The organism is Rosettibacter primus, from assembly GCF_036860675.1.
Classification (GTDB): Bacteria; Bacteroidota; Ignavibacteria; order Ignavibacteriales; family Melioribacteraceae; genus Rosettibacter; species Rosettibacter primus.
On the sequence record NZ_JAYKGK010000001.1, the window covers coordinates 115,343 to 230,685 of the forward strand.

A 115,343-nucleotide genomic window follows, 5' to 3' on the forward strand; every position below is an offset into this window, starting at 1 on the left:
CTTACCAATCAAATGAATAATATTTATGAATCATTAATAAATACAGCAAATAAACAGGTGACTTTAACTGTAAACTCAGTACCCAAAATTGATGGAAGTCATGAAACAGTTGTTATTCCAATTGATAATGAGCAGCCGTTGTATTATTACAACTGGGTAGAAAATAATATTGAAAAAGTTAATAAAGCCACAAATGGAAGAGTTGGTTACATTCATATTCCAGATATGGGTATAGCAGGATTAAATCAATTTGCAAAACTTTATTATCCACAATTAAAAAAGGAAGCATTAATAATTGATGATAGAGGGAATGGAGGTGGAAATGTTTCACCAATGATTTTAGAAAGGCTCAATAGAAAGTTACAGATGATTACCATAGCACGAAATTCAAAACCAAATGTTGATCCTACAGGAACACATTATGGTCCAAAAGTATTATTGTTAGATGAATATTCAGCATCAGATGGAGATATCTTCCCATATCGATTTAGACAGGCTAAGCTTGGTAAATTAATTGGCAAGCGTTCATGGGGAGGAGTTGTTGGAATAAGAGGAACTTTGCCGTTAGTTGATGGTGGTTATCTCAATAAACCAGAATTTTCTCGTTATGATATTGAAGGTAAAGAATGGATTATGGAAGGATATGGAGTGGAGCCAGATATTGAAGTTGACAATGACCCTGCACTTGAATATGAAGGAATTGACCAGCAATTAAACAAAGCAATTGAAGTTATATTAGAGGAGTTGAAAAATAATCCACCAAAATTAGCACCACCACCTCCATATCCAGATAAAAGCAAATAAAATTGGTGGAAAAATGATTGTAATGTCTTGCGAATAATTATTTATAAAATTAATTTTGCGCAGCAACTTCAAAGTGCCGAAGTGGCGGAATTGGTAGACGCGCTGGACTCAAAATCCAGTGGAGCTCAAAACTCCGTGCCGGTTCGAGTCCGGCCTTCGGTACTAATTCCAATCAACATTAATTTGAACTTCACTTCAAAGAAATTATTATACTTAAAAGTATTTTCTCATTTAGCCGCAAGTTTATATTTTATTTACTAATCACACTATAAGTAAATTTTTATCAAATTTGATTGGAATAAAAATAAATTAATCTTTCAATTAACAGAACTTATAAAAAAATCGAAATTCATTATATATCTAAACTAAACAGTTTAATACAAAGTATAATTTACAACACAGTTAAAATATTGATATATCAGTTTTTGGTTCAGATTCTAGGATAACAATGATAAAATGATATTGCATTCAAGACAGATTTAGGTGAAGTCATAGTAACTGAGTTAAAAATCTATAGAAAATGAAATTATTTGGTTACAAAATCAGCTTCAAACAAAATTTGAAAAATATATAAATCCAAAATTGCAAGAACTAAATAAAATTTTCTTGAGAAAGTTAAACCAGTAAAAGCAAAAATTAGTGGGCATAGGACATTAATAGAAAATCAAAAAATAATTTTGCAAGAAAAGAAACAAGAACTTAAAAATAAATTTGGAGCAGAAAAAAGTCTTATAGAGAAAAAGTAAAAAAGTTAATTAAGTAAATAAGGATACAGATTTAATGAGAAAATAGTTTTGATAAATATTTCCAAATGGTAACCCAGTAAGAATAAGAAGCTTGGAAAAGATATTAAGCAACTTTACTTTTTGAAAATTTACTTTTATTAGATTTTTCATAAACATAATGGAATCCATTCTCATCTTCATACCCTAAAGGAGCATATTTAATCATGAATCCCATAATTATGAAAAATAATATTAAATAACCGATTAGATAAAATAAAAACATAACATACCCCAAATTTGTTAATTAATTATCGTAACAAGTGAAAAAAAGTTTAATAAGAAGTGTTAAAAAAATATTTTGAAAAAATTTTTTAAAATCGATAAAATAATTCTTGACAAAAGCAGGTATAAAAATTATATTGCAATCGTTTGCAAAATGATTATTAATAATGAGACATAGCACATTAAATGATATTGCCAGAAAGTTAGGAATTTCCGCATCTACAGTATCCCGCGCACTGAATGACCATCCTGATATTAGTATTGAAACTAAAAAGAAAGTTAAAAAAGTAGCAAAAGATTTAGACTATAAACCTAATCCGATAGCTCAAAGTCTTAAGAGTAATAGAACAACAACAATTGGTGTAATTGTCCCGGAAATTAAGCATGATTTTTTTTCTTCTGCTATAAGTGGTATTGAACAGGTGGCTTATAATTCAGGATATACAATTATTCTTTGTCAATCAAATGAAAGCTTTGAAAGGGAAGTTGTGAATACAAATTTATTAATGCATCATCGTGTGGCAGGATTAATTGTTTCAATATCACAGAATACTAAACAAGGAAATCATTTCCAAGACTTAATTGAAAAAGGAATACCACTTGTTTTTTTTGATAGAACATGTGAAGATGTAGATACTTATAAAGTAGTGATTGATGATAAGCAAAGTGCATTTAACGCAGTATCATATTTAATTCAAAAAGGTTACAAGAGAATTGCTCATTTTGCTGGTCCAGTTGGATTGGACATTTGTAAAAAAAGAATGAATGGATATATTGAAGCACTAAATAAACATGGTTTAATTATTAACAATGAATTAATTATATATGGTGGTTTGCACGAGCAAGATGGTTATGATTCGATGTCCGCTCTTTTAGAAAAAAATATTATTCCGGATGCTATTTTTGCTGTTAACGACCCAGTTGCAATAGGTGCATTTCAAAAAATTAAAGAGGCAGGATTAAGAATTCCTACTGATGTTGCTATTGTTGGCTTTTCAAATAATAAAATTACTAGTCTGGTTGATCCACCTCTGACTACTGTAAATCAACCATCATTCGAAATGGGAAAAAAGGCAGCTGAAATTTTGATTAACTTAATTGAGAAAAAAAATATAACAGAAGATAAAGAAATTGTTCTAAATGCTGATTTAATTATACGCGGTTCAGCATAATATAGTTTTTTTGTTGAATATTGCAATCGATTGCAAGTTTTTAATTGAATTACTTGATTTTTTATTGAATGAAAGTTTGATTTATTTGTTATCTAATCACAAATAAGGAATTATTTATGCCATCAATAGGACTTACACCAATCGACTGGATAATAATCCTGATTTATTTTGCCTTCGTAATAGGCATTGGAGTTTATCTACAAAAATTTACTACAAGTGAAGAAGACTTTTTTCTTGCAGGAAGAAAAAATTCTTCTTGGGTTGCAGGTCTTGCTTTTTTATCTGCAAACTTAGGAGCACTTGAGTTACTTGGAATGACTGGCAATACATTCAAATATGGTATGTATGTAGCTCATTTCTACTGGATAGGTGCAATTCCTGCTATGCTTTTTCTCGGTATCTACATGATGCCATTTTATTACAGCAGTAAAATTAAATCTATCCCCGGTTACCTTAAATTAAGATTCGATGAAAAGACAAGGGTATTAAATGGAATTTCATTCGCAATAATGACATTGCTTGTTTCTGGTATTAATCTTTATGCAATGGCATTGGTGCTTCATACATTTTTAGGTTGGAACTGGGATATTAGCATGTGGGTGAGTGCTGCTACTGTTGCAGCATATGTAACATTAAGTGGATTGATGTCTGCAATATTTACTGAAATAATTCAATTCTTTTTAATCTGGTTCGGATTATTTCTTGTATCAATTATGGGAATAATAGAAATAGGAAGTATAGACCAAATTTTAAATCGACTTCCAGAATCTATGAATACATTGTGGTCAACATCAGCAGATCCGACACAGAATGGAATGTTAATTCATTGGGCAGGTATTGTTTTAGGATTGGGATTTGTATTATCATTTGGATATTGGACTACAGATTTTCTTGTAGTTCAAAGAGCATTTTCAGCTAAAGACTTGCGAGCTGCACGAATGACTCCAATACTTGCATCATTTTTCAAAATGGCATTGCCATTTATAGTAATACTTGCTGGATTAATTGCAATTGCTTTGTATAACGACCCCAATAGCGGTTTCAAATTATTAGAAGATGGTGGACAGGTAAATTACGATTCTGCACTTCCAATGTTAATTAAAAGATATTATCCAAGTGGATTAGTAGGATTGGGTGTTACTGCATTGCTCGCGGGATTTATGGCAGGTCAGGCAGGCAACATTAGTGCATTTAATACTGTTTGGACTTATGATATTTATAAATCAGTGCTGAATAAAAACGCCAGTGATAAACATTTATTATGGATGGGAAGAGTTTCTACAGTAGTTGGTGTTATTGTTTCATTAGGCACAGCATACTGGGCAAAAAGTTTTCCTAGCATAATGGATTATATGCAGGCAATATTTTCATGGGTTAATGCTCCATTATTTGCAACCATGTTATTGGGAATGTTCGTATGGTGGATCACTCCAAATGGAGCATTCTGGGGATTGATAACGGGTATGCTTTCATCATTTTTAATGTATATGGGAGTAAAATTTCATTGGTTTAATGAAAGCTTAATAACGATGTCAAGTGTTCAGAGTGATATGGCAGCAAACTTCTGGAGAGCATGGTGGGCTTGGCTAATATGTGCTGTTGTTACAGTAATTATAAGTTTATTTACAAAGAAAAAGCCAAAAGAAGAATTGGTTGGTTTAGTTAAAGGATTGACTGAAGAAAAGTATGATGAACATTTACCTTTTGTTAAGAAACCCGAATTTGTTGCAATTATTTCATTAATTGTTTTAGTAATACTTAACATAATTTTCTGGTAATAAAGGAGAATAGAAATGACAGTCAAAGGCATGAAACCAATCTGGTATTTTGTGGGATTAATCCTCTTGATTATGGGAGGAATAATTTTTTTAGCAGGGATATATTATTTGTTAAATCCTTCGGCACGTTTCACAGTATTGAGTGAAACTCACCCCAATATTTGGTGGGGGGCAGTAATGATTACATTTGGTGGAATCTTATACATAAAAAACAGAAAGGTTACTATTTCATAAGGTGGAATTATGGCGAATGTGCAATCTATAGAAAAAAAATTTAGAGAACTCTTTAATGAAAATCCTTTAATACTTCGCTCACCCGGTAGAGTAAACATTATTGGTGAGCATACAGATTACAATATGGGTTTTGTTTTACCTGGTGCAATTGATAAAGCAATTTACTTTGCAATTGCACCTCGAACTGATAATAAATGCTTTTTATATGCATATGATATTAATGATAATTATGAATTTTCTATTGATGACGTAAAAAGGTCTGATAAAAATTGGGCTAACTATTTAATAGGTATTGTTGATCAATTGAATAAAAACGAATATAAAATAAATGGCTTTAATTGTGTTTTTGGCGGAGATATTCCAATTGGTGCGGGTCTATCTTCTTCAGCAGCTATTGAAGCTGGTTTAGCATATGCTCTCAATTATATTTTCGATTTGAAGATTGATAAACTCGATTTGGTAAAACTCTCTCAAAAGTCTGAAAATGAATTTGTCGGTGTTAAATGCGGAATCATGGACCAATACATTAATATCTTTGGTGAAGAAAATAAAGTCTTGAAAATTGATTGCCGTTCACTCGAGTATGAATATATCCCATTTGAATTCAAAAATATTTCAATAGTTCTCTTTAATACGGGAGTCTCTCATTCTCTTGCTTCTTCTGAATATAATCAAAGAAGAAAAGAATGCAAGGAAGGTGTTCAGATTATTCAAAAAGATTTTCCAGATACCCAAAGTTTGCGAGATGTTACTTTAGAGATGATTTATGATTATAAAAATAAAATGCCGGAAAAAATATTTAATCGATGTAAATATGTTGTTGAAGAAAATAACAGATTATTAAAAGCGTGCGATGCATTAAAGAAAAAAGATTTGCCAACTGTAGGAAATTTAATGTATCAAACTCATGAAGGATTAAGCAAAGATTATGAAGTAAGTTGCAAAGAATTAGATTTTCTTGTAGAACTTACAAAAAACGAAGATAGAATTTTTGGTGCAAGAATGATGGGCGGTGGATTTGGCGGCTGCACAATTAATTTAATTGAGAAAAATGATGTAAATGATATTTGTAATTTTTTTGCTGAAAGATATAAAAGAAAATTTGGTATAGAACTTAAATATTATATAACATCGATCAACAAAGGAACAAGTTTTATAAAGGTCTATGAAGATGCAACAATTTGAACTAAATAATTTTCCTCATAGAAGAAAAAATATTTTGACAGGCGAATGGATACTTGTTTCACCACATAGAACTCAAAGACCTTGGCAAGGTGAAATATCTAAAGTTGATGACGAAATTCGTCCACAATATGATCCTGATTGTTATTTATGTCCTGGCAACAAACGAGCTAACGGTGAAACAAATCCAAACTATGAAAGCACTTTTGTTTTTACAAATGATTTTTCTGCTTTACTTGAAAATATTCCTGAAAATAAATTCGATTACAATTTAATGATTGCCAAAAGTGAAAGGGGAATTTGCAGAGTTGTAAATTTTTCACCAAGACATGATTTAACATTACCTGAAATGTCAGAATCTGATATTGAAAAAGTAATTGATACTTGGATTGAAGAATTTAAAATGCTTGGCTCTAAACCTTTTATCAATTATGTTCAGATTTTTGAAAATAAAGGAACTATGATGGGTAACAGTAATCCTCACCCTCATTGCCAGATATGGGCTCAGGAAAGCATTCCAATTGAACCTGCAAAGGAATTGAAGAATTTTAAAATGTATTTCAAAAAATACAGACGAAGTTTGCTTTCGGATTATCTCAAATTAGAATTAAAATTGAAAGAAAGAATTGTTTATGAAAATAATTCTTTTGTTGTGCTTGTTCCTTTCTGGGCAATATGGCCTTATGAAACATTAATTATATCTAAAAGAAAAATTGCTAACATTACTCAACTTAAGATAGATGAAAAAAAAGAATTTGCTAATGCATTAAAAGTTATAACAACAAAATATGATAATTTATTTCAAACAAGCTTTCCTTATTCTGCTGGAATTCATCAAGCACCAACTGATGGAAAAGAACATAAAGAATGGCATTTGCATATGCATTTTTATCCGCCGCTTTTAAGGTCGGCAACAATTAAAAAATTTATGGTTGGATATGAAATGCTTGCAGAGCCGCAAAGAGATATTACTCCAGAACAAAGTGCAAAAGTTCTTTCTGAATTATCAACCATTCATTATAAACAAAAGAAATGAGATAACTATGAGAAAAAATATTTTAAAAATTGTTTTGATATTCATTTTATTAACAAATTACATTTATCCACAATTAGATTTTGACATCAATAGGTATATCGAAAATCCAAATGTGTTCGGTGAAAACAAAGAAGAACCTACTGCTATATTAATTCCCTATCAAAATATTGACAGAGCTTTGCAGAGAGATTACAATCTTTCTTCTTACTTTTTATCATTAAATGGCAACTGGAAATTCGACTATAAAATTAATCCATCATTAGCACCAAAAGATTTTTATAAAAAAGAATTTAACGACAAAGCATGGAAAGAAATTCCCGTTCCTTCAAACTGGCAGATGCAGGGATATGACCATTTAATGTATAGAAATATTCCAATGGAATTTTATCCTTACAATCCACCCTATGTGCCAGATGATATTAATCCTACTGGATTCTATAGAAAAACATTCAAAGTTCCAAATGATTGGAAAAATAGAAAAGTCTTTCTTCACTTTGATGGAATTCAATCAGCAGCATTTGTATGGCTTAATGGAAAATATGTAGGATATCACGAAGATGGAATGACCCCTGCCGAATTTGATATTACAGATAAATTAGAAAAGGGAAATAATTTACTTTCTGTTATGGTTCTTCGCTGGTGTGATGGTTCATATCTTGAAGATCAGGATATGTTCAGATTTTCCGGCATTTATAGAAATGTTTATCTCTATTCGAAACCAGAACTGACTATTCGTGATTTATTCATCAAAACGGACCTTGATGAAAAATATTTAGATGCAAATTTGATACTTGATATTACATTAAAAAATTATCAAGAAAAATCATCGAAAGTAAAAATTAGGTATACACTTTATGATTCATCCAATAAAAAAGTTTTATCAAATAATTCTGATTACATTGAGGTAAAAGATAAATTGCAAACAACTCTAACTCAAAAAGTTACATCTCCGGAAAAATGGTCTGATGAACATCCATATCTTTATAAACTTGTTCTTGAATTAATTGACCAGAATGAAAAAGTAATTGAAATTTTATGTCAAAGAGTTGGATTTCGAGAATTAGAAGTAAAAAATGGAATCGCAATGATGAACGGCATGCCAATTTATTTCAGAGGAACAAATCGTCATGAACATAATCCAGTTGGAGGAAAAACTTTAACAAAAGAATTGATGCTCGAAGATATAAAATTATTAAAGCAGTTTAATTTCAATGCTGTAAGAACAAGTCATTATCCTAACGATCCTTTATGGTATGACCTATGTGATGAATATGGAATTTTAATTCAAGATGAAGTTAATGCAGAATGTCATTACACTGAAAATACATTCCCAGCAAGAGAAGATTATTTTAATTCTTTTATGGACAGATTTGTTAGAATGGTTCAAAGGGATAAAAATCATCCAAGTGTAGTAATGTGGAGTACAGGCAATGAATGCGGATTAGATAAGCCGCATTATGCAATGGCAGAGTACATTAAAAAATTTGACCCAACTCGCTTTTTAATGCATCAATCAAATTGGCCTGATGGTGAAGCTCCTTATGTTGATATAATTGGTCCTAGATATCCTACTCCTTCAAGATTAAGACAAATTGGATTATCAACATCAAAACCAGTTGTTATGGGAGAATATGCACATGCAATGGGAAATAGTTTGGGCAACTTTGACGAGTTTTGGGAAATAATTTATCAAGTTCCAAAACTTCAAGGCGGATTTGTCTGGGATTGGGTTGACCAGGGGTTAAAAGTAAAATCAAAATTTGTTAAAGATTTTTCGCCAAACAATATTCAATGTGGTGTGATGGGAAGACCAGATATTGTAGAGGGACTTGAGGGGAAAGCTATTAAGTTGAGTGGATTGGATGATTGGATTGAAGTATATGATGACCCACGCCTTGATTTAAGAAGCAACAATTTGATAATCGAGTTTACAGTTTTTCCACAAAAATTTTATTTAGAAAATCCTTTGGTAACTAAAGCTTATCAATTTGGAGTAACTCAAATAACAGAAGACACACTGAGTTTCTACATTAATTCATACAAAAATGCACTTAAAATTAAATTGCCTGAAGATTGGTATTCAACATGGCACAAAGTAAAAGCAGTTTATAATGGAAAAGAAATGTCCTTAGCAATCGATGGAAAAATTTTGGGTTTAAAAAAGTATGATAGAAATATTAATTCTTCACATTATCCAATAAATATTGGAAGAGATGCCTTCAGAAACAATGACCAGCATTTAGGCTGGCTTTCAAATTTCATTTTTGATGAAGTTAAAATTTATGATAAACTCGAAAATGCACAACCTATTCTCTGGCTTAAGTTTGATGAAATTACTGAAGGGAAGGAATATTTAACATTTGGAATCAGTCCATTCTGCATTAATGGAATGATAACTACAGACAGAAAACCGCAGCCTGAATTATGGCAGGCAAAACACAGCATGTCGCCAGTTCGTTTTTATTCAGATAATCCAAAGAGCGGCATTTTCAAAGTTGTCAATAAATATTCTCATACGAATCTTAACAAATTTGATATAGAATGGTATTTATATAAAGATGGGAAGATTGAAAAAAGTGGAAAAATTAATTTAAGTGTAGAACCGCAATCAGAAAAAAGTTTCGCCTTACCATTAAAAGAAAATTTTGAAGATGGTGATTATGTAGTTGAACTATCTTGCAAACTAATAAATGATGAACCGTTCAAAGAAAAAGGCTTTGAAGTTAACTTTCAACAATTTGTTTTAAATGAGTATACGGGTTTTGCAAAAACATCTTTAGAGAAAAAATCTAATTCGCAAGTAATAATTGAAGAGAGTAATAATATTTGTTCTATTAAAATTAATGATGTGAGATATGAAATTGATAAGACTACAGGTTCTATGAATTTGTTTGATAAAAATAATTTTATAATAAACTCAATGAATACAAATATATGGCGTGCTCCAATTTCTAATGAGAAGTCAGATTGGGGCAAAGCTGAAGAAAGAGATTGGTATAACATGGGACTAAATGAATTTCAAAATAAAGTAGAAATATTTGAGGTGGATAAAGAGAATGCTTTAATAAAAATAAAATCATATACTACATTTTCAAGAAGCAGTGATTTATTAATTAATGATTTTATCTATCAATTTTCAGATGATGGTAGTGTTAAAATTTCACACAACATTACTCCACTTGGATATTTCAATGTGAGCTGGCTGCCATGCATTGGAATTAAATTTATGATGTCAGATAATTTCCAGAATATTATATGGTATGGCAGAGGACCTTATGAAAATTATTCTGATAGAAAGACAGGTGCGAAGTTAGGTATTCACAGTGTTCAAATTGATTCTGTAATGAATCCATACATTGAACCGCAGGAATATGGAAATTACTCTGATGTTCGATGGTTTGAAATAAAAAATAAAAATGGTAGTGGTATAAAAGTTATTGCTGAGAAACCAATAAACATTTCAGCAGTCCCGTATTTTAACTTAGATAGAGCAGAATATACTTATCAACTAATGCGGGATGGAAATCTTCATTTACAATTAAATTACAATATTAATGGAGTGGGAGATACTCCAAATCCACCAATGCCGCAATATCGAGTTTATCCCGAAGTTTATAATAGTTCATTTTCAATTATACCGTTATCGAAATAAAATTGAAAGGTTAGGTTAAATGAGGAAATTAAAAATAAAAATTATTGCAAAGGTTACCGCAAACGTTTGTAAATATTCATTAATAAAAAAGTGAATTAATTTATCGATGAGAATTAACTATGTAAGCCAGCTAAATTATCAAAATTAACTCAAAATCATCATTAAATAACTAAATCAAGGATGAGTGTTATGAAAAAAATTACACATTACTTTTTCAATCATATTATCAAAATATTAATTTTTATTTTATTGATTTTTCTGTGCAATAATATCATTTATGCACAAGAAACAGGAATAATTTCAGGTACTGTGGTCGATTCAATAACTAATGAACCACTGCCAGGTAGCAATATCATACTTAGAGGTACTACGCTTGGAACTGCTACTGATTCAAAAGGATTTTATGAAATTAGGAATGTGCAACCAGGAAATTATACCATTGTATGTAGTTTTATTGGTTACGAAGAAAAATTTCAAAATGTAACTATTACTGCTGGCCAAAAAATTACAGTTAATTTTTCTATGTCTCCATCTGCAATTTTAATTGGGAAAGAACTTGTAGTTATAGGTTATTCTACTGAACAAAGGAGAGACGTTTTAGGAGCAGTCAGTTCGGTCCGAGTTGATGATATTAAAAAATTTGGTCTGGGCAATACTCTTAATGCTCTTCAAGGGCATGCACCAGGTGTTGTTATTGAACCTTATTCAGGTCAACCAAATTCTAATCCGAATATAAAAATTCGTGGCGTTGGTACATTAAACAATAACGAACCTTTATATATTATCGATGGAGTCCCAGGTGACATCAGATTTGTTGATCCAAGTGATATTAAATCAATCGATATCTTAAAAGATGCTTCTGCAGCTGCAATTTATGGTTCAAGAGCAGCTAATGGTGTTGTGATTGTCGAAACAAGAAGAGGTGAAAGAGAACAACCAACTACCATTCAATTTTCTAGTTCTTATGGAATTCAAAGTCTTACTAAAAAATGGGAGCTCCTTAATGCAAAAGAGTGGCTACAAACTTTATCGAAGGCATATGATAATACTTTAGCATCAGATCCAAAGTATACAATTCCTGAATTTCTACGTGCATACAGAGCAAACCCGGATTCATTTTTAGCAAACAATCCAGATGTTAACTGGCAAGATGCATACTATGGTAAAAATGTTCCAGTAAGAAAATATAATCTAACACTTAGTGGCGGTGGACGGAATTATAATTACAGCATTTCAGGAAATTATTTTAGTCAAGATGGTATTGCAGCCGATACCTGGGGTAAAGTATGGTCTATTAGAGTTAATTCAGATTTAACACATGGCAAGTTTAAATTTGGCGAATCTTTATTGATTGGAAAAGAAGAAAATGAATACATTAATGGAGATGCCGGTGGACGTGCACCAGGTTTTCAAGTCTTAGCTATGGCACCCACAATTAATCCATGGGATCCAAATAACGAAGGTGGATATGGCGGACCTAAAGCAGGCTCAGGTTATTCAGATGCAACTATCAATATCTTAGCTAATAATTATTTGCGTGATGATATTTATTCCAATGACTATTTCAGAGCTATAGGATATGTAATTTATGAACCTATTTCTGGATTAAAGTTTGAATCCAGAGCTAATATTAGTATTTCAAATCCAAGAAGTTATTATTATGCACCAACATACAATTTTGGCTTTAGGTCAATTAATGCAACTGCAGATTTAAGTGAAACAATAGGAAGAACTAATTATACTGTGTGGGAAAACTTTTTATCGTATGAAGCTACAATTGATAAACACAGATTCAGTGCTTTAGCAGGTTATTCTCGCGAAAAGAATGAATATCGCTCTGTTGGTGCTTCTATTGAAAATTTTCCGGCAAATTATTTACCTGTTTTTAATTTAGGTACACTAAATCCCGGGGTAAATGGTTATCAGACAGATAGCAGATTAGAATCAATTTTCGGAAGAGCATTTTATTCTTTTGATGATAAATATTTATTGAACTTTACAATAAGACGCGATGGCTCTTCTCGTTTTGCCCCTGAAAATCGTTATGGAACATTTCCTTCTTTTTCACTTGGCTGGAGAATTAGTTCTGAACCGTTCTTTAAATCTTTATCCTTTGCTTCTGCTGTAAGTGATTTGAAATTAAGATATGCTTGGGGTAAACTTGGAAACCAAGAAATTGGTGATTATCTGTATATCCCAGGTGTAACAGTAGGTTCAACCTTTGGTAGTGGAATTAATTTGAACTACCCATTTGGTGATAACAATGTGTTAATCGGAGGTGCAATTACTACTTTCCCATCAACTGGGATTAAATGGGAAGAGACAATCACACAAGATATTGGTTTTGATTTATCATTATATCAGGACAAAATTACTGTTGGTGCAGATTATTATATCAAAAAGACAGATGGAATATTATATAACACACCAATTCCATTATCAACAGGTGTTCCCACAGGCCCTTTGACAAACCTTGCATCGATGGAGAACTCTGGCTTTGAATTATATTTTACTTATAAAGATATAATTGGGAATCTCAATTATCGAATTGCAGGAAATTTAACTACAATTAAAAATAAGGTTACAAAATTAGGGACTAAAAGTGAAGAGGTTTGGGCTGGTGCAATGGAGTGGGGACAATATCTTACAACTAAGACTGTAGTTGGTGGAGAATTAGGTGCATTTTATTTATATCAAACAGCTGGAATTTTTAAGAGCCAGGCAGAAATTGATAACTATGTAGGTCCTAATGGAAAGAAGATACAGCCTAATGCTGCTCCTGGTGATATAAAATTTGTTGACCAGAATGGTGATGGCGTCTTAGATAATAATGATAAAATCAATATGGGCAGTGCAATTCCTGATGTCGAATTTGGATTGAATTTTAGTGCTACCTATAAGAATTTTGATTTCTCCCTTAATATGGTAGGAGTGCTTGGTAAAAAAATGTTTAATGGCACAAAGTGGTTTTTAGAAAGAATGAAAGCTCCTATTAACTGGAGTAAAGCAACAATGAATGCATGGACTCCTCAAAATCCGAACACAAATATTCCAAGAGCAATCTTAAATGATCCAAATGGAAACGACAGGGAATCCGATCGCTGGCTTGAAAATGCTTCTTATTTAAGAATTACTTATATCCAGATTGGTTACACTATTCCAGCTGAATTTATTATGGGATTTGGAGCTAATAACTTAAGAATTTATTTGAGTGTTGAGAATGCTTACACATTTACAAAGTACACTGGATATGACCCTGCTGTAACTGGAACTGATTTATTTGCAAGAGGAGTCGATACAGGAATTTATCCTACAGTACGCACAATACGAACTGGCATTGAAATCAATTTTTAATAAAAATAGGAGAGTATAATAAATGAAAAAATATATCACTTTAATTTTATCATTATTTCTTTTCATTTCATGTGAAAAGAATTATCTCGATGTAACGGATCCCAATAGACTTACACCAGACAGCTATTGGAAAAATAAAGATGAAGCAATGGCAACATTAACTGCAGCTTATTCAGTTTTGCAATATCCATGGTGGGGAAGATGGGGCACAAGTGAAATAAGCTGGCCTGCACAAAATTATAAATCGGATGAATTAGTAATCCGAGATGATAGACAAGCATGGATTGACATTCACACATTTACTAATATCCCGGGTAATAACACAACAGATTTATTCTGGTTCTATTGTTATTTAGGTATTAACTATTCTAATCAATGCTTAAAATATTTCCCAAATGCAGGATTGAGTGATGCAGACTTAAGACAGTTTACAGCAGAAGCGAGATTCTTACGTGCATATCAATACTTTTTGCTTGTAAATTATTTCCGTAATGTTCCATTAATAACAAAAGTACCGGAAAGTAAAGATGAATTTTATCCCAAACAAGCAACACCACAGGAAGTATGGGCACAAATTGAAGAAGATTTAATTTATGCTAAACAAAATTTATCTCCAGTTCCACCAGCTCCTGGAAGAGTTACAAGCGGTGCTGCAGCTGCACTTTTAGGAAAAGCTTATATGCAGCAACTAAAATGGGCCGATGCTTCAGCTGCATTCCTTGAAGTAATTAATTCAGGCCGTTACAGCCTTGTTCCTGATTATCCATCATTATTTACAGGAACAAATGAAAATAGTAGTGAATCAATTTTTGAAATTCAATATAGTGCACAAAAACCAAAGGGAATTGATGAATCTCAGCCAATGCCAATGAATTATTATTCAGCTGGCTGGAATGAATGCTGGCCTGCAGATTGGCTTGTAGCTCAATATTTGAAAGATGTTACTCCATCTGGTGAATATTCACAACGAGCCTGGGGTTCGATAGCATTCGAAGACAATAATCCAAATGTTTATCCTAAACCTTTTACAAAAGAAGAGACATCGAAAAAAGCATGGTGGAAGAAATATACTTATAATGATCCGGCATGGGGTCTAGACCACTATGACAGCCCTGCAAATATTATTGTTATTAGGTATGCCGATGTATTGTTATTATATGCAGAAGCACAAAATGAACTTGGGAATACAGCAAATGCTATAGCTGCTATAAATCAAGTTCGTAATCGTGCAGGAGTTGTACCTTTACCATCAAATATGAGTCAGCAGGAAATTCGCACACATTTACGTGAATATGAACGACCCGTTGAACTTGCTATGGAAGGAATTCGCTGGCTCGATTTATTAAGATGGGATGACATGAATCCAGGTTATATAAAAGAAACTTTTCTTAGACATAACAGAAGAGCAGCAGCTAATTATTCTGATAAGTATAAATACTATCCAATACCACAGCAGGATATGAACACTAATCCTAATCTTGTTCAGAATCCAGGATATTAATTCTGTTTTGAAAAAATAACTAATTATTAGCCCGGCATATAATATTTGTCGGGCTTTATGTGACAAAATTAGAATAATTCAGAAGTCTCAAAATTATAATATTTTGTTCATACTGATTTCAAATGAACTTATAAAATGTTTTGAAAGAATAAAATTCATTCAACTTTTTCTAATTGTAAAAAGAATTGGCAATCGATAAATATTTTTTTGAAAAAAGAAAAATAGACTTGACAATAAAGAAAGCATACATTAATTTGCAATCGATTGCGGAAACGATTGAACCTTTTAATTCCTTCTTTCGCTTTTTCTCAATGTTGTTTGAAAAGAGTGGTTTGATAATATATTATTCCGAATTATGCATTAGAAAATTTTCTCTAAGAGTAACTCTATTATTTTAAATAAGTTTGACACTCAATTTTTTTAATTGCTTGGAGCAGTCAAGTTGCAATGTACTAAAAAAAGAATAAGAACTAATTCATTATGGATTAAAAATTTCAGCCAAAGGCTGATGAGCCTATGGTTCAAGGGATATTTTAATAATCTTGGTGCATAATTCGTGATGATAGAATATTCAGTTATAATCTTAAAATTTTTCAATAACAAAATATGCCTAAATTGAATTGAATAAAGTATAACAATAAAAATTTTCATGAAAATTCAACTAAAATATATAACCACAATTTTATTCTTATCTGTCTGTTTAATTACTAATGCTGAATGCAAATTAGAAGAAACTATTTCTAAGGATACAATTGCGATAGTGAATAATAAAATAATTTATCTGGACGACTTTGTGAATTTATATCGAGATAAAAAATCAAAATTAGGATTGACTGATAGCTATGATTTACGTCTTAAATATTTATTGAATTTAGTTTATGATGAATTACTTATCGCTGAAGCAAAAGCTGAAAATTTAGATAAGACTGATGACGCTAAAAAAGAATTAGAAAGAATTAAAACTCAGGAAATTTTAAATGCTTTTTCTTCAAAACATATTTCTACTAAGATTAATATTACTGATGACGAATTAATTGACCTGTTTATTAAACTAAATACAAAAATTAAAGTTCGCCATCTTTATGCACCAACAAAATCCAAAGCAGATTCTTTATATCGTGAATTAATCAATGGAAAAAGTTTTGAAGAATTGGCAAAAGAAAATTTTAATGACCCTGTCTTAAAAGAATCTGGAGGATTATTAGGTTACATTTCAATTGATGAGATGGACCCTGAATTTGAAAAAACAGCTTTCGCATTGAATGTTGGTGAAATTTCAAAACCTGTCAAAACTGTAATGGGATACAGCATAATTAAAGTTGAAGATATAAAACGTAATCCATTTACTACAGAAAATGAATTTTTGAAAGCAAAAGAAAGATTAAAAGCATTTGCAAGAAAAAGAGCTTATGAAAATTTAGCTAAAGAATTTGCTGCATCACTTCGTAAAAAATTAAATACAAAATTCAATGACAGATTACTATCAAAATTTTATGATGCAATAAATAAAGAACCTATAAGTAATTTAATTGAAAACCCTTCTCAATTTAGCCAAGCTGAACTCAAGCAAATTGTTGTCAGTTCAACATTGGAAAAATGGAATTTGAAAAAGCTTATTGATGAAATGAGTAAAGTTCCATTAAGACAAAGAAAATGGATTCACACAAAAGAAAACCTTGAAGATTTTATTGCAGGCTTAATTAATAGAAAGTATATAATACTACAAGCTAAAAAAGAAAAACTGCACGAAGAATTCTCATATAAAAAAAATGTCGAATATAACTTTGATACATACTTGTTAACAACAATTGAAAATAAACTTAGAAGTAATATAAAAATAACTGATGATTCTCTTAAATCTTATTATGAAAAAAACATTAATTACTTTAGAACAAAATTAGAAATAAGATTAAGTACAATATTGTTAAAAGATTCTACTTTAATTGATACAATTAAAAAATCTCTTGAAAATGGAATTTCATTTGAAATTCTTGCTCAAAAATATTCTATTCAAAAATTGACAGCACAAAAAGGAGGTGATGCAGGATTCTTTACAAAAGAAGAATTAGGAGAATTTGGGAATAAAATTTTCGAATTAAAGATAGGAGAGTGGATAGGCCCGTTAACTTTAGACAATAAATTTTTATTCGTTAAATGTACTGAGTTAAAAGAACCTCAATTAAAATCTTTCGAAGCTTCTAAAAAAGAAATTGAAGAAATGCTTATAACATTAAGCTGGCTTGATTATAGAAATAAATTTGTTGAATCGCTAAAAAGTAAATTTTCTTATAAGCTATTTTCAGAAAAATTAAAAGAACTAAAATTATAAACAATCATTAAATGATTATGAAGAGAAGAATATTTACAATCGGAGTAATAGTATTAATCTTTTCCAGCTTATCATATGGACAAAGTAATGGGAAGATAGCTGGAAGAGTAATAGATGCAAATACAGGCGAACCAATTGTTGGTGCTAATATTATTATTGAAGGAACAAGTTTAGGAGCTGCTACTGATTTAGATGGTCATTATATAATTGTAAAGGTTCCTTCAGGCACATATACTGTTATAGCATCATATATTGGTTACGCTAAAACTGTAATTCAAAATGTTCAGGTATTTACTGATTTAACAACAAATCTCAATTTCAAATTAACTCCTACTGCAGTTACTCTTAATCAAGAAATTGTTATTGTAGCACAAACACCAATGATTAAAAAAGATTTGACTTCAACCGAATCGAGAGTAACGGCAGATGAAATTAGACAACTACCATTACAGGATTTAACCCGATTAATAAGTATGCAGGCAGGTGTGAGCAGAGACCAGAATGGAGGTATTCATATTCGCGGGGGCCGTTCAAGTGAAGTGTCATATTTATTAAATGGAATTAGTATTACAGATGATTTCTCTCGAACACAAGCTTTGTCAATAGAGACAGAATCAGTTCAAGAACTTCAGGTTATAAGCGGTTCATTTAATGCAGAGTATGGAAATGCAATGAGTGGAGTTGTTAACATTATTACAAAAACTGGTGGATCTAAATTTCAGAGTAATTTTGAAGTATGGACTGGAGATTATTTAAGTAATCATAAAGATATTTTCTGGAATATCGACAAAATTAATCCTGTATCAAACTACAATTTTCAAGGTTCAGTTGGTGGTCCGCTTCTTACAGATAAAATCCGTTATTTCTTCTCAATGAGAAGATATTACAATGGTGGGTACATTTATGGAATAAATAAATATAATCCTCAAGGGCGCTTTAAATATGTAGATGGACAACTAATTCCCAATCCTGGCGATAGTTCTTATGTTTCAATGAACTGGAGCAGTCGATGGAGTGGTCAAGGAACTCTTGATTTTCAGATTTTTGATGGTCTAAAACTCAAAATTGATGCTTTTGGCAGTTTTGATAAAAATAGATTTTATAATCATATCTATAGATGGAATCCAAATGGTGATATGGGAGGAATTAGCAAGGGATATAGTCTTTTTGCAAATTTAACTCATTTAATTTATTTAAATACATTTCAAGAACTTACTTTGGCCTATAAATTTAATGATTATACTTCACGATTGTACGAAGACCCTTATGACCCACGTTATGTTCATCCTGATTCATTAAATGTAGCAGGTTATCACTTTTTAAGAGCAGGAACAAATTTGAATAGATTTCAACGAAATACAAAAAGTTTTATAATTAAGTGGGATTTTACAAGTCAATTAGATAAAATTAATCTTGCCAAATTAGGTTTTGAAGCACAGTTCGATAAATTGTTTTATGAAAATATTAATTTAATTCCTGAAGTTTTGCCAAACGGACAACAAGTAGTTCCATTTAGACCCTATATTCAAAGTATTGAATCACCACAACACGATAGATTCGAACGCAAGCCTTTCAAATTCAGTGCTTATATTCAGGATAAAATTGAATTTGAAAGTTTAATCATAAATATCGGATTAAGATTTGACCTCTTTAATCCCAATGGTAGAATTCCAGTCGACCCAAGTGACCCAAATATTTATAATCCATTTAAGTTAGAACACATTTACAAAGATTTAAATAACGATGGTAAAATTGGCCTTGATGAACAAAGAGATGATAATAAATTTACATTAGCAGAAAAAGAAGCATTCTGGTATAAAAAAGCTTCTATTAAAAAGCAACTTAGCCCGCGTGTTGGTATTGCTTATCCAATTACTGATAAAGGAATTATTCGATTTTCTTATGGAATATTCCAGCAAATTCCTGAATACAGTCAATTATATCTTGGCGACCAATTTAAGATGACATCTGCCCAAGGAATTCAAGGACCTTTTGGAAATAATGACCTTAAACCACAAAAGACAACAATTTATGAATTAGGACTTCAACAGCAATTCTTTGAAGATTTTGCACTAGATGTTACAGCTTTCTACCGTGATATTCGTGATTGGATTTCTTCGAGTCAACCTATTCCAACTTTTCTTGCAGGTATTTCTTATTCTCAAAGAATTAATAGAGATTTTGCAAATGTTAAAGGTATTACTTTAGCTATCAATAAAAGATTTACAAACCATTACTCGTTTGGAATTGATTACACATTTCAGGTTGCAGAAGGAACTAATTCTTCTCCCGACCAGGAATTTTTTTCTCAATTAAATGGAGCTGAACCCACAAAAATTTTAACACCACTTGATTGGGATCAAACACACACTTTTAATGCAAATATTTATGTTGGTGATATTGATTGGGGGATAAGTCTAATTTATAATTTCAATACTGGTCAACCTTATACTCCAACAGTAATTCCGGGAGCATATACTGGCAGAAATGTCTTATCGGGTTTAACTCAAAACAGCCGAAGAAAACCTGTTATCTCTCGAGTTGATTTAGAATTACATAAAGACTTCAGTTTTTCTGCTTTTAATGTTCAATTTTTCTTAAAAGTATTTAATTTGTTTGATGCTAAAAATCCTTTAATTGTATTTGGTGATACTGGTAAACCAGATTTTACACTTGAAGAAATTCAGGTTCGTGATTATGACCCTGGTTGGTTTGACTATCCAAATTTTTACAGCGAACCACGAAATATTTATTTAGGTACTAAAATATATCTTAAATAATTTCAAGGACTTATATGAAGAAGTTTATAATTTTCTTGGTATTAATATTTATTACGAACATTAATTGGGGACAGGTATTAAAACATAAACCATCAGACTTTAGGGGTGATGTAAATTACAGAAGAAATTCTAATGTTGATGGTAATAACATTAGAGCTACAATCTTTAACTCTGGGTATAGTGGAGATCCTTCAAATCGCCCAGATTATATTGATTTTGAATGGCCCAAAAATACAAATAGGATTTACATCGCTCTAATTGATATTTTATTAGGTGGCGAAGTAAAAAGTAATACAGGCGAAACAATTTATCTTGTAGAAGTTCCTCAAGGAAGAACTGATCCCACAACTGGAAATTCCTGGAATATTGAACCTGTTCCTGGATTCATTAATCCACAACAAAATGAAATTGCAAGAAGTGATAGAAAATCAACCTGGCCTACTGCAGTTCAAGGAGGCTGGAGAGATAAAAGAACTGACCCTATTGACCCAGGCTGGGTTGGTTCATGGAATGGATTTTTTGGAAAAAATATTTTTAATGCAGACCAGGAATTTTTTTATGTTACATCAGATGACCTCTACAAACGTCAACCTTATACACCTGATACTACGGATTTATCTCGAGGTGGTCTTGGTTTAATCATGGATGTTCGAACTCTTGCATGGTCTCAAATTTTAATTAATGATATTCTCTTTTTTATTCATGATATAAAAAATGATGGGACCAAAACAATTGAAAAAACATCTTTCTTGTTATTTGTTGCAGACTGGGTAGGTGGTGATGCTCCCGATGATTATCCATATGTTGATTTACAAACTGCTACTACATTTTTAACTGATGCAGATAGAATTGGAACAGAAGCATTTGGTAGTTCACCAGTTGGTGTTGCTTCAGTAAAATACATAGAAACTCCAGGCAATCAAGTTAATGGTATTGATGATGACGGTGATGCAGATGATTTGCCAAATTTGATTGCTCAAATTCAAAATCCTGATGTAAGAATTCCTCATTTTACATCTGCTGATTTTCAACCTCGATTTATCCGTCCTGGTGATAAAATTGTTTTAATCGAACCTCAAACTTATGATAGAATTATAACCACTTATCCTGCTAATGGCGGAATTGTAAAGAGTCTGAACAAAGAATATTATTTACCACCAGAAGGAATTATGGTTAATGAAGATACTCTTGCAAATGGATTTGATGAAGATTTTGATGGATTAATTGACGAAAAAGAAACACTTCATCTTTATCATATAAATGAGATAACTCAAACAACAAAACCTGTTCGATACATAAATTATTTGTCATTTTCAGTAGGGGATACAATTAAACGAGGTTTTTGTGTCGCAGGAAAAAATGCAGCATGGAATTATCAAAATGTTGCACCAATGATTGATGAATCTCGTGATGATGGTTTTGACAATGATAATGATTGGGATGCATTCCTTGATGATAATGGAATGGATGGAGTTAGAGGAACCGGAGATGAAGGTGAGGGTGATGGTAAACCAACAAGTGGAGCTGGAACTGAATTCCCCGGTGAAGCAAGTATCGATAAAACTGATGTGAGCGAAACTGATTTGATTGGTATTACAAGTGCTGTTCAAATTCAAGGACGGGTTCTTAGTTTTAATACTACTCCAGATAAAGGTCTATGGGATTTATTTATGATTCCAGGAAAAATTAATCTTGTTCGACAAATTGGTGAATATGATACTTATGTTTCTTCCGGATATTTTCCAATACTTCCTGGGCAGCGTCAAAGAATGGCGGTCTCTGTTGCAATTGCAGGTGGTGGAAACACTAAAGATGCAGATATCGAAAGTGTAATTAAAAAACAAAAGCAAGCAACTTTAGCTTACATTGCTGATTATCAATTTGCTCAGGCTCCACTTCAAGTAACTGTTACTGCTGTGCCAGGAGATGGACAAGTTACACTTTACTGGGATGATGTAGCAGAAAAATCTTTCGATAGATACATAAATAAAATTGGCGGCAATGGCCGAGACTTTGAAGGTTATCGAATTTATAGAGCAACTGATGCTGCTTTCTTAGATGCTAAAGTTATAACTGATGCATATGGTGTTAAAACTTTAATGCGTCCAATTGCGCAATTTGATTTGAAAGATGGCATAACGGGTTTGCATCCAATTGACATAAACGGTGTAAAATTCGATTTAGGTAATGATACCGGCCTTAGACATGTGTATGTTGATAAAGATGTAATTAATGGTCAAAGATACTTTTATGCTGTAACTGCATATGATTTTGGATATGAACCTGCAAGAATTCCTCCTACAGAAACTCCTATTCAAGTGAATGTTTCGACAGATGGAACAATGACTTATGGAACTAACGTTGCTGTTGTTCGACCTTCTGCAAGTGCTGCCGGTTACCTGCCTCCTGAAATTGAATATTTCAAACATGTAAGTGGTGGTGCAAGTGGAACAATTGATTTTAAAATTATTGATCCAGCAAGTATTAAAGATGGTAATGAATATGAAATCACTTTTAAAGATACAGTCTATAAAGTTGATAATAGAGACGTTGTAAAAACAGTTTCATTTTCACTTAAGAATTTAACAGAAAATAAATATTTACTTAAAGATGATAAACGTATTAACATAGGTGATGAAATACCGGTAATCGAAGGATTTCAAATGAGTTTAGAAAATGTTCAGGAAATTTCTATAAATAATATTAAAACTGGCTGGAATAATCCTGATATATATTCTTTCAACTTTGATACATTTACATACCTGACATTAAAAGGAGTTACAAATCCGAGTGATTATAAAATTATAATTGGTGATGTAGGATTATCTACATCAAAAGATACAACTATTCTTGGAAGAAAATTTCCTGCTGTGCCTGTGAATTTTAAAGTAATCAACACAACACAAAATAAAGAAATTGAATTTGTGTTTAGTGAACGTGATGGAAATGATGGCAAATTTACAATTGACCCTGTAAGCGGTAGAGCTGACGCAATTTATTTCTTAGAAAAAGATCAAACTGGAAAAGTCCGTTTTACATGGCAATTAGCTCTAAATCTTAAAGGGAAAAGAAATCCACAAGCAGGCGATACATTAAATATTGTTCTCAATAAACCATTCCTCTCTTACGATGTTTACAGATTCAAAATGAAAAGTTCTTCAATTTCGATTGACAAAGCAAAAGAAGAACTAAACAGAATCAGAGTGGTTCCTAATCCTTATGTAGCTGCAGAAACATGGGAACCGAGAAATACTTATACAAGTGGTCGGGGTCCTCGTGAAATTCATTTTATTAATTTACCAGCTAAATGTACAATTAGAATATTCAATGTGAGTGGAACTCTAATAAAAACAATTGAACATGATTCACCTTATGAAAATGGAACAGAAATTTGGGATGTACTAAGTGAAGAGAAATTTGAAATTGCTTATGGAATTTATGTCTATCATGTTGATGCACCGGGTATCGGTCAAAAAACTGGAACTTTTGCAATTATAAAATAAAAATTGAACGGCTATGAAAATGATAAAAAATAAAACCATTATAATTGTTGCTGTATTAGGCACAATTTTAATTTCCCAACTTAGCTATGCGGCTGGCGTTAATAAAATTGGAACTGCTGCTGCAACATTTTTAAGAATTCCTGTTGGTGCAAGAGCTGCTGGAATGGGAAGTTCATTTGTTTCTATGATGAATGACCCATCGTCACTTTACTGGAACCCTTCAGTCTTATCTTCAATGAATTCAAATTCTTTGATAATTGACCATTCACCATGGATGCCGGGAATTAATTTTGATTTCATCGGTGTAGTTTTACCTTTTGGTGAATATGGCACTATTGGTATTAGCACAACTTTGCTTCATACCGATGAAATGGATGTTACAACTCCAACTGCTCCAATGGGAACTGGGGAAACATTTACTGCATCAAGTTTTGCAATTGGATTTTCTTACAGCAGAGCACTTACGGATAAATTCTCAATCGGAGGAACTTTCAAATTCATTAAAGAAACAATTTATAATTCTTCTGCCTCAGGTATTGCATTCGATGTAGGAACTATTTATGAAACTCCATTTGCAGGGATTAGACTTGGTGCAAGTATTTCTAATTTCGGAACAAAGATGAGAATGTATGGAGAGGATTTAAATGTTCGAGTTGATATTGCTCCTAATCAAGAAGGCAACAATCAAAGCATTGTTGGCAAATTAAATACCGATGAATTTGATTTGCCATTAATAATGAGAATTGGAATTTCTGGTGAAGTTGTTAATACTGAAAATTTTAGGTGGACATTATCAGCAGATGGAATTAATCCCAATGATAATGCTCAGAGTGTTAATATTGGAACTGAAGTTGGTTTGCTAAACAATAAAATTTTATTCCGTGCTGGATACAAAGATTTATTTTTAGAAAATAACGAGACGGGTTTAACATTTGGTTTTAGTTTACATGATATTAACATTTTTAGTAATGTTTTAATTACAACTGAATATGCATATCAAAATTTTGTTCATCTTGGTAATTCTAATCGTTTTACTTTGATTCTAAAATTTTAATTAAGGATTAATCATGGTACCAAAAATAAATAACTTAAAACAACCACATAAATAATAAGGAGGGGAGTATGAAAGTAAAACACCATACCTTTTTTACTTTGATGTCATTTATCATATCGTTATTATTTTTTAATTCAATTGTTGCACAAACAGTAACAGTTAAAATGAGGATTAATACCTCAACCGTACTCGATACTTTGCGACCAAATCATATTGTTTTAGTTTGCGGTGAATCGCAATTGGGTACAGACCCAGCAATTACATGGGATAAAAACACTGGCATCAGAGCAGTTAATGTTGGCGGTGATTACTGGGAGGCAGAATTTAAAGCTAAACCCGGTGATGTAATAAAATACAAATTTGTGACCTACTTTAATCTTGATAATCCAACTTTCCATTGGTCAGGTTGGGAAGGTCCAATCGATGCTGGATTTAATACAGGGGATAATAGAGGATTAATTGTTGGTAATAATGATACCACCTTACAAATTCAATATGTCAATGGCTGGGAAAATAAAGTTCCTCAATATTGGAAGCCATTTGAAATAAAGAATGATTCAATTGCAATTTATTTTAGAGTAAATATGGGTGGTGCAAACTTTGACCCAGAAAAACAAGAAGTAGAAGTAAGGGGTGGAGCTCCACTTGGGACAGATAATCCCTGGATAAAAATTTGCACACTAAAACGCGAAGTTAATAGTGTAAATGGAGGCTCTTTCTGGTCTGGTGTTGCTTATGTTGCAAAATCTGCTGTAACTCCAGGAATGACTCAACAATTTAAGTTTGTAATCAAAACACCTGAAACATGGGAAAGCACTCCAAATCGTTCTTTCACTTTTACAGAGGATATAATTAAAAACGGTGAATATACTGTCCATTGGTATTATTTCAATGATGTTATGCCTCGCGGCTCTAAAGTTACTGCTAATGTTTTATTCAGATTAAGACTTGATGCACTTGAAAAAGCTAATTTATTTAATCGCGCCTTAGGTGATAAAGTTGGTGTTACTGGACCAAAGGGTTGGGCTTCAGGTAATTTTAATTTCGATACCGATCCAACTGTTCTTAAAATGACATACAATCCTGACCTCGAAGAATGGAATTTGCTTGAACCATTTACATTGTTCCCAAACGAAGTATTGAATTACAAATATTACATTGCTTGGGATTCATCACGTGTTGATCCAAACAGTCCAAATTATATCCCTGGACTAGAACTAACCAATGGCTGGGAAGAACCTGGTGTTACTGGCGGTGCTGACAGAAAATATACTTACACAGATCAAACAGAACAAATTGTGCCGGGAGATTTTGGTGCAGAATATCAATTCTTTAATAGCATTCATCCAAATGGTGTAATTAAAAATCCAATTAAACTCAAATTCAAAATTGATATGACTCCTGCTACAAATGTAGCTACAAATGCTACCAATCCTCTCTTTAGACCAGGACTTGATACTGCATATATTCAATTTGATGGTTCACTCATCCCAATTACTCAAGGCAAAACAATGTATGGTGCAGATAATCGTGTTATGTTAAGCGACCCGGATGGTGATATGATTTATACTGGAGAAATTGATTTGAATCCTCCAACATTTTATCAAGTTTGTTATCGCATTGTTTATACATCTCCTCAGGGTGAAATATGGAATGGCGGTGGAGTTCAAAAAGGAAGAAGATATTATCAATATATTTTGCCAGTAAGTATCAATCCAGTTGTATGGCCTGATACTTATGAATTAGCATTAATGCAATGGAAAGCATCAGATTTAACTGTTGAAGACCATCCAGATTTAGGTCTAGTAACAGATGTTGAAGCTGTAAACATCATACCAAGTGAATATAAGCTATATCAAAATTATCCAAATCCATTCAATCCAAGCACAGTAATTACTTATGCAATTCCTAAAGCAGAAAATATTAAATTGGAAATTTATAATGTGCTTGGTCAAAAAGTAGTAACATTGTTTGAAGGTCAGCAATTTGCTGGAACTCATAGCATTTCATGGAATGCAAAAAATAATTTTGGTCAATATGTTGCATCTGGTATTTATTTTGTAAAATTAACTGCGGGTTCGTTCTCATCAGCTAAAAAGATGATGTTAATAAGATAAATTACAACTCGTGTTTTTATGATTATGAAAATATAACTCAACCCCTTCTCTTTCGAAGAGAAGGGGTTAAAAAAATCTGATTTAACATTCCATCTTTTTTTAAGAGTTGGTTTTTGGTTGAGTTCATTAAAGAGATTAAATAAACAAAAAGCAAATTGATTTCTTTGAAAACATGAGTTCATTTTTTAGATTATTCCTCAACCAAATGGCGGACTCAGAATTAAAGAAATAGAATCATATGGTCATTCTAACTTGCCTAAGGCGAGGAAGAATCTTTTATAAAATTTATGATTGTGAGTAAATAAAGAGAGAGATTGTGGTTGAGCTTTATAAAATGTGTTGACATTTTCACACAACTTCTCGTAGAGATACAAAGAGTAAGTTCAAAAAAAATTTTAAGCATTAATAAAATTTATTAAATATTTCTAATGAATAATCAAAAATAAAATGAAAATTACTTTTCAAATATTTTTATTACTTATAATTTCATCTGCAATTGATTTATTTCCTCAGAATAATGATGAATTTATAAGAGGAGTGGACATTTCATTTACTCCTCAAATTGAAGATTTAGGTGGCAAATATAAATTAAATGGTCAGGTAAGTGATATATTAGATATACTGAAAGAAAAGGGAGTAAACTATGTAAGACTTAGAATTTGGCACACGCCAAAAGATGGTTATTGTGGCTTAGAAAAAACTATTCAATTTGCAAAACGAATAAAAGAAAAAGGATTTAAATTCTTACTCGATTTTCATTATTCAGATTCTTGGGCTGATCCCGGTAAACAAACTAAACCTGCTGTATGGACTAATCTACCTTTTGAAAATCTTAAAGATAGTGTTTATGCTTATACAAAATTTGTTTTAACCGTTCTTAAAAATCAAAATGCTTTACCAGATATGGTTCAGATAGGAAACGAAATTACCAGTGGAATGCTCTGGCCTGATGGAAAACTATACGATAAAGACCTGAACGAAAATCAGCAATGGCAAAAATTTGTTCAACTAATTAATCAAGGCATAAAAGGTATAAAAGATGTTGATTCAAATATTATAAAAATTATGATTCATATAGATAGAGGCGGTGATAATAATGGAGCTGTTTATTTTTATAACAAATTACTTGCTTTAGGTGTTAATTTCGATGTAATTGGTCTTTCATATTATCCCTGGTGGCATGGAACTTTAGACCAATTAAAATATAATTTGAATGATTTAGCTATTCGTTATAATAAAGATATTATTATTGTTGAAACAGCATATCCCTGGACAACAGGATATCAAATTGATGGACATGGCAATATAGTTGGAACAAGTACAAAATTATTACAGGGATTTCCGGCAACAGTAAAAGGTCAAAAAGATTTTCTAATTTTTCTTAAGAAAATTATAAGAGAAACAAAGAACAATAAAGGTAAAGGATTTTTCTACTGGGAGCCCGCATATATTTCAGTCCCACCAATTGGTTCTTCCTGGGAAAATTTAGCTTTATTTGGTTTTACTAATTCAAACCTCGAAGCAGAAGCACTTGATTCCTGGAATGCATTTCTTCCTGAAATAAATATTTCTACTATTAATGTTAAGATAAGAATTAATACTTCAACATTATATGATACATTAAAATCATCCGGCATAGTTCAAATTAGAGGTGAATCAAAAGGAATTAGTTCAAGTTTATTGCCGAGCGGAGAAAGAATTTCTTGGGATGACCAATCACAATTAATTTTAAAAAATGTAGATGGTGATAATTGGGAATATTCATTTCAAATGTATGAAGGAGATACTCTCGAGTATACAATTTGGACAGGTCATTCGAAAACAAAACCAACATTTTTAAGAGTAGGCTGGGAAGGTCCTGTTATACCTTTTAATGGAAGCAATAAAAATTACAGATTATTTATTGCTGACAAAAATGATACAATATTACCAATCCAATTTTATAATTCTTTAAGTACAAAGGTTAATCAATATTTTTCACCATTCGAACAAAAAAATGATTCAATTGGAATTTTGTTTCGAGTGAATCTATCCGATTTGATGAAAAAAAATTTGTTTGACCCAAATAAAAATGGTCCTGTAATTGTTCGAGGAGATTCGATTGAATCCGCTGGAGTTTTATCATGGATTAACAATAAACTAATTTTGAAAAGAGAAGAAAATAGTGTTGCCAACGGTTCATTCTGGTCAGGAATTGCTTATTTCCCTAAAAATAAAATTGCAGTAGGTTCAAAAATCAAATATAAATTTTACATTGATAATTCATCTTTTGGCGGCTGGGAATCTAATATTAGTGATAGAATATTTTATTTCCCTTCAAGTGATTCAACTTTATCATGGAAATTTTTTAATGATAAATTATTGATTAACGATGTTAAAGAATACAATACAATTCCTTTTGAAATTGAACTGCTGCAAAATTACCCTAACCCTTTTAATCCAAAAACAAAGATTACTTTTTCAATTCCTTCATTAAAAAATAATTCAACAAGTACTTACATAAAATTAAAAATCTTTGATGCACTTGGAAGAGAAATAAAAACTTTAGCAGAAGGATTTTATAAACCCGATAAATATGAAGTAGAATTTGATGGTTCCAATTTGCCTAGTGGAATTTATTTTTATTCCTTAATATCTGAAGAAAAAATAATTACAAAGAAAATGATTTTGTTGAAATAATTTGAGGGAATAGAACACAGATAAACACAGATTAAACGGATTAGCACAGATAAAAAATTATTCTGGTCAAAATTTTTTACTAACTGTTGATTAAGTATAAATGATGTTCGGGTTAGTTTATAAAAATTTCAGGAAGTAATAATATGAAAAGAGTATTAATTATTTTCTTAATTGTAATAATCAATTTTTCTTTTGTACTTTCTCAGAATAAATCAAATCATAATAATGTATTTGTCGATTCTGATGGCATGCTAAGATGGGAGGATACAAAAGAAGAAGTAAGATTATTTGGTGTAAATTACACAACACCTTTTGCTTATGCATATAGAGCTCACAAAAGACTTGGATTATCTTTGAAAAAAGCAATTGACCTTGATGTAAATCATTTAGCCCGACTTGGCTTTGATGCATTTCGAATTCATATGTGGGATAGAGAAATTTCCGACAGTATTGGAAATGTTTTACAAAACGAACACCTGAAATTGTTTGATTATTTGTTATATAAACTTGCACAAAAGGGAATTAAAACTATTATAACACCAATTGCATGGTGGGGTACTGCATGGCCTGAACCTGATTACAAAACTCCTGGTTTTTCTACTTATTATTCAAAAGTTGAAATGATTACCAATCCAAAAGCAAGAGAAGCTCAGAAAAATTACTTAAAACAAATTATAAATCATGTTAATCCATATACTAAGCTTGCTTATAAAGATGACCCATCAATCATAGCCTTAGAAATAATTAATGAACCCCATCATCCTGATGACACTTCTAAGGTAAGACAATACATTAATGAAATGTATGATGTATTACGTGAAGCAGGTTTTACAAAACCAATTTTTTATAACATAAGTGAAAACTGGAATGATGCACAAGCCCAAGCTGTTTGTAATTCAAAAGTTGAAGGAGTTTCGTTTCAATGGTATCCTACAGGATTAGTTCATAATAAAATTCTTAATGGAAATTATCTTATAAATGTTAATAAGTATAAAATACCATCAGAAAATGTTAAAGGATTTGATAAAAAAGCAAAAATGGTTTATGAATTTGATGCTGCAGATATTGGAGCTTCGTTTATGTATCCAGCAATGGCAAGAAGTTTTAGAGAAGCTGGAATACAGTTCGCAACAATGTTTGCATATGACCCTGTTCAAATTGCATGGAGTAATACAGAATATCAAACTCATTTTGTTAACTTACTATATGCTCCTTCAAAGGCGATAAGCTTAATGATTGCTTCAAAAGCATTTCATGAATTACAAGGGATGAAATCATATGGTGATTTTCCTGCTAACAACAATTTTGATGATTTTATAATTAATTATGAGAAAGATTTGTGTGAATATAATTCCTTAACAGAATTTATATATTCTAATTCTACAGATTCAAAACCTGTGTTTGTTGACAGTCTAAAAAAAATTGCTGGTGTAGGTAATTCACCAATTATTCATTATGATGGGACCGGAGCATATTTTTTTGACAAAATTAAAAATGGTATGTGGAAATTAGAAGTATATCCTGATGTTTTATGGCTATCTGACCCATTTGAACAAACAAGCATGAAAAAACAAATTTCAAAACTTTTCTGGGAAAAAAGAAAATTCAAAATTGATATTCCTGATTTAGGTTCGGATTTCCAGATTAATTCTCTCAACAAAAATTTAGTCCCATTCTATTCACAAGGGAAAGAATTTGTTGTTGAACCGGGTATTTATTTACTTGTATCGAAAAGTATTAAGAAAGAGGAAGTAAAAAATTATTTGTCTAAAAAGGAAAAATTTTTAGATGGTTTATATTTGCCTCCAGATGAATCAAATGCGTATGTGGTTAACAAAACACCTTTGTATTTAGAATCGAATAATTATAAGATGATAAAATTTCAGATTGCATCTCCAAGAAGCATTAAAGAAGCTGCAGTATATATAAAACGCTTGGGATGGAGACGTTTTGAGAAACATCTTCTTAAAAATGTTGGTGGGTTTGATTATTTAATTTCAGATTCTGCTAAAATATTGACTCCAGGTCAGATTGAATATTGTGTTGCTCTTAATATTGATAATAAAGTATATACATTCCCCGATGGAAAAGAAATATCACCAGAAGATTGGGATTTTCATTTTAATAAATTGTGGAAAACTGTTGTTGTAGATAGTAACACCTCAATTGAATTATTTAATGCATTGAGAGATTATAAAGATATTGTCTTTCCTCAATTTTCTCGTTCTACAAGATTTTTTGTGGATTATAAAAATGGCATAACAAGTGATAAGAATTCAATATTTATTAATTTAACTTCTGCAGGAGAAGATGATTATCCATTCGGATTTCAATTAAATGTTTCTAATTTTATCAATCCTATAAGTGGTTTATTACAAAATTATAAAAGCATTATTCTAAGAGCTTGTTCAGAAGATGAAAACAATTTTAAACTTGTAATCAATTTAATAACAAAAAGTGGTAATGTTTATCAATCTGAAGTAAGCTTAGATAAAGAATGGATAGAAAAAGAAATTAAGTTAAGTGATTTCCACGCGGGTGAATCTTTAATTTTACCTTTTTCATATCCAAGATTTTTACCTAAAATATGGAAAAACAAAGGTCAGAATAAAAGTGAAAAAATTAATCTTAACGAATTAGAATTCATCCAGTTTTTAATCATACCAGCAAAAGACAATAAAAAAGTTTTTAATTGCAAACTACGCATTGAATCATTGTTATTAAAATAAATAAGAAATCTGTTCATAAAAATTATTTTTGTTATTTCATAACTATTTTAATTAAACTATTAGTTATGGACTATGAAATCTGATAATCATGCAGTTTTAAAGTATCAAGTAATTGCTTTTTTTATAGCAATTTATATCTACAAAATTTTATAATCTCTCATTTAATATGTAACCTTTTTTACAATCTCATCAGAGTTTTATTTGAATTACTTTTATTCTCTAAGTATATTGGATTATAAAAATTACATTAACTTATAGAAAGGTCATAAAAATGAAAGTAATTACAAAAACTAATTTTGAAACCTTAAAATTTTTCAAAAGTGGTAAAGTCCGTGATATTTATGATCTCGGAGAGTATTACTTAATTGTATCGACCGATCGAATCTCAGCGTTTGATGTAATAATGAACGAAGGAATTCCTTTTAAAGGTGCTGTGTTAAATAAAATATCTGCTTTCTGGTTTAATTTTACAAAAGATATAATTGATAATCACCTGATAAGTATAAATGTAGAAGATTACCCGGAAGAATGTAAGCCTTATATAGATGTATTAAAAGATCGTTCGATGTTAGTAAAGAAAGCTGAATTAATTCCTCTTGAATGTATTGTAAGAGGTTATATAACTGGCTCTGGCTGGAATGATTATAAAAAAACTGGTTCTATATGTGGAATTAAATTGCCCGAAGGTTTAGTTGAATCTGAAAAACTTCCAGAACCAATTTTTACTCCTTCGACAAAAGCTGAAATAGGATTACATGACGAGAACATAGATGAAGAGCAAGCAATCTCGATAATCGGAAAAGAGACTTTTAATTACTTAAAAGAAATTTCAATAAAAATTTATAATAAAGCAGTGGAATATGCATTAAAGAAAGGAATAATAATTGCTGATACAAAAATGGAATTTGGTTATTATGATGGGAAAATAATTTTAATAGATGAATTATTAACACCTGATTCATCTAGATTCTGGCCACTTGAAGAATATGAAAAAGGCCGTTCCCAAAATAGTTTTGATAAGCAATATTTAAGAGATTATTTATTATCAATTAATTTTAATAAAAAACCACCAGCTCCACCAATACCTGAAAATGTAATAATAAACACAAGCAAAAAATATCAAGAAGCACTTTATAAACTTACGGGAGAAATTATTGAATAATGTTACCTTTTGAGATTAAGATTATCGATAAAACTTATTTATATATTAAATGGGATAATAATTTTGAAACGAAGATAAAATTAGCTGACTTGAGATATAATTGTCCTTGTGCCTTCTGTTTAGCAGAGAAAAAAGAAAGAAGTGATTCATACATTCCTATTCTTTCTGATGAACAAATTACTATTCAGGAGATAAAATTAACAGGCAATTATGCAATTAATATCATCTGGAAAGATTTTCACAATACGGGTATATATGACTTTGATTATTTAAGAAAATTGTCTATTTAATTTCAATACTTATCATGATACTCCCAAATCAGTTAACTGTTTTAAGAATTATTCTAACACCAATATTTTTATATTTATTTTTGAATGGTGAACCTTTATTCATACAAATTTCTCTGGGGGTATTCATAATTGCTGCAATTACAGACTGGTATGATGGTTGGCTTGCAAGAAAGTTTAATTACATAACAGAGTGGGGTAAATTTTTAGACCCATTGGCAGATAAAATTTTAACTTCAACTGTATTTCTTGCTTTTGTTTTTGTTGGAATTTTAGAATTATGGATGGTCATTTTAATTATTGCGAGGGATATACTTATTACATTGCTCAGAATTTATGCTGATTATAAAAAAGTTTCTTTTTCTACAAGTTATTCTGCAAAATGGAAAACTTTTTTTCAGATGTTATTTCTTTATTATTTATTGTTAATCTATACTGCTAAAACCGTAAAATGGATTTATGAAGGAAGAGAAAATCTTTTTAATATTTTATTGCATCATGAGTTAATTTACTATACAATGCTTGCTATCACTATATTTACTGTCATAACAGGCATAACTTATATTTACACAAACAGATTACTTATAAAACAACTTTTTGGAGCAAAAAATTAATTCAATAGAAAAAATACTTGGCTCTGGCTTTTATACTGGATTTTCTAAAAAAGCTACTGGCACAAAAGCAAGTTTGCTTGCGTTACTTATATTTCTAATTCCAGGTTTTGAAAATCCCACTCTTATGATTGTATTAATTAGTTTTTTTATTATTATTGGTGTTGATGTAGCAAAAAAATTTGAAAAAGTTTACGGCAATGACCCAAAAGAATTTACACTTGACGAAATAATTGGCACATGGATTTCGCTATTGTTTGTTCCAAAGAAAATATGGTTCTTATTAATAGCTTTTTTTATATGGAGATTTATGGATATTATAAAACCTTTTCCAATAAAAAAACTTGAATCAATTAAAAATGGCTGGGGAGTAGTTCTTGATGATGTTTTAGCTGGCATTTATACTTTTTTGATTATTCAATTATCAATCGATTTACTTAATAGAATATTTTAATTACTAACATAGATATAATTATGAATGCATATTTAGTTACAATTGGTGATGAAATTCTTATTGGTCAGGTAGTAAATACTAATGCAGCTTACATTGGAGAACAACTTGTCAAGAATGGAATTAAGATAATTGGCTCAAGTGTTCTTCCTGATGATGAAGATAAAATTATAAAAGAGTTTAAAAGAGTTTTTAAGATTTGTGACATAATGATTGTAACAGGTGGACTTGGCCCCACACACGATGATGTTACAAGGAAATGTGTTGTAAATTTTTTTGATACAGAACTTATAATGAATGAAGAAGTATTGAGTGATATTAAAAAATTTTTTGAAGTAAGAGGCAGGGAATTAACTAAAATTAATGAAGAACAAGCTCTAATTCCTAAAATTGCTGAACCTATAAGGAATACTCGTGGTACAGCACCGGGAATCTGGATAGAAAAGGATAATAAAATTTTTATAGCTATGCCTGGTGTTCCCTACGAAATGAAAAATATGATGGATTCATATGTAATTCCAAAATTAAAATCATTGAGCGAGAAAAATAAATCAGAAAGAAAACAAGAAAGCACTTATATTTTAACCCGAAATTTACTTACTACTGGTATTCCCGAATCAACATTATTTACTAAACTTGGAAATATTGAAGAAATATTAAATGGAGCAAAGCTTGCTTTTTTACCTAACCAATTTGGTGTTAGATTAAGAATCACGGTTGAAGAGAATAACAAAGATTTTGCTTTGTCTAAACTTGAGGAAATTGAACAAAAAATTAGAAGTATTGTTGGAAAATATATATATGGGAAAGACGATGATAATCTTGAAGGAGTTGTAGCTAAGTTATTAATTGACAGAGGTTTAAAATTGTCAGTTGCAGAATCTTGTACTGGTGGTTTAATTGCAAATCGTCTTACTAATATTAGTGGCAGCAGTTTATTTTTCGAAAGAGGAATTGTAGCATACAGTAATGCAGCTAAAGTAGAATTATTAAAAGTTGATGAGGATATAATAGCAAAATATGGTGCTGTTAGTCTGGAAGTAGCAAGACAAATGGCAGAAGGAATCAAATCTATCAGCGGAACGGATATTGGATTGTCCACTACTGGAATAATGGGACCAACGGGAGCAACTCCCAATAAACCTGTTGGTCTTGTATACATAGGAATTTGTGATGAGAAAATATGTACTGCAAAAGAATTCCGTTTCGGTGATGATAGATTATTAAATAAAGATAGAACTTCGCAAGCTGCACTTGAAATGCTAAGAAGATATTTACTTGGAATAAATTACGATGATTAGAACATTTATCGCATTAGAACTACCTGAACAAGAGTTAAAAAAAATAATAGAAATAAAAAACAACTGCATTAAAGATTATGATAAAATTAAATGGGAACCAATAAATAAATTACATCTTACATTGAAATTTCTGGGCGATACAGATGAAACATTTATTCCTGAGATTAATTCAGAGTTAGAAAAAATTTTGAAAAACTACGAAATATTTGAATTAACATTTGATAAGTTTGGTTTATTTATAAAAGATAAAAAGCCAAGAATTTTATGGATAGGATTAAAAGATAATGTTAAACTAAACAATTTAGTTCAAGAAATTGATAATGTTGTTTCACAGTTCGGTTTTGAAAAAGAAAAAAGAAAATTTACACCTCATATAACTTTGTTAAGGATTAAAGATAAAGATGAAAAATTTTATAAAGATTTTTATAAATTAACTCAAGTTGAAATACCAGAAATAAACTTTAAAGCTAATAAAATTACCTTTTTTAAAAGCACATTATTAAAAACTGGTTCTGTATATGAACCAATTAAAAATTTTTATATAAAAAATATTGGAGGAGAAAATGTCACTCGATAAAGATGCAAGATTGAAAATATTGGAAGATACTATTGCTAATATTGAAAAAACTTATGGCAAGGGAACCATTATGAAGCTTGGAGATGGAGTTATTAATAAAGTAGAAGCTATTTCAACAGGTTCATTATCGCTTGATTATGCACTTGGTATTGGAGGAGTACCCCGAGGAAGAATTATTGAAATATTTGGACCCGAATCTTCTGGTAAAACTACACTCTGCTTACATATTATTGCAGAAGCTCAAAAAAAAGGTGGACTTGCTGCATTCATTGATGCCGAACATGCTCTTGATTTAAATTATGCAAAACGACTTGGCGTTGATACTGCCAATCTATTATTATCTCAACCAGACTTCGGTGAACAAGCTCTTGAAATTGTTGACACCTTGATAAGAAGCAATGCACTCGATGTAATTGTAATTGATTCTGTTGCTGCATTGGTGCCAAGAACCGAAATTGAAGGAGACATGGGGGACCCACAAATGGCTGTTCAAGCAAGATTGATGTCCCAAGCTCTTCGTAAAATTACAGGTGCAATCAGCAAATCCAAAACATGTGTTATTTTTACAAATCAATTAAGAAGCAAAATTGGTGTTATGTTTGGAAATCCTGAAACAACTACAGGCGGAAATGCTTTGAAATTTTATGCTTCTGTTAGACTTGATATAAGAAGAGTAAATGCAATTAAAGATGGAAACAATGTTATAGGAAATAGAACAAAAGTAAAAATTGTAAAAAGCAAAGTTGCACCTCCATTCAAAGAGGTTGAATTTGATATTTTATACAATGAAGGAATCAGTAAAGTTGGCGACATAATCGACCTTGCAACTGAACATGGTATTTTGAAAAAAAGCGGCTCATGGTTTACTTACAAAGATGAAAGATATCAAGGCAGAGAGCAATTGAAACAAAAAATGCTGGAAGATCCAAAACTTTTTGAATCACTCGAAAAAGAAGTTAAAGCTGCACTTGGTATGACGAATGATGAACAACAAGAACAATCAGCCGAACAAGAAATTAAGAATAAAAAATCTAAATGATTATTGTAACTCTTAGAAAAAAAGGGAATAATGTAATCGTTCAATTTAACGATGGAAGTTCAATATTAGTTGATTATAAAATTGTTACCGATGCCGGTTTAAGAAAAAATGATGTAATTGATGAATCAAAGAAAAATGAATTATTAATTCTGAATGAAAAACTAAAAATTAAAGAAGCTGCAATAAAATTAATTTCTCGAAGATTACATTCAAAACATGAATTAATAAATAAATTAATCAAAAAAAAATTTGATAAAAAACTGATTAATGACACCATCGAAGAACTTATTTCAAAACATTATTTAAATGATTATGAATTTTGTAAAGCTTATGTTGAAGAAAGATTTTACAGAAAAAAAATTGGTATCAATAAAATCAAGGCTGAACTAATTAAAAAAGGAATTGAGAGAAATATTATTGAAGATGTTCTGTATTTGATTGATGATAATTCATCTTTTCATACAGCTTATGAACTTGCTAAAAAAAAGTTAAGCTCTTATCAATTCAAAAAACTGGATAATCAGAAAATAAAACAAAAACTATTTTCGTTTTTATCTTCACGAGGGTATCCATCAGATATAATATTCAAAGTAATGGATAAACTTAATATTCATGAAAATGAATGGACTTAAATTTTGTAGATAATTTCAATATTAGTATTTTTGCAACTAAATTTTTGTAACAAGTTCAGTCTCCTGACTATTAATCACTATTCTTAGAGGAAATAGGTGAAAGTTTTAACAAGGTGTAATAAAAATTTTATGTTAATTTTTCATTTTTAAAAATGAAAGACCACTTTGTGTGGTCTTTTTTGTTAATAAATATGACTTCAAAGAAAAAATTAATAAAATCTGGAGGATGAAATGAAAGATTCAAAAATAGAATTTGAAGGTTTGACATTTGATGATATTTTATTGATACCAGCACGTTCATCAGTTTTACCAAGAGAAACTGATATTACATCATACCTAACACGTGAAATCAAATTGAATATTCCATTTATTTCTGCAGCAATGGATACAGTTACAGAATCTCAAATGGCAATTGCAATGGCGGCTCAGGGTGGAATTGGAATTATTCATAAAAATATGTCAATAGAACGCCAGGCTGATGAAGTTGATAAAGTTAAAAGGTCTGAAAGCGGGATGATTGTTAATCCAATTACATTAACTCCAGAAAGAAAAATTTATGAAGCCGAAGAAATAATGGCTAAATATCATATCTCTGGAATTCCAATAGTTGATAAAGAAGGAAAACTAATTGGAATATTAACAAATAGGGATTTGCGTTTCGAGCACAATAGAAATCTTACAGTTGAACAATTGATGACAAAAGAAAATTTAATTACTGCACCTGTAGGTACAACACTGCATGAAGCTGAAAAAATATTACATAAAAATCGAATTGAAAAATTACCTGTTGTAGACAAAAAAGGTTATTTAAAAGGTTTGATTACTTATAAAGACATTATGAAAAAGAAAAAATTTCCCAATGCATGCAAAGATGAACTTGGAAGATTAAGAGTTGGAGCAGCAGTGGGAATTGCAAAAGACACTATTGAAAGAGTAGAAGCATTGGTAAGTGCTAATGTTGATGTTATAGTTGTTGATACTGCTCATGGCCACTCTGAAGGTGTAATTAAAATGGTAAAACAAATAAGAAAAAAATTTAAGAATTTGCAATTAATTGCCGGTAATATTGTGACAGGAGAAGCAGCATTAGAATTGGCTGCATGCGGTGTAGATGCGGTAAAGGTTGGAATTGGCCCTGCTTCAATTTGTACTACACGAGTGATTGCAGGAGTTGGTGTTCCACAAATTAGTTCTATACAAGCAGTTGCAAGAGCATTGAAAGGTAAAAATATTCCAATTATTGCTGATGGTGGAATTAAACAAACTGGTGATGTTGCTAAAGCTATTGCAGCCGGGGCCGACACTGTAATGATGGGTGCTATGTTTGCTGGATGTGATGAAGCTCCAGGTGAAAAAGTTTTATTTGAAGGCAGAAGTTTTAAAGTTTATAGAGGAATGGGTTCGTTAGGTGCAATGAAACAGGGAAGTAGTGATAGATATTTTCAAGATATGGAAGATGATATTAAAAAATTAGTGCCTGAAGGAATTGAAGGACGAGTTCCGTATAAAGGCGCACTGGCTGATACAATTTATCAGTTTGTTGGTGGACTTAGAGCTGCTATGGGCTACTGCGGTGTAAGAACAATTAAGGAATTAAAAACAAAAGCAAAATTTGTAAAAATTTCACTTGCAGGATTGCGTGAAAGTCATCCACATGATGTTATTATAACTGAAGAAGCTCCAAACTATCAAACAATAACTAAGATATAAAAAAATTGTTTTTCTTTTACTGAAGGTTTAAAATGTATAAAGCTCTTATTCTTGCTTATTATTATCCCCCAATGGGTTTAAGCGGGGTTCAAAGAACACTTAAATTTACTAAATACATGCCTCAATTTAACTGGCAGCCTGTTGTTATTACAACTGGTAATGTAGCATATTATGCACATGATTTTAGCTTATTAAAAGAAGCTGAAAATGCAGGTGGTCAGATTATTAGAACAGAAGCTTTTGATATTAATTCAATTATTGGGAAAAAAATTCAAACTGTTAATATCCCGAAGGAATTTTTGAGAAAATTATTTTCTAATTTCTCAAAAATCTTTTTTATCCCTGATAATAAAAAATCATGGGCTAAAAAAGCCTACTCAACTGCAAAAGAATTATTACAAAAAGAAAAATTTGATGTTTTATTTGTTACTGTTCCACCTTATTCAAGTTTTATTTATGCTGCAGAATTAAAAAAAGAATTTAACATTCCATTAATTGTTGATTATAGAGATTTATGGTTCGAAAATCATTTTGCATTTTATTTAACACCTTATCATAAAAGTAAAAATAAAAAGTTAGAATATAGTTCTCTCAAAGCTGCAGATAAAATTATCGTTATCAATAGAAGAATTAAAGAAAAATTATTAACTCATTATCCATTCCTTTCATTTGATGAAATAATAATAATTCCACACGGATTCGACCCCGAAGACTTCAATGTAACAGTTGAAGATGAACTTAAACCAGCAAATAAATTAAGATTTACTTATTCGGGAATGTTTTATGAAAATATCACCCCAGAATTTTTTTTGAAAGCCTTTAAAAAAATTTCAATTGAAAGACCAGATTTAGCTGCTAATATTGAATTAGAATTTATTGGTTTATTTAGAGATGAATATAAGAAATTAATTAACGAACTTAACCTAAATGAATTTGTTAAAATTCATGGATATCTTGAACATAAAGAAGCAGTAAAAAAATTATTAGCTGCAGATGTATTATGGATGATGATTGGTAATAATCTTAAGAATGCAGATACGATATCAACAAGCAAATTATTTGAATATTTTGGCTCTAGGAAACCAATCCTTGGTTGTGTTCCTGATGGGGCTGCTAAATCAGCTTTAATTGAATATGGAGCTTCATTTATTACATCACCAGATAACATTGATGAAATCAAAGATAAAATTATTGAAATACATTCTTTATATGTTAATAAAAATTTTCCTAAACCAAATGAAGAATTTATTCAAAAACATAATAGAATTTATTTAACTGAACAATTAATCACACAATTTCAATTTAGTCTAAAGGATTTATTATGAAAGTAGCAGTAATTGGTTCAGGTGGAAGAGAACATGCATTAGCATGGAAAATTTCTCAAAGTTCATTTTTAAAAGAATTGTATGTAATACCGGGAAATCCAGGAACAAAATTTCTAGGCAAAAATATTGCTATTGATATTAATGATATAAATGAAGTGGTTAAATATTGTGTCGAATTAAAAGTAGACTTAGTAGTTGTAGGACCTGAAAAGCCATTGACTGAAGGAATAGCTGATTTACTAATGGAACAGGGTGTTAAAGTTTTTGGTCCTACAAAAGCTGCTGCAAGAATTGAAGGAGAAAAATCTTTTGCCAAAAACTTAATGAAAAAATTTGGAATCCCAACAGCAGATTATCAAATATTTACAAAAGAAGAACATAAAAGTGCATTAGAATATCTAAGAAAAATTAAATATCCTGTTGTTATAAAAGCTGATGGATTAGCTGCCGGGAAAGGGGTAGTAATATGTGAAAATCTCGATGAAGCTGAAAATGCCATTAACGATTGTTTTATTAATTCAGCTTTTGGAGATGCAGGCAACAAAGTAGTAATTGAAGAATTTATGAGAGGTCAGGAGGCATCTGTTTTTGCAATCACAGATGGTGATGATTTTATTCTATTACCAGTTGCTCAAGACCACAAAAGAATTGGAGAAGGAGATACAGGCAAAAATACAGGTGGTATGGGTTCTTATGCTCCAACTCCATTTGTCAATGATGACATGGTAAAAATAATTTCAGAAACAATTGTAAGACCAACTATTAATGCAATGAAAGAGACAGGCAATAAATATATTGGTTGCCTCTATTGTGGTTTAATGTTAACAGATGAAGGTCCTAAAGTAGTAGAATTTAATTGCAGATTCGGTGACCCCGAAACACAATCTGTTTTGCCACTCTTAGATGGTGATTTTTTAAATTTATTATATTCTGCATCTTCCGGAGCACTAAATAAAAATTCTGTTTATTATAATGGCGGTTCATCGGTTTGTATAGTTATTGCTGCCAAAGGTTATCCTGAGAAGTATGAAAAAGGAAAAGAAATTACAGGATTGGATTCAATAAAAGATGATGATATAATTATTTTTCATGCGGGAACAATAGAAAAAGAAGGTAAAATTTATACAAATGGGGGGCGAGTACTAAATATTACATCTTTTATAAAAGAAAATAATTTATTGCTTGCTAAAAAAAGAAGTTACGAAGCTATTTCAAAAATATACTTTGATGGTATGTATTTCCGTAAAGACATTGCTGATAAAGCTATATACAGGTAATCAACCTGGAGGCCAGTTCATTTTTCTTCCGCCAAGCAAATGAAGATGCAAATGATAAACCTCCTGGCCTGCATCAGGTCCACAATTAATAACTATTCTATAACCTGATTCACTTATTCCTAAATCTTTTGCAATTTTATTTGCTGTATCAAATAATTCACCCAATAAGGGAGCATGAATTTTGGAATCAATATCTTTAGTTGTAGCAATATCTGTAGTTTTCGGTATAATTAAAATATGGACAGGAGCTTGAGGATTGATGTCCTTAAATGCCAATACATTATCAGTTTCATAAACAATATCTGCAGGAATTTCTTTACGAATAATTTTTGCAAAAATTGTTTCTGCCATGTTTCACCTCTTTTCTATTCCATATTTTTTGATTTTGTTATAAAGATGACTTCTTTGTATTCCAAGTATATCCGCTGTTTTGCTTATGTTCCACCCATTAGCTTCCAATTGTTTCTGGATAAATGCTTTTTCAGCTTTTTCTTTGAATTCTTGAAATGTATTAGATGTGTTTAGTATTTCATCTAAACGAGATGATGAATCAGGCAAGTATGATTTTATTTCTTTTGGTGTAATTAATGCAGAAGATTCCATTATAACTACTCTTTCAATAAAATTTCTTAATTCACGAACATTTCCTTTCCAGGGTAAATCCTGTAAAATTTTTATTGTATCTTCATGCCATGTTTTTTGAGGAAATTTATTTTTGTTGCAAATTATTTTTGAAAAGTGTTCTATTAACAAAGGAATATCTTCTTTTCTTTCTCTCAATGGAGGAATATGAATTGGAATAACATTTAATCTATGATATAAATCTTCCCTGAAATTTCCTTTTTCTATTTCTTTCAATAAATCTTTATTTGTTGCAGATATTATTCTCACATCAACTTCAATTTTATTAGAACCTCCAACTCGTTCAATTTTTCCTTCTTCAATTGCTCGAAGAACTTTAGCTTGTGCTTGAAGACTCATATCCCCAATCTCATCAAGAAAAAGATTACTCCCATCTGCTAATTCAAATTTACCAATTCGTTGTTTTATTGCTCCTGTGAAAGAACCTTTCTCATGACCAAACAATTCTGATTCAATAAGTTCTTGTGGAATTGCAGCACAATTTACTTCAATTAAATCTTTATGTGAACGATTACTCTGACGATGTATTTCTTGTGCAACAAGTTCTTTTCCTGTTCCATTCTCGCCTGTAATTAAAATTCTTGCATCTGTTTTTGCAACCTTAGTAATTGTTTCTAAGATTTTTTGAATTGCTAAGCTTTTACCAATAATTTTCTCTTCAAGCTCAGAAAACGTTTTTAGCTTTTTATTTTCTTTAATAAGATTTGATTGTTCAACAGCATTTCTAACTGAGATTAAAAGTTTTTCTCTGTCAATAGGTTTTTCGAGAAAATCAAATGCACCTAATTTTGTAGCTTGAATTGCATTCTGAATATTTGCAAAAGCAGAGATAATAATTACTTTTATATCAATATTTTTTTCATTAACAAATTTTAATATATCGAAGCCTGATTTATCAGGCATCTGTATGTCGAGTAAAAGGGCATCATAAATTCCATATTCTAATTTTTCCAATCCTTTATTAGAATCTGTAGTATAATCAACAGAATAGTCTTCATATTCAAGAGTCATTTTTATGCTTTCGCATATTTCTTTTTCATCGTCAATGATTAAAATCGATTTCATATTAAAACCTGATATATAGCAATTGATAAATTTTTAGCACGTCTGAAGGTAAAATATTTTTATTACATTTTATAAGTTTACCAAAAAGTTCACCGAGATGATTTGTTATTAAATCTCGGTTATCAAAACTCCCGTTAACAAATAAATCTCTTTCTACAACCTCTACAAAGATACCGAGAAATTTTGATAAATTAAAAAAGCTGCTATTGTACTTAAGAAAAGCATTGCCAAAAAAGTGCGATAATTTATCTTTGTCACCAAATTTATTTTCCAGTGAATCAAAATAAATTTTGGATGGAAGATTTTTTAATTTAGCTTGAAATAAACTGAAGGGCGGCGAAGGAAGAGGAACAGTGATTTTTTTATTAAATAAAAATTTTATTTCTATTTCTTTAAATGGAAGACATGCAAAAGTTAAGCAAAGCAGTGCTTCAGATTCATCCCCTCTGAAAAAATTTACAGCTCTGATATATATAGAATCTACTGCAGAATTATCGCCGGAAGTTGATTTAATTTCCTCAAATTCTTTGGATGAGATAAATTCTGATAAATAAAAAATTCCACCATAAAAATTTTTTTCATATTTACTTTGAGAAATTGATTTATTGCACGGCAAAAATATTATTAATAAAAAAAAGCAAAAATACTCTCTAAAGTCATTTAACATATAAAGTTTTTTTGTGCTATGTGTAAAAATATTATTAGGTAATAATACAAATTAGAAAGGAAATATTTGATATTATAGGTTTAATTTATTCGTATAATTTTTTTAATTCAGGGAGAAAATTTTCATTGATAAAGTCATCTGGCATTTTGAATTTAGAGTTTGAAACTGTTTGTAATTTTAGTGCGGTACTGCAAACATATTTTGTAAAATTAAAATCGATATCCAATATTTCAGAAATTTTCTCCCAATCTTCAGGTGTAGGAATAGAACCGCCAAAATCAGAACGCAGCCAATGTCCAACAGTATGTTTATATGATTTAGGTAACAATTTTTGTGAATTCACTTTTAGTGTAACCTTTTTCAATTCGTTTTTCATTTAGATAAGCAGCAACAAGTTTTTGGTCAACTGAATATAATCTTTGAAGCGAAAAATATTCATTTTCTAAAGAAGCTCGAGCACCGGGAGATGCCCCCCAATTTTTTCGAACTGTATCTTTGAATTTACCATTATAATTTTTTGTAAAATTATTTTGTACAGAGTTAATATTATTATTCTTAATTAATTCAGGATTAATTTCTTTGTTTAATTCTATTAGTGAATTTATTTCTTCTAAAATTATCGGTTTGGTTGATTTTATTTTTATATTAACATTAATTTCGTCCTGATTTTGAATTACAAATTCTTTTGTAAATGTTCCATCTTTCCATTGAACAATAACATATTTCGGGAAATCATTATTATATATTTCTAATACATCAACAATAATTCCTTCTCGTTTATTTTTACTTATGCTGTCAAATACATTGTATCCTGTAAAATTATGCTCAGACCAATTTTTATTATTATTTGATTTGGGTTTTATATTTAATTTCTCGTATTGAAATAAATAATCAACTGATTTATTATCATCTACTATCATAAATAATGGATACCAAGATTTTTCATTTTCAACTACTAATAAATTTCTAATAACCCAGCCTTTTTCATTTAATTGAGATGTTTTTACTATAAATTCTAAATCATATTCCTTGCTTCCTATAAAGCAAAGACTATTATTTAGTAATTTTTTTCTGATAGACTGATTTTCGAATTCTTTGAGGAGTCTGTAGTAATCATTTTTATTCTCTACAATTTTTATAAAACCCTTTTTGAGATTGCTGATTGAATTATATAATGGATATTTTTCAAAAAGTGATAATTGTTCTGAGTATTCAATACTATAATTTTTTATTGTGTAGTAGTAAGGAATGAAGTCATAATGCTTTATAACAAAATTGTTTTTTAATTGACATCGATTTATGATTATGTCAATATATTCTTTGCTGTATTCAATCATGTATGCATTTGCATGAGGATAATAATCTTTAACTACTTTTAATGTTGTTCCACTTCCTGCAAATGGGTCAAGTATCGAAAAATTATTTTTTACATTTACTAATTCTAAAAGTTTTTTAACTAATTTTTCAGGATAAACTGCAACATGTTTATAGGGTGTTGGTTGTAAATTTATCTTTAAGATATTCGAATAATCAGGATGTTTCTTTTTATAATCTGTAAAAATATTTTTCTTTGAAGGAGACAATACAAATACCGGTTCATATGAATTTGTAAATCGATTTTTAATACTTGAAGGCATGTGATTGGGTTTATACCAAATTATAATATCATTGAGATACCAGCCATCTTGTACCATTTCATAAGCTAATTTGAATGGAATAAAAGCCAAAGGTGATTTACCATACTTTGATAAATATTTATCGCCAACATTAAGAAAAAAAACGCCATCTTTTTTAAGCCTTGTTCTTAAAACGCTGAAAATTTGGACAAGTTTAGAAATGTATTCTTGATAAGTTTTTTCATTACCAATTTGTCCCTCAAATCCATAGTCACGCTGATTCCAATAGGGAGGTGATGTAACTGCAACATCAATTGATAGCTCTTTTAAATTTATTAATCCAGCATATACATCGCTGTTGATTATATTATATTTCATTCATTTTTAATTAAGGACTTTAATAAGTTTATTGATAGGTAAAAAACCATAGAGAACAATTATTTGTGTTACTCATACAATTTATTTTGTATAATGTATTCCTTCACTTTTTTAGGCACAAGAAAATCAATAGGCAATTTATTTTTAACTCTTTCTCGAATTTCTGTAGACGATATTTCAATTGTAGGTGTATTGAGAATAATGGCTCTTTCAAAATATTTATTTTTTACTTCTGTATCTTTATCAATTATTCTTTTCATTACAATAAGCTTTGTTAAATCAAGAATTTCATCAGGTTTATGCCATTTATCGAACACTATTAAATTGTCATAACCAATTATTAGCTCGATATAATGATAGGTCTTCTTAAGCTCTAAAATTGTGTCATAAGTATAGGAAATATTTCCTTTTCGAATTTCATAATCACTTAATTCAAAATAAGGGATTCCTTCGATTGCTAATCTTAACATATTTAATCGATGAACAGGATTAGATGAATTCTGATTTGTTTTATGCGGTGAAATGTAACAGGGTATAAAAATTATTTTATCAAGTTTTCTTTGTTCAAGCACAAATTGAGTAGTAATCAAATGTCCAATATGCACAGGGTCAAATGTACCGCCAAATATTCCTATTTTTTCCTGTTTTGAAATCATAAATAAATTGTTAATCTAATTTTTGATAAGCTAATAATGTTTTTATTAAATCTCGTTTTTTTTCAACTTCATTTTCATAAAATAATTTTTGCATGCCTTCCGAGCTTTTGTATTGCATTTTGTTAAATGCCAAAGCAATAGCTGTCCTAAAATATTTTTTTCTTATTTCTTCATTTATCCAGCCTTTTTGAAATCTTACATTGGAACTAATTATGTCAATGTGTTCAGGTGGAATTATATTTAATTTACTTTCTTCATAAAGTTCATTTTTTATAATTAATTTTTCTTTATTAATCGAATAAATAAAAACTTTTATGTAAAATATTATTAATAATATCATAAATAAAAAACCCAGATAAAATGTTTTTTCGTTGCTTACAGATAAATTCCATGTAAAATGAATCATTATAGCTATCAGGATTCCTGATGTAAGAAAAATATATTTCATTTTTTTAGGAGAAAATTTTGAGATTCCTAAAAATGCACCTACAATTGATGTTGCAATACAATGCATAATAGCTGATGATAAAGAACGCAATATTACTAATGTTATCCAGGTTTTAAAGGATATACCAAATGATAAAAAGTAAATAAAGTTTTCTGTCATTCCAAAACCTAAACCAATTGCACCACCATAAACAAGCCCATCTGTAATATTATCAAACTTTTTTGAATTAACACTTAAAAGAATAAATACGCCTTTTGATATTTCTTCAGAGATAGGTGCAGCTATTAAATTTGAAATTAGATTCTCTGGTAAATTCGAAATTAATAGTGAAGAAAAAAATTTTATTGATTTTATTATAAACACATTTCCTAATATCCCAAAAATAACTGCTCCAAAAGCACCCCACAAAAAATGAATAATAACAAAAAATAATGGCTCTCTCTCATATTTATCCATATACCAGAGAATTAATAAGTATAAAGTCATTGGAATTACTGATGCAACAAATGAAAAAAACAGAAACATTTTAAAACCATTTTATATAATAGAATAAAATTTATAACTTTCCGTTGAACAAAAATGAAAATAGCATTTCTTGATTATGAAAATCATCATAACTATATTTTGAACCAATTTTTTGCTCTTTGTTAAAATGATAATAAAATATACAAATTTTTCAGACGGTATACATCAGATAAATTTTGTTGAGCCAGTAGAATCATTAGGTTTAGAAGAATCATTTTTTGGAAATGTTGTGGTCAACTGTAGAATGGATAAATCTGCACATCAAATTGTGATTGATTTTGATGTTGAAGCAAATTCTCATTTAATTTGCGATAGGTGTAACTCACAATACGATGCAAAGTTAATAAATCATTTTCAGCTTAGTTATTTATTTGTAAAAGATGCTGCCCGACTAGAAGAATATGATGTTAAATATTTATCTCCTGATGAAGACAAAATAAATATTGACCAAGATGTTTTTGATTATGTAGAATTGTCAATACCAATGAAAAAATTATGCAGAGAAGATTGTAAAGGATTATGCCCTAAATGTGGAACTAATTTGAATGAATCACAATGCAATTGTAACTTGGATATAAACAATGATATATGGGAACCATTAAAAAAATTGAAATTCTAAAACTAATAAAGGGTTAAACGATGCCTAATCCAAAACGAAAGATGTCCAAGAGCAGAAGAGATAAGCGTAGAACACATTATAAAGCAACAGTTCCTACCCTAAGTCGCTGTTCTAACTGCGGAGAATTAAAGCTGAGTCATAGAGCATGTCCAAACTGCGGGTATTATGCCGGCAGGTCTATGTTCGTACCAGAATCATAACATTAAAAAATTAAATGGCAGAAAATCAGTCAGACATCAAATGTAGAATTGCAGTTGATGCTATGGGGGGCGATTACGCCCCTTTGAATGTTATACTTGGTGCTCTTCAGGCTTATAATGAATCTTCTGACTTTGAACTGATTCTCGTTGGCAACAAAGAAGAAATCCTTAAAGTAGCAAGACATCAAAATATCGACATTGATGAAAAATTTATCTATCATGCACCTGATGTAATTGGTATGGATGAAGTTCCAGTGGTAGCAATAAAATCCAAACCTGATTCTTCAATTGTGATTGGTGCAAAATTAGTAAAAGAAAAAAAAGCCGATGCATTTGTCAGTGCTGGTAATACCGGTGCAGTAATGGCAGTTTCCACTCTAATAATGGGAAGAATAAAAGGAATTAGCAGACCAACCATAGGTGCTACTTTCCCAACAGAAAAAGATAAATATTGCATTGTATTCGATGCCGGTTCAAGTGTTGACAGCAAACCTCAACATCTTTATGAATATGCAGTCCTCGGTTCTATCTTTGCAAAAGAAATTTATGGAATTGAAAATCCTTCGGTAGGAATTTTAAGCGTTGGCGAAGAAGAATCAAAAGGTAATGAACTTGTATTTTCTACCTATAAATTATTGAAAGAATCTAATCTTAATTTTTATGGAAATGTTGAGGGAAGAGATATTTTGAAAGGCACAGTCGATATAGTTGTATGTGATGGTTTTGTTGGAAATATAATTCTAAAATTTGGAGAAAGTGTTCTATCATTACTGAAAACAAAAATTAAAAAGTATGCAAAAAGAGGAATATTAAATAAACTAAAAGCATTAATTGTAAAAAATGTTTTGAAAGTTGCATTAAAAGATATGGATTATCAAACTTATGGTGGAGTTCCACTTCTTGGTGTAAATGGTATTAGTATAATTGGACATGGTTCAAGCACTCCACTTGCTATTAAAAATATGATTTTAAGAGCAAAAGAAATGTACGAAAAAAAACTTATTCAAAAATTTGAGGAGGCTCTTTCTAAAAATGCAACCATCCAGAAAAATTCTTAATGCTACTATTACTGCAGTTGGAATGTATGTTCCAGATAAAATCCTGGACAATAAATATTTCGAATCAATTGTTGATACAACAGATGAGTGGATTACAACAAGAACCGGAATAAAAGAAAGAAGAATTTTGGAAAAAGGAGCTACAAGTGACTTAGCTGTTGAAGCTGTAAAAGATTTAATGAAAAATTCTAATCTTAAACCAGAAGAAATAGATATTATAATAGTTGCTACAATAACACCGGATATGTTTTTCCCATCCACTGCTTGTCTTGTGCAGGAAAAGATTGGAGCGAAAAATGCGTGGGGATTTGATTTATCAGCGGCATGCTCTGGTTTTCTTTTTGCACTTCAAACTGCTGCAAGTTTTATTGAAAGCGGCAAATACAAAAAAGTATTGGTGATTGGTGCAGATAAAATGAGCAGTATTACTGATTATACCGATAGAAACAATTGTATTTTATTTGGGGATGCAGCTTCTGCGGTACTACTAGAACCAACCGAAGATTTAAATTATGGAATAAAAGATTCTCTGCTTTTTTGCGATGGTTCGGGTAAAGATAGTCTTTATATGAAAGCTGGTGGTAGTTTATATCCAGCTACAATTGAAACAGTACAAAATAAATGGCATTATATATATCAAGACGGTAAAACAGTCTTTAAAGTTGCTGTTAAAGGAATGGCAGATGTTTCGTACGAGATTATGAACAAAAATAATTTGAAAGCCGATGATATTGCTTATCTTGTACCTCATCAAGCTAATTTGAGAATTATTAATGCTACTGCGGAAAGAATGGGTTTATCTTTAGATAAAGTTATGATAAATATTCATAAATATGGAAACACTACTGCAGCTACTATCCCATTGTGTTTAACTGAATATTATAGAGAAGGTAAATTGAAAAAAGGAGATAACCTTATACTTGCAGCTTTTGGAGCAGGCTTTACCTGGGGTGCTATTTATTTAACTTGGAGTATAGAGTGATGGGAAAAAAAGCTTTTGTATTTCCCGGTCAGGGTTCTCAATATGTTGGAATGGCAAAAGATATTTTTGAGAACTCAATAGAAGCTAAGGAAATGATTCAGACAGCTGAAGAAGCTACTGGAATTCCTTTATCTCAAATTATGTTTTATGGTCCAGAAGAAAAATTAAAACAAACTGATATAACTCAATTATCTATATTTTTACATAGTGCAGTGTTAGTTAGTATTATTCGAACATTGCAGCCCGATACGGTTGCAGGGCATTCACTTGGTGAATACTCCGCTTTGTTGACTGCAAATTCAATTCAATTTTATGATGCTGTTAAACTTGTTCATGCACGCGGTCAAGCTATGGCTCAAGCGGGAATGGAACAAAAAGGAACGATGGCTGCAATCATTGGATTATCGGAAGAACAACTTGTAAAAATTTGTAATGAGGCATCAATTGAAGGTATTGTTCAATGTGCGAATTTTAATTCACCTGGACAGATTGTAATTTCTGGTTCTGTTAATGGTGTTAAAAAAGCTATGGAATTAGCAAAAACAGCAGGAGCTAAACTTGTCAAAGAACTTGTCGTAAGTGGTGCCTTTCACTCTCAATTAATGAAGAGCGCACAAAATAATTTTAGCAATTCTCTTAATTCCACAAACTTTTATGATGCTAGAATACCTGTTTATGCAAATGTAACTGCACGCCCGGTTCAAAATAAAGATGAAATAAAAAAATTATTATTCGAACAAATTGTTAATCCAGTAAGATGGCAAGAAACAATTTTAAATATGATTAATGATGGAGTTGATGAATTTTATGAAATAGGACCCGGCAAAGTTTTACAAGGTCTAATTAAAAGAATTAACCCTGATGTTAAAATTTTTGGCATCGATAAATACACCGAAGTTGAAAGGTATCTTTAATGGAAAATAAATTTGAAAAGAAAATTAATGGTCTTTATATTGACCCATTAATTTTTACACATAAATTTGTAAAGGGTTGTGACATTTGTATATGTTCTGGTGAATGCTGTTACTACGGAGTATATGCAGATAAGAAGGAATATGAAAAAATTATTTCAATCAAAGATATAATTATTGCTGAGATGGATGATTCCCAATGTAAAGATCCTGATAAATGGTTTGAAGAACCTGAAAAAGATAATGATTTTGAATCTGGAATAGCCATCGGAACCCAAGTATATAATGGTAAGTGTGTATTTCTTGACAAAAATGGATTTTGCATACTTCAAAAAATAGCTCTTAAAAATGGCCAATACAAATGGAAATATAAACCTTTGTATTGCATATTATTTCCATTAGTTATTTATGAAGGAGTACTTACAATTGATGACGACCATCTAGGAAGAATGCATTATTGTAATAAAATTCAAAATCAAGTTACAACTGTTTTTGATGCATGTAAAAATGAACTCATTCATCTTTTAGGCGAAAAAGGTTATGAAGAATTACTTGAATATCGTAATCAATATTTCTCTCAAATAAAAAAAGAAGGAATAAAAGATGAGATTATTAAATAAAAAAGCTATTGTAACTGGAGGCTCAAGAGGAATTGGAAGAGCCATTGTAGAACAATTGGCAAAAGATGGCTGCAGTGTTGTATTTACTTATTATGCGCCTACTGACGAGTTATTAAAAATTGAAACAGAAAATGCAAAAAAAGTAGAAGAAGAATTAAACAATGACAATGTAAAAGTTTATGGTTATGTTGCAGATGCATCATCATTCAATGCAGCTCAACAAACAGTTAATTTTGCTTTGGAAAAATTAGGCGGCGTTGATATTTTAGTCAATAATGTTGGAATTACTAAGGATAATTTATTGCTCAGAATGAGCGAAGAAGATTTTGATCTTGTGCTGAACATAAATTTAAAAAGTGTCTTTAACTACACAAAAGCTGTAATTAAAAATATGATTGCACAGAAATATGGTAAAATCGTAAATATTAGTTCTGTGGTTGGAATAATTGGCAATGCAGGTCAGGCAAATTATGTGGCTTCAAAAGCAGGAATAATTGGACTTACAAAATCTAATGCAAAAGAATTTGCTTCACGAAATATTAATGTAAATGCAGTTGCCCCAGGTTTTATAGAAACAGATATGACAAGCAAATTAACAGAGCAACAAAGAGAAGCTTATATGAATTTTGTTCCATTGAAGAGATTTGGCAAACCGGAAGATGTAGCAAAAGTTGTTGCATTTTTATGCAGTGATGATGCAAATTACATTACTGGACAGGTTATTCCTGTAGATGGTGGAATGGTTATGTAATAAATGTTTACTTTAATAAATCTAATTAACATTATTTAATAACATAAAAGGAGATATAAATGGATATCGAAGCAAAAGTAAAAGAAATTATTATGGATAAACTCGGTGTTGAAGAATCTCAAATAACACCGGAAGCCTCCTTTACAAAAGATCTTGGTGCAGATTCTCTCGACATTGTTGAATTAGTAATGGGTTTCGAATCTGCCTTTGATATTTCTATTCCTGATGAAGATGCTGAAAAAATTTCTACAGTTGGTGATGCTATAAAATATTTAAAGGAAAAAGTTAGCTGATTTTTTATACGAGGCTGTCAATTAGTTTTCTAATATTTATTAATTTATTCATTTATTTTTTAGACAGCCTCTCTCTGTCTTAAAAAAATTCAATAATAAAAAGGGCAGAATATGAATAAAAGAAGAGTCGTTATTACAGGTATGGGCGCTGTAACGCCAATAGGAAATAATGTCCAAGAATTGTGGGAAGGATTAATTACAGGACGTAACGGTGCAGGCAAAATCACAAAGTTTGATGCTTCAATTTTTGCTACTCAATTTGCCTGTGAAGTGAAAAATTTTGATCCAGCTGTTTACATAGATAAAAAAGAATTAAAAAGAATGGATATATATTCACATTTTGCTCTTGCTTCTGCAGCTATGGCTATTGAAGATTCTAAACTTGATTTATCAAAAATTAACTTAAACATGGTTGGTGTAGTTTTCGGTAGCGGTATTGGCGGCATTTTGACTTTTGAAGAACAACATAGCTTATTTATGCAAGGAGGACCAAAAAGAGTAAGCCCATTCTTTGTCCCCATGATGATACCTGATATTGCTGCTGGTCATATTTCAATTAGATATGGATTTAAAGGACCTAACTATGCTACAGTTTCTGCATGTGCAACTTCATCACATGCAATTGCTGATGCATTTATTCTGATTCAGAGAGGTTCTGCAGATATAATGATATGCGGTGGCTCAGAAGCTCCAATTACTCAAATGTCAATCGCTGGATTCAATGCAGCTCGTGCCCTTTCAACCTGGAACGACAGATATCTCGAAGCTTCAAGGCCATTTGACAAAGACAGAAATGGATTCGTAATGGGAGAGGGTGGAGGTGTTTTAATACTTGAAGAATTAGAACATGCATTAAATAGAGGCGCAAAAATTTATGCTGAGATTGTTGGTGTTGGCTTAACTGCAGATGCTTATCATATCACTGCTCCAGCCCCAGAAGGAGAAGGAGCTGTTCGTTCTATGAAAGAAGCTTTACGCGATGCTAATGTTGAACCAGAAGTCGTTGATTATATTAATGCTCATGGAACATCAACAGAATTAAATGATGTTAACGAAACTAAAGCCATCAAAACAGTTTTTGGCGAACATGCTTATAAACTTGCAGTAAGTTCAACTAAATCTATGACAGGACATTTGCTTGGAGCAGCAGGTGCTGTTGAAGCAATTATTACTGTGCTTGCAATTGTTAATAGCACAATACCTCCAACAATTAATTTAGATGAACCTGATCCTGAATGTGACCTAAACTATACACCCAAAGTACCTGTCAAAAAAGAAATTAAATATGCTTTGAGTAATACATTTGGTTTTGGTGGTCATAACGCTACAATATTGTTCAAAAAGTTTGAAGAATAATTTTTCTCTTAAGTGTGTTAAAGAAATTTTTTAAGAACGACAACATTAAGATATTATTCAAGCATTTAATTGATAAAAAATCACTTGAATCATTGCTTGGATTCAAAATTAAAAACAAAAATATTTACTTAAAAGCACTTACTCATACATCTTTTCTCGAATTACATCCAGAATTAGAAAAATCAAATGAACGTCTGGAATTTCTGGGTGACTCTGTATTAAATCTAATAGTTGCAAAATATCTTTTTGAAAATTACAGCGATGCGGGCGAAGGCTTTTTAACTAAAGCAAGAGCCTCGCTTGTTAATCGTAATAGATTGTATGAAGTTTCAGAAAGAATAGGATTAAAAAATTTCCTTTTATACAACGAAAAATATATAGGCGATAGTGAAGAAGGTTTCAAGACAATTCTTGCAGATACAATTGAAGCCCTAATTGGTGCTATTTTTATAGATAAAGGATTTAAAGAAGCAAATAAATTTATTCTAAAGAATATTATTCTTCCTTACGAAAAAAATCATGAATACTTAGTTGATACTAATTATAAAGGACAATTACTTGAATTTACACACGCAAATAAATTAGATACCCCTAAATATGTTGTAATCAGCGAAGAAGGTCCTGAACATAAAAAAGAATTTACAGTTGATGTTTATATAGGTTCTGAAAAATTTGGAACAGGAAAAGGGAAAAATAAAAAAACTGCAGAACAAAATGCTTCTAAAATTGCTTTATCTAAATTAAGTCACCTCTTAAATAAATCCTGAATAATATTATCACATCATCATGAATTAGTTTTTCCAATCTTTAATCATTTAATAAAGTTTCGTTCACAATTAAGCTATAATAATGTTTATTTTGTATTCAACCTAATTAGCTATATTTGAAGTATTGAATTATTTAAAAAAGGTTTATTTATGAAAAATATTTCATTTTATGACAAATTCGTCGATAGACATATTGGTCCAAGCGACGAAGATATTCAAAAGATGTGTGATGTAATTGGTGTAAGTTCACTTGACGAATTAATTGACAAAACAATTCCTGCTTCAATAAGATTAAACCAAAAATTACAACTTGATGAACCATTAACAGAACACCAATTAATTGCACGATTAAAAGAAATTGCAGCTAAAAACAAAATTTTCAAAAACTATATTGGTTTAGGTTATTACCCAACAATTACACCGGGAGTAATTAAAAGAAATATTCTTGAAAATCCAGGCTGGTATACTCAGTATACTCCATATCAAGCGGAAATTTCTCAAGGCAGACTTGAAGCATTACTAAATTTTCAAACTATGGTAATTGATTTAACTAAAATGCAAATTGCTAATGCTTCACTTCTCGATGAAGGTACTGCAGCTGCCGAGGCAATGTCGATGCTTTTTAATTCAAGAAAGTCAAATAAAAAAAATTCTAATGTGTTCTTTGTTTCTGATGAAGTATTTCCACAGACAATTGATGTCCTTAAAACCCGCAGTGCACCTTTAGGTATAGAATTAAAAATTGGCAATATTCATGAAATTGAATTAACAGATAATATTTTTGGAATTCTTGTTCAATATCCAGCTGTAGATGGCGAAGTCTATGATTATTCAAAACTTTTTGAAGAAGCAGAATCAAAAGGAATTTATAAGGTAGTTGCAGCAGATTTACTAAGTCTTGCTATTCTTACACCTCCCGGAGAATTTGGTGCTGATGCTGTTGTAGGTTCTACCCAAAGATTTGGTGTACCAATGGGATTTGGAGGACCACATGCTGCTTATTTTGCAGCCAAAGAAGAATTTAAGAGACAAATTCCTGGAAGAATTATTGGTGTATCAATAGATTCACATGGTAAAGCTGCATTAAGAATGGCACTTCAAACAAGAGAACAGCATATCAAAAGAGAACATGCAACAAGCAATATATGTACTGCTCAAGTCTTGCTGGCAATAATGGCTGGAATGTATGCTGCCTATCATGGTCCGAAAGGCATTAAAGCAATAGCAGAAAGAATTCATAAGCTTGCATCGTTACTTGATAGTGGTTTATTCAAATTAGGGATTAATCAGGTTAACAAAAATTATTTTGATACATTGAAAATTATTTTAAAATCTGCTGAAGAATTAGAAAGAGTAAAAACATTAGCACTAAAAAATAAAATCAACTTTAGATACATCAACCCTGTAACAATAGGAATCTCTTTTAGTGAAGTTGATACCTTTGAAGATGTTAAAATAATTTTAAAAATCTTTTCTGAAGCATTAAATAAAAAATATCACGATGATATTCTTGATTTAGATTATTACAAAGAATTCCCGGAAACTTTAAAAAGAAAAAGTTCTTATCTGACCCATCCAGTATTTAATTCTTATTACTCAGAAACTGAAATGATGCGCTATATTAAAAATCTCGAAAGAAAAGATTTATCATTAACAACTTCAATGATATCACTTGGTTCATGCACAATGAAATTAAATGCTGCTTCAGAATTATTTGCAATCTCATGGGATGAATTTTCAAATCTTCATCCATTTGCACCCTTAAATCAAGCCGAAGGATATTTACAAATATTTAAAGAACTTGAAGAAGATTTGAAAAAAATCACTGGTTTTGATGCAGTTTCACTTCAACCTAATTCAGGTGCACAGGGTGAATTTACTGGTTTGATGGTAATTCGAGCATATCATCACAGTCGAGGAGATACAAACAGAAATGTTGTTCTTATACCATCTTCGGCACATGGAACAAATCCTGCAAGCGCTGTAATGGCAGGAAATAAAGTTGTTGTTGTAAAATGTGATGAAAATGGAAATATTGATGTGAATGATTTAAAACAAAAAGCAGAACAATACAAAGAAAATTTATCTGCTCTAATGGTAACTTATCCTTCAACTCATGGAGTATTTGAAGAACATATTAAGGAAATATGTGAAATAATTCATAAAAATGGTGGACTTGTTTATATGGACGGTGCAAATTTAAATGCGCAGGTTGGTTTAACAAATCCAGCATTTATTGGCGCTGATGTTTGTCACTTAAATCTACACAAAACTTTTGCAATACCTCACGGAGGGGGCGGACCAGGAGCTGGACCGATTGCTGTTGCGAAACATCTTGAACCATTTTTACCAGGTCATCCCTTAGTAAAAGTTGGCGGAGAGAAATCCATTACAGCTGTAGCTTCAGCTCCATGGGGTAGTGCAAATATTCTTTTAATATCATATGCTTACATAAAAATGATGGGAGCAGAAGGACTTACAAAAGCATCCAAGGTTGCAATTCTAAATGCAAATTACATCAAAGCAAAATTAGAAAATTTATATCCCGTACTATACAAAGGGAAAAACGGTTATGTAGCTCATGAACTAATTTTTGATACAAGAAAATTTAAGCAAACTGCAAATATTGATGTCGATGATATTGCTAAACGATTAATGGATTATGGTTATCATGCTCCTACTGTTTCTTTCCCAGTCCCGGGTACATTAATGGTAGAACCAACAGAAAGTGAATCATTAAAAGAACTCGATAGATTTTGTGATGCTCTGATTTCAATAAAATATGAAATAGAAGAAATCGAAAATGGAATTTATGATAAAACTGATAATGTTCTTAAAAATGCACCACATATTGCAGAAGATGTTGTCAGTGATAATTGGAATCATTCATATTCAAGAATGAAAGCAGCTTTTCCTGCTAATTACTTGATAGGAAATAAATTCTGGCCTTCAGTTGGAAGAATTAATAATGCTTATGGCGATCGAAATTTAGTGTGTAGTTGCCTGCCAATTAGTGAATTTGAAAAAAATGTAGCTTAATTATGAATGATGAACTAATAAGTATTTGTAAACTTCTCAAATATTCTAAAAGGATTGCGGTAATTGGATTATCCCGCAATCCTGATAAAATTAGCAGAATAATAGCTGAATTTCTTATAAAAAAAGGTTATGAAGTTTATGGTGTAAATCCAAATTTTAATGAAGCAGATGGAATAAAAGTATTTCCCAGATTGATTGATATACCTTATGATATTGATATTGTCAATGTATTCAGAAAATCCGAAGATATTCCTGAAATTATTTTGGATGTAATTGAAAAAAATCCTAAGTCTTTATGGCTTCAACAAGGCATTCGTAATGATAAGGCTGTTCAGCCAGTAATAGAAAAAGGAATTTTTACTGTTCAAGATAAATGCATTATGGTTTATTATAACATTTGCAAAAATTCTAATTTATTATAAATCAAATTCTTTTCAGAATTCAATGTCTAAAAATAAAAGTCTTGATAACTCAACAAATAATTTTTTCTCTGATATTGAACTGTATTATTCGACTCATTTAACTGATAATGAAATTTTTATTTCTGGTGAAGAACTTCATCATATTAAAAATGTAATGAGGCATAAAACTGGGGATGAAATTTTTGTTACTGATGGGGAAGGAAAAATTTTTAGAAGCAGAATTGAATTTTTATCAAAAGAAGCTGCCAAATGTTTAATTAAAGAGAAATATTTATATGAAAACAAATTTTCGAACTATGTATTCTGTTTACCTCGATTAAAAAACAATGATAGAATTGAATTTGCTATCGAAAAATGTGTTGAGCTTGGAATTACAAATTTTTTATTCTTTGAATCTGAAAGAACTATTGCAAAAGGATTTAAGGTTGAGAGAATAAAAAAATTATTATTATCGTCAATGAAACAATCTCTTCAAGCCTGGCTACCAAAAGCAAATTTTATAAAAAACATTACTGATTTAAAAAATTACGAGGGGGATAAAATTTTGTTTGAGCAAAAATCTGAAATGTTGTTTAAAGATTTTTTAATTGATAAAAAAAATTTATTACCAAATAACAAAATCTACTTTATATTCGGTCCAGAGGGTGGTTTTTCTGAAAATGAAATCACAAAGATTCAACCTACAGCTTTATTAAGAATAACAAAAAATCGATTGAGAAGTGAAACAGCAATTATAACAGTGGCTTCACTTTTATCTACATTAATTCAATAGACTTTTTAATCAACTTCTCAAATTTATTTTTTACCTTCTCAGCAGTATCCATTACTTCTTGATGTGAAAGTTTATTTGGTGATAATCCAGCAGCAAAATTTGTAATGCATGAAATTGCAGCAACTTTTAGTTTCATATAATGAGCATAAAAAGCTTCGTGAACTGTTGACATTCCTACTGCATCTCCCCCATATTTAGCAATCATTCTTATCTCTGCGGGAGTTTCATAACTAGGTCCTTTTGTAAACCAGTAAGTGCCTTCACACAAATTTATTTTTTCTTCAAGTGCAGCTTTTATTATTAAATTATTTAATTCTTCGGATGGAAAATCAATCATTGAATTTCTCAATTCAAGAGAAGACAGACCAATAAGATTGGTAATTTCTTTTTTGATATTTAGTGCTACAAATGAACGAATAAGCATTAAATCACCTGGTGCAAAATTTGGATTAATTCCACCTGCTGCATTAGTCAATAAAATTTTTTTGCAATTTAGTTTAGCTGCTAAATGTACGGGCAAAACACAATCAGAAATTTTATATCCTTCATAAAAATGAATTCTTCCTTGAACAATAAATAATTTTTTATTTGCATATTTAGAAAAATGAAGATTACCATTATGACCCTGAACAGTAGAAAGGGGATAAGAAGGTAAACTCGATGTTGAAATTGATTTTATAGTTTCTACTTTATTAGCAAAATCACCTAAACCGCTGCCAAGTATGATGCAAATCTCTGGTTCAAAGGGAATTTCATCTTTTATAGCTTCAATAATATTTCTGTATTTAGCATTAATATTTATCATCAATAAAGAATTCCTGCAAGAGTTGCTGTCATTAAATTTGCTAATGTTCCTCCAATTACTGCTCGAATGCCTAATTTGGCTAAATCACTTCTTCGATTTGGTGCTAAAGGTGAAATCCCACCAATTTGAATTGCAATTGAACTAAAATTTGCAAAACCACATAATGCATAAGTTGCCATTAAAATTGCTTTATCATTTATAAGAGTTTTTGCTTCAATCAATTTGCTCATATCGAGATATGCCACAAATTCGTTCAATACAATTTTAGTTCCAATTAAGCTTCCGAAATTATAAGCGCTATCCCACGGAACACCTATACCAAAAGCAAGAAATTGAAGTATTGAACCAAAAATTAATTGAAGACTTAGTGGATTTCCAAATTTTGAAATTAAGAATTGATTAATACCAATTGTGTTTCCAAACCAGCCAAGAAAATAATTTATCATTGCTATTAGTGCTATAAATGCAATTAACATTGCCGCTACATTTAGAGCTAAAGTTAAACCATCAGAAGCCCCTGCAGCTGCAGCTTCTATAATGTTTGATGCATTTTTTTCTACTTTTACTTTTACTGTTCCTTTTGTTTCAGGTTCTTCAACTTCTGGAAACATTATTTTTGAAATTAATAAAGATGCTGGAGCTGCCATCACACTTGCACCAAGAAGATGAGTTGCAAAAATTATTTGTGCTTCCTGCAGAGGAATATTATTAGCTAAAGAAAAAGCTGTGCCAAGCATTTGAATATAAGCAGCCATGACGCCCCCGGCAATTGTTGCCATTCCACCAACCATTATTGTTAACAATTCACTTTGTGTCATCCCTTTCAAATACGGTTTAATCATTAATGGAGCTTCGGTTTGGCCAACAAAAATGTTTGCTGTGCAGGAAAGTGATTCAGCACCGCTTGTTCCCATTAATCTTGCCATTAACCAAGCCATTGCCTGCACAATCTTTTGCATAATTCCAAGGTAATATAGAACCGACATCAAACTTGCAAAAAAAACTATTGTAGGAAGAACCTGAAAAGCAAAAAATACTCCCAAACTTCCTTCGTTGCCTGGGCCTAAACCTAAATTACCAAAAACAAATTTTGCGCCTTCAGTTGTGAAATTTAGAATTAACACAAAAAAGCTGCTAATAAACCTGAAAAAATCTTTTGGAAAACCTAATGGTAAAAAGAATTTTCTTAAATCATCTCCTTTGAGAATTAAAATAGCAAAAGTGATTTGAATGATTAATCCGCTTAAAACAAGTCGCCAGTTAATTTTTCTTTTATTATTAGAAATTAAAAATGCTATTCCAATAATTAGAGATAGTCCAATAATTCCACGAATTAGAGAGATTATATTCATAATGATTCTCAGATTTATTCAGGGATGAAATGGCATTTTCGACATCGAGCTTCATAACTTTCTGCAGCCCCAATAAGTACTCTTTCTGAAGATGGAATTTTTCTTTGAGTCTTATCAGCAGGATTTCCACATACAACACAAATAGCTAAGGTTTTTGTAATATATTCTGCTACAGCTAATAATTGAGGCATTGGTTCAAATGGTTTGCCCGTATAATCTTGATCCAGACCTGCGACAATAACTCTTTTACCTTCATTTGCTAATTGATTGCACACATCTACTAAATCGAGGTCAAAAAATTGAGCTTCGTCAATTCCAATTACTTGAGCATCTTCTGAGTATTGTAAAATTTCTTTAGCAGATTCAACTAGAATTGAAGGCATTGATTGTTCACTGTGAGATACAATTTCACTCTTTGAATATCGAATATCAATCTTAGGCTTAAATATTTTTACTTTTTGTTTAGCAATTTCAGCTCTACGAAGTCTTCTTATTAATTCTTCAGTTTTTCCACTGAACATACATCCAGCTATTACTTCTATCCAGCCAGTATTTTTTGGCATTAAATGAGGTGAATGTTCAATCATTTCAAAAATTCTCCACTAAATGAATGTGGTATTAGTTCTTTTAATAAAAAAGTTTTCAATTCATTTTTTTTATTAACTAAAATTACTTCGAGTTCTTTGCCGCATAAATCTAAGAGAACCTGACGACATGCACCACAAGGAGGACAAAAATCTTCTGCATCACTTGCAATCGCAATTGACTTAAATTTTCTTTCACCATTAATAATAGCTTGGAACACCGCAGTTCTTTCTGCACATATTGTTAAGCTATAAGATGAGGTTTCGATGTTTGCACCAAGATAAATTTTCCCGGATTCAGCTAGTAATGCAGCTCCAACATGAAAATTCGAATAGGTAGGTAAACCTTTTGATTTTGCTTCAACAGCTTTTTGTGCAAGTTCTTCAGAAGTCAACATTCTTTCCATTATTTTTATCTCTAAAATAAGTGATAAACTTTAGAAAAAAAATTTTATTGTATATAAATCAGTTTGCCTAAAAATTTTTTTAGGTCCTGATTGTGTGATAGTAAAATGATAAAGTAGAACTAAATTAAAATCCACAAAATAATTTTACCAGATTTATAAATAATCAAACTGCATTTTTCATTTGCTGAATATTTCCGATTTCAAGTATTCGCATGTATTTGCACTGATTTTAGTTGCAAACTTAAAATACAAAAAAGTCTAAATCAAAGAATTAAAAGAGCTTAATTCCTTGTTTTAATTAGAAAAACATTAGAGTTTTTTCTCACTCATAAGAAAATGTAATTGCGATTTCGTTTAAAAAATCAACAATTTTAATAGAAAATGAGCCGTCGAAGTCTTAATTATTCTGGCATATATTCTGTAATAATCTTATAAACAAAATTAAAGTGAGTCTGGAATGCATAATCATATCATTCAAAAATATCCTAAAAACGATAGAAGCAATTTAATTGCATTATTGCAGGATATACAGGAAATCTATGGATATCTTCCTGAAGAAGCTATAAAAGATATTTCAGAGCATTTAAATATTCCTGTAAGCAGTGTTTATGGAGTTGCAACATTTTATAATCAATTTAGATTAACTCCGCTCGGTAAAAATGTAATTAGAGTTTGTCGTGGGACTGCATGCCATGTTAAAAATTCTGCTAACCTACTCTTAGCCCTTGAAACAGAACTGGGAATTACAGCAGGGAAAACAACAAGAGACAAACTTTTTACACTTGAAACTGTTGCCTGTATAGGGGCATGCAGTATTGCACCTGTTATTAATATTAATGATGAATACTACGGAAGAATATCTGTAAAAGAAATTCCCAAGATATTAAATAAATATCGAAGGGAAGCAATTGCAAAAAGTAAACAAGAACAAACTGAGAGTGTAGAATGAAAAGTTTTATTGAAAAATGTTGTGAACAATGCTGGCATAGTGCCGAGACACCATGCGAACAATTTATTGCATGTTGTATAGATGGTCCACTTTGTCATAAAGATGAAAAATGTAAAGAACAATTCAAAAAATTAAATTCAGTATTAAAATACTCTGAGCATGATATCCCTTTAATATTTATTGGAATGGGAACATGCGGATTGGCATCTGGCGCTGATAAAGTAAAAAGAGCAATAGAAGAAGAATTAATTAAAAATAACATCAAAGCTAAAATTATTCCCACTGGTTGTATTGGTTATTGTGCTAAAGAACCAATAGTTGATATTAAATTACCCGGCAAAGATAGAATTTCTTATTGCGAAATTTTTCCTAAAGATGTTCATGAATTAATTAAAACCACAATAATTGATAAAAATGTTTATAAGAAAAAAGTATTGGGAACATATGGCAAAGGAAGTGATTCGATTCCAAATATTAATGAAGTACCGTTTTTCAAAAGACAATTAAAAGTAGTTCTTGAAAATTGCGGTGTAATTAATCCAACTTCAATTGATGAGTATATTTCATCTGGTGGCTTTAAAGCATTAGACAAATCACTTCGATTATTAACTCCTGAAAAAGTAATCCAGACAGTAAAAGAAAGTGGATTGAGAGGGAGAGGAGGAGCAGGTTTCTTAACCGGATTAAAATGGGAACTTGCATACAAAAAAGAATCTGATACCAAATACATAATCTGCAATGCTGATGAAGGAGACCCAGGTGCTTTCATGGATCGTTCTGTTCTTGAAAGTGACCCATTCAGAGTAATTGAAGGAATGATAATAGGTGCATATGCAATAGGCGCTTCCTATGGTTATATCTATTGCCGTGCAGAATATCCGCTTGCTATTGAAAGGTTACAAAATGCTATTGAAAAATGTAAAGAGTATGGTCTTCTTGGCAAAAATATTTTGAATAGTGATTTTGACTTTGAACTAAAAATTAAAAAAGGTGCTGGTGCATTTGTCTGCGGTGAAGAAACTGCTCTAATCGCTTCAATTGAAGGGAAAAGAGGAATGCCTCGGCCCCGTCCTCCATATCCAGTTGAAGCAGGTTTATGGGGCAAACCTACAGTAATTAATAATGTTGAAACATTTGCTAATGTCCCTTCAATCATCAATCGAGGACAGGAATGGTTTGCATCAATTGGAACAAAGAGCAGTAAAGGAACAAAGGTATTTGCACTCAGTGGTAAAGTTGTTAATGGTGGCCTTGTTGAAGTACCAATGGGAATAACACTAAGAGAAGTTGTATTTGATATTGGTGGTGGAATACCAAACGATAAAAAATTCAAAGCAATACAAATTGGAGGTCCTTCCGGTGGATGCTTGCCTGAATCTGTTTTAGATACTGTGGTTGATTATGAATCATTAAGAGAAGTAGGAGCAATGATGGGTTCTGGTGGATTTGTTGTTATGGATGAAGATACATGCATGGTAGATGTAGCAAAATTTTTCTTAACATTTATTCAAAATGAATCATGTGGAAAATGTGTTCCATGCCGTGAAGGAACAAAAAGAATGCTTGAAATTATTGAAAGAATTCCTGTTAGATATGGTAATAATGGAAATAAAACCGAACAATTACAAAGATTCAAAGGAATAATTCATTTACAAAGATTAGCTGATGTAATAAAAGATACATCACTTTGTGGATTGGGACAAAGTGCTCCAAATCCTGTACTTTCTGGTTTAAGATATTTCAGAGAAGAATATGAAGAACATTTATTCGAAAGAAAATGTAAAGCTAAAGTATGTAAAGAACTTCTTACTTACGAAATAGATCCGGAATTATGCAACGGTTGTGGTGTTTGTCTTAGAAATTGTTCTGCTGATGCAATTATTGGAGATAAGAGGCAACCACATCAAATTATTCAGATTAAGTGTACAAAATGCGGTATGTGCTTTGAATCCTGCCGCTTTGAAGCTGTTAAAGTTTACTAAACTTTTTATGGAGAACTAAAATGGTTGAATTAACAATTAATGATATAAAAGTAAAAGCAGAAGAAGGAATGACAATTCTTGAAGCAGCCAAATCAGTTGGAATTCATATTCCTACACTTTGCCATATGAAAAATTTGTTCCCAACTGGTGCCTGTAGAATTTGTGTTGTAGAAGTTGAAGGCATGCGAGGATTAACTCCAAGTTGTGCTTATCCTGTAGTTCAGGGAATGAAAGTTCAAACTAATTCACCTCGTGTTAGAGTTGCAAGGAAAACAATTATTGAATTATTAATAGAAAATCATCCGCAAGAATGTCTTATTTGTGTTAGAAATAAAAATTGTGAATTACAAGATTTAGCTGAAAGATATAATATACGGGAACATAGATATGTTGGAGAAAAGAAAAGTCATGCTATTGATATTTCTAGCCCATCAATGGAAAGAGACCCTGCAAAGTGCATATTATGTGGACGATGTGTAAGAACATGCAGTGAAATTCAAAAAATTGGAGCTATTGATTTCACTAACCGTGGATTTAAGAGTAATGTTACAACTCCTTTTAACAAAGGCTTAAATGTAAGTGATTGTATTCTTTGTGGTCAATGTATTCTTGTTTGTCCAACAGCTGCATTAAGAGAAAAAAGTCATGCTAAAGAAGTGGTTGCTGCTTTAAACGATAAAAATAAATTTACAATTGCACAAATAGCTCCAGCAGTTCGAGCTACACTTGGCGAAGAATACAATTTACCTTTAGGTACAAATGTAACTGGACAGATTATAACAGGTTTAAGAAGATTAGGATTCAAAAAAGTATTTGATACAAATTTTGGTGCGGATTTAACAATAATGGAAGAAGCTACAGAATTAATACACAGGATTTCAAATAATCAAACATTGCCAATGTTTACAAGCTGCTGTCCAGGATGGATAAAATATGCAGAACAAAATTATCCTCATTTATTAAATCATATTTCTACTTGCAAATCGCCTCATGAAATGGAAGGTGCAATCTTAAAGACTTACTATGCAAAGAAAATGGGAATTGACCCGAAAGATATTTTTGTGGTCTCAATAATGCCATGCACTGTTAAAAAATTTGAATCGAATAGACCAGAACTATCAGAAAAACATTTACCAGATGTTGATGCAGTCTTAACTACACGAGAACTGGTAAGATTATTCAAAGTAGCTGGAATTGATTTTAACGATTTACCAGAAGACAATTTTGACAATCCATTAGGAGAATCAACAGGTGCTGCTGCAATATTTGGAACAAGTGGTGGAGTAATGGAAGCTGCATTAAGAACAGCATATTACAAAATTACAGGGAAAGAACTTGAACAAGTTGAATTAACTGATGTAAGAGGAATGGCTGGTATAAAAGAAAGTTCAATAAATATAAATGGAATGACTTTAAATGTTGCAATAGTAAATGGAATTGGTAATATTAAAAAAATATTAGAAGAAGTAGAAAAAGGGGAATCTAAATATCATTTCATCGAAGTTATGGCATGTCCAGGTGGATGTATTAATGGTGGAGGTCAACCAATACATCAAAATCCTGATAAAGTAAAAAAACGTGCTCAAGCATTATATGAAATTGATGCCAAAATGAAAAATAGACGTTCTCACGAAAATGAATCAGTGAAAAAATTATACAAAGAATTCTTAGGTGAACCATATGGTCATATATCACATGAAATTTTACACACTACTTATATAAATAGAAAAAAGATTCTGGAAGAAGTATAATTTATGTTTAATAAATTTTTATAGATTTATATGTCACTAGGAATAGTCACGACAATAGGACAAAAATGCAAAAGATGTTACTCTTGTATAAGAGAATGTCCTGCTCGTGCTATTCGTGTAATAAATGGTCAAGCAGTTGTTATAGAAGAAAGATGTATTACATGTGGATACTGTGTTAAAGTTTGTTCACAAAATGCTAAACAGGTTCTAAATGATAAAGATATTGTTAATAATTATTTATTGAATTATAAAACATATGCAATAATTGCACCTTCTTTTCCTGCTACATTTCCAAATTTAGAAGGGAAATTTATATCAGCATTAAGAAAACTTGGATTTCATTACGTTGGCGAAGCAGCTTTTGGCGCAGATTTAATCAGCAGTTATTATATAAAATACTTGGAAAAAACTGATAACAAAACAATCATCAGCAGTCCATGTCCAGCAATTTATAACTGGATTGAAAAATATTATGTAGATATTGTTGATAATCTTGCAAATGTTGTATCTCCAATGATTGCAATGGGAAGATATTTGAAGAAAAACTTTGGCTCAGATATTAGAGTTGTTTTTATTGGTCCATGTATTGCAAAAAAAAGTGAATATCGAGATGAAAATGTTTCTGATGCAATTGATGCTGTGTTAACATTTAAGGAACTAAAAGAATTATTTGCAGAAAATAATATAAAACTTGATGAACTTGAAAACTCATACTTTGACCCACCTTATGCTTACATGGGAAAAGCTTATCCTCTAACAGGAGGCTTATTAAAAACAACTAATAGACATGGAGATATTCTTGAAAAAGAAATAATTATTGTAGAGGGGAAAGATAGGGTTGCAGAAATATTACAAGAAATTGCTGACAAAAAAATTCAATCTAAATTTGTAGATATTTTATTTTGTGAAGGCTGTATAAATGGTCCCGCAATTGATTCTAAATTAAACTATTATTCTAAAAGAGAAAAAGTAATTTCATATATTGAAGAAAACATAAATACATTTGATAAAAGAATCTGGAAAAGCACACTTTATAATAATCGTGATTTAGACTTAAGCAGAAAATTTAAACCTAAAAATCAAAGAAGACCTGAACCTTCAGAAGAACAAATAATATCGATTCTTGCAAAAACTAACAAGCATACTAAGTCAGATGAATTAAATTGTGGAGCTTGTGGATATCCTACTTGCCGAGAATATGCAATTGCCATTGCAAAAGGACTTGCAGAAGAAGATATGTGTTTGCCTTATTTAATTGATAAACTTGAAATGGCAAACAAAGAAATTAGAGAAACTCAAGAACAATTAGCTAATGCAGAAAAGTTAGCTTCAATTGGTCAATTAGCTGCCGGAGTAGCTCATGAAATAAATAATCCTCTCGGCTCAATTATGATTTATGCTTCTTTACTAAAGAAAAAAATTGAAAAAGCTTTTAATGACCAACAAAGTTCAGAAGACTTAAAACTAATTATAGACGAAGCCAATCGTTGCAAAAATATTGTATCTAATCTTTTGAATTTTGCACGACAGGGTAAATTAAGATTAAGCAAAGTAAATATTCGTGAACTAATTGGTGATATAATAAAATTAGTGAGAGTAAAGCCAGAATTTTCAAATGTATTGATTTCTGAAAATTTTGATACAGAAAAAACAATAATTGAAGGAGATGCTGACCAACTCAAACAAGCTTTGTTAAATATAATAATTAATGCATGTGAATCAGTAGAATCGAAAGATGATAAGCAGATTATAATTTATATTTCAAAAAATGATGAGAAACTAATTATTAAAATATCTGATAATGGAATTGGAATTCCTCCAGAAAATTTAAGCAAAATTTTTACACCTTTTTTTACAACAAAAAAAATTGGGAAAGGAACTGGTTTAGGATTGGCTATTACTTATGGAATAATTAAAATGCATAAAGGTGATATAAAAGTTCAAAGTGAATTAGGAAAAGGAACAACCTTTATTATTTCATTACCATTAATACAAAATTATTCGACATAGAATTAAAAAGGGAAATGCAAAAATGGACACAACAAAAATCAAGAAAATATTATTAGTTGATGATGACATCGATTTACTCGAACAAAACAAAGTACTTCTTGAAAACAAGGGTTTTTCAGTAATTACTGCCGAAAATAGTGAAGATGGCTGGAAAAAATTCCTACAGGAAAAACCAGATGTTGCAATTATAGATTTGATAATGGAAGAAATGGATTCTGGTTTTATACTTTGTTATAAAATTAAAAAGACTGAACACGGGAAAAAAATTCCTGTATTCATTCTTACTTCCGCAACTTATGATACTGGATTTAAATTTAGTACTTCTACACCTGAAGAAAAAGAATGGATAAAATGCGACGGCATTATAAATAAACCTGTAGTAATTGAAGAATTGTTAGCAAAAATTGAAAATTTCTATTAAAATTTTACAATGAATGATAAATATAAAATATTAATTGTAGACGACGAGAGAGGATTGCGAATTGGAACCCAGAGACTGCTCGAAGATGAAGGGTATGATGTTGTTGCTGTAGATTGCGGTGAAGAAGGAATTCGAGTTGGAACAGAAAAGGACTTTGATATTGCAATAATTGATTTAAAAATGCCGGATTATGATGGATTGGAAGTCTTAAAGAGAATTAAAAATTCTCGACCCAATACTATTTGCTTTATTGCTACAGCATTTGCAAGCTATGATACTGCAATTCAATCAACAAGACTAGGAGCTTTCGGTTATATTCCTAAACCTTTTACTCCTGAGGAATTTTTATACCAAATTGAACAGGGGATAAATCAGAGAAAATTAATTTTAGAATCGGAGAGATTAAAAAAAGAAAGAGAAGAAAATCTCCTGGAATTAGCTTCTGAAAAATCAAGACTTAATGCAATTATTAAATCTATTAGTGATGGCGTTCTAGTAATTAATAAAAATGGAGAACTTGCATATTATAATTATGCTGCTTTGAAATTTCTTGACCTGCATGAAATTATAATTGGCGATAAAATACTTCCTCTTCTTAATAAAAATATTACTGAATTAGTAGAAAAAATTTTTTCTTCTGAGACCATTTTACTAAAAAGTTATGCAACTCAAATAGAACTAAAACCAAACAATGAATTAATTGTTGAAGCTGCAGCAACTCCAATACCTCATCCTGATGGTTCACTTGCAGGTGTTGTAATTGTTTTAAGTAATATTACAGAATTTAAGAAAATTGAATTAATTAAATCACAATTTGTCTCGATGGTTGCTCATGAATTAAAAGCACCGCTTGCAGCTGTTCAAGGTTATTTAAATATATTAGCAGATGAAAAAATAAATCTGCCCAAAGAAAAAAGACAGGATTACTTAACACGCTCGATTGTAAGATTAAAAAGCTTAAGTGACCTTGTTAATGATTTACTCGATATCTCGAGAATGGAATTAAAAACTAAACATCGTGAAATTGAAGATATTAACATCAATGAAATCATTAAGAACACATTGCAGCTATTTGAAATTGAATTGAAGAAGAAAGAAATTCAAGTAGAATTTAAAACCGAAGATAACATACCTACAATAAAAGCAGACTATAATGAAATTCAAAGATTAATTACCAATCTTATAAGCAATGCAATAAAGTATAACAAAGAAAAAGGAAAAATTATTATAAATGTATCATCGTCAACAAATTATTTACAAATAAAAATAGCCGATACTGGTATCGGTATGAAACCCGAGGAAAAAGCAAAATTGTTCAATGAATTTTTCAGAGCAAAAAATGAAAAAACTCGAGGCATTAGTGGTACTGGATTAGGGCTGAGTATTGTTAAAAAAATAGTAGACTCATATTACGGTAAGATTGATGTTGATTCCGAATTTGATAAAGGAACAACTTTCACAATCAATTTACCAATAAATATAAAATAACAAATAAAGGAGATGAAATATGGCTCTAATCGCAATCATTGACGATGATCCAGATATTATTGATGCAAGCAGCCTGGTTCTAAAGTCGAAAGGGCATTCTATAATTTCTGCTTCTAATCCAGATGATGGTTATAAGATTGTAAAGGAACTGAAACCCGATTTAATAATTCTTGATGTTATGATGGATGAACCTGATGATGGTTTCTATTTAGCACAAAAATTTCGTAAAGAAGGAATTAACACTCCAATTTTAATGTACACCTCAGTTGCAAAAGCTACCGGTTTAGAATTTGAGAAAAACGAAATGGTTCCCGTTGATGATTTTGTTGAAAAACCCATTTCACCCGATGAACTTATTCAAAAAGTAGATAATTTATTAAAGAAGGAGGTGAAGTAAAATGTTAATACTGGAAAAAAATGAATTAACAGAAGAAATAGAACAACTTGTAACAAAATATGGAAAAGATAAATCTTCATTACTTCCTATTCTTCAGGCTGTACAGAGAAAACATAAACATATACCAGATTTTGCTCAGCAGGAAATAGCTCGATTACTTGATATTCATCCTGTAGAAGTCTACAGTGTAATATCTTTCTATTCTTTTTTAAGTACAGAACCAAAAGGGAAATATATAATTCGTTTATGCAAAACAATATCTTGTGACATGCAAGGAAAAGATTCTGTTGCAAAAGCAATTCAAAGAGAACTTGGAATTAATTTTGGGGAAACAACAAAAGACAAAAAATTTACTCTCGAATACACAAATTGCGTAGGTATGTGTGATCAGGGACCAGCAATGATAATTAATGAAAGAGTTTATACAAAATTAACTCCTGAAAAAGCAATTCAAATACTTAGTGAATTGAAGTGAGGTGACATATGGAAAAGAATAGGAAAGGAATACTTATTTTTTCTGAATATAATCGCGGGGAAGGAATTAAAAAAGCTATTGAAAAATCTCGCGAAGATATATTATTCGAATTGCGTGAATCAAAATTAAAAGGTAGAGGTGGAGCTGGTTTTCCAACCGCAACTAAATGGACACTTGTTGCTGCAGCATCCGCAGACCAAAAATATGTTATATGCAATGCAGACGAAGGAGAACCAGGAACATTTAAAGACAGAGTTCTTCTAATGGAGTACCCAGAATTAGTGTTTGATGGAATGGTTATAGCTGGTTATACAATTGGGGCAACAAAAGGAATTGTTTATCTGCGCGGTGAATATGAATATATGCTTAATTCACTTGAAGACTATCTCGAACATATGAGAAAAGATAATTTACTTGGAAAAAATATTCTTGGTAAAGAAGGATTTAATTTTGATATAACAATAAGACTTGGTTCTGGTGCATATGTCTGTGGAGAAGAAACTGCATTAATTGAATCTCTCGAAGGAAATCGAGGAGAAGCACGCAATCGTCCACCTTATCCTGTCAATACAGGATTCATGGGCAAACCAACAGTAGTTAACAATGTTGAAACATTAGCTTCCGTTCCTCATATAGTAATCAAAGGTGGCAGTTGGTTTAGAAAATATGGTACTGATAAATCTACTGGTTCAAAATTATTTTCTGTATCTGGAGATTGTGAAAGACCGGGAGTTTATGAATTACCATGGGGCATAAAAATTTCTGAATTATTAGATATTGTAGGTGCTAAAAATACAAAGGCTGTTCAAGTTGGTGGTGCATCTGGCATATGTATTCCTAAATCCCAATTTGACAGAACTTTAGCTTATGAGGATGCGGCAACTGGAGGCTCAATTATGATATTCAACGAAAGTAGAAACATGCTTCATGTATTAAAAAATTTCATGGAATTTTTTGTAGAAGAATCATGTGGCCAATGCACACCCTGCAGAATAGGAAATGTAAAATTATTAGAAGGTGTAGAGATGATTGAAAAAGGTGAATATACATTTGCTTACATTAATCAACTAAAAGAATTAGGACGAACAATGCAGGTAGCATCAAAATGTGGACTAGGACAGTCAAGCCCAAATTCATTTATTTCTATTTTAGAAAATTTTAAAGAAGAAATTTTTAACGGAAACGGAGGTAAAAATGGAAAGTAAAGGAGATTTCAGAGCACCCGCAAGTCAAACTGCTCATACAGTTGAAATTCCAAAAGATACAAGTACAATTGGTGGAACTGTTACAGTTGAAATCAATGAGAAGAAAGTCTCCGTACCGTTAGGAACTACAATCTTAGAAGCATGCAAAAAAGTTGGAATTTCAATACCTACATTATGCCATCATGAAGATTTGTGCATAGCTGGAGTCTGCAGAATATGCGTTGTTGAGGTTGAGGGAATGAGAACATTACAGGCAAGTTGTTCATTTCCAATTACTTCACCAATAAAGATTAAAACATCTACACCTATGGTAAGAAAGGCAAGACGTCACATTCTTGATTTAATGTTAAGCGAACACTATGGAGAATGCTATTCATGTTTTAGAAATGGTAAATGCGAATTACAAAACCTTGCTAAAGAATACGGCGTGGACACTTATACATTTGGTCATGTTGATAAGCCAAGATACGAAGTAGATAAATCTTCCTATTCTGTAATAAGAGATATGAGTAAATGTATTTTATGTAAAAGATGTGTAAGAACATGTATTGATTTACAGGAAGTTGGTGTTCTTGAAGCTATTGGCAGAGGGGACAATACACATATAGGAACATTTTTAGATAAGCCACTTGCTGATGTAATTTGTATTAATTGTGGGCAATGTATCAATCGTTGTCCAACCGCAGCTTTAAGAGCCAATGACCCATCAGATGAGATTTGGGCAGCAATTGACGACCCAACAAAACACGTAGTTATACAAACCGCTCCATCTCCTCGTGCTGCTATCGGTGAAGAATTTGGTTTACCCGCAGGTACTTCAATGACAAGAGAATTAAATACAGCATTAAGAAGAATTGGTTTTGATAAAGTATTTGATACAAACTTTACTGCTGATTTAACTATAATTGAAGAAGGCACTGAATTAATTCTCCGGCTTTATAGAGCACTTGTTAAAAAGGAACCTGTTGCATTACCACAATTTACATCATGTTCGCCAGGTTGGGTAAAATATCTCGAGCATTTTTATCCTGAATATATTGATAACTTAAGTTCTGCAAAATCACCTCAACAGATGTTTGGAGCTTTAATCAAAACATTCTATGCAAAACAAGCTGGAATAGACCCTGCAAATATTGTTTCTGTTGCTGTGATGCCATGTTCTGCAAAAAAATTCGAGTGCAATAGACCAGAGATGAATTCAAGCGGGTATAAAGATGTAGATTATGGTTTAACTACTCGCGAATTAGCTCGAATGATAAAAGAAGCAGGAATTAATTTGCCAGAAATGCCTAAGAGTGATTTTGACTCTCCATTTGGTGAAGCTTCTGGTGCTGGATTAATTTTTGGGGCAACAGGTGGAGTTATGGAAGCTGCATTAAGAACTGTTGTTGAATTTGTTACAGGAAATAAAACTGAAGATATATTTGATAAAGCTAACATTATACCATTGCGTGGATTTGAAGGAATTAGATATATGGAAATTCCAATTGGAAATAAAGTCGGTCCTGTTCCAGACTTAATTAAACATTTAGTGCCTGATTGGAATTGGTTAAAAGGAGTAACCTTAAAAGTAGCAGTAGCTCATGGTACAGCCAATGCAAAGAAAATAATGGAAGATATTAAAGCTGGTGGTAAATTTTCTGAATGTCACTTTATTGAATTTATGGCTTGTCCAGGTGGATGTCTTGGTGGCGGTGGTCAACCAATTCCAACTAATCCAGAAATTAGAAAGAAACGTGCAGAAGCTATTTATGCAGAAGATGAATCATTAACAATTAGAAAATCCCATGAGAATCCAAATGTAATTAGACTTTATCAAGAATTTCTAACTGAAGGTCCATGCAGTCATTTATCGCATAAACTTTTGCACACTCATTACATAAAACGCGGAAAATATATCGCTTAATCATAAGAGGCTGTCTTTAAGACAGCCTCTTTCGTTTACTTTCATTTAACATATTCTTATTTTTCAACTGAACAACTTATTAAATTTATCATAACATGTTATCACTTCTTCCTGATTGGGCTAAAAATTATGGAGAATTCTGGAGAGCCATCCGTGTTAGAAATTTATGGTTTATTAAATTAAGATATATCGTTGTTGTTTTACTTGTTTTATTTTTAATGGCAGGGCAACTATTATTCAACTTTAATTTAACAAAAACACAATTCATAGCAATTTTATTAATTACATTTACTATTCTTGTTTATAATATAATTATACATGTTTCTAGAAAGTATGTTGGTTGTTCTCCAGATAAATTCAATAGCCTTCATCTTTCTTTAATACAGATGATTTTAGACCTGATAGCATTAATGTTATTAGTATATTATACAGGATTAATTGAATCACCACTTTATATTTTTTTCATTTTCCACATGATAATTGGAAGCCTTATTCTTCCTGGATATATAGTTTATATTATGGCTGGAACAATTAGCTTAATCTTTTCATTGTTGAATGCTTTTGCAAAATTAGGATTTATTGAAATTTACCTAATTAATGGTATATATAATGCGCCAATCTCTCATACATTATTATATGACATACTATCAATAGCATCTTTTACATTAATGCTTTTTGCAAGTGTATATCTTGCAAATAATATTGCAAGACAATTGTATCATAGAGAACAGCTTTTAAGAACCTCACTGCAAAGGATTGATGATGCAGAAAAATCAAAGCAAAAATATATTATTGGAATAGTTCATGAAGTTAAAACGCCTGTAACTGCAATAAAATCTATAATCGACTTGGTTTTACAGCAATATGTTGGACCAATAAGTAAAGAAGTAGAAGCTAAATTAATGCGGGCAAAGATTAGAACAGAAGAAACATTACATTTATTAAACAATGTACTTCGTATTTCCAGACTTAAGTTATTAGATATTCGTTCGGCTGAAGAAATCGATATAAATTTATTTATTAGGAATATACTCGAGAAACAATTAGATAACATAAAATCAAAGAATATTAAACTAAAATTTGAGGATAGAAGATTAGAAAAAAAATTTATTAAATCTGACATGATACTTTTAGAACTCGCTCTGTCAAATATCATTGGAAATTCTATAAAATATGTAAATGAAAATGGGGAAATAGAAGTTATAGTTGAAGATGTAAACGATAAAATTTCTATTGAAGTATGTGATGATGGGATTGGGATACCTAAAGAGGATTTACAAAAAATATTTGAGCAATTCTATAGAGCATCAAATATTGACAAAGCCAAACATGAAGGAAGTGGAATGGGTTTAACAATTACCCGTGAAATTATTGAAAGGTTGGGAGGTGAGATTACTGTGCAAAGTCCATCAAGACTTTCTCATAATAATCATTTAGGGAGTTGCTTTAAAATTTTATTGCCTTATCACTTTAAACCTACTTCATATGACATTTTTGAAGTTAATCCTGAGGATTATTTATCCAGCAAAAGTATTCAGGAGGAAAACATTCCTTAACTTTTTCTATTTTATCTATGCTATCAAAAAATCCAAAAACAGTAGAACCTGTTCCACTCATCGAAGCATATATTGCTCCTTCTGCATATAAAATTTCTTTTATGTTTTTTATCTCCGGATATTTTTGAAAAACTACTTCCTCAAAATCATTAATAATTTTTTCTCTCATTAATGAATAATTGAATTTATTATTCTGAATTATTTCTTTGTAATCATAATACTCATGTTTAGGTTTTATTAACTGATAAATTTCTCTTGTAGGTATAGAAATATTTGGAATAACAATTAAAATGGGCAATGCATTTTCGATTTCTATATGCTCTAAAATTTCCCCTCTTGATTTACCAATTGCAGGAAGTGCTTTTATAAAGAAGGGGACATCTGAACCCAACTCTAATGCTATTGATAAAAGTTGTTCATAGTGTAATTCTAGTTTAAATAATTCATTTAAAGAAATTAATGTTGCAGCAGCATCTGAACTTCCACCTCCAAGGCCGCTACCTGCAGGAATTCTTTTAATCAAATTAATTTTTACATTGAAATTTTTATTGAAAATTCTTTCAAGCATTCTTTTGGACTTAATAATAAGATTATCTTCATCATTTTCTGTTACTTTTAAATTGCTATTAAATTCAAAATTATCTGATATTTCAAAAGTTATAGTGTCATATAAGTCTTTGATTGGATAGAACAATGTGTAAATATTATGATATCCATCAGTTCTTTTTTCTAAAACTCTTAATCCAATATTAATTTTTGCGGGCGCTTTAATTTCAATAAATTTCATTTAACAATTCCTTTATAGCTTTAGTATGTTCGGGATTAGAACCACAGCACGAACCAATAAAAATTGGATTAAATGGAAGTAATTGTTTTGTGATTTTAGCATAATGCTTTGGAGTAATGCCACAAGTTATAAATTCATCTGAATAATTTCCTGCACCACAATTAAAATAAAAACCCCATCTTTCTGGTAAAGAATATTTTTCGATATACTTAAAGAATGTTTCTGGTTTTACACAATTAAATCCTACTGCTATTGCATCATGAGAATTAATATAATTTACAACATCTACTAAATTTTCACCACTTAGAATTTTTAGATTGTCATCAAAAAATAAGCTTACAATAAATGGAATATTATTATCTGAACAATATTTACAAATTATTTCTATCTCATCCATATGGCTTTGTGTTTCATTCCAAATTATATCAACAGAATTATCCCAGAGAATTTTAATATGAGTTTTATGATTGTACTCTAATTCACTTTTTGATATAGTTCGTTCTTTTTGATAACAATCTTCTGCAGGGGCATTAGAACCTGCTATAATTATTTTTTTATAATTCCTTGCATCTTTAGCTAATTGAATGGCAGATTTTACAAATTCATATATATCAATATTTTCATTGGATTTTTTTACAGATATTGGATTAGTCCTAAATGTATTTGTTGTTATTATATCTGCACCGCTGTTTATGTATTCTAAATGAATTGATTTAACTGTACCTGGATTTTCAAGATTCGATAATGAAGTCCATAACACCGGGTGATTTTTAATACCTTTCTCGATAAGCAGGCTTCCCATAGCACCGTCAAGTATCAATGGTCTTTTTAACTGATTGTATAAATCAATTAAATTAATTTTTTCTTTCATTCTTTCTATTGTCAAAATATTTTATTGTTTCTTGAATTATTTTTTCTAAATCAATCATTTGAATACATTCAAGATTATATGGGCATTCTTTTTTCCAGCATGGTGCACAAAATAAACCTTCAGGATATAATTTTACACCTCTATCATAAAGGTCAATTTCATTCCAGCAACTTAATCCAAACCAGGCAATAACATACTTTTTTAATGCAATGGCAAGATGCATTCCGAATGAATCACCTGTAATAACAACATGAGGTATACTTTCATAACATGCTCCTTTTCTTATTCCTTCAGTAGTGGGTGTATTTATCACCTGGTTTTTAAATAACTCGCTTATAATTTTATTTCTTTCTGTATCTTCTGGTCCACCGAGTAACATAATTTTGAATCGATTATAAGAAAGGAATTTTTCAATTAATATTATATGCTGTTCAATTGTCATTTTTTTATTTGGGTATAATTGGGAGCAGCCTGTATTGAACCCAATAATTTCATCATTATCAGTAATTCCAATAATTTTTTTGTATGATTCAATAAATTCTTTTTCATCATCTGTAAATTCAAAAATGTATTCATCTCTTTTGTATTCTAAATTAAAAGTTTCTGCAAGTATTTCCTGCCCAGTTTTTTTGTTGATTTTGAACTTAAGATTATCATCAAGTCCCAATTTATAATTATATATGGCTCCATTATTTAATGGTATTATTTGAAAATTATTATTAAGGCCAAAACCAAGTTTTTCCTTTGCTTTAAGTGAATTAACAATAGCACCAGCTTTAACTGATTTATCTGAATTCATTATAATATCAAATTCAACAGCACTCAAAATGTTCATATTTTCAAAATCATAAACAAATAATTTGTCAATGAAAGGATTGTTTTTAAGAATATCAGCAGAATTTTTAAGAGTTAACCAGTAAATTGTTGATTCAGGATATTTCCTTTTTATTGCAGGAAGCTGTGCAGTAGTCATCAATACACTTCCCATTGCTTCTAAAGCTATAATTAAAATCTTTAAACCAATTTTTTTTTGTTCTTTACAACCATTTTCTAAACAATTATAATTAGGAAAGCAAGGTTTATAGCCTGAAAAATTTTTGCAATCGGGGATATTTAATTTTTCCATAATAACTTCTCTAAGAATGGTTTTAATTTATTTATAGTATCTTCTAATTTTACATTTTTTAGTGTGGGTTGCTCCGTAATTATACACTCAAATTCTGTATTATATGGGTTCCATATCATATCATTTGTATTATATTTAACATATAAACCAAATACTGGAACATTAAATGCTGAAGCAATATGGACAATTGATGTATCAGGTGTTATTAATAAATTCAATTTGCTTATCATTGCTGAAAATTTTTCAAATGATTTATCATAAAATACTGGTATTAGGTTTTCGGATATTTCCTCTGCTTTGTGTATATCTTGTGGAGAACATAAAATTATAATTTTAGTATTTGGGTATCTCTTAATTTCTTTGATTAATCCCTTGTAATTTTCTATTCCCCAGAATCTTGCTTCGCTTCCTGCAGATATGTTAATCCCAATTTTATAATATTCTTCTAATTTATTGTTTGTTAAATAGTTATTAATATTTTTTAAACAATTTTCTTCTATTTTATAATATACTTTTATTTCTTCCTTGTTATAGGTAATATTAAAAATTTTTGCAAACTGCATTATTCGTTCAATTATATGTGTTTTTGATGAATCAGGCTTTTCTATTAAATAATTGTACAATTTTCTATTAAACTTATTAAATCCAACTTTATATTTTGATTTTGATAATGCTAAAATCAAGCTAACTGTAGTTGATACATCATCATGCAAATCTACAATTAAATCAGGTTTTAACTTATTAATAATATTAATTAATTTGAAAATAGTAACCTTTTTTTTATCATAGGTAATTACATTATTTACAATTTCTGGAGAAAAAATAAAATGGTTATAATTACTTGCCACAACATTGATTTTATATTTTGTTTTATTTCTAAGTAAATATAAAAGAGGTGTAGTAACTAGTGCATCACCGATTCTATTTAATCTTATAAATATAATCACAGAATTTTCATTTAATGTTATATCGCTTACTAAATTTTTTTGTGGAATAAAAAGCAATAATAATTTAAGAAGTAGCTTCCTAATATATATTTCAAAACGCTTCAAATTATTTTGATATCCTATTTTTATTTAATATAATATCAAATTTATTTAATACTATTTCTGCATTTAAATTTGTAAAACATTCATGGTTTTTAGGACAGTTTAGCAAATTGCACATAATACAATCAAGATGATCTAAAATAATAAATTCATGTTTATCCCCAAAAGGACCTTGATGATAAGGATTAGTTGGACCATGTAAACTTATAACAGGGGTGCCAATTGCAGTAGAAATATGCATTGGTCCGCTGTCATTCGCAATAAGAACATCACACTTTTTAATTAATGCTCCCAATTGGTTAATATTACTTTCGGGAGCAATTATTGAGTCTGGGACTAATTCATTTATTAACAAAGCATCATTAAAATCACCTGGACCCCATAAAATCAATATTTCACATTTATATTTATTTTTAAGCGAAACTGCTATTTCAGCAAATTTTTCAGGGTCACACTTTTTAGACTTCCATCCGCCAGAGGGAGATATACCCACAACAAATTTATTGGTAAGATTTTGGGAATTAAAAAAAGTCTCGGCAAATTTTATATCATCATCTGAAATGTAAAAATAAAGATTTTTATATGGTGTATCTATACCAATGTTTTCTAATGTTTTTAGGTGTAAAATTGCTGAATGATATTTCCCACGCTCAGATGGACCGAACAAATTATATGCATATTTCCTTCCACGGTAGGGAAACCCAACTCTAAATTTTGCTTTGCTTAAATATGTAATCAATGCTGTAGATGGATTAGAGAAATAGTCTAGAACTAAATCATATTTCTTACGAAATATTTTATAAATAAGTTTTATTCTTTCTAAAAAAGAATCTTTTGGGAAGGTAATTACTGAATTTACTTGAGGAAGTCCATCAACAACTGGTTTTGAAGATAAGTCTGTTAAATAATCAATTTGTGCATCAGGGAAATATTGTTTAAGATTATCAAGCACAATTGTTGATAAAACAACATCGCCAATTCCTCTTAGTTTAATAATCAAAATACTTTTAATGTTTTTGTCAATCATATTATTATTCAGGAATTAATTCAGCATCTTTAGGAATTTCTGGTTTTACAAGAATGACTTCTTCTTTCAATAATGCAACCTGACCAGGTTCCATCCCTTTTCTTTTAACTACATACTTTTTTAATGTATAACTTACTGGAGCTAATTTTGATGTTTTTGCTTTACTGTAATATGCTGCAATTGAGGCAACTTTTTCTATTATTTTCTTTGGTATGGATTCTTTGCTATTCTCAATTCTTAAAATTGCATGAGACCCTTTAACAGCTCTTGCATGGAACCAGTAATCATTTTGCTTCGCAAATTTCAAGGTAAGTTCATCATTATTATGGCTATCTTTACCAACATAGACATGATATTTTTTATCAATTATAAAATGTCTGAAATTTGGTTTTGAGTTATCGTCATTTTTTTTCGAAAGAATATTTTTAATCTTCAATTCAGCTTTAATATTTATTAATTCATCATCTGTTAAATTATTTTCCAGCATTAATTTTACTTTTTTTAAATGTTCATAACGATTAATTAGCTCATTGTACAAAATTCTTGATTTTTCATATTGTATTTTTTCTGCTCTTGCTTTAGTAAAATATTCATCAATATTTTGATGAGGAGATAATTTTTCATCAAGCGGTATTTCAATTATTTTATTTTCTTCATCAATTAATTCTACTACCTTCATCCCTTTTTTTAATTTATTTATATTTATTAATAATAGATTGCCAATTTTTACATAGTAATTTTCTTTCGATTCGTTTTCAAGTAATACTTTCAAATTGTTTATTTTATTCGAAACTTTTTCCAGTTCATTATCTAAATATTTCTTTATTTCAGAATAAATTAATTTTCGTTTTTTTAATTTATTTGTTTGAACAAAATATTCACCAACTGCTTCAAAATATTTTTTATGATAGCTTAATATAGTATAATTTTCAGGGAGATAGAATTTAGATGGCTCAAATCTAACTTTACCTTCATTTTGAGAAATAGATATTCTAATATCATCATTAAATATCTCTTCCAAAATATCTATTAATTTTATATCCTTACGAATATTGAGCTGAGAGGTTATTGATTTATCGATAAACTTATAAGAATTCAAAATTTCTTCATCAGATTTATTGGTAAAGTCTTTATATAGTTCTTTGTGTGTTTCTATAAAGTAATTAGAAATTAATTCGTCATAAATTTGGCTTTTATTTTCTTCATTTATTTTTTTAAAACTCATAATTTTTTTTTCATTATCAATTAAATAAACATTTGTCATATGGCCTCTAATACAAAAGAAAAGTGAACAGGTGGATAAAGAAAATTTAATGATTCTATCACCAAATGCAATCTCAATTTTTTTTATTTCAGCAGGTAAGTATTCTTCGAAAAAACTTAATACATTCTTTTTAGCCTTGTGATGCTCATGTTTTATCATTAAAAACGGGTATTGTGGATTAACAGAAATTATAAGGTGAAAATTATCATAATTTTTTAGTAGGATATTTATAAATAATTTATCTTTTTCTTGAGTGTATATATCATAAACTTTCTGATTAAGAAGCAAATCTCTTAATTCATATATACTCCTTAACAGGTATAAGTAATTTTTATACATAAATCAAAATTTTCTTTCACTCTCAGTTAATTCAAAAATTTTTTTCAATAAATTAATGTCATTTTCTGTCAAATACACATTTCTTCTTGATGCAACAATTTTAGCTACTTCAATAGCTTTGTCAATTTTATATTCATCAAAATTATTAACTCCGCCCCATGTAAATGATGGTATATATTTGGGCGGAAATCCATGACCAAATATATTGCATGATATGCCAACTACAGTTCCAGTATTAAATACAGTTCCAATTGCTGTTTTTGAATAATCACCCATAAATAATCCAATAAATCTATTACCTGTTTTAATTTTTTCATTATTAACAAAAACATCTACAATCCCATAATCATTTTTAAGGTCACTATTTGTGGTGCCAGCACCAAGATTTACCCAGCTACCAATATAAGAATGGCCAATAAAACCTTCATGTTGCTTATTTGAGAAAGAATGAAATATTGAATTTTCTATTTCCCCGCCAATCTTGCATACTTCACCTATTGTAGTATTATGATATATCGATGTATGAGCTTTTATTAAAGAATTTTTCCCAATAAAAGCAGGACCTTTTATTGTTGTATGTGACATAATATGAACATTTTCATCAATAAAAATTGGTCCTTCAGAAGCATCCAATAAAACAAAAGGTTCTATTTTAGTTCCTTTGCAAATTACTATGTTTTTTTTGTTAATTGTTTCTACTGATTTATAATTTACTTTTGATTTTTTTTCTCTATAATTTTTTATAATTAATTTATAATCATTTACGATTTCTTCACAATTATAATTAACTAAATCCCAGAGATAATTAATTAATTTTGCATTTGTATTTTCTTTTGATAAATTATTAATATCAAAAGATAAAGAGCCGTCATCATTAAATTTCACATAATTAAAATTATTGCCCTTAATTTTAACAGCAACAATCTGGTTGTCGTTTGATAAAATAATTCCTTCTTTTAGATTTTTTATTTTGTCTGCTACTTCTTTATTTATTAACAAACGACCATTAACAAAAAGAATAGAGTTCCCTTTAAAATCATTAACTAATGACTTTTGATATTTTTCTTTAATTGTATTTTCTAAGTATGGCCGGCAATGAAAAATTATTTTGCTGTCCAGAAAAAATAGTTCAAGTTTTTGTTTTAATGTTAATATTCCACATTTTAGTTCATAAACGGGTCTTAAAAATGTTAATGGTAATAAATTTTTAAATCCAGTATCTTCATAAATCATTACAACAGATTTCATGTAGAACCTTTATTATTTTATAATTAAACTAACTAAAATTTTTTTTAATGCAAAAATATTCATAATAAAGTTTATTATTTTTACAATTACAAAATCAAAGAATTACTATGAGTATCATTTCAAAAAAATTTTTAACTAAAGTTGCTATATATGGAATATCTTTTATTGTTACAATTATCATTATAGATTCGATAGTACTTCCTTATTATGTAAGCAGCAACGAATTAAAAGTTCCAAATGTCATTGGTAAACACAAAGATGAAGCAATAAGAATTCTAAGAGAATTAAATCTGAATCCAATTATTAATACTTCACGCTACGATGAAAAATATGATAAAGATTATGTTATATTTCAGAAACCACTACCAAATACTTATGTGAAAGAAAATCGAAAAATATATTTAACAATTAGTGGGGGATTACAAACAGTTAAAATGCCATATTTGATTAATAAGTCCGTGAGGGATGCTCAAATAATACTTCAAAAACTTGGCTTGACGATAGATTCATTAGAACAGATAACTTCAGATTTTTCTCCAAATACAATAGCTGAACAACAATATCCTGAAGGAAAAGATTTGCCTGTTGGTACCAAAGTTAGATTAAAAGTAAGCATAGGGCCTCAATTAGGAAAAATTAAAGTTCCAAATTTAATTGGTAAATCACTAATAGAAGCAGAAAAAATATTGCGAAATTATTCTTTAACTATTGGATTAAAAACTTATATATATTCAAAATCTCTTTTGCCAAATACAATTGTTGACCAGCAGCCCAGTGAAAATACTCTTGTTAATGCTGGTGATAGTATCAATGTAGTAATTACACTTAATAAGTGAGTTCATATGGTTACAAAAAAATTATTAGCACCATCAATACTTTCAGCTGATTTCTCAAATTTATCACAGCAAATAAGATTAGTTGAAATCGGCGGAGCAGATTTAATTCACTGTGATATAATGGACGGAAGATTCGTCCCAAATTTAACATTTGGACCTATGGTCATTTCGTCAATTCGAAATATTACCAATTTACCTATTGATGCTCATCTAATGGTAGAAAATCCTGAAAACTTAATTGATAGTTTTATTGAAGCTGGAGTAAATTATTTAACTGTTCATCAAGAAGCAGTGGTTCATTTACATCGAACTGTAGATTACATAAAAAGTAAAGGTGTTAAAGCAGGAGTTTCAATTAATCCAGCTACACCTATTCATTTCTTAAATGAAATTTTAGAATTTGTTGATTTAGTTCTCATTATGTCTGTTAATCCGGGTTTTGGTGGACAAAAATTTATTCACAGCAGTCTGCGTAAAATCAAAGAACTCTCTAAAATAAGAGAAGAGATGGGTTACAATTTCTTGATTGAAGTAGATGGAGGTTTAACAAAAGACAATATTAAAGATGTTTCAAATGCAGGGTGTAATATATTTGTTGTTGGTTGGTCAATATTTGGAAACGATAATAAAACTGCTGCAACTACAGAGTTTAAAAATCTAATTAATAACAACAACTAACAATCAGGGATAAACACTTTGACTAACAATCTGATTATTCAACTTATTAATATTAATTATCCCGAAGTATTTAAAAGATATAGCATAAAATACAATATCTATCGTGAATTGTATGAAAAAGATTTATATGGATTAGAAATTCGTAATCTTGATACCAAATTAGGTCAAAGAATAAAAAAAATAATTTTAGCCAATAAAGAAATTTGCTACCTTGTTGATAATAAAAACCAATCCATTGATTTATTAGCATTAGGAACATTCTCGGTTTTTAAAGAATTAGCAAAAGAAATAATTGCAATTGGAAATGAAGATATTGGTTTTAAGGTTAATAAAGTTATTCAAAACATTATTGATTATGATAATAAGTCCATACAAATTGGTAATAAAATATTTGATATGGACAAAGCACACATAGTAGGCATATTAAATGTCACACCTGATTCATTTTCAGATGGTGGAAAATTTTTTGAGAAAAATGCTGCTGTTGAACATGCACTAAAACTTATTGAAGAGGGAGCAGAAATAATTGATATCGGCGGTGAATCAAGCCGTCCAGGAGCTAAACCTATTGAAGAAGAAGAAGAAATACGAAGAGTAATTCCGGTTGCCGAAGAAATTTTGAAATTAAAACCGGATGCTATTTTATCAATTGACACAACAAAAAGTAGAGTAGCTGAGATTGCTTTATCTTTAGGTGTAAAAATAGTAAACGACATAAGCTCGTTCAGTTTTGATTATAGAATCTTAGATATAGCAAAAAAATATAATGCTTCATATGTTCTTATGCATATGAAAGGAAGTCCTGAAACAATGCAAAATAATCCTTACTATGAAGATGTAGTTTCTGAGTTATATGATTTTTTCATAGAAAAAACATTGGAAGTACAAAAATATAATTTGAAAAATATATTTATTGATCCAGGAATTGGATTTGGAAAAAGAGTAATGGATAATTATGAATTAATAAAAAGATTGAACGAGTTCAAAGGTTTAGGATTCCCAATTTATATAGGTGTTTCAAGAAAATCCTTTTTGGGGAAAGCACTAAATTTAACAATCGATGAAAGAGAAGACGCCACTTTAGTTGCAGAAACTATTGCAATAAAAAATGGGGCAAGATTTATCAGGACCCATAATGTCAAAAAAACAAAATACGCTTCGCTTATAAATTTATTCATAGAAAAACCAGAATTACTACAAAATGTTTGAAATCATAAAAATTGGATTTATTACAATAAATTTTACTGATGTTTTGGATATTGCATTAGTATCTTTCATATTTTATAAATTATACAGCACCATTAAAGGAACTATTGCTGCTCAAATTTTTTATGGCTTGTTAATAGTTTTATTTTTATCATTTATTGCTCAGGTAGCAAATTTTAAAGCAACCGGCTGGTTATTGAAATTAATTTCTGATATCTGGGTAATTGCTTTTATTATTTTATTTCAGCCAGAAATTAGAAGATTACTGGTTCTTGTTGGGAGAAGTCCACTTTTACGATTTTTTATCAAAACAGACCAGCATAATATTGCTGAGATTATTGCTGATACAGCTTTTGAATTAGCACAGCATCAACATGGTGCTTTAATTGTAATAGTAAAATCTGTAGGAATCAGAGGTATTGTTGAAACTGGAGAAATAATTAATTCACGAGTAACAAAAAATCTTCTTCGTTCAATATTTTATCCACGTTCACCTTTGCATGATGGAGCTGTAATAATTAATAATGGAATTATTGAAGCTGCAAGGTGTACTTTACCACTTTCAAGTGTTACACAAATAGATGGAATACCTTTAGGCATGAGACACCGAGCGGGATTAGGGATTTCTGAGCAAGCTGATGTAATATGTGTAATTGTATCTGAAGAATCCGCAAGTATTTCAATTGCAGAGAATGGTAATTTAATAAGAGGTTTATCAAAAGAATCATTGAAAAATTATTTATTGAAAAATCTAAGTTCTCGTAAAACAAAACGTACTGAAAAAAATTCAAACAATTAATTTATATTTGATGAATAATTTTTAAACAAAATAAAAGGAGAGTGACATGAAATTAAAATATTTTTCACACTCTGCTTTTCAGTTTACTTCTAACAGCGGAAAAAAAATTTTAGTTGACCCATTTTTTGATGGCAATCCAACTTCACCAGTTAAATCTGATGAAGTATCTGCAGATTATATAATCCTGACTCATGGACATGGAGACCATCTTGGCGATGCTTTCAAAATTGCAAAGAGATGTAATTCAATGTTCATTTGTGTTAATGAATTAGCTAATTATTGCATCAGTAAAGGTTTTAATGCTCATAATATGCATATTGGGGGTTCATATAATTTTGAATTTGGCAGAGTGAAATTTACAATTGCTCATCATGGCTCTATGACACCTGATAATTATTATGCCGGAGAACCTTCTGGAGTAATTCTTTCTATTGATGGCATAAATGTTTATCATACAGGAGATACAGGTTTATTTTATGACATGAAATTAATCGGCGAAATGACACCATTAGATTATATGCTTCTTCCAATTGGAGATAATTTTACAATGGGCATTACTGATGCACTAAAAGCTGTTGAATTGGCTAATCCCAAAATAGCAATACCAATGCACTATAATACTTTCCCTGTAATAAAAGCAGACCCTTACGAGTTTAAAAATCAAGTTGAACAAATGGGAAAGAAATGTATTGTGCTTGAATATGGTCAAGAAATAGAACTCTAATTCAAATAAATTATGGCTAAAAAAATTGTTATAGCAAATCAAAAAGGTGGGGTTGGAAAAACCACCACTGCAATTAATCTTTCTGCGTCTATTGCAGCTGCTGAATTTAAAACTCTTTTAATTGACATTGACCCTCAGGCGAATTCTACTTCAGGAATTGGCACTAACAAACCTGAAAAAACTATTTATGAAGTTCTTGTAGGTATTAATAAAATTGAAGAGAGCATCTTAAATACTTATATGCCATTTCTGGATATTCTTCCATCTACAATTAACTTAGTTGGTGCAGAAGTAGAATTAGTCTCACTAGAAGGAAGAGAATTTTTACTTAAAAATGCTGTTGCATCAATTGATGATAAATACGATTTTATATTTATAGATTGTCCACCTTCACTTGGTTTACTTACTCTGAATGCACTTGTATGTGCTGATTCGGTATTAATTCCTGTTCAATGTGAATATTTTGCTCTGGAAGGTTTGGGACAACTTCTTAACACAATCAATATTGTTAGAAAAAACTTTAATGAGAATTTGACAATTGAAGGTGTTCTCCTTACAATGTTCGATAAGAGATTGCGTCTATCGCTACAAGTTGTTGAGGAAGTTAGAAAATACTTTGGCACAAAAGTGTATAATACAATAATTCATCGTAATGTTCGTTTATCCGAATCGCCGAGCTATGCGAAACCAGTAATTTTATATGATGCAAGTTCTGTCGGAGCGCAAAACTATATTTCTCTTGCTTCCGAAATTTTAGAAAGAAATAATTTACAAATTCGAAAAGAGAGGGAAGGAGAAAAATGAAATCAGCTCTGGGAAGAGGATTGGATGCATTAATTAATCCACAATTAAAAGATAAAATTGATGCTCCTGTTGCAATTTCAAGTAAAGAATTACCTAAAGACGACGGAAAATCTTTCGACATCCTTACAAAAATTCCAGTTAATCAAATTAGTCCAAATCCTTATCAACCTCGAACTGTATTTGAACCTGAAGCACTTGAAGAATTGAAAAAATCAATTCTTGAAAATGGTTTAATTCAACCTATAACTGTTCGAAGGGTTGACAAAGAAAAATATGAATTGATATCAGGAGAAAGAAGACTCAGGGCTTGCAAAGAAATTGGAATTAAAGAAATTCCTGCTTATATCATCAAGGTTGATACTAAAGAAGCTATGCTCGCTTTGTCTTTGATTGAAAATATTCAAAGAGAAAAATTAAATCCTATTGAAGTTGCAAATGCATATAAAAGATTAATGGATGAATGTAATTTATCACAGGAAGAAATTGCTAAAAGAGTAGGTAAAGATCGTACTACAATTACAAATTTTATTCGATTGCTTAAGCTTCCTGAACCAATTCAAAAAAGCTTGATTGAAAATAAAATTACAACTGGACATGCAAGAGCATTAATTAATTTGCCAAGCGAAGCAGTTCAACTGGAAATTCATGAAAAAATTATTAAGAAAAGTCTCTCCGTTAGAAAAGTTGAAGAACTAGTAAGAAAATATTTAGAATCAAGAAATGGGCAGAATAAAAAGAAATCCTTAAGTCTTCGTGTTGACTTAGCTAATGCATCTCAAAGAAACCTTGAAGAAAAGTTGCAAAGTATTCTTGGAACAAAAGTTCATTGTAAAATCAATAATTCTGGTGCTGGACAAATTGTTATTGAATTTTATTCTCAAGATGAATTGGAAAGATTATTAGAACTTTTTGAAATTATCAATGCGAATATTCATTAATATTTTTCTAATTTTGACAACTTCAGTATCTATTAATTTTGCTCAAGCAGATACTATTAAAAATGTTACTTCTCAAATAGATACAAATAAATTCGTAATGAAAAAATCTCCAGTTGGTGCTGTTATAAGAAGTGCAATACTTCCAGGATTAGGACAATTTTATAATGAATCATACTGGAAAATTCCAATTATCTGGGGCGCTTTAGGTTATTTAAGTTACAACTGGATAAATCAGAATGATGAATTTAAAAATTATCGTGATTTATATTCTCAAAGTATTTCTTCATCAAATCCAGAAGGAAACTTAAGATTCAGAAATTTACGCGAATTTTATAGAGACCAACGCGATTTAACTGCAGTATTTATTGGACTTGCTTATTTACTAAACATAATTGATGCTTATGTTGATGCTCATCTTTTTGATTTTGATGTATCTCCATCACCTTTGGAAAAGAATATTAATTTTTCACTGAGGATAAGATTTTGAAAAATATTACAGTATGTAAAAATTGCGGAAGTGAAAATCCATTCTATTCATTAATTTGTTCGAATTGCAAAGCTTACCTAAGAACAAGAATCCCAAATATTGATTTGTGGTTTACAATTGGAAAAGTCATCGAATCACCAATTGAAGCTATTAAAAATATTATTTATGCTGAACATAAAAATTTTACAATATTTTTATTAATACTTTCTGCAATCAAAATAGCTATCAATTCTCTCATTATTAATAATGCCATTAAATTAAAAAGCATTCAGAATGAAAATATATTAAATGCAATTTTATTTACTGGTGTATTCTTTATCATCACATTTACTGTAGCAATATTTTTTATTTATTTAATTAATAATTTATTTCATATAAAGAATAGAATTAAAGATAACTTTTCGATTTACACATACTCCTTAATACCAATAATATTTGCATTAATAATTCTTACTCCTGTTGAATATGCTTTATTTGGACATTACTGGTTTACTTTTAACCCATCTCCATTTATTATAAAAACAACAGAAAGTTACATATTAATTATCATTGAAGTTATTTTTTTATTATGGAGCTTAATCTTGTTTATTATATCTACTTATGTTCAATCAAAAAATATAATTTATTCGTTTATAACAGGAATTATACTTTTTATTTTAATATTTATTAGCCCTTTTATTTTTCTTTATTACTTTGTTTAATTTCTTTAATGTAATCTATAATAATTCCATATCTTAAACCTTTATTGCTTACAGTAATTTTATTTAGTTCTAATATTTCCATAAATGACATTAAAATCAAAGTTCCTGTAAATAAAACATCTTCACGTCCTTCGACAACCTGACCAAATTGATTTCTGATTTGTTCTGCTGTCATATTTGAAAGTTTTAAAGCTATTTCGTTAATATCTTCAAAGGTTATTAGAGAATTATCAACTAAATTCTCATCATACACTTTTATATTTTGTTTTATGCAGGATAGGGTAGTGGGAGTTCCAGCAACAGCAATTGTAAATGTTCTGCAAGGAATAAAATTAGTAAGTTCATTAAAAATTTTTCTTAAATCTTTTTTAATATTCTCAATTTCGTCGAAATTCGGTAAATGATTTTTAAAATATTTTTCTGTAAAAGATACAACTCCAACAGGAAAGCTATTTTTATAAATAATTTTTTCTTCTGATCCATAAACTATCTCAGTACTGCCTCCACCAATATCGATTACAACTTTTTCATGGTTAGTGAAATTATATGTGGCTCCCAAAAATGAAAGTCTTGCTTCTTCATGTCCATCAATAATTTTCAAATCCCAATTAAATTTTTTCTTAATCATATTTGAAATTTCTTTTGCATTAGAAGCAATACGCAAAGCATTTGTAGCAATTAGAAAAATTTTCTCACATCCATAATTTTCAGTAATAATTTTATATTCAGAAAGAACATTCATCAGTTCAAAAATTTTATCTTCACTAATTCTACTCCCTAAAATTAAACCTTTTGAAATTCTCGGTGCTCGATAATAATTTTTAACAGTTTCAATAAAATTATTATTATCGAAAATTCGGGCTATAAGTAATAAAACTGTATTTGAACCTATATCAATCGAAGCAACAATCATAATTTTTTTTTATTTTTTGATTAAAAATATAATGCATATGGAAAACTTAACCAAAATATCTAAAGTCTTTCTCTACTTTACATTACTGTTTTTTATTCTGTGGTTTGGAGGATATGTAGCACGCCATTTAACTATTTATCAATTTTTTGAACCAGAAAATCTTGAACTAAGAACAATATTTGATAGAATAACATTACAAAGTCATTTATATTTAATATTGCCATTAATTGTTTTTAATATTATTACTTATATCTTTTTCTTAATTTTCTTTATAATATTTTTATTCATCTCAAAAGTAAATTTAAAATTGGAAGGTTGGCTTTTAATAATAACACTAATCATTTTTGTTACAGCTCCATTTGAAATATTTTTATTAATAAAGGATTACGAAATTGCTAAAAGTATATTCTATAATTTAAGTGACGCTAATTCTATAATTAACATGCTTCGGGATAGAATTACAATTTTAAGTAGTTTTTCATTAATAGAAATCTTTTCTTATTGTGGGGTCTTATTTTTAATTATATTTCAACCATTAAGAAAAGTAAAATGAAAATTAAAGAGAAAGATTTTGAAAATATTTTACAGGATTTAAAACAGCTTGCAAATCAAATGGGAGCAAAAGTTCGTTTTGAGAGGGGAGATTTTAAGGGAGGGTATTGTATAATCAAAGAAAATAAAATTATTGTAATTAATAAACTTTCACCGCTTCAAAAGAAAGTTTTAATATTATCATCTGCACTTAAAGAACTTGGAATAGATGATATTTACCTTACACCAAAAATGAGAGAAATTATTGAAGAATTAAGTGAGAACTCATGAAATTTCTAATAATTAACGGACCCAATTTAAATTTACTTAAACTAAGAAATCCCGATTTTTATGGAGTTACAGATTTAAATTCAATTCAGGAAAATATTAAAAACACATTTCCTGATATTGAATTTACTTTTATTCAATCCTCAAATGAAAGTGAGATAGTAAAAATTATAAATGAAGTTGAAAATAATTATGATGGACTTTTAATAAATCCAGGAGGATTCTCTCATACAAGTGTAGCAATTAGAGATGCACTCGAAATTTGTAAAATACCAAAGGTGGAGGTACATTTATCCAATATTCAATCAAGAGATAAATTTAGAACAATTTCCCTAACAGCCTCAGTTTGTGATGGTTATGTAAGTGGATTTAAATCTTTAAGTTATATACTTGGAGTTCATGCGTTAATTGCTCTTACAAAAAATAATTTCAAATAATAGTTAATGTTGCTAATTAATGATAATTAATTTATTTTACTTCAAGTAAGTAAAAAGGTAATTGCATGAAGGACTTTGGCCTTAAAAAGTTATATTATTCAATTAGCGAGGTAAGCAAATTAACAGGACTTGAGCAATACATACTTCGATATTGGGAAACAGAATTTGAACAATTAAAGCCAAGTAAAAATAGGGCAGGTAATAGAATTTATACAAATAAGGATATTAAGCTTATTTTACAGATAAAGAAATTACTTCGTGACGAGAAATATACTATAGAAGGAGCAAAGAAAATTTTAGCAGGAATGAATTTTAGCTCAGACCAAACATCAAATAAAATAGAAGAACCAACTTCTATAAAAGAACCACCATCTCTCAAAAAGGATCTTGAGGAAATCAAACAAGTTTTAATCCAAATTTATAATACATTATAATCGGAACGTAGCGCAGCCCGGTAGCGCACTTGAATGGGGTTCAAGGGGTCGCGGGTTCAAATCCCGCCGTTCCGACAAATTATTTGATTTATGAAATTATTTTAAGCTTATTAATTTTATATAACCGAGATAATAATTTCGATTTTTACACGCTTAAATTGAATTTTTATTTTGATATTTTTATTTCCAATACGCAATAATTTTTAATTCAATCAACAAACCATAATATTAATTGTTTCTTTTTATCATTAATATTCACAACCTCATAAACTAAATTCATATCATTCCAATTGATAAATAACTTATTATTATTTATTATTGAATAGTAATTCATTATTAATTTGTAATTTAATGAGACGAAAAGAAGGAAATAAAGAACAAGATATAATCAATGCAGCGATTGAAATCTTTGCAAAAGATGGTTATCACGAAGCAAAGATTTCTAAAATTGCTGAGCTTGCAAATGTTGCAACCGGAAGTGTTTATCTTTACTTCGAAAGTAAAGAAGATCTGCTCGTTAAAATTTTCAGTGATTTATGGATTAAACTTATCTCGCTGGTTAAAACAATTAATGAAAGAGATGATTTGAGCTCGACGGAAAAACTGGAAGGTTTTATTGACACTGTCTTTGATGTTTTTACAGCAAATTCTAAACTTGCTCTGCTGTTTGTTAAAGAACAGCCGCATTTCCTGCAAGAGAAAGATAATAAACTTAATATCCTTTATAATAATTTTCTCGAAATTGGTGAGAAAATTCTTGATGACGGTGTTAACAACAATTCGTTTAACAAAAATCTTGATAAAAAGATAACCAAGAATTTTATTTATGGTGGAGTTCGACACCTTCTTCATCTATGGGCTTTAAGTCCGGATGAATATCCACTTAATAAAGTGCGTCAGGATATTAAATACATAGTTAAAAAAGGAATAAGAGTATAAAATTTTTTGCAATTTTTATGAACCGTTATTCATTTATGGAGTCTTTTATGAAAAAATTAATAATTATTCTGATTTTGATTAATACATTAATCTTCAGCCAATCAATTCAGCTTGAAGATGCAATTGATTTTGCATTAAAGAATAATCCGCAGATTAAGCAGTATGAAGCAAAATTAAATCAGAAAGAATATCAGAATCTTGAAGCACTTGGAAATTTTTTTCCACAAATAAATTTTAATTATTCTTACACTCATCTAAATAATCCAATAGGAATTGATTTAGAACCTATCCGGCAGGCGATGATTCAGCTTCAGGCAAAGAATCAGGTTGAATATGCAAATATTTATAATCTGCTTCAGGGAAATCCTCAACTAAGTGAGGCACAGCGTGGCATTTTATTCAATCAATATAGTAATCATTTGAATTCCTTAATTCCGCCGTTTACCAAAGAGTTAAAGAAGCAGGATTATAAAACAGCAACATTAGTGGGACTACAGCCAATCTTCATGGGAGGAAAACTCCTAGCTGCAAAGAAATATGCTTCACTGGATGAAGCTTCAGCTCAAAAGGAATTAAAACAAATTAAAGATGAAGTAACAAAAGAAGTAATTAAAAAATATCTCGCAGTTGTGTTGTTGAATGATGTAATTAAAATAAGAGAGCAGGTTGTCGAATCGGTTAAGAAACATCGTGATCGGGCAGATAAAATGCTGAAACAAGGAATTATTGCAAATCATAATTTACTTCGTGCCGAAGTTGCTTTGGCTGATGCTGAAAAAAATCTTTTTGAAGAAAAGAACAAACTCGAGCTTGCTTATCTGGCTTTGAAAAATGAAATGGGAATGGATCTGAATGAACAAATTACAGTTGATGACTCATTATTATTTAACGAGTTTAATGATTCCATCGAATCATTACTAAACCAGGCGAAGAATGAAAATAATATTTTGCAGCTGATTGAATTAAAGAAACAACAGGCAGAACAAAAATATAATGTTGAACGAAGTTCGTTTTTACCAACAATAGCAGCTTTTGGTAAGTATGAACTTTATCCTGAATATTTATCAGCTCTTGAACCTCGCTGGGCTGTTGGATTAACAATGAACTTAAACTTATTCAATGGATTGCGTGATTACGCGAAACTTCAGGCAGCAAATTATCTTATTGAAGAAGTGAACTCTCTTCAGAAAAATATTGAAGATAAAATTTCATTGATTGTGAATAAGAATTATAAAGACATTCTGAATGCGAAGGAAAATTTTCTTAGAAATAATCCAACTATTAGTCTGGCTGCAGAAAATCTTAGACTAAACGAAAAAAGATTTGAAACCGGTTTAGGAACATCGCTTGAAGTTGTTGATGCAAATCTAGCTTATGAAAAAGCATTGATTGATTCCAAATCATATTTGTTTGATTACTATTCAAATCTTACTGACTTATACACAACTGTTGGAAATCCACAAAAAGTAATTTCGATTTTGAAAAATAAGGAGAACTAAAAATGAAATTCAGAAAATACATTATCGTATTACCATTTATACTTGCACTTATCTCTGTGATTGTTATCTTAGTTCAATCCACCAAAAGCGAAGAAAAAGTTGTTACCGGATTAATCGAAACAACTACTGTAAATGTTGCTTCAAAAATTCCGGGAAGAGTTGAAGAAATATTCGTAAAAGAAGGCGATTTTGTTTCTAAAGGGCAAATACTTGCGCGACTCGAAAGCAAAGAGATGAATGCAAAAGTTGAACAGGCAAAAGGTCAGCTTGAAGCAGCAAAATTCAAATATCAAATGGCATTGAATGGCGCTCGTCCTGAAGAAAAAGAAGCGACTGAAAAATTATATCTCCAGGCAAAACATCAGTTTGAACTTGCGCAGAAAACTTATGAAAGGATGATGAATCTTTATCGCGATAGTTTAATTTCTGCTCAGGAAAAAGATGTGTATGAGTTTCAGTATAAAGCAGCTTTTGAGCAAATGAGTGCTGCAAAGTCAAAATATGAAATGGTTGTTAAGGGTGCGCGATATGAAGAAATCGAAATGGCAAAAGGTCTTTACTATCAGGCAGAAAATGGTTACAAGGAAGCTTTGGCTTATCAGCAGGAACTTGAAATAAAAAGTCCAATTGATGGTGAATTACAGAAGAAACTTGTTAATCAGGGCGAAATTATTTCAAGCGGCTATCCTGTGTTCTCAATTATTGATTCAAATGATTATTGGGTTACAATTCAGCTTAAGGAAGATGAAATGAACGGAATTAAAATCGGTGATGAATTTCTCGGAAAAATTAAAGCACTTGCTGACAGGAAAGTAAAATTTAAAGTCTACTACATTTCTCCAATTGGTGATTTCGCTAATTGGCGACCGACAAATCAAAAAGATGAATTTGATATCAGAACATTTGAAATCAGATTGAAGCCAACAGATCGAATAAAAGAACTTCGACCTGGAATGACAGTAAACATAATTCTAAACCAATAATAAACTCATACAAGATTCTCTGAAAAAATTTAGAGTTGATTTTGAAACTAAATAATTAAGAATAAAAAAATGTTAAAAGCTATTCTAAATATTGCAAAGAATGAATTAAATCAGATAAGAAACAGCAGAATAACCGTTTTTCTTTATTCAATATTTCCATTAATAATATTTCTTTGCTACTCGATAGTTTATCAGAATGAAATTATAAGAGAAATTCCTGTTGCAATCGTAGATGAAGACAAATCTGATTTATCAAGAACAATAATTCAGTTCATCGAATCTTCGCCATCAATGAAAATAGTTAGCTATTGCAATAATCAGGACGAAATGAAAGAGGAATTTCTCAAAGGTGAAATTCACGGTGCGTTTTACTTTCCTGCTGATTTCAGCTATAAAATAAAATCCGGAAAACAATCAGATGTAATAATGTTTATCAATGCAAGTAATTTGCTTATAAGCAACAGCATACTGAATGATGGCACAAAAATTCTCAAAACTGTTAATGCCGGAATTTTGCTGAAAAAATTTAAATCGAATGGAATGACTGAAAAACAAGCAATGAATCTTGTCAATCCGATTAAAGTTGAATCAAATATTTTATATAATTCAAACTATAGCTACATAACTTATCTGATTCCGGGATTAACAACTTTTATTCTGATGATGATTGTTATGATGGGAGCTGTTCCGATTATCAATCACAAATTGACGGAAAGTGAATTTCAGAATGAACTTTCAATAACGAATAATAAAATTTTCCCGTTACTTGTTGGGAAATCAATTCCGCACTTGCTTTTTCATTTTGCAAATGCTCTAATTCTTGTTGGAATTATATTTCCGCTGTTTCATATAAATGTAAAATCGTCGCAGTTTATTTTAATAATTTATTTATTCTTCTTTATCGTTGTAAGCTTCAGCTTTGGAATAATGTTATCATCCCTAATTCCCAAAAGATCATTTGCAACTGAAGTTGCACTTTTTGTTCTGACTCCTGCTTTCATTTACAGCGGATTAACATTTCCTCTTTGGGCAATGCCGGAGTTTCATCAGATAATTGCCAAGTTAATTCCATATACATATTTCCTTTCCGGCTTCATAAAACTTTATGAAATGGGTACAGGCATAATTTACCTCAAGAAAGAAATTATTGTATTATCAATTTTCTTATTCATTTCATTTGTTATCACAATGATTTCAATAAAAGTCAGATTAAATATTTTAAGAGAAAAATCAGATGAAAAAGATTAACTCAATCTTCGTAATAATTAAAAGAGAAATTGACTGGATAATTACTGATTTAGATTTGATTGCAATGCTTATTGTAGCACCATTGTTCTATTCTTTTTTCTATGGAACAATGTATATGAATAAAATTGAAACAGAAGTTCCGGTTGCAGTTTATGATGAAGATCGTTCTTTTGATTCTTATGAGTTTGTTGAAGACCTGAATGCTAATGCGCTGATAGATGTTAAATTCAACATTAACAATCCCGATGAGATTAAAGACAAGTTAATAAATGAAGAAGTTCAGGGTGTGATTTTCATTCCTAAGAATTTCGCCTCTGATTTGAAGTATAACAGAAGTGTAACTGTAAAAACTTTTCTGAACACACATCGTTTTCTTCATTCGAATGATTTGAATAAAGCGATAAATGAAGTTGCCTTAAATAAAGGTGAACAGATACGAATTCAGTATCTCAATTCAAAAAGTTTTAGTAATGATCAGGCAAAACAATTATCAACACCATTGAAAGATGAAACAAGATTGTTATTCAATCCCTCGGAATCTTATGGAGATTTTTTAATTCCGGCAATTCTTGTACTTGTTTTCCAGCAGACATTGTTTATGGGTTTAGGTCAGTCAATGGCAAAAGAAAATGAATTAAAGAAATTAAATGAACTTAAAACAATTTCAGCTTCTAATTCTGTTAATTCAATAATTGGTAAAGCCGGATTTTATTTAATCCTTTATCTTTCTTATGCTTTACTATTTTTTTCTGTTCATTTGGCAGTTTTCAAAATACCTTTTAACGGAAGTTATATTGCTTTTCTCGTAATGACATTGTTGTTGCTGATTTCGATTTCTTCAATTGCGATAATAATCGGAAGTTTCTTTACCAAAAAAGTTCACGCCTTAATTTTGATTTCATTTACTACTTATCCACTTTTCTTTTTCACAGGATATTCCTGGCCAAAATTTTCGATGCCGCTCATTGCACAGATGATTGGATATTTAATTCCCACAACGCCATATCTGCAGTCGTTAAATCGTATTGTGTTAATGGGATCTAAAATTGAACATATAATTCCAGAAATAATAAATATATTTTTGTTGACTTTGTTATATTTTTCAATCGCGTATTATGTAATAAAAAAGAAATTCTTAACTTTATATAATCTTCATTAACACATAATAAATCTATTTATTATGCTTTATAATTTCTCTACAAATAAAATTACGAATTATAAATTTTCATAAATGATTAAAAAATAATTTCATAATTCTTTCAATCTTAATTTCATATATTTTTAGTTCATTTTTATATAATCCACATTAAATTTATATTTCAAAACAAAAAATATTTTTTTATTATGAATGATAAACCTAAATGTTTTTGTGGTGTATTTGGTATTTTTGGTTGCAATGATGCAGCAATTAAAACCTATTATGGTCTTCATGCTTTACAACATCGCGGGCAAGAAGCTACTGGGATTGTAACAGCAGATATAAATGAAAAGGGAAGGAAAGTTTTTAATGTCCATAAAAATTTTGGACTTGTATCTGAAGTCTATAATCAAGAAATTTTCGAAAATTTATTAACCGGCAATGCTGCTATAGGACACAATAGATATTCTACAACAGGAGCAGCTGATTCTAAAAAAAATATTCAACCATTTGTTGTAAATTATAAATCAGGTAATATTGCAATTGCACATAATGGTAATTTAACAAATGCTAAAGCATTAAGAGAAAAACTTGTAGGAGATGGGGCAATATTTCAAACAACGAGTGATACAGAAGTTATACTCCATCTTATAGCAAGAAGCAAATTAGAAAATCAAACTGAGCAGATTATCGAAGCACTTCGGCAAATTGAAGGTGCTTATAGTCTGGTGATATTAACTGATGATAAATTAATAGCAGCTCGTGATCCTCAGGGTTTTCGTCCTCTTTCAATAGGGAAATTGAATGGTTCTTATATTGTTGCTTCGGAAACTTGTGCTTTTGATATCATTTCTGCTGATTATATTTGTGATGTAAAACCTAATGAATTGGTGGTAATTGACAACGAAACCTTGATAAATGGAAATATTAAATCGTATAAAATTCATTTTGAAAATAGGGAAATCAAACACTGTATATTTGAGTATATTTATTTTTCCAGACCAGATAGTAAAATATTTGGAGCAAGTGTTGATAAATTAAGAAGGAAACTCGGTAAAGTTTTGGCAGAAAAACATCCTGTAATTGATAAAGACGGAGATAAAGTAATTGTTATTAGTGTCCCTGATAGCTCAAATACTGCAGCAATTGGTTATCAAACTCAATTAGCAAAGCAGGGGATACCATCAAGATTAGAAATTGGTTTAATTAGAAGCCACTATATTGGAAGAACTTTTATATTGCCAGGACAAAAAGCAAGAGAGATTGGAGTAAAAATTAAATTTAATACCGTTAAAGGTGTACTTGAAGATAAAACAGTAGTTATTGTAGATGATTCTATTGTGCGTGGAACTACTTCAAAACAATTAGTTAAATTGCTTAGGGAAGCTAAACCTAAAGAAATACATCTAAGGATTTCTTCTCCTCCAATTATTAGTCCATGCTACTATGGAATGGATTTCCCATCTGCTAATGAATTAATTGCCAACAAATTTAACGGCGATATTGAAGCAATAAGACAGTATTTAGAAGTCGATAGCCTTGAATACTTAACAATTGATGAAATGCTTGAAGCAATGGTAGACCATTCAAAAGATAATTTTTGTACAGCATGTTTTTCAGGAAATTATCCCGTTCCAGTAGAATTAGGTTTGACAAAAGAAGAATATGATAATTAACTATGAACTTATTTCCCAAATATTTTTTTGAAAATATAATTAACATCCCAAATACTCTAAGTTTTTTCAGGTTATTATTATCAATACCAGCTTTTTATTTTCTTCAAAACTTAAACACAAGTCCTATTAATCGTAAATTAATTTTAGTAATCATTATCATTGCATATATCAGTGATTTCTTAGATGGCTACATTGCACGTAAAAAAAATTGCATTACTGAATTTGGAAAAATTATCGACCCATTAGCAGATAAACTTTTTATTATAATTATTGCTATTCAACTTTATCTTCAAAATGAAATTGTATCTATTTATTTCTGGATAATTTTTTTAAGAGATTTAATTATTTTTCTAGGTGGAATTTATGTAAGCAAAAAAATTGGGAAAGTTCTACCTTCAAATATGCTTGGAAAGATAACAGTTCTAACGATAGGTATTTTTTTATTCTTAACAATTCTTGGAGTAAATAAAATATTTTGGCTTTATAAAGTATTTTTTTATTTAAGTACTGCTTTAAGCATATTATCTGTAATAGGTTACTCATTAAGAGCTTATGAAACTATTAAACAGGTATCAAAATGAAATTATTTGGAAATATAAATTTCAAAAAACTAAAAGAAGGTTTAACAAAGACTCGCAATAACATATTCAATAAAATAACAGAGACAATTACAAGAAAAGCTGTTATTGATGAATCAACTTTAGAAGAAATCGAGGAAATTCTTATTTCAAGTGATATTGGAATTTCAACTACAGAAAAAATAATAAAAAAAGCTCGAACCCTATTACTTAAAGAATCCGAAAGAGATTTTGATAAGCTTAAAGATATTATAAAATCAGAACTATTGTCATTAATTAACATTAATAATAATGAACAATATGAAATAGAAAAATATAAGCCATTTGTAATTTTAATAATAGGTGTAAATGGTTCAGGTAAAACTACTACAATAGGAAAGTTAGCATACAACTTTAGGAACTCAGGGCTAAAGGTTACAATTGGTTCAGCTGATACTTTTAGAGCTGCTGCAAATGAACAATTAGAAATATGGGCTAAAAGAGCGGGAGTTGAGATAATTAGTTCTGAAACAAAAGACCCTTCTGCAGTAGCCTTTGATACTATAAAAGCTGCACAAAATAATCTTTCTGATATTGTTATTATTGACACCGCAGGCAGATTGCACACACATAAAAATTTAATGGAAGAACTTGGTAAAATTAAAAGAGTGATAAATAACTTATTACCTTACGCACCAAATGAAATTTTTTTAGTTATAGATGGCACTTCTGGACAAAATGCTTTATATCAAGTTAATGAATTTGAAAAATATTCAAAAATAACTGGCTTGATAATTACAAAATTAGATGGAACTGCTAAAGGTGGTATTGTTTTCCGAATAGCTTCCGAAAAAAATATTCCTATAAAATATATTGGAGTAGGCGAGGGGATTGAAGATTTACAAACATTCTCTCCTAAAGATTTTGTAGAAGCAATAATGAATTGAAAAATGAATAGAATTGGTGAAAAAAGTTATTTAATTCTTATTAATCCTGCTGCTGGTAACTGGCGTGGAGCAAAAGTAATTGATACAATCAAAAAATATTTGGCTAAAAAAAGAATAAATCATCATATAGAAATATCACAATCTCCTGGCCATATTAGTGAAATAGTAAGGAAATTATCAAAAAGCTTTACACACCTTATATCAGTTGGAGGGGATGGCACTTTAAATGAATTAATAAATGGGATAGATATTACTTCATTAAATACTATAGGCTTGCTCCCGATAGGGACAGGAAATGACTTCGCAAGAAATCTTAATTTATATAATGATATAAATCATAACTTAGATTTAATATTTAACAGTACTAAACATTATTCTTTTGATATTGGACAAAGTGTTATTTATGAAAATGGAAGCTCGATAAAAAAATCACATAGATTTATTAATAGTCTCGGAATTGGGTTCGATGCTTTAGTAGCTATGATTAATCAGAAATCAAAGCATTTATCTGGTTTAATTTCTTATCTTTACGCAGTTATATTAGCATTAATTAAAAGAAAAGATATTAATGTAGAAATTGAATTAGATAATAATAAAAAACTTTGTGGGAAAAAATTATTGGTAGCAATTGGCAATGGATTTACTACTGGTGGAGGTTTTTATTTAACTCCAGATGCTAAAATTAATGATAACAAATTAGATATTTGTATTATTGATTCTGTATCTACATTAAAAATATTAAATTCTCTTCCTAAGGCTTTGTTTAACAAATTAGATGAAGTAAAAGAAGCATCTTTATTAAAATTCACAAATGCAAAAATATTAATACAAGAACCTGCATTAATTCATACAGATGGTGAAATTATTTCAGAAAATGCTGAAAAAGTAGAAATCTCTATATTAAATAATGAGTTAAAAATAATATCAAATTAATATGTTAATGAAAAGACCAAAACCAAAAGAATTTGAGTATATCCCAAGATATTATGACCCTGATAAAGATCCAGAAGAACGACTACGACGAAGATTAGGATTTCAAAGAAAAAGAAGACATCGAATAAAAGGGAGGAGCCCAATATTCTGGTTGGTTTTATTATTGATAATTATTTATTTGTATTTAAAATTCGGTGGTGTTATTTAATAAACTATTAATTAGTTTACATAATATACATTATGTGCGTTTTTTATGTATCAACTTCAAATGAAAGGCAACATTTAAGCTTTCCACATGGACCACTTAATTTTCCCATACTTGAAAGTAAATTTTGTTCTGTCGCTAACTGAGTTGTGATTCTTTTGAAGCTGTTTAAGAATGCCGAGCAACAAAATTCACGGCCGCAAGTTCCTATGCCACCAATTTTCTTTGCTTCATCACGAACCCCAATTTGTCTTAATTCTATTCTTGTCTTAAACTCTGCAGCTAAATCTTTTGCTAATTCTCTAAAGTCAACTCTGCCGTCAGCTGTATAAAAGAAAAATAATTTTTTTCTATCAAACTGGAAATGAACATTAATTAGCTTCATCTCAAGATTATGTTTTTCAATTGATTTTTGAAATATTGGAATAGCTCTTTCTTCATCCGACAAATTTTTTCTTACTTTTTCTAAGTCATCAGAAGTACATTTTCTTACAACTTCAGGCAAAGGTTCATCTATTAATCCTAAAGAACTTCTTTTGAGTCTGACAATTTCACCTAATAACTTAACCTGTGCAATTTCTAAGCAATCGTCTTGTTTCACAATTATAAAATCTTCTGGATACAAATCTTCAGAAAATTCAGGTGGAACCATACAAAAATTACAACTTAATAAACCATTACATTTAACTTCAATAATATTTCTTTTATCAAATGGGACTTTTTGTTCTAATACATTATTACAATAAAAACAACTGCTGACATTAGCATTGAAATCATAAAGTTTCTTTATTATTAAAGATTGGTAGCTATTATGATTTTTCTTATCATTAAGATTTTTTTCTTTAATAAGAGTTATATTTTCTGAATTAGGTAAATTTATATGAGACACCATTAATTCCCAATTGATAATGAAGCTAATTCAAATATAAGATTAAGCGATAATACATTCAAGTTTAGATTTTTATCGCAGTTTTCTTCGAGTAATTCTAATTTATTATATAATTCAATTATGTTTGCATTCCCAAATTTCAGATTAAATTTATCAATTGTATCTCTATAATCTTTGAAATAATAATTATTATTTTGAAATTTCCCTTTCATTACATCATCAAGCCATACTTTTATCAAACTAATTATAATTTTCAATTCCTCGTGAGAATTATAAGACATAGAAGCAAGTAATTCCTGATAAGCTGTTGAATATCTTTTCCCAATGCTATATCTAAGAATTGAGATTACTTTTTCTAACAATGTATCAAAGTCTTTTTCAATTAATAAAAGTGCTTTTTGAACTGAACCATCAGAAAAATGTGCGGCTTTCTTTGAAGTATCGACATCAATATTAAAATAATCAGTTAATATTTTTTCTACAGCTATCTCACTTAATGGATTAAAATTAATTATCCAGCATCTCGATTGAATAGTTGGAAGTAATTTATCAATGTTAGAAGTTATTATGAAAAAAATTATACCATCTGGTGGTTCTTCTAAATTTTTCAATAATGCATTTTGAGTTTGTTCATTCATTAAATCTGCATCCAGAATAAAAATAAATCTTAATGGTGCATCTTCATATTCATATTCAATAAATTTTTTTATTTCTCTAATGCTGTTTATCTTAATTGTATTAGCATCTTCCAAATAAATTTTATAATAAGGATTTAGAATTTTTTTACTTAATTCTGTTTGAATTAATTCTATTTGTTCTTTTGTTAATTTATCTATTGAAGAATCTTCGGATGTTTCTCCTTTGGCTCGTGGTAAAGGAAAAATTAATTTAACAAATGGTTCTTGGAGGTTTTCTATTTTTTTTATTGCATTTAACTTAATAGACTCAGGGTAACTTGAATATAATATTTGAGCATACTGAAGTGCTGTAAAATATTTTCCAATTCCTTCCAAGCCATTAAAAATCAAGGCGTGTGGTACACGCCTTGATTCGAAGAAGTTAATTAATATTTCTTTAGCCTGACTTTGCTCTATTACATTACCCCAGTCGTAATTCATAATTATGATTTGAATTCATCATCGTCTGTGTAGAAGAAATCTTCGTCGCTGGGATAGTCAGGCCAGATATCTTCAATTGATTCGTAAGGTTCATCAGAATCCTCCAATTCCTGGAGGTTTTCAATTACTTCAATTGGAGCACCAATACGTTCTGCATAATCTATTAATTCTTCTTTTGTTGCAGGCCATGGAGCGTCATCTAAATAAGAAGCTAATTCGACGGTCCAGATCATAGTTTTAATCCCTCCTTATTTTTTTACAATATCAAAAAGATTAACATCTTCTAAAATAAAATTCAATGGATTAAGAGCAATTCCATCGTGTCGAACCTCATAATGCAAATGTGGTCCTGTAGTCAGAAATCCAGAATTGCCAGTCTTAGCAATTATATCACCACGGCTAATTTTTTGTCCTAATTTTACTTTTACACTTGATAAATGCGCATAAATTGTTCTATATCCAAAACCATGGTCGATTTCCAGGGTTAAACCAAAACCGCTTCTGTTTCCAATAAAATCTACAACCCCAGCACCTGGAGCATAAACATTTGTCCCTACATCTGTAATTATGTCTATTCCATTATGCATTCTTCTAATTTTTAGAATTGGATGAACCCTCATACCAAAATCATCAGCAATTGTTCCCGAACAAGGTTTTATCGCAGGTATTGATTCAAATAATTTTTCATTTTCTTTAAATTTATTAGAAATTTCTTCGTAATTATCTTTTTCTAATTTAATTTTTAAAGATACTTTATTAATATAAGAATCAAGTTTATCAAGGAAAGCAGAAAGTTCGCTTGGACTATTACTAGTTAATGGTGTAAATGAAGACCCTCCAGTACCATAAATTTCTTTATCATAAACTATTGGTTCTAGATTAGCAGCCAATCTTAAATCATGGCTCATTTCTGAAAGTTTAGATAAACGTTCATCTAAACTTTTATAACGCTCTACCATCTGGTAAAGTTTTTCTTTAAGCTCTTTGTTTGTCCTTTTTAATGCTCTGATTTCTGAATCTGGATTTAGAAACTCATTAAAAACAAAGTAAGTTCCAAACAAAAAAAATGAAATCAGAACAGAAAAAAAGACAACAAGAAATACAAACTTTTTATAAAAGTTCTGTATTTCTACAAATTTGAGCTTTGATTTTGAAAAGTAGTAAAATTTTTTCATATCTAAACTTGTGGTGCGAAAATAATAAATGAATATCTGTGTGTCAATAAATAATTTTATTAAATTTTATTCAAAATCATGTTCAAAATATTGAACTGTCCTGTCAAAATTTTCTCCTTTTTGTTTAATTAGAGTTACTAATCTCTCGTGAAAAACTTTAGCTGCATCGTATCCATAATGCTTTAACAAATAATTAATTGCAATTATTTCTGAGATTACAGTAATATTTTTCCCGGGAATAATTGGTAGTTTGATATAAGGTATTTCTACATCAAGTATTTTCATATAATTATCATCCAGACCAGTTCTTGTATAATCCTCTTTTTCATTCCAGATTTCAAGTTCAACTATTATTTCTAATCTTTTCTGAAATCTAATAGCTCTTACTCCAAACATACTTCTTACATCTACAATACCAATCCCACGTAACTCCATAAAATGTTTTACCAGTTCTGTACCTGAACCCATTAAAATTCCTTCTCCTTTTTTTGTAAGAATTACAACATCATCAGCTACAAGTCTATGACCTCTTTCCACTAAGTCTAAAGCTACTTCGCTTTTGCCTATTCCAGACTTTCCAGTAAATAAAATTCCAACTCCATAAACATCAACAAAGGAACCGTGAATGGTTATTCTTGGGGCAAATTGGTCATCTAAGAAATCTCCAATCAAATAAATTAATTTTGTAGTTGAATAATCTGAACCAAATATTGGAATTTTATACTGATTTGCTAATTCAAGCATTTCGGGAGGTGGTAAATTGCCATTTGTAATAATCACACAAGGGATATTAAACTTAAAAATATTTTCAAGCGATTTTCTTTTTTCTTCTGTTTTCAGATTATGAAGATAACTCATCTCGGTATTGCCGAATATCTGAATCCTGTTGTAAGCAAATAAATCTAAAAATCCTGCAAGTGGTAAACCAGGACGATGAAGATTCTGGTCTTTAATTAATCTATCAAAACCAACCTCTTCATTAAGAAGCCGTAATTTAAATCTGTCTTTTGTATTCTTAAAGAAAAAGTCGACAGTAATACTTTCTTTTCTTGTGATATTTCTATCATCAAGTTTCATGACCTTTTCCTGGCTATTCTTTTTGTTTTCACCTTTTCAAGTTGTCTAACTAATTTATCAACAGCACCACTAACAGACTTTTCAAAATCATCACTAGATTGAGCCACTGAGATTGTCTTGTGTGGAATTTGTAAAATTATTTCTGCAGTTTTTATACTATCCTCAGGTTTTGTATAACTTAGAATTACATCAACATCAAGAATTTGATCATTGAATTTTTCTAAGGATTTAATTTCTTCCTTGATAAAATTTTTTAATGATTCTTTAGCTCTGAATTTTCGTGATGTAATTTTAATATTCATAACTACTCCTTTAATGATTTTGGATGGGCTTGTTTATATATTTTTTTAAGCCGTTCTATACTAACATGAGTATAAATTTGTGTTGTTGATAAATTTTCATGACCAAGAATTTCTTTGACTGCTAATAAATCTGCATCTCTATCCAGCATATGTGTAGCAGCACTATGTCGAAGTATATGCGGACTTTTCCTTTTTATTTCAATTTCTTTTAAAAAATACTTAACCAATCTATAAACAAAAAAACGATTTATTCTCCTCCCTTCATCGTCCACAAATAAAGCATTATTATTATTATCATTTCGAGAATTAATGTAATCCCGAATTATTGGAAGTGATTTAGTTCCCAAAGGAACTATTCTTACTTTAGAACCTTTTCCCAAGATTCTTATATTCATTTTTTTAATATCAACATCTTCGATATTCAGATTGCATAATTCTGAAACACGTAATGCACATCCATACAACAGTTCAAATATAGCTTTATTTCTTTTCCTCTGCTCTGGATTTTTAATTTTCTTTTCTATTGTAATTAAAATTTCTTCATAAAAATTACTGCTTATTGTTTCTGGGAGTTTTCTCTGAATTTTTGGATTAGAAATTTTTTTTACAGGATTACTATTAATTATATCATTTTTTATACCGAAATCAAATAATTTTCGAAGTGCTGATAATTTTCTGGCAACCGAGCTTTTTGAATACTTCTTTTCATTTAAAATCATTAAGTAAGATTTAATATGTCGTTCATTAATCTGGTTTATAGATGTTATTTCACATTCATTACAAAATTGAACAAAATCATTCAGGTCACTTTTGTAAGCTGTAAGTGTGTTTTCTGAAACTCGTGCAACACCAGAGAGTTCAGTTAAAAAATTTTCAATTATTTTTGAAATGTTATTTGTCATTTAAGCCACTATAAATTAAATAAATTCTTCCTCTTCTGAAATTACTTCGTTTTCAGATTTTGGAAGTTTCCATGTGGCATAATCGCAATCAGGGTATCTACTGCAGCTATAGAATAATCTTCCCTTTTTTGTTTTACGAGCAGTTAATTCTCCTTCTTTGCATTTTGGACATTGAATGCCAGTAGTAATTACTTTTGTATAATCACACTCAGGATATTTTTCACAGCCAATAAATCTTCCAAATTTACCTTCTCGGAAAACTGTTCTTGAACCACATTTGGGACATGTCTCGCCAGTAAATTTAGGTTCATTATTTTCGTTATTCAATTCTTTTAAGGATTTAATGTTTTTGCACTCAGGATAATTTGTACATGCTAAAAATTTTCCATATCTGCCTATTTTCAATTCCATATCAGAGCCGCATTTATCGCATTTTATTTTTTCTAAATTTGCTTCTACTTTACTTAATGTTTCCGAAAAAGGTTTATAAAAATCATTCAAGACTTTGATATAATCAATTTCTCCTTCTGCTATTGAATCTAATTCTTCTTCCATCTTAGCTGTAAATCCAACATCGAAAATGTTTGGGAAATTTTTTATTAAAATATCATTGACTTTTCTACCAAGCGGTGTAGGAATCAATTTTCTATCAACCTGTTCAACATAATTTCTATCAATTATTGTACTTACAATTAAAGCATATGTACTTGGTCTTCCAATTCCATTGCTTTCAAGTTCTTTAATTAATGAACTTTCTGTATATCGTGCAGGTGGTTTTGTAAAATGTTGATTAGGTGTAATCTCAATTAGATTTAATGATTGATTTACATTTAATTTAGCTGGAATCTTATATCCATTTCCATTTTCATCTGTTGCATCTTCTTTCGATTCATCATAAAGTTTAAGAAATCCATCAAACAAGACTGTAGTACCCGAAGCTCTAAACAAATATTCATTAGCTTTTATGTTAACTGTTGTACTTTCAATTCTTGCTGATTCCATTTGTGATGCAATGAATCTTTTCCATATTAATTCATATAATTTATATTGCGATTCATCTAAATAAGGTTTAACATATTCGGGAGTGTATTTAAGAGAAGTTGGGCGAATAGCTTCGTGTGCATCTTGAACATTTTTCTTTTTTGATTCATATGTTCTTGCCTTTTCAGGAAGATATTCTTCACCAAAATTTTCTTTAATAAAAATTCTTGCATCATTTAGAATTTCATCACTCAAACGAGTAGAATCTGTTCTCATATAAGTAATTAAACCTGTTAAACCATCGCTTCCAATTTCAACACCTTCATAAAGTTGCTGAGCAATCATCATTGTTCTGCGGGGACGAAATCTTAGCTGTCTTGAAGCTTCAACTTGCAATGTACTTGTAATAAACGGCGGATAGGGATTTTTTCGAAATTCTTTTTTATTAACATCGGCAATAATATATTGATTAATATTTCTAATTTTATTTACGATTTCTTCAGCTAAATCTTTCTTGGTTATTGCAAAATTAGTTTTCAAAAATTCATTCCATTCATCCTCTGTCATCTCTGGTTTAGGAGGAATTTTAATTTGTTTCCCATCTACCTCAAAAAGTTTTGCTTTAATTTCTTCTCCTGATTCTGTAGTGAATACTGCTGTGATTGACCAGTATTCTGTTGGGATAAACTTCTCTATCTCCTCTTCCCTTTCACAAATTAATCTAAGTGCAACAGATTGAACTCTTCCAGCAGATAATGAACTACCGTATGAATCTATGACAGCTTTCCAGAGAAATGGACTTACTTTATAGCCAATGATTCTATCCATCACTCTACGAGCCCTTTGAGAACTTACAAGTTTAGCATCAATCTTTAGTGGATTTTGAAGTGCTTCGTTAACAGCTTTTTTTGTAATCTCATTAAAAAGTACTCGATGAATTTTTTCTTTGTTTTTTCCATCTAGAATATCTGCAACATCTTGAGCAATTGCTTCTCCTTCTCTATCAGGGTCTGTAGCAATAAATATTTTATTTGACTTATCAGCAAGACTTTTAATTTTTTTTATTATATCGCTTTTGCCACGAATTACGACAAGATTAGGTTGAAAATTATTTTCAATGTCTATGCCTAATTTTGTTTTAGGCAAATTTTTAATATGCCCAACCGTAGCTTCGACAATATATTTATTTCCAACATACTTATTTATAGTTTTTGCTTTGGAGGGAGACTCCACAACAATTAAGTCTTTGCCCATTATTTTCACCATTAATTGACTGAATCGGAAGTATATAAAAGAACCCTGCTGCCAGGTGGAACTATCATGTGATTATCTATAATCGATAACAGAACTAACCAATTAATATCATTTTTTGTTATTTGGTTTTCAGGGAATAAAAAAATCTGGTCAAGTATCTCTTCCATTGTTTCAGAATTAATTAAACCTACATTATAAAGATGCAATAGATAATTATAATTGTCAGTTCCTAAGATTTCTTTTTCTTCTTCTGTTAAAAATCTTACCCCGGTTTTATTCCTGGATTCATTTTCTAATTTACTTTTTTCAAACGTAATTTTATCAAAAAGTAAGCTGAATGCAATACTTAAAGTTTGCTTATCATATTTTTTCTTTTTCATAAAATTTTGATTCAATTCTTCAATTGTATAACCCTGTCCAATGCCTTCAAGTATTTTTGTTAATATGTCAACAATTTTTGAATTCATACTATTTAGTTAATTCTCCTAATTTTTTTGTCCTTTTAACAAGTAAATCTTCTATCTGTTTCATTTTTTTTCTTTGTGATGTTTTAATATCATCATAACCTATCAAATGCAATATCCCGTGAATAATCAATCTTCTTAATTCATCTTCATATTTCACTTTATAAATTTTAGCATTTTCTTTTGCTGCTTCACAACATATAAATATCTCTGCATCTAAATTATAATTTTCATCTGAATAATTAAAGGAAATAACATCGGTCAAATAATCATGGTTCAAATAATTTTTGTTAATAGTTAAAATTGTATCTGGTTTTACAAAGTTTATTTCCAAATTTTTTATAGAAAGATTGAATTCATTTTTGATAAAATGCACTAATCTATGAACGGCTTTTTTATTTATTAAAATATTTTTTTCTTTATTTACATATAAACTTTTAATCAAAATTTCACCTTATCATTTCTTCAGCTTCTTTAAAATGTTGAATTGCTTTTTGAAACTGTCTATCACTCATTAAGATAACTGAATACCAGCCTTCATCTCTATATATATCTCTTGCAACAAATGCTTTTAATCTTGTTTTTGTAATTTCTTTATCTTTCAGATAATCATCATAATTAAATTTTATTTTCTGTTCTTTAACAAAATCGATAAATGTTTTCATATCATCTTCTGAAAAATTAAATTCACGAATAAACTTTTGCATATCATGCTTATATATTTGTCTTAAAACTTCTCCTTTTTTATCCATATATTTTCTTACATAAAGATAGTAGAGATTATTTTTCCTTAGTTCTATTGAGAATTCAGAATCCTTATAATTTTCTACAATATAGTCAGGTGTGATTCCATTCCCGGCATGTACTTTTCGTCCATTTTTTGTTTTATATATTTCTTTCGAATTATTCTTTTCAAGAGAATGGTCAACATTATTTGAATCAAATTCAACTCTTTCATAAAGTTCTTTGTAATAATTTTTTTTGTCTTTATAACTTCTTTGTATAGCTCTGCCTGAAGGAGTATAATATTTTGCTATTGTGATTCTAACTGCTGAATTATCTGGCAAAACAATTTGACGCTGAACCAAGCCTTTGCCAAAAGTTGTTTCGCCAACAATTAATCCTCTATCCCAATCTTGAATTGCACCTGCTACAATTTCACTTGCAGAAGCAGAACCACGATTAACAAGAACTATCAAAGGAATTTTTTC

General features: G+C 30.1%; 105 protein-coding genes and 2 tRNA genes (2 of these 107 running past the window's edge). 76 read left to right on the forward strand and 31 right to left on the reverse strand.

The window, feature by feature from the left end; genetic code table 11:
- Positions 1–804 carry the final stretch of a S41 family peptidase gene (locus VJY32_RS00515; RefSeq protein WP_353675916.1) on the forward strand. 2,460 nt of this gene lie to the left of the window's left edge, so 804 of the gene's 3,264 nt are visible here — the last part of the coding sequence; its start codon lies beyond the left edge, outside the window; its stop codon occupies positions 802–804.
- 75 nt (positions 805–879) lie between these two features.
- A tRNA-Leu gene (locus tag VJY32_RS00520) sits at positions 880–966 on the forward strand.
- Between the two features lie 687 nt (positions 967–1,653).
- Here the strand turns inward: VJY32_RS00520 and VJY32_RS00525 are convergent.
- Complete coding sequence (locus VJY32_RS00525) at positions 1,654–1,812, reverse strand: hypothetical protein (RefSeq protein WP_353675917.1); 159 nt, start codon at positions 1,810–1,812, stop codon at positions 1,654–1,656.
- Positions 1,813–1,978: 166 nt separating this feature from the next.
- Here VJY32_RS00525 and VJY32_RS00530 point away from each other — a divergent pair, with 166 nt between their 5' ends.
- The 26 genes from VJY32_RS00530 to purD all read left to right on the forward strand — a co-directional run bounded on the left by VJY32_RS00530 (position 1,979) and on the right by purD (position 43,283).
- Positions 1,979–2,983 carry a LacI family DNA-binding transcriptional regulator gene (locus VJY32_RS00530; RefSeq protein ID WP_353675918.1) on the forward strand — a complete coding sequence of 335 codons (1,005 nt, stop codon included), beginning with the start codon at positions 1,979–1,981 and terminating at the stop codon, positions 2,981–2,983.
- A 116-nt stretch (positions 2,984–3,099) separates the two neighbouring features.
- Positions 3,100–4,761: a sodium:solute symporter family protein gene (locus VJY32_RS00535; protein WP_353675919.1), complete on the forward strand. Its 1,662-nt coding sequence runs from the start codon at positions 3,100–3,102 to the stop codon at positions 4,759–4,761.
- Positions 4,762–4,776: 15 nt separating this feature from the next.
- Positions 4,777–4,995 carry a hypothetical protein gene (locus VJY32_RS00540; RefSeq protein WP_353675920.1) on the forward strand — a complete coding sequence of 73 codons (219 nt, stop codon included), beginning with the start codon at positions 4,777–4,779 and terminating at the stop codon, positions 4,993–4,995.
- 9 nt (positions 4,996–5,004) lie between these two features.
- Positions 5,005–6,180 carry a galactokinase gene (locus VJY32_RS00545; RefSeq protein ID WP_353675921.1) on the forward strand — a complete coding sequence of 392 codons (1,176 nt, stop codon included), beginning with the start codon at positions 5,005–5,007 and terminating at the stop codon, positions 6,178–6,180.
- Positions 6,167–7,213 carry a UDP-glucose--hexose-1-phosphate uridylyltransferase gene (locus tag VJY32_RS00550; RefSeq protein WP_353676405.1) on the forward strand — a complete coding sequence of 349 codons (1,047 nt, stop codon included), beginning with the start codon at positions 6,167–6,169 and terminating at the stop codon, positions 7,211–7,213. Before VJY32_RS00545 ends, VJY32_RS00550 begins: the two co-directional genes overlap by 14 nt.
- A gap of 7 nt (positions 7,214–7,220) precedes the next feature.
- Complete coding sequence (locus tag VJY32_RS00555; protein WP_353675922.1) at positions 7,221–10,865, forward strand: glycoside hydrolase family 2 TIM barrel-domain containing protein; 3,645 nt, start codon at positions 7,221–7,223, stop codon at positions 10,863–10,865.
- Between the two features lie 189 nt (positions 10,866–11,054).
- Complete coding sequence (locus tag VJY32_RS00560) at positions 11,055–14,219, forward strand: SusC/RagA family TonB-linked outer membrane protein (RefSeq protein WP_353675923.1); 3,165 nt, start codon at positions 11,055–11,057, stop codon at positions 14,217–14,219.
- A gap of 22 nt (positions 14,220–14,241) precedes the next feature.
- Positions 14,242–15,720, forward strand: a complete 1,479-nt coding sequence (locus tag VJY32_RS00565) for a RagB/SusD family nutrient uptake outer membrane protein (protein ID WP_353675924.1) — start codon at positions 14,242–14,244, stop codon at positions 15,718–15,720.
- 649 nt (positions 15,721–16,369) lie between these two features.
- The gene (locus VJY32_RS00570; RefSeq protein ID WP_353675925.1) at positions 16,370–18,049 is read left to right on the forward strand and encodes a peptidylprolyl isomerase; all 1,680 of its coding nucleotides are present in this window, start codon (positions 16,370–16,372) and stop codon (positions 18,047–18,049) included.
- A gap of 17 nt (positions 18,050–18,066) precedes the next feature.
- Positions 18,067–20,829 (forward strand): TonB-dependent receptor, encoded by a 2,763-nt coding sequence (locus VJY32_RS00575; protein WP_353675926.1) that lies wholly within the window; start codon positions 18,067–18,069, stop codon positions 20,827–20,829.
- Between the two features lie 14 nt (positions 20,830–20,843).
- Complete coding sequence (locus VJY32_RS00580; RefSeq protein ID WP_353675927.1) at positions 20,844–24,332, forward strand: fibronectin type III domain-containing protein; 3,489 nt, start codon at positions 20,844–20,846, stop codon at positions 24,330–24,332.
- A 13-nt stretch (positions 24,333–24,345) separates the two neighbouring features.
- On the forward strand, positions 24,346–25,386 hold the full coding sequence (locus tag VJY32_RS00585; RefSeq protein ID WP_353675928.1) for a PorV/PorQ family protein: 1,041 nt from the start codon (positions 24,346–24,348) through the stop codon (positions 25,384–25,386).
- Between the two features lie 68 nt (positions 25,387–25,454).
- Positions 25,455–27,503, forward strand: a complete 2,049-nt coding sequence (locus VJY32_RS00590; RefSeq protein WP_353675929.1) for a T9SS type A sorting domain-containing protein — start codon at positions 25,455–25,457, stop codon at positions 27,501–27,503.
- Positions 27,504–27,950: 447 nt separating this feature from the next.
- Complete coding sequence (locus VJY32_RS00595; protein ID WP_353675930.1) at positions 27,951–30,182, forward strand: glycosyl hydrolase 53 family protein; 2,232 nt, start codon at positions 27,951–27,953, stop codon at positions 30,180–30,182.
- Positions 30,183–30,325: 143 nt separating this feature from the next.
- Positions 30,326–32,911, forward strand: a complete 2,586-nt coding sequence (locus VJY32_RS00600) for a cellulase family glycosylhydrolase (protein WP_353675931.1) — start codon at positions 30,326–30,328, stop codon at positions 32,909–32,911.
- 271 nt (positions 32,912–33,182) lie between these two features.
- Positions 33,183–34,073, forward strand: coding sequence for a phosphoribosylaminoimidazolesuccinocarboxamide synthase (locus tag VJY32_RS00605; RefSeq protein ID WP_353675932.1), 891 nt, complete (start codon positions 33,183–33,185; stop codon positions 34,071–34,073).
- Positions 34,073–34,363, forward strand: coding sequence for a gamma-butyrobetaine hydroxylase-like domain-containing protein (locus VJY32_RS00610; RefSeq protein WP_353675933.1), 291 nt, complete (start codon positions 34,073–34,075; stop codon positions 34,361–34,363). Before VJY32_RS00605 ends, VJY32_RS00610 begins: the two co-directional genes overlap by 1 nt.
- A gap of 14 nt (positions 34,364–34,377) precedes the next feature.
- Entirely contained in the window at positions 34,378–34,974 is a 597-nt protein-coding gene (gene pgsA, locus VJY32_RS00615; protein WP_353675934.1) for a CDP-diacylglycerol--glycerol-3-phosphate 3-phosphatidyltransferase, read from the forward strand.
- Complete coding sequence (locus VJY32_RS00620; protein WP_353675935.1) at positions 34,958–35,425, forward strand: phosphatidylglycerophosphatase A family protein; 468 nt, start codon at positions 34,958–34,960, stop codon at positions 35,423–35,425. Before pgsA ends, VJY32_RS00620 begins: the two co-directional genes overlap by 17 nt.
- Before the next feature lie 20 nt (positions 35,426–35,445).
- A complete protein-coding gene (locus tag VJY32_RS00625) occupies positions 35,446–36,723 on the forward strand; it encodes a competence/damage-inducible protein A (RefSeq protein WP_353675936.1) in 1,278 nt (425 codons plus the stop codon).
- Entirely contained in the window at positions 36,716–37,300 is a 585-nt protein-coding gene (thpR, locus tag VJY32_RS00630; RefSeq protein ID WP_353675937.1) for an RNA 2',3'-cyclic phosphodiesterase, read from the forward strand. Before VJY32_RS00625 ends, thpR begins: the two co-directional genes overlap by 8 nt.
- Entirely contained in the window at positions 37,287–38,339 is a 1,053-nt protein-coding gene (gene recA, locus VJY32_RS00635) for a recombinase RecA (RefSeq protein WP_353675938.1), read from the forward strand. The genes thpR and recA overlap by 14 nt, the downstream gene beginning before the upstream one ends.
- Positions 38,336–38,971, forward strand: a complete 636-nt coding sequence (locus VJY32_RS00640) for a regulatory protein RecX (RefSeq protein ID WP_353675939.1) — start codon at positions 38,336–38,338, stop codon at positions 38,969–38,971. Before recA ends, VJY32_RS00640 begins: the two co-directional genes overlap by 4 nt.
- A 231-nt stretch (positions 38,972–39,202) precedes the next feature.
- On the forward strand, positions 39,203–40,681 hold the full coding sequence (gene guaB / locus VJY32_RS00645) for an IMP dehydrogenase (RefSeq protein ID WP_353675940.1): 1,479 nt from the start codon (positions 39,203–39,205) through the stop codon (positions 40,679–40,681).
- Positions 40,682–40,713: 32 nt separating this feature from the next.
- Positions 40,714–42,006, forward strand: coding sequence for a glycosyltransferase (locus VJY32_RS00650; protein ID WP_353675941.1), 1,293 nt, complete (start codon positions 40,714–40,716; stop codon positions 42,004–42,006).
- A complete protein-coding gene (purD, locus tag VJY32_RS00655; RefSeq protein WP_353675942.1) occupies positions 42,003–43,283 on the forward strand; it encodes a phosphoribosylamine--glycine ligase in 1,281 nt (426 codons plus the stop codon). The genes VJY32_RS00650 and purD overlap by 4 nt, the downstream gene beginning before the upstream one ends.
- Here the strand turns inward: purD and VJY32_RS00660 are convergent, their stop codons facing one another.
- From VJY32_RS00660 to VJY32_RS00690, 7 genes are all read right to left on the reverse strand, one after another.
- Positions 43,284–43,634 carry a histidine triad nucleotide-binding protein gene (locus VJY32_RS00660; RefSeq protein WP_353675943.1) on the reverse strand — a complete coding sequence of 117 codons (351 nt, stop codon included), beginning with the start codon at positions 43,632–43,634 and terminating at the stop codon, positions 43,284–43,286.
- Positions 43,635–43,637: 3 nt separating this feature from the next.
- Positions 43,638–44,990, reverse strand: coding sequence for a sigma-54-dependent transcriptional regulator (locus tag VJY32_RS00665; RefSeq protein ID WP_353675944.1), 1,353 nt, complete (start codon positions 44,988–44,990; stop codon positions 43,638–43,640).
- A 1-nt stretch (position 44,991) separates the two neighbouring features.
- On the reverse strand, positions 44,992–45,606 hold the full coding sequence (locus VJY32_RS00670) for a hypothetical protein (protein ID WP_353675945.1): 615 nt from the start codon (positions 45,604–45,606) through the stop codon (positions 44,992–44,994).
- A 136-nt stretch (positions 45,607–45,742) separates the two neighbouring features.
- Positions 45,743–46,000 carry a hypothetical protein gene (locus VJY32_RS00675; protein WP_353675946.1) on the reverse strand — a complete coding sequence of 86 codons (258 nt, stop codon included), beginning with the start codon at positions 45,998–46,000 and terminating at the stop codon, positions 45,743–45,745.
- On the reverse strand, positions 45,975–47,651 hold the full coding sequence (locus tag VJY32_RS00680; RefSeq protein ID WP_353675947.1) for a DNA-methyltransferase: 1,677 nt from the start codon (positions 47,649–47,651) through the stop codon (positions 45,975–45,977). Before VJY32_RS00680 ends, VJY32_RS00675 begins: the two co-directional genes overlap by 26 nt.
- Before the next feature lie 68 nt (positions 47,652–47,719).
- The gene (nadD, locus tag VJY32_RS00685; RefSeq protein WP_353675948.1) at positions 47,720–48,307 is read right to left on the reverse strand and encodes a nicotinate-nucleotide adenylyltransferase; all 588 of its coding nucleotides are present in this window, start codon (positions 48,305–48,307) and stop codon (positions 47,720–47,722) included.
- A 10-nt stretch (positions 48,308–48,317) separates the two neighbouring features.
- Positions 48,318–49,280, reverse strand: a complete 963-nt coding sequence (locus VJY32_RS00690) for a PrsW family intramembrane metalloprotease (protein ID WP_353675949.1) — start codon at positions 49,278–49,280, stop codon at positions 48,318–48,320.
- Positions 49,281–49,407: 127 nt separating this feature from the next.
- Between VJY32_RS00690 and VJY32_RS00695 the strand changes: the two genes are divergently transcribed.
- The 13 genes from VJY32_RS00695 to VJY32_RS00755 all read left to right on the forward strand — a co-directional run bounded on the left by VJY32_RS00695 (position 49,408) and on the right by VJY32_RS00755 (position 61,070).
- Entirely contained in the window at positions 49,408–49,899 is a 492-nt protein-coding gene (locus VJY32_RS00695; protein WP_353675950.1) for a YceD family protein, read from the forward strand.
- A 20-nt stretch (positions 49,900–49,919) separates the two neighbouring features.
- A complete protein-coding gene (rpmF, locus tag VJY32_RS00700) occupies positions 49,920–50,099 on the forward strand; it encodes a 50S ribosomal protein L32 (protein ID WP_353675951.1) in 180 nt (59 codons plus the stop codon).
- Between the two features lie 14 nt (positions 50,100–50,113).
- Complete coding sequence (gene plsX, locus VJY32_RS00705; protein ID WP_353675952.1) at positions 50,114–51,157, forward strand: phosphate acyltransferase PlsX; 1,044 nt, start codon at positions 50,114–50,116, stop codon at positions 51,155–51,157.
- Positions 51,132–52,139: a beta-ketoacyl-ACP synthase III gene (locus VJY32_RS00710; RefSeq protein ID WP_353675953.1), complete on the forward strand. Its 1,008-nt coding sequence runs from the start codon at positions 51,132–51,134 to the stop codon at positions 52,137–52,139. The genes plsX and VJY32_RS00710 overlap by 26 nt, the downstream gene beginning before the upstream one ends.
- Positions 52,139–53,053, forward strand: coding sequence for an ACP S-malonyltransferase (fabD, locus tag VJY32_RS00715; RefSeq protein ID WP_353676406.1), 915 nt, complete (start codon positions 52,139–52,141; stop codon positions 53,051–53,053). Before VJY32_RS00710 ends, fabD begins: the two co-directional genes overlap by 1 nt.
- Positions 53,053–53,670, forward strand: coding sequence for a DUF3109 family protein (locus VJY32_RS00720; RefSeq protein WP_353675954.1), 618 nt, complete (start codon positions 53,053–53,055; stop codon positions 53,668–53,670). The genes fabD and VJY32_RS00720 overlap by 1 nt, the downstream gene beginning before the upstream one ends.
- Entirely contained in the window at positions 53,654–54,421 is a 768-nt protein-coding gene (gene fabG, locus VJY32_RS00725; RefSeq protein ID WP_353675955.1) for a 3-oxoacyl-[acyl-carrier-protein] reductase, read from the forward strand. The genes VJY32_RS00720 and fabG overlap by 17 nt, the downstream gene beginning before the upstream one ends.
- Before the next feature lie 59 nt (positions 54,422–54,480).
- Positions 54,481–54,714, forward strand: a complete 234-nt coding sequence (locus tag VJY32_RS00730) for an acyl carrier protein (protein ID WP_353675956.1) — start codon at positions 54,481–54,483, stop codon at positions 54,712–54,714.
- A gap of 111 nt (positions 54,715–54,825) precedes the next feature.
- Positions 54,826–56,070 (forward strand): beta-ketoacyl-ACP synthase II, encoded by a 1,245-nt coding sequence (gene fabF / locus VJY32_RS00735; protein WP_353675957.1) that lies wholly within the window; start codon positions 54,826–54,828, stop codon positions 56,068–56,070.
- 14 nt (positions 56,071–56,084) lie between these two features.
- A complete protein-coding gene (rnc, locus tag VJY32_RS00740) occupies positions 56,085–56,837 on the forward strand; it encodes a ribonuclease III (RefSeq protein WP_353675958.1) in 753 nt (250 codons plus the stop codon).
- A 150-nt stretch (positions 56,838–56,987) separates the two neighbouring features.
- A complete protein-coding gene (gcvP, locus tag VJY32_RS00745; protein ID WP_353675959.1) occupies positions 56,988–59,876 on the forward strand; it encodes an aminomethyl-transferring glycine dehydrogenase in 2,889 nt (962 codons plus the stop codon).
- 2 nt (positions 59,877–59,878) lie between these two features.
- Positions 59,879–60,298, forward strand: coding sequence for a CoA-binding protein (locus VJY32_RS00750; protein ID WP_353675960.1), 420 nt, complete (start codon positions 59,879–59,881; stop codon positions 60,296–60,298).
- 22 nt (positions 60,299–60,320) lie between these two features.
- Positions 60,321–61,070, forward strand: coding sequence for an RsmE family RNA methyltransferase (locus VJY32_RS00755; RefSeq protein ID WP_353675961.1), 750 nt, complete (start codon positions 60,321–60,323; stop codon positions 61,068–61,070).
- On the opposite strand, the gene VJY32_RS00760 is transcribed toward VJY32_RS00755, so the two are convergent.
- From VJY32_RS00760 to cdd, 4 genes are read right to left on the reverse strand one after another with little or no spacing between them, the layout of a single operon-like run.
- Positions 61,054–61,875: a purine-nucleoside phosphorylase gene (locus tag VJY32_RS00760; RefSeq protein ID WP_353675962.1), complete on the reverse strand. Its 822-nt coding sequence runs from the start codon at positions 61,873–61,875 to the stop codon at positions 61,054–61,056. The genes VJY32_RS00755 and VJY32_RS00760 overlap by 17 nt on opposite strands.
- Complete coding sequence (locus VJY32_RS00765; protein WP_353675963.1) at positions 61,875–63,227, reverse strand: NupC/NupG family nucleoside CNT transporter; 1,353 nt, start codon at positions 63,225–63,227, stop codon at positions 61,875–61,877. The genes VJY32_RS00760 and VJY32_RS00765 overlap by 1 nt, the downstream gene beginning before the upstream one ends.
- 14 nt (positions 63,228–63,241) lie before the next feature.
- Positions 63,242–63,814 (reverse strand): thymidine kinase, encoded by a 573-nt coding sequence (locus VJY32_RS00770; RefSeq protein ID WP_353675964.1) that lies wholly within the window; start codon positions 63,812–63,814, stop codon positions 63,242–63,244.
- The gene (cdd, locus tag VJY32_RS00775; protein WP_353675965.1) at positions 63,811–64,218 is read right to left on the reverse strand and encodes a cytidine deaminase; all 408 of its coding nucleotides are present in this window, start codon (positions 64,216–64,218) and stop codon (positions 63,811–63,813) included. Before cdd ends, VJY32_RS00770 begins: the two co-directional genes overlap by 4 nt.
- Positions 64,219–64,675: 457 nt before the next feature.
- Between cdd and nuoE (VJY32_RS00780) the strand changes: the two genes are divergently transcribed.
- The 11 genes from nuoE (VJY32_RS00780) to VJY32_RS00830 all read left to right on the forward strand — a co-directional run bounded on the left by nuoE (VJY32_RS00780) (position 64,676) and on the right by VJY32_RS00830 (position 78,358).
- Positions 64,676–65,167: an NADH-quinone oxidoreductase subunit NuoE gene (nuoE, locus tag VJY32_RS00780; RefSeq protein WP_353675966.1), complete on the forward strand. Its 492-nt coding sequence runs from the start codon at positions 64,676–64,678 to the stop codon at positions 65,165–65,167.
- Positions 65,164–67,149: an NADH-ubiquinone oxidoreductase-F iron-sulfur binding region domain-containing protein gene (locus VJY32_RS00785; RefSeq protein ID WP_353675967.1), complete on the forward strand. Its 1,986-nt coding sequence runs from the start codon at positions 65,164–65,166 to the stop codon at positions 67,147–67,149. The genes nuoE (VJY32_RS00780) and VJY32_RS00785 overlap by 4 nt, the downstream gene beginning before the upstream one ends.
- A 20-nt stretch (positions 67,150–67,169) precedes the next feature.
- Positions 67,170–68,900 carry an NADH-dependent [FeFe] hydrogenase, group A6 gene (locus VJY32_RS00790; protein WP_353675968.1) on the forward strand — a complete coding sequence of 577 codons (1,731 nt, stop codon included), beginning with the start codon at positions 67,170–67,172 and terminating at the stop codon, positions 68,898–68,900.
- A gap of 30 nt (positions 68,901–68,930) precedes the next feature.
- Positions 68,931–70,910: a [Fe-Fe] hydrogenase large subunit C-terminal domain-containing protein gene (locus tag VJY32_RS00795; RefSeq protein ID WP_353675969.1), complete on the forward strand. Its 1,980-nt coding sequence runs from the start codon at positions 68,931–68,933 to the stop codon at positions 70,908–70,910.
- A gap of 22 nt (positions 70,911–70,932) precedes the next feature.
- Complete coding sequence (locus VJY32_RS00800; protein ID WP_353675970.1) at positions 70,933–71,331, forward strand: response regulator; 399 nt, start codon at positions 70,933–70,935, stop codon at positions 71,329–71,331.
- Positions 71,332–71,340: 9 nt separating this feature from the next.
- Positions 71,341–72,819 carry an ATP-binding response regulator gene (locus VJY32_RS00805; protein WP_353675971.1) on the forward strand — a complete coding sequence of 493 codons (1,479 nt, stop codon included), beginning with the start codon at positions 71,341–71,343 and terminating at the stop codon, positions 72,817–72,819.
- Positions 72,820–72,838: 19 nt separating this feature from the next.
- Entirely contained in the window at positions 72,839–73,216 is a 378-nt protein-coding gene (locus tag VJY32_RS00810) for a response regulator transcription factor (protein ID WP_353675972.1), read from the forward strand.
- A gap of 1 nt (position 73,217) precedes the next feature.
- The gene (gene nuoE / locus VJY32_RS00815; protein ID WP_353675973.1) at positions 73,218–73,691 is read left to right on the forward strand and encodes an NADH-quinone oxidoreductase subunit NuoE; all 474 of its coding nucleotides are present in this window, start codon (positions 73,218–73,220) and stop codon (positions 73,689–73,691) included.
- Between the two features lie 8 nt (positions 73,692–73,699).
- Positions 73,700–74,896 carry a complex I 51 kDa subunit family protein gene (locus tag VJY32_RS00820; RefSeq protein ID WP_353675974.1) on the forward strand — a complete coding sequence of 399 codons (1,197 nt, stop codon included), beginning with the start codon at positions 73,700–73,702 and terminating at the stop codon, positions 74,894–74,896.
- Positions 74,886–76,802 (forward strand): NADH-dependent [FeFe] hydrogenase, group A6, encoded by a 1,917-nt coding sequence (locus VJY32_RS00825; protein WP_353675975.1) that lies wholly within the window; start codon positions 74,886–74,888, stop codon positions 76,800–76,802. Before VJY32_RS00820 ends, VJY32_RS00825 begins: the two co-directional genes overlap by 11 nt.
- Positions 76,803–76,897: 95 nt before the next feature.
- Positions 76,898–78,358, forward strand: a complete 1,461-nt coding sequence (locus tag VJY32_RS00830; RefSeq protein WP_353675976.1) for a sensor histidine kinase — start codon at positions 76,898–76,900, stop codon at positions 78,356–78,358.
- On the opposite strand, the gene ispE is transcribed toward VJY32_RS00830, so the two are convergent.
- The 7 genes from ispE to VJY32_RS00865 all read right to left on the reverse strand — a co-directional run bounded on the left by ispE (position 78,303) and on the right by VJY32_RS00865 (position 86,069).
- Positions 78,303–79,145, reverse strand: coding sequence for a 4-(cytidine 5'-diphospho)-2-C-methyl-D-erythritol kinase (gene ispE / locus VJY32_RS00835; protein WP_353675977.1), 843 nt, complete (start codon positions 79,143–79,145; stop codon positions 78,303–78,305). The two genes, VJY32_RS00830 and ispE, sit on opposite strands and share 56 nt — an antisense overlap.
- Entirely contained in the window at positions 79,132–80,016 is an 885-nt protein-coding gene (locus VJY32_RS00840; protein WP_353675978.1) for a homocysteine S-methyltransferase family protein, read from the reverse strand. The genes ispE and VJY32_RS00840 overlap by 14 nt, the downstream gene beginning before the upstream one ends.
- On the reverse strand, positions 80,000–81,142 hold the full coding sequence (locus tag VJY32_RS00845; RefSeq protein WP_353675979.1) for a glycosyltransferase family 9 protein: 1,143 nt from the start codon (positions 81,140–81,142) through the stop codon (positions 80,000–80,002). Before VJY32_RS00845 ends, VJY32_RS00840 begins: the two co-directional genes overlap by 17 nt.
- Complete coding sequence (locus tag VJY32_RS00850; RefSeq protein WP_353675980.1) at positions 81,130–82,089, reverse strand: glycosyltransferase family 9 protein; 960 nt, start codon at positions 82,087–82,089, stop codon at positions 81,130–81,132. Before VJY32_RS00850 ends, VJY32_RS00845 begins: the two co-directional genes overlap by 13 nt.
- Before the next feature lie 106 nt (positions 82,090–82,195).
- Positions 82,196–83,218, reverse strand: a complete 1,023-nt coding sequence (locus VJY32_RS00855) for a glycosyltransferase family 9 protein (protein ID WP_353675981.1) — start codon at positions 83,216–83,218, stop codon at positions 82,196–82,198.
- A 4-nt stretch (positions 83,219–83,222) separates the two neighbouring features.
- On the reverse strand, positions 83,223–84,821 hold the full coding sequence (locus tag VJY32_RS00860) for an NFACT RNA binding domain-containing protein (protein WP_353675982.1): 1,599 nt from the start codon (positions 84,819–84,821) through the stop codon (positions 83,223–83,225).
- Between the two features lie 3 nt (positions 84,822–84,824).
- Positions 84,825–86,069 (reverse strand): GlmU family protein, encoded by a 1,245-nt coding sequence (locus tag VJY32_RS00865; protein ID WP_353675983.1) that lies wholly within the window; start codon positions 86,067–86,069, stop codon positions 84,825–84,827.
- Positions 86,070–86,176: 107 nt separating this feature from the next.
- Between VJY32_RS00865 and VJY32_RS00870 the strand changes: the two genes are divergently transcribed.
- Genes VJY32_RS00870 through VJY32_RS00910 form a run of 9 tightly spaced genes read left to right on the forward strand, consistent with a single transcriptional unit; the run spans position 86,177 to position 93,242 of the window.
- On the forward strand, positions 86,177–86,905 hold the full coding sequence (locus tag VJY32_RS00870; protein WP_353675984.1) for a PASTA domain-containing protein: 729 nt from the start codon (positions 86,177–86,179) through the stop codon (positions 86,903–86,905).
- A 6-nt stretch (positions 86,906–86,911) separates the two neighbouring features.
- Positions 86,912–87,583 (forward strand): ribulose-phosphate 3-epimerase, encoded by a 672-nt coding sequence (gene rpe, locus VJY32_RS00875; RefSeq protein ID WP_353675985.1) that lies wholly within the window; start codon positions 86,912–86,914, stop codon positions 87,581–87,583.
- Between the two features lie 18 nt (positions 87,584–87,601).
- Positions 87,602–88,792: a dihydropteroate synthase gene (gene folP / locus VJY32_RS00880; protein ID WP_353675986.1), complete on the forward strand. Its 1,191-nt coding sequence runs from the start codon at positions 87,602–87,604 to the stop codon at positions 88,790–88,792.
- A complete protein-coding gene (gene cdaA, locus VJY32_RS00885) occupies positions 88,785–89,588 on the forward strand; it encodes a diadenylate cyclase CdaA (protein ID WP_353675987.1) in 804 nt (267 codons plus the stop codon). The genes folP and cdaA overlap by 8 nt, the downstream gene beginning before the upstream one ends.
- Positions 89,589–89,634: 46 nt before the next feature.
- Positions 89,635–90,312, forward strand: a complete 678-nt coding sequence (locus VJY32_RS00890) for a metal-dependent hydrolase (RefSeq protein ID WP_353675988.1) — start codon at positions 89,635–89,637, stop codon at positions 90,310–90,312.
- A 12-nt stretch (positions 90,313–90,324) separates the two neighbouring features.
- Positions 90,325–91,116 carry a ParA family protein gene (locus VJY32_RS00895; protein WP_353675989.1) on the forward strand — a complete coding sequence of 264 codons (792 nt, stop codon included), beginning with the start codon at positions 90,325–90,327 and terminating at the stop codon, positions 91,114–91,116.
- Positions 91,113–92,054: a ParB/RepB/Spo0J family partition protein gene (locus tag VJY32_RS00900; protein ID WP_353675990.1), complete on the forward strand. Its 942-nt coding sequence runs from the start codon at positions 91,113–91,115 to the stop codon at positions 92,052–92,054. The genes VJY32_RS00895 and VJY32_RS00900 overlap by 4 nt, the downstream gene beginning before the upstream one ends.
- Positions 92,038–92,541 carry a DUF5683 domain-containing protein gene (locus tag VJY32_RS00905; protein WP_353675991.1) on the forward strand — a complete coding sequence of 168 codons (504 nt, stop codon included), beginning with the start codon at positions 92,038–92,040 and terminating at the stop codon, positions 92,539–92,541. Before VJY32_RS00900 ends, VJY32_RS00905 begins: the two co-directional genes overlap by 17 nt.
- A complete protein-coding gene (locus VJY32_RS00910) occupies positions 92,538–93,242 on the forward strand; it encodes a hypothetical protein (RefSeq protein ID WP_353675992.1) in 705 nt (234 codons plus the stop codon). The genes VJY32_RS00905 and VJY32_RS00910 overlap by 4 nt, the downstream gene beginning before the upstream one ends.
- On the opposite strand, the gene VJY32_RS00915 is transcribed toward VJY32_RS00910, so the two are convergent.
- Positions 93,217–94,155 (reverse strand): Ppx/GppA phosphatase family protein, encoded by a 939-nt coding sequence (locus tag VJY32_RS00915; protein ID WP_353675993.1) that lies wholly within the window; start codon positions 94,153–94,155, stop codon positions 93,217–93,219. The two genes, VJY32_RS00910 and VJY32_RS00915, sit on opposite strands and share 26 nt — an antisense overlap.
- A gap of 37 nt (positions 94,156–94,192) precedes the next feature.
- On the opposite strand from VJY32_RS00915, the gene VJY32_RS00920 reads away from it, so the two are divergent.
- The 15 genes from VJY32_RS00920 (at position 94,193) to VJY32_RS00990 (ending at position 105,973) form a co-directional block, all read left to right on the forward strand.
- Positions 94,193–94,708 carry a hypothetical protein gene (locus tag VJY32_RS00920; protein WP_353675994.1) on the forward strand — a complete coding sequence of 172 codons (516 nt, stop codon included), beginning with the start codon at positions 94,193–94,195 and terminating at the stop codon, positions 94,706–94,708.
- A complete protein-coding gene (locus VJY32_RS00925) occupies positions 94,705–94,977 on the forward strand; it encodes a hypothetical protein (protein WP_353675995.1) in 273 nt (90 codons plus the stop codon). Before VJY32_RS00920 ends, VJY32_RS00925 begins: the two co-directional genes overlap by 4 nt.
- Positions 94,974–95,411, forward strand: coding sequence for a type II 3-dehydroquinate dehydratase (locus tag VJY32_RS00930; RefSeq protein ID WP_353675996.1), 438 nt, complete (start codon positions 94,974–94,976; stop codon positions 95,409–95,411). Before VJY32_RS00925 ends, VJY32_RS00930 begins: the two co-directional genes overlap by 4 nt.
- Positions 95,412–95,476: 65 nt before the next feature.
- Complete coding sequence (locus VJY32_RS00935) at positions 95,477–95,845, forward strand: MerR family transcriptional regulator (protein WP_353675997.1); 369 nt, start codon at positions 95,477–95,479, stop codon at positions 95,843–95,845.
- Between the two features lies 1 nt (position 95,846).
- Positions 95,847–95,920: transfer RNA gene (locus tag VJY32_RS00940), tRNA-Pro, on the forward strand.
- Positions 95,921–96,196: 276 nt separating this feature from the next.
- The gene (locus tag VJY32_RS00945) at positions 96,197–96,784 is read left to right on the forward strand and encodes a TetR/AcrR family transcriptional regulator (protein ID WP_353675998.1); all 588 of its coding nucleotides are present in this window, start codon (positions 96,197–96,199) and stop codon (positions 96,782–96,784) included.
- A 47-nt stretch (positions 96,785–96,831) separates the two neighbouring features.
- Positions 96,832–98,283, forward strand: a complete 1,452-nt coding sequence (locus tag VJY32_RS00950) for a TolC family protein (RefSeq protein ID WP_353675999.1) — start codon at positions 96,832–96,834, stop codon at positions 98,281–98,283.
- A gap of 2 nt (positions 98,284–98,285) precedes the next feature.
- Entirely contained in the window at positions 98,286–99,266 is a 981-nt protein-coding gene (locus VJY32_RS00955) for an HlyD family secretion protein (protein WP_353676000.1), read from the forward strand.
- Positions 99,267–99,335: 69 nt separating this feature from the next.
- Positions 99,336–100,514: an ABC transporter permease gene (locus VJY32_RS00960; RefSeq protein WP_353676001.1), complete on the forward strand. Its 1,179-nt coding sequence runs from the start codon at positions 99,336–99,338 to the stop codon at positions 100,512–100,514.
- Positions 100,501–101,673, forward strand: coding sequence for an ABC transporter permease (locus VJY32_RS00965; protein WP_353676002.1), 1,173 nt, complete (start codon positions 100,501–100,503; stop codon positions 101,671–101,673). The genes VJY32_RS00960 and VJY32_RS00965 overlap by 14 nt, the downstream gene beginning before the upstream one ends.
- Before the next feature lie 185 nt (positions 101,674–101,858).
- Positions 101,859–103,328, forward strand: a complete 1,470-nt coding sequence (gene purF / locus VJY32_RS00970) for an amidophosphoribosyltransferase (protein ID WP_353676003.1) — start codon at positions 101,859–101,861, stop codon at positions 103,326–103,328.
- Positions 103,329–103,330: 2 nt separating this feature from the next.
- Complete coding sequence (locus tag VJY32_RS00975; protein ID WP_353676004.1) at positions 103,331–103,909, forward strand: CDP-alcohol phosphatidyltransferase family protein; 579 nt, start codon at positions 103,331–103,333, stop codon at positions 103,907–103,909.
- Positions 103,906–104,832, forward strand: coding sequence for a signal recognition particle-docking protein FtsY (gene ftsY / locus VJY32_RS00980; protein ID WP_353676005.1), 927 nt, complete (start codon positions 103,906–103,908; stop codon positions 104,830–104,832). Before VJY32_RS00975 ends, ftsY begins: the two co-directional genes overlap by 4 nt.
- Positions 104,833–104,835: 3 nt before the next feature.
- On the forward strand, positions 104,836–105,765 hold the full coding sequence (locus tag VJY32_RS00985) for a diacylglycerol/lipid kinase family protein (protein ID WP_353676006.1): 930 nt from the start codon (positions 104,836–104,838) through the stop codon (positions 105,763–105,765).
- Positions 105,766–105,772: 7 nt separating this feature from the next.
- Entirely contained in the window at positions 105,773–105,973 is a 201-nt protein-coding gene (locus VJY32_RS00990) for a hypothetical protein (protein ID WP_353676007.1), read from the forward strand.
- Between the two features lie 43 nt (positions 105,974–106,016).
- On the opposite strand, the gene VJY32_RS00995 is transcribed toward VJY32_RS00990, so the two are convergent.
- The 11 genes from VJY32_RS00995 to VJY32_RS01045 all read right to left on the reverse strand — a co-directional run.
- Positions 106,017–106,862, reverse strand: a complete 846-nt coding sequence (locus VJY32_RS00995; protein WP_353676008.1) for a PSP1 domain-containing protein — start codon at positions 106,860–106,862, stop codon at positions 106,017–106,019.
- Complete coding sequence (locus VJY32_RS01000) at positions 106,862–107,977, reverse strand: DNA polymerase III subunit (protein WP_353676009.1); 1,116 nt, start codon at positions 107,975–107,977, stop codon at positions 106,862–106,864. The genes VJY32_RS00995 and VJY32_RS01000 overlap by 1 nt, the downstream gene beginning before the upstream one ends.
- Positions 107,978–107,979: 2 nt before the next feature.
- Positions 107,980–108,210 (reverse strand): DUF2795 domain-containing protein, encoded by a 231-nt coding sequence (locus VJY32_RS01005; protein WP_353676010.1) that lies wholly within the window; start codon positions 108,208–108,210, stop codon positions 107,980–107,982.
- A 15-nt stretch (positions 108,211–108,225) separates the two neighbouring features.
- Positions 108,226–109,152 (reverse strand): M23 family metallopeptidase, encoded by a 927-nt coding sequence (locus tag VJY32_RS01010; RefSeq protein WP_353676011.1) that lies wholly within the window; start codon positions 109,150–109,152, stop codon positions 108,226–108,228.
- 66 nt (positions 109,153–109,218) lie between these two features.
- Positions 109,219–110,229, reverse strand: coding sequence for an HPr(Ser) kinase/phosphatase (hprK, locus tag VJY32_RS01015; RefSeq protein WP_353676012.1), 1,011 nt, complete (start codon positions 110,227–110,229; stop codon positions 109,219–109,221).
- Positions 110,226–110,531, reverse strand: a complete 306-nt coding sequence (gene hpf / locus VJY32_RS01020; RefSeq protein ID WP_353676013.1) for a ribosome hibernation-promoting factor, HPF/YfiA family — start codon at positions 110,529–110,531, stop codon at positions 110,226–110,228. The genes hprK and hpf overlap by 4 nt, the downstream gene beginning before the upstream one ends.
- A 2-nt stretch (positions 110,532–110,533) precedes the next feature.
- Positions 110,534–111,433, reverse strand: coding sequence for a site-specific tyrosine recombinase/integron integrase (xerA, locus tag VJY32_RS01025; protein ID WP_353676014.1), 900 nt, complete (start codon positions 111,431–111,433; stop codon positions 110,534–110,536).
- Positions 111,434–111,448: 15 nt separating this feature from the next.
- Positions 111,449–113,668, reverse strand: a complete 2,220-nt coding sequence (gene topA / locus VJY32_RS01030; RefSeq protein ID WP_353676015.1) for a type I DNA topoisomerase — start codon at positions 113,666–113,668, stop codon at positions 111,449–111,451.
- Positions 113,669–113,679: 11 nt separating this feature from the next.
- Positions 113,680–114,135, reverse strand: coding sequence for a DUF494 family protein (locus VJY32_RS01035; protein WP_353676016.1), 456 nt, complete (start codon positions 114,133–114,135; stop codon positions 113,680–113,682).
- Between the two features lies 1 nt (position 114,136).
- Positions 114,137–114,577 carry an rRNA maturation RNase YbeY gene (ybeY, locus tag VJY32_RS01040; RefSeq protein ID WP_353676017.1) on the reverse strand — a complete coding sequence of 147 codons (441 nt, stop codon included), beginning with the start codon at positions 114,575–114,577 and terminating at the stop codon, positions 114,137–114,139.
- Positions 114,578–114,581: 4 nt separating this feature from the next.
- Positions 114,582–115,343: the 3' end of a S41 family peptidase gene (locus VJY32_RS01045; protein WP_353676018.1), read on the reverse strand. 837 nt of this gene lie beyond the right edge of the window; the window shows 762 of its 1,599 coding nt (coding positions 838–1,599); the start codon falls outside the window, past its right edge; it ends in the stop codon at positions 114,582–114,584.

Coding starts and splice junctions, on each gene's coding strand:
- VJY32_RS00525 (WP_353675917.1), bottom strand. CDS start 1,812: ATGTTTTTATTTTATCTAATCGGTTATTTAATATTATTTTTCATAATT.
- VJY32_RS00530 (WP_353675918.1), top strand. CDS start 1,979: ATGAGACATAGCACATTAAATGATATTGCCAGAAAGTTAGGAATTTCC.
- VJY32_RS00535 (WP_353675919.1), top strand. CDS start 3,100: ATGCCATCAATAGGACTTACACCAATCGACTGGATAATAATCCTGATT.
- VJY32_RS00540 (WP_353675920.1), top strand. CDS start 4,777: ATGACAGTCAAAGGCATGAAACCAATCTGGTATTTTGTGGGATTAATC.
- VJY32_RS00545 (WP_353675921.1), top strand. CDS start 5,005: ATGGCGAATGTGCAATCTATAGAAAAAAAATTTAGAGAACTCTTTAAT.
- VJY32_RS00550 (WP_353676405.1), top strand. CDS start 6,167: ATGCAACAATTTGAACTAAATAATTTTCCTCATAGAAGAAAAAATATT.
- VJY32_RS00555 (WP_353675922.1), top strand. CDS start 7,221: ATGAGAAAAAATATTTTAAAAATTGTTTTGATATTCATTTTATTAACA.
- VJY32_RS00560 (WP_353675923.1), top strand. CDS start 11,055: ATGAAAAAAATTACACATTACTTTTTCAATCATATTATCAAAATATTA.
- VJY32_RS00565 (WP_353675924.1), top strand. CDS start 14,242: ATGAAAAAATATATCACTTTAATTTTATCATTATTTCTTTTCATTTCA.
- VJY32_RS00570 (WP_353675925.1), top strand. CDS start 16,370: ATGAAAATTCAACTAAAATATATAACCACAATTTTATTCTTATCTGTC.
- VJY32_RS00575 (WP_353675926.1), top strand. CDS start 18,067: ATGAAGAGAAGAATATTTACAATCGGAGTAATAGTATTAATCTTTTCC.
- VJY32_RS00580 (WP_353675927.1), top strand. CDS start 20,844: ATGAAGAAGTTTATAATTTTCTTGGTATTAATATTTATTACGAACATT.
- VJY32_RS00585 (WP_353675928.1), top strand. CDS start 24,346: ATGAAAATGATAAAAAATAAAACCATTATAATTGTTGCTGTATTAGGC.
- VJY32_RS00590 (WP_353675929.1), top strand. CDS start 25,455: ATGAAAGTAAAACACCATACCTTTTTTACTTTGATGTCATTTATCATA.
- VJY32_RS00595 (WP_353675930.1), top strand. CDS start 27,951: ATGAAAATTACTTTTCAAATATTTTTATTACTTATAATTTCATCTGCA.
- VJY32_RS00600 (WP_353675931.1), top strand. CDS start 30,326: ATGAAAAGAGTATTAATTATTTTCTTAATTGTAATAATCAATTTTTCT.
- VJY32_RS00605 (WP_353675932.1), top strand. CDS start 33,183: ATGAAAGTAATTACAAAAACTAATTTTGAAACCTTAAAATTTTTCAAA.
- VJY32_RS00610 (WP_353675933.1), top strand. CDS start 34,073: ATGTTACCTTTTGAGATTAAGATTATCGATAAAACTTATTTATATATT.
- pgsA (WP_353675934.1), top strand. CDS start 34,378: ATGATACTCCCAAATCAGTTAACTGTTTTAAGAATTATTCTAACACCA.
- VJY32_RS00625 (WP_353675936.1), top strand. CDS start 35,446: ATGAATGCATATTTAGTTACAATTGGTGATGAAATTCTTATTGGTCAG.
- thpR (WP_353675937.1), top strand. CDS start 36,716: ATGATTAGAACATTTATCGCATTAGAACTACCTGAACAAGAGTTAAAA.
- recA (WP_353675938.1), top strand. CDS start 37,287: ATGTCACTCGATAAAGATGCAAGATTGAAAATATTGGAAGATACTATT.
- VJY32_RS00640 (WP_353675939.1), top strand. CDS start 38,336: ATGATTATTGTAACTCTTAGAAAAAAAGGGAATAATGTAATCGTTCAA.
- guaB (WP_353675940.1), top strand. CDS start 39,203: ATGAAAGATTCAAAAATAGAATTTGAAGGTTTGACATTTGATGATATT.
- VJY32_RS00650 (WP_353675941.1), top strand. CDS start 40,714: ATGTATAAAGCTCTTATTCTTGCTTATTATTATCCCCCAATGGGTTTA.
- purD (WP_353675942.1), top strand. CDS start 42,003: ATGAAAGTAGCAGTAATTGGTTCAGGTGGAAGAGAACATGCATTAGCA.
- VJY32_RS00660 (WP_353675943.1), bottom strand. CDS start 43,634: ATGGCAGAAACAATTTTTGCAAAAATTATTCGTAAAGAAATTCCTGCA.
- VJY32_RS00665 (WP_353675944.1), bottom strand. CDS start 44,990: ATGAAATCGATTTTAATCATTGACGATGAAAAAGAAATATGCGAAAGC.
- VJY32_RS00680 (WP_353675947.1), bottom strand. CDS start 47,651: ATGAAATATAATATAATCAACAGCGATGTATATGCTGGATTAATAAAT.
- nadD (WP_353675948.1), bottom strand. CDS start 48,307: ATGATTTCAAAACAGGAAAAAATAGGAATATTTGGCGGTACATTTGAC.
- VJY32_RS00690 (WP_353675949.1), bottom strand. CDS start 49,280: ATGTTTCTGTTTTTTTCATTTGTTGCATCAGTAATTCCAATGACTTTA.
- VJY32_RS00695 (WP_353675950.1), top strand. CDS start 49,408: ATGATAATAAAATATACAAATTTTTCAGACGGTATACATCAGATAAAT.
- rpmF (WP_353675951.1), top strand. CDS start 49,920: ATGCCTAATCCAAAACGAAAGATGTCCAAGAGCAGAAGAGATAAGCGT.
- plsX (WP_353675952.1), top strand. CDS start 50,114: ATGGCAGAAAATCAGTCAGACATCAAATGTAGAATTGCAGTTGATGCT.
- VJY32_RS00710 (WP_353675953.1), top strand. CDS start 51,132: ATGCAACCATCCAGAAAAATTCTTAATGCTACTATTACTGCAGTTGGA.
- fabD (WP_353676406.1), top strand. CDS start 52,139: ATGGGAAAAAAAGCTTTTGTATTTCCCGGTCAGGGTTCTCAATATGTT.
- VJY32_RS00720 (WP_353675954.1), top strand. CDS start 53,053: ATGGAAAATAAATTTGAAAAGAAAATTAATGGTCTTTATATTGACCCA.
- fabG (WP_353675955.1), top strand. CDS start 53,654: ATGAGATTATTAAATAAAAAAGCTATTGTAACTGGAGGCTCAAGAGGA.
- VJY32_RS00730 (WP_353675956.1), top strand. CDS start 54,481: ATGGATATCGAAGCAAAAGTAAAAGAAATTATTATGGATAAACTCGGT.
- fabF (WP_353675957.1), top strand. CDS start 54,826: ATGAATAAAAGAAGAGTCGTTATTACAGGTATGGGCGCTGTAACGCCA.
- gcvP (WP_353675959.1), top strand. CDS start 56,988: ATGAAAAATATTTCATTTTATGACAAATTCGTCGATAGACATATTGGT.
- VJY32_RS00750 (WP_353675960.1), top strand. CDS start 59,879: ATGAATGATGAACTAATAAGTATTTGTAAACTTCTCAAATATTCTAAA.
- VJY32_RS00755 (WP_353675961.1), top strand. CDS start 60,321: ATGTCTAAAAATAAAAGTCTTGATAACTCAACAAATAATTTTTTCTCT.
- VJY32_RS00760 (WP_353675962.1), bottom strand. CDS start 61,875: ATGATAAATATTAATGCTAAATACAGAAATATTATTGAAGCTATAAAA.
- VJY32_RS00765 (WP_353675963.1), bottom strand. CDS start 63,227: ATGAATATAATCTCTCTAATTCGTGGAATTATTGGACTATCTCTAATT.
- VJY32_RS00770 (WP_353675964.1), bottom strand. CDS start 63,814: ATGATTGAACATTCACCTCATTTAATGCCAAAAAATACTGGCTGGATA.
- cdd (WP_353675965.1), bottom strand. CDS start 64,218: ATGGAAAGAATGTTGACTTCTGAAGAACTTGCACAAAAAGCTGTTGAA.
- nuoE (WP_353675966.1), top strand. CDS start 64,676: ATGCATAATCATATCATTCAAAAATATCCTAAAAACGATAGAAGCAAT.
- VJY32_RS00785 (WP_353675967.1), top strand. CDS start 65,164: ATGAAAAGTTTTATTGAAAAATGTTGTGAACAATGCTGGCATAGTGCC.
- VJY32_RS00790 (WP_353675968.1), top strand. CDS start 67,170: ATGGTTGAATTAACAATTAATGATATAAAAGTAAAAGCAGAAGAAGGA.
- VJY32_RS00795 (WP_353675969.1), top strand. CDS start 68,931: ATGTCACTAGGAATAGTCACGACAATAGGACAAAAATGCAAAAGATGT.
- VJY32_RS00800 (WP_353675970.1), top strand. CDS start 70,933: ATGGACACAACAAAAATCAAGAAAATATTATTAGTTGATGATGACATC.
- VJY32_RS00805 (WP_353675971.1), top strand. CDS start 71,341: ATGAATGATAAATATAAAATATTAATTGTAGACGACGAGAGAGGATTG.
- VJY32_RS00810 (WP_353675972.1), top strand. CDS start 72,839: ATGGCTCTAATCGCAATCATTGACGATGATCCAGATATTATTGATGCA.
- nuoE (WP_353675973.1), top strand. CDS start 73,218: ATGTTAATACTGGAAAAAAATGAATTAACAGAAGAAATAGAACAACTT.
- VJY32_RS00820 (WP_353675974.1), top strand. CDS start 73,700: ATGGAAAAGAATAGGAAAGGAATACTTATTTTTTCTGAATATAATCGC.
- VJY32_RS00825 (WP_353675975.1), top strand. CDS start 74,886: ATGGAAAGTAAAGGAGATTTCAGAGCACCCGCAAGTCAAACTGCTCAT.
- VJY32_RS00830 (WP_353675976.1), top strand. CDS start 76,898: ATGTTATCACTTCTTCCTGATTGGGCTAAAAATTATGGAGAATTCTGG.
- ispE (WP_353675977.1), bottom strand. CDS start 79,145: ATGAAATTTATTGAAATTAAAGCGCCCGCAAAAATTAATATTGGATTA.
- VJY32_RS00840 (WP_353675978.1), bottom strand. CDS start 80,016: ATGAAAGAAAAAATTAATTTAATTGATTTATACAATCAGTTAAAAAGA.
- VJY32_RS00845 (WP_353675979.1), bottom strand. CDS start 81,142: ATGGAAAAATTAAATATCCCCGATTGCAAAAATTTTTCAGGCTATAAA.
- VJY32_RS00855 (WP_353675981.1), bottom strand. CDS start 83,218: ATGATTGACAAAAACATTAAAAGTATTTTGATTATTAAACTAAGAGGA.
- VJY32_RS00860 (WP_353675982.1), bottom strand. CDS start 84,821: ATGTATAAAAATTACTTATACCTGTTAAGGAGTATATATGAATTAAGA.
- VJY32_RS00865 (WP_353675983.1), bottom strand. CDS start 86,069: ATGAAATCTGTTGTAATGATTTATGAAGATACTGGATTTAAAAATTTA.
- VJY32_RS00870 (WP_353675984.1), top strand. CDS start 86,177: ATGAGTATCATTTCAAAAAAATTTTTAACTAAAGTTGCTATATATGGA.
- rpe (WP_353675985.1), top strand. CDS start 86,912: ATGGTTACAAAAAAATTATTAGCACCATCAATACTTTCAGCTGATTTC.
- cdaA (WP_353675987.1), top strand. CDS start 88,785: ATGTTTGAAATCATAAAAATTGGATTTATTACAATAAATTTTACTGAT.
- VJY32_RS00890 (WP_353675988.1), top strand. CDS start 89,635: ATGAAATTAAAATATTTTTCACACTCTGCTTTTCAGTTTACTTCTAAC.
- VJY32_RS00895 (WP_353675989.1), top strand. CDS start 90,325: ATGGCTAAAAAAATTGTTATAGCAAATCAAAAAGGTGGGGTTGGAAAA.
- VJY32_RS00900 (WP_353675990.1), top strand. CDS start 91,113: ATGAAATCAGCTCTGGGAAGAGGATTGGATGCATTAATTAATCCACAA.
- VJY32_RS00905 (WP_353675991.1), top strand. CDS start 92,038: ATGCGAATATTCATTAATATTTTTCTAATTTTGACAACTTCAGTATCT.
- VJY32_RS00915 (WP_353675993.1), bottom strand. CDS start 94,155: ATGATTGTTGCTTCGATTGATATAGGTTCAAATACAGTTTTATTACTT.
- VJY32_RS00920 (WP_353675994.1), top strand. CDS start 94,193: ATGGAAAACTTAACCAAAATATCTAAAGTCTTTCTCTACTTTACATTA.
- VJY32_RS00925 (WP_353675995.1), top strand. CDS start 94,705: ATGAAAATTAAAGAGAAAGATTTTGAAAATATTTTACAGGATTTAAAA.
- VJY32_RS00930 (WP_353675996.1), top strand. CDS start 94,974: ATGAAATTTCTAATAATTAACGGACCCAATTTAAATTTACTTAAACTA.
- VJY32_RS00935 (WP_353675997.1), top strand. CDS start 95,477: ATGAAGGACTTTGGCCTTAAAAAGTTATATTATTCAATTAGCGAGGTA.
- VJY32_RS00945 (WP_353675998.1), top strand. CDS start 96,197: ATGAGACGAAAAGAAGGAAATAAAGAACAAGATATAATCAATGCAGCG.
- VJY32_RS00950 (WP_353675999.1), top strand. CDS start 96,832: ATGAAAAAATTAATAATTATTCTGATTTTGATTAATACATTAATCTTC.
- VJY32_RS00955 (WP_353676000.1), top strand. CDS start 98,286: ATGAAATTCAGAAAATACATTATCGTATTACCATTTATACTTGCACTT.
- VJY32_RS00960 (WP_353676001.1), top strand. CDS start 99,336: ATGTTAAAAGCTATTCTAAATATTGCAAAGAATGAATTAAATCAGATA.
- VJY32_RS00965 (WP_353676002.1), top strand. CDS start 100,501: ATGAAAAAGATTAACTCAATCTTCGTAATAATTAAAAGAGAAATTGAC.
- purF (WP_353676003.1), top strand. CDS start 101,859: ATGAATGATAAACCTAAATGTTTTTGTGGTGTATTTGGTATTTTTGGT.
- VJY32_RS00975 (WP_353676004.1), top strand. CDS start 103,331: ATGAACTTATTTCCCAAATATTTTTTTGAAAATATAATTAACATCCCA.
- ftsY (WP_353676005.1), top strand. CDS start 103,906: ATGAAATTATTTGGAAATATAAATTTCAAAAAACTAAAAGAAGGTTTA.
- VJY32_RS00985 (WP_353676006.1), top strand. CDS start 104,836: ATGAATAGAATTGGTGAAAAAAGTTATTTAATTCTTATTAATCCTGCT.
- VJY32_RS00990 (WP_353676007.1), top strand. CDS start 105,773: ATGAAAAGACCAAAACCAAAAGAATTTGAGTATATCCCAAGATATTAT.
- VJY32_RS00995 (WP_353676008.1), bottom strand. CDS start 106,862: ATGGTGTCTCATATAAATTTACCTAATTCAGAAAATATAACTCTTATT.
- VJY32_RS01000 (WP_353676009.1), bottom strand. CDS start 107,977: ATGAATTACGACTGGGGTAATGTAATAGAGCAAAGTCAGGCTAAAGAA.
- VJY32_RS01005 (WP_353676010.1), bottom strand. CDS start 108,210: ATGATCTGGACCGTCGAATTAGCTTCTTATTTAGATGACGCTCCATGG.
- VJY32_RS01010 (WP_353676011.1), bottom strand. CDS start 109,152: ATGAAAAAATTTTACTACTTTTCAAAATCAAAGCTCAAATTTGTAGAA.
- hprK (WP_353676012.1), bottom strand. CDS start 110,229: ATGAAACTTGATGATAGAAATATCACAAGAAAAGAAAGTATTACTGTC.
- hpf (WP_353676013.1), bottom strand. CDS start 110,531: ATGAATATTAAAATTACATCACGAAAATTCAGAGCTAAAGAATCATTA.
- xerA (WP_353676014.1), bottom strand. CDS start 111,433: ATGACAAATAACATTTCAAAAATAATTGAAAATTTTTTAACTGAACTC.
- topA (WP_353676015.1), bottom strand. CDS start 113,668: ATGGGCAAAGACTTAATTGTTGTGGAGTCTCCCTCCAAAGCAAAAACT.
- VJY32_RS01035 (WP_353676016.1), bottom strand. CDS start 114,135: ATGAATTCAAAAATTGTTGACATATTAACAAAAATACTTGAAGGCATT.